The sequence below is a fragment of the Amycolatopsis iheyensis genome (assembly GCF_024703995.1).
GTDB classification, from domain to species: Bacteria; Actinomycetota; Actinomycetes; order Mycobacteriales; family Pseudonocardiaceae; genus Amycolatopsis; species Amycolatopsis iheyensis.
Genome location: NZ_JAMXQV010000004.1, coordinates 339,067 through 454,409, shown reverse-complemented (window position 1 = coordinate 454,409; position 115,343 = coordinate 339,067). Strand labels below are relative to the sequence as shown.

98 protein-coding genes and 3 tRNA genes (2 of these 101 only partly in view) are annotated in these 115,343 nt (G+C 71.4%); 47 read left to right on the top strand and 54 right to left on the bottom strand.

Translation table 11 applies throughout. The features are described from left to right. The 12 genes from M8542_RS11875 to M8542_RS11820 form a co-directional block, all read right to left on the bottom strand. On the bottom strand, positions 1–655 hold the start of the coding sequence (locus M8542_RS11875; protein WP_257920129.1) for an FAD-dependent oxidoreductase. Its footprint begins 725 nt before the window's first position; the window shows 655 of its 1,380 coding nt (coding positions 1–655); the start codon lies at positions 653–655; its stop codon lies beyond the left edge, outside the window. Further along, the gene (locus tag M8542_RS11870; protein ID WP_257920128.1) at positions 652–1,137 is read right to left on the bottom strand and encodes a DUF6423 family protein; all 486 of its coding nucleotides are present in this window, start codon (positions 1,135–1,137) and stop codon (positions 652–654) included. Before M8542_RS11870 ends, M8542_RS11875 begins: the two co-directional genes overlap by 4 nt. Positions 1,138–1,382: 245 nt before the next feature. Beyond that, positions 1,383–1,706: a DUF6235 family protein gene (locus tag M8542_RS11865; protein WP_257920127.1), complete on the bottom strand. Its 324-nt coding sequence runs from the start codon at positions 1,704–1,706 to the stop codon at positions 1,383–1,385. An 843-nt stretch (positions 1,707–2,549) separates the two neighbouring features. Beyond that, complete coding sequence (locus tag M8542_RS11860; protein WP_257920126.1) at positions 2,550–3,647, bottom strand: nucleotide disphospho-sugar-binding domain-containing protein; 1,098 nt, start codon at positions 3,645–3,647, stop codon at positions 2,550–2,552. 94 nt (positions 3,648–3,741) lie between these two features. Further along, a complete protein-coding gene (locus tag M8542_RS11855; RefSeq protein WP_257920125.1) occupies positions 3,742–4,200 on the bottom strand; it encodes a sugar 3,4-ketoisomerase in 459 nt (152 codons plus the stop codon). Positions 4,201–4,233: 33 nt separating this feature from the next. Beyond that, complete coding sequence (locus tag M8542_RS11850) at positions 4,234–5,790, bottom strand: amino acid adenylation domain-containing protein (RefSeq protein ID WP_257920124.1); 1,557 nt, start codon at positions 5,788–5,790, stop codon at positions 4,234–4,236. Between the two features lie 22 nt (positions 5,791–5,812). Next, a complete protein-coding gene (locus M8542_RS11845; protein WP_257920123.1) occupies positions 5,813–6,898 on the bottom strand; it encodes an acyl-CoA dehydrogenase family protein in 1,086 nt (361 codons plus the stop codon). Continuing rightward, entirely contained in the window at positions 6,891–8,078 is a 1,188-nt protein-coding gene (locus M8542_RS11840; RefSeq protein WP_257920122.1) for an acyl-CoA dehydrogenase family protein, read from the bottom strand. Before M8542_RS11840 ends, M8542_RS11845 begins: the two co-directional genes overlap by 8 nt. Next, positions 8,075–8,329 carry a phosphopantetheine-binding protein gene (locus M8542_RS11835; RefSeq protein WP_257920121.1) on the bottom strand — a complete coding sequence of 85 codons (255 nt, stop codon included), beginning with the start codon at positions 8,327–8,329 and terminating at the stop codon, positions 8,075–8,077. Before M8542_RS11835 ends, M8542_RS11840 begins: the two co-directional genes overlap by 4 nt. A 2-nt stretch (positions 8,330–8,331) precedes the next feature. Beyond that, positions 8,332–9,636 carry a type III PLP-dependent enzyme domain-containing protein gene (locus tag M8542_RS11830; protein WP_257920120.1) on the bottom strand — a complete coding sequence of 435 codons (1,305 nt, stop codon included), beginning with the start codon at positions 9,634–9,636 and terminating at the stop codon, positions 8,332–8,334. Continuing rightward, a complete protein-coding gene (locus tag M8542_RS11825) occupies positions 9,629–11,134 on the bottom strand; it encodes a class I adenylate-forming enzyme family protein (protein WP_257920119.1) in 1,506 nt (501 codons plus the stop codon). Before M8542_RS11825 ends, M8542_RS11830 begins: the two co-directional genes overlap by 8 nt. Beyond that, positions 11,131–12,261, bottom strand: coding sequence for a phosphopantetheine-binding protein (locus M8542_RS11820; RefSeq protein ID WP_257920118.1), 1,131 nt, complete (start codon positions 12,259–12,261; stop codon positions 11,131–11,133). Before M8542_RS11820 ends, M8542_RS11825 begins: the two co-directional genes overlap by 4 nt. A 241-nt stretch (positions 12,262–12,502) precedes the next feature. Here M8542_RS11820 and M8542_RS11815 point away from each other — a divergent pair, with 241 nt between their 5' ends. Beyond that, on the top strand, positions 12,503–14,398 hold the full coding sequence (locus tag M8542_RS11815) for a propionyl-CoA synthetase (protein ID WP_257920117.1): 1,896 nt from the start codon (positions 12,503–12,505) through the stop codon (positions 14,396–14,398). Positions 14,399–14,454: 56 nt separating this feature from the next. On the opposite strand, the gene M8542_RS11810 is transcribed toward M8542_RS11815, so the two are convergent. From M8542_RS11810 to M8542_RS11735, 16 genes are all read right to left on the bottom strand, one after another. Further along, positions 14,455–14,919, bottom strand: a complete 465-nt coding sequence (locus M8542_RS11810; protein WP_257920116.1) for a transposase — start codon at positions 14,917–14,919, stop codon at positions 14,455–14,457. A gap of 104 nt (positions 14,920–15,023) precedes the next feature. Beyond that, positions 15,024–15,629, bottom strand: coding sequence for a response regulator transcription factor (locus tag M8542_RS11805; protein ID WP_257920115.1), 606 nt, complete (start codon positions 15,627–15,629; stop codon positions 15,024–15,026). Positions 15,630–15,781: 152 nt separating this feature from the next. Further along, on the bottom strand, positions 15,782–17,032 hold the full coding sequence (locus tag M8542_RS11800) for a DUF2306 domain-containing protein (protein WP_257920114.1): 1,251 nt from the start codon (positions 17,030–17,032) through the stop codon (positions 15,782–15,784). 142 nt (positions 17,033–17,174) lie between these two features. Beyond that, on the bottom strand, positions 17,175–17,879 hold the full coding sequence (locus M8542_RS11795) for a DUF2306 domain-containing protein (RefSeq protein ID WP_257920113.1): 705 nt from the start codon (positions 17,877–17,879) through the stop codon (positions 17,175–17,177). 164 nt (positions 17,880–18,043) lie between these two features. Continuing rightward, positions 18,044–18,454, bottom strand: a complete 411-nt coding sequence (locus tag M8542_RS11790; protein ID WP_257920112.1) for a DoxX family protein — start codon at positions 18,452–18,454, stop codon at positions 18,044–18,046. Positions 18,455–18,538: 84 nt separating this feature from the next. Continuing rightward, positions 18,539–19,258: a DUF2306 domain-containing protein gene (locus tag M8542_RS11785; RefSeq protein ID WP_257920111.1), complete on the bottom strand. Its 720-nt coding sequence runs from the start codon at positions 19,256–19,258 to the stop codon at positions 18,539–18,541. 49 nt (positions 19,259–19,307) lie between these two features. Continuing rightward, a complete protein-coding gene (locus tag M8542_RS11780; protein ID WP_257920110.1) occupies positions 19,308–20,471 on the bottom strand; it encodes an epoxide hydrolase family protein in 1,164 nt (387 codons plus the stop codon). A gap of 143 nt (positions 20,472–20,614) precedes the next feature. After that, complete coding sequence (locus tag M8542_RS11775; RefSeq protein ID WP_257920109.1) at positions 20,615–21,964, bottom strand: nucleotide disphospho-sugar-binding domain-containing protein; 1,350 nt, start codon at positions 21,962–21,964, stop codon at positions 20,615–20,617. Between the two features lie 156 nt (positions 21,965–22,120). Further along, a complete protein-coding gene (locus tag M8542_RS11770; protein ID WP_257920108.1) occupies positions 22,121–23,632 on the bottom strand; it encodes an MFS transporter in 1,512 nt (503 codons plus the stop codon). 82 nt (positions 23,633–23,714) lie between these two features. Next, positions 23,715–24,956 (bottom strand): class I SAM-dependent methyltransferase, encoded by a 1,242-nt coding sequence (locus M8542_RS11765; RefSeq protein WP_257920107.1) that lies wholly within the window; start codon positions 24,954–24,956, stop codon positions 23,715–23,717. A gap of 32 nt (positions 24,957–24,988) precedes the next feature. Beyond that, entirely contained in the window at positions 24,989–25,702 is a 714-nt protein-coding gene (locus tag M8542_RS11760; protein ID WP_257920106.1) for a DUF899 domain-containing protein, read from the bottom strand. A 177-nt stretch (positions 25,703–25,879) separates the two neighbouring features. Continuing rightward, positions 25,880–26,686 (bottom strand): SAM-dependent methyltransferase, encoded by an 807-nt coding sequence (locus M8542_RS11755; protein ID WP_257920105.1) that lies wholly within the window; start codon positions 26,684–26,686, stop codon positions 25,880–25,882. Between the two features lie 13 nt (positions 26,687–26,699). Continuing rightward, entirely contained in the window at positions 26,700–27,884 is a 1,185-nt protein-coding gene (locus tag M8542_RS11750; RefSeq protein WP_257920104.1) for an acyl-CoA dehydrogenase family protein, read from the bottom strand. A 40-nt stretch (positions 27,885–27,924) separates the two neighbouring features. Beyond that, positions 27,925–29,508, bottom strand: a complete 1,584-nt coding sequence (locus M8542_RS11745; protein ID WP_257920103.1) for a GMC family oxidoreductase — start codon at positions 29,506–29,508, stop codon at positions 27,925–27,927. Between the two features lie 209 nt (positions 29,509–29,717). Next, on the bottom strand, positions 29,718–30,680 hold the full coding sequence (locus M8542_RS11740; RefSeq protein WP_257920102.1) for a cyclase family protein: 963 nt from the start codon (positions 30,678–30,680) through the stop codon (positions 29,718–29,720). Next, positions 30,677–31,270 carry a dihydrofolate reductase family protein gene (locus M8542_RS11735; protein WP_257920101.1) on the bottom strand — a complete coding sequence of 198 codons (594 nt, stop codon included), beginning with the start codon at positions 31,268–31,270 and terminating at the stop codon, positions 30,677–30,679. Before M8542_RS11735 ends, M8542_RS11740 begins: the two co-directional genes overlap by 4 nt. Positions 31,271–31,531: 261 nt before the next feature. Between M8542_RS11735 and M8542_RS11730 the strand changes: the two genes are divergently transcribed. Beyond that, positions 31,532–32,692 carry an acyltransferase family protein gene (locus M8542_RS11730; protein WP_257920100.1) on the top strand — a complete coding sequence of 387 codons (1,161 nt, stop codon included), beginning with the start codon at positions 31,532–31,534 and terminating at the stop codon, positions 32,690–32,692. Between the two features lie 117 nt (positions 32,693–32,809). Continuing rightward, a complete protein-coding gene (locus M8542_RS11725; protein WP_257920099.1) occupies positions 32,810–33,574 on the top strand; it encodes a thioesterase II family protein in 765 nt (254 codons plus the stop codon). Between the two features lie 969 nt (positions 33,575–34,543). On the opposite strand, the gene M8542_RS11720 is transcribed toward M8542_RS11725, so the two are convergent. From M8542_RS11720 to M8542_RS11710, 3 genes are all read right to left on the bottom strand, one after another. Continuing rightward, positions 34,544–34,620 (bottom strand) — tRNA-Arg (locus M8542_RS11720). 439 nt (positions 34,621–35,059) lie between these two features. After that, positions 35,060–35,434 (bottom strand): peptidase inhibitor family I36 protein, encoded by a 375-nt coding sequence (locus tag M8542_RS11715; protein ID WP_257920098.1) that lies wholly within the window; start codon positions 35,432–35,434, stop codon positions 35,060–35,062. Positions 35,435–35,605: 171 nt separating this feature from the next. Continuing rightward, a complete protein-coding gene (locus tag M8542_RS11710; RefSeq protein WP_257920097.1) occupies positions 35,606–36,667 on the bottom strand; it encodes a LacI family DNA-binding transcriptional regulator in 1,062 nt (353 codons plus the stop codon). Positions 36,668–36,726: 59 nt separating this feature from the next. Here M8542_RS11710 and M8542_RS11705 point away from each other — a divergent pair, with 59 nt between their 5' ends. Together M8542_RS11705 and M8542_RS11700 are read left to right on the top strand one after the other, a co-directional pair. After that, positions 36,727–37,917, top strand: a complete 1,191-nt coding sequence (locus M8542_RS11705) for an MFS transporter (RefSeq protein ID WP_257920096.1) — start codon at positions 36,727–36,729, stop codon at positions 37,915–37,917. Positions 37,918–38,113: 196 nt separating this feature from the next. Then, positions 38,114–39,265, top strand: a complete 1,152-nt coding sequence (locus M8542_RS11700) for a sensor histidine kinase (protein ID WP_257920194.1) — start codon at positions 38,114–38,116, stop codon at positions 39,263–39,265. On the opposite strand, the gene M8542_RS11695 is transcribed toward M8542_RS11700, so the two are convergent. After that, entirely contained in the window at positions 39,239–39,877 is a 639-nt protein-coding gene (locus tag M8542_RS11695) for a histidine phosphatase family protein (protein WP_257920095.1), read from the bottom strand. The genes M8542_RS11700 and M8542_RS11695 overlap by 27 nt on opposite strands. 55 nt (positions 39,878–39,932) lie before the next feature. On the opposite strand from M8542_RS11695, the gene M8542_RS11690 reads away from it, so the two are divergent. The 8 genes from M8542_RS11690 (at position 39,933) to M8542_RS11655 (ending at position 54,097) form a co-directional block, all read left to right on the top strand. Beyond that, on the top strand, positions 39,933–41,960 hold the full coding sequence (locus M8542_RS11690) for a bifunctional copper resistance protein CopD/cytochrome c oxidase assembly protein (protein ID WP_257920094.1): 2,028 nt from the start codon (positions 39,933–39,935) through the stop codon (positions 41,958–41,960). Between the two features lie 140 nt (positions 41,961–42,100). Then, positions 42,101–43,777, top strand: coding sequence for an energy-dependent translational throttle protein EttA (gene ettA, locus M8542_RS11685; protein ID WP_257920093.1), 1,677 nt, complete (start codon positions 42,101–42,103; stop codon positions 43,775–43,777). A gap of 16 nt (positions 43,778–43,793) precedes the next feature. Then, positions 43,794–46,478 carry a hypothetical protein gene (locus M8542_RS11680; protein WP_257920092.1) on the top strand — a complete coding sequence of 895 codons (2,685 nt, stop codon included), beginning with the start codon at positions 43,794–43,796 and terminating at the stop codon, positions 46,476–46,478. Positions 46,479–47,273: 795 nt separating this feature from the next. Further along, a complete protein-coding gene (locus M8542_RS11675) occupies positions 47,274–52,259 on the top strand; it encodes an NAD-glutamate dehydrogenase (protein ID WP_257920091.1) in 4,986 nt (1,661 codons plus the stop codon). Then, positions 52,256–52,675: an acyl-CoA thioesterase gene (locus M8542_RS11670; RefSeq protein ID WP_257920090.1), complete on the top strand. Its 420-nt coding sequence runs from the start codon at positions 52,256–52,258 to the stop codon at positions 52,673–52,675. The genes M8542_RS11675 and M8542_RS11670 overlap by 4 nt, the downstream gene beginning before the upstream one ends. Beyond that, positions 52,668–53,303, top strand: a complete 636-nt coding sequence (locus M8542_RS11665; RefSeq protein WP_257920089.1) for a DUF8010 domain-containing protein — start codon at positions 52,668–52,670, stop codon at positions 53,301–53,303. Before M8542_RS11670 ends, M8542_RS11665 begins: the two co-directional genes overlap by 8 nt. Positions 53,304–53,355: 52 nt before the next feature. Then, on the top strand, positions 53,356–53,604 hold the full coding sequence (locus tag M8542_RS11660; protein WP_257920088.1) for a hypothetical protein: 249 nt from the start codon (positions 53,356–53,358) through the stop codon (positions 53,602–53,604). A gap of 52 nt (positions 53,605–53,656) precedes the next feature. Continuing rightward, entirely contained in the window at positions 53,657–54,097 is a 441-nt protein-coding gene (locus tag M8542_RS11655) for a hypothetical protein (protein WP_257920087.1), read from the top strand. Here the strand turns inward: M8542_RS11655 and M8542_RS11650 are convergent. The 3 genes from M8542_RS11650 to M8542_RS11640 all read right to left on the bottom strand — a co-directional run bounded on the left by M8542_RS11650 (position 54,094) and on the right by M8542_RS11640 (position 57,149). Then, on the bottom strand, positions 54,094–55,644 hold the full coding sequence (locus tag M8542_RS11650; RefSeq protein WP_257920086.1) for a glycoside hydrolase family 13 protein: 1,551 nt from the start codon (positions 55,642–55,644) through the stop codon (positions 54,094–54,096). The genes M8542_RS11655 and M8542_RS11650 overlap by 4 nt on opposite strands. Beyond that, positions 55,641–56,024 carry a globin gene (locus M8542_RS11645; RefSeq protein ID WP_247025035.1) on the bottom strand — a complete coding sequence of 128 codons (384 nt, stop codon included), beginning with the start codon at positions 56,022–56,024 and terminating at the stop codon, positions 55,641–55,643. The genes M8542_RS11650 and M8542_RS11645 overlap by 4 nt, the downstream gene beginning before the upstream one ends. A 144-nt stretch (positions 56,025–56,168) precedes the next feature. Beyond that, positions 56,169–57,149, bottom strand: a complete 981-nt coding sequence (locus M8542_RS11640) for a mechanosensitive ion channel family protein (protein WP_257920084.1) — start codon at positions 57,147–57,149, stop codon at positions 56,169–56,171. A 357-nt stretch (positions 57,150–57,506) separates the two neighbouring features. Here M8542_RS11640 and M8542_RS11635 point away from each other — a divergent pair, with 357 nt between their 5' ends. Beyond that, positions 57,507–58,004, top strand: coding sequence for an HNH endonuclease (locus tag M8542_RS11635; protein ID WP_308210256.1), 498 nt, complete (start codon positions 57,507–57,509; stop codon positions 58,002–58,004). Between the two features lie 484 nt (positions 58,005–58,488). On the opposite strand, the gene M8542_RS11630 is transcribed toward M8542_RS11635, so the two are convergent. Beyond that, the gene (locus M8542_RS11630) at positions 58,489–58,686 is read right to left on the bottom strand and encodes a hypothetical protein (protein WP_257920082.1); all 198 of its coding nucleotides are present in this window, start codon (positions 58,684–58,686) and stop codon (positions 58,489–58,491) included. A 416-nt stretch (positions 58,687–59,102) separates the two neighbouring features. Between M8542_RS11630 and ctaJ the strand changes: the two genes are divergently transcribed. Both ctaJ and M8542_RS11620 read left to right on the top strand, forming a co-directional pair. Then, positions 59,103–59,357, top strand: coding sequence for an aa3-type cytochrome oxidase subunit CtaJ (gene ctaJ, locus M8542_RS11625; protein WP_257920081.1), 255 nt, complete (start codon positions 59,103–59,105; stop codon positions 59,355–59,357). After that, a complete protein-coding gene (locus M8542_RS11620; protein WP_257920080.1) occupies positions 59,344–59,832 on the top strand; it encodes a DUF5130 family protein in 489 nt (162 codons plus the stop codon). The genes ctaJ and M8542_RS11620 overlap by 14 nt, the downstream gene beginning before the upstream one ends. A gap of 129 nt (positions 59,833–59,961) precedes the next feature. Here the strand turns inward: M8542_RS11620 and pepN are convergent, their stop codons facing one another. Then, complete coding sequence (pepN, locus tag M8542_RS11615) at positions 59,962–62,529, bottom strand: aminopeptidase N (RefSeq protein ID WP_257920193.1); 2,568 nt, start codon at positions 62,527–62,529, stop codon at positions 59,962–59,964. Between the two features lie 162 nt (positions 62,530–62,691). On the opposite strand from pepN, the gene M8542_RS11610 reads away from it, so the two are divergent. Next, complete coding sequence (locus tag M8542_RS11610; protein ID WP_257920079.1) at positions 62,692–63,312, top strand: mycothiol-dependent nitroreductase Rv2466c family protein; 621 nt, start codon at positions 62,692–62,694, stop codon at positions 63,310–63,312. Between the two features lie 37 nt (positions 63,313–63,349). On the opposite strand, the gene M8542_RS11605 is transcribed toward M8542_RS11610, so the two are convergent. After that, positions 63,350–64,159: an MBL fold metallo-hydrolase gene (locus M8542_RS11605; RefSeq protein ID WP_257920078.1), complete on the bottom strand. Its 810-nt coding sequence runs from the start codon at positions 64,157–64,159 to the stop codon at positions 63,350–63,352. Further along, the gene (locus tag M8542_RS11600) at positions 64,156–64,878 is read right to left on the bottom strand and encodes a 2-phosphosulfolactate phosphatase (RefSeq protein ID WP_257920077.1); all 723 of its coding nucleotides are present in this window, start codon (positions 64,876–64,878) and stop codon (positions 64,156–64,158) included. The genes M8542_RS11605 and M8542_RS11600 overlap by 4 nt, the downstream gene beginning before the upstream one ends. Before the next feature lie 45 nt (positions 64,879–64,923). Here M8542_RS11600 and M8542_RS11595 point away from each other — a divergent pair, with 45 nt between their 5' ends. Both M8542_RS11595 and M8542_RS11590 read left to right on the top strand, forming a co-directional pair. Further along, a complete protein-coding gene (locus M8542_RS11595; protein WP_257920076.1) occupies positions 64,924–65,397 on the top strand; it encodes a ribose-5-phosphate isomerase in 474 nt (157 codons plus the stop codon). Beyond that, on the top strand, positions 65,397–66,206 hold the full coding sequence (locus M8542_RS11590) for an Fpg/Nei family DNA glycosylase (RefSeq protein ID WP_257920075.1): 810 nt from the start codon (positions 65,397–65,399) through the stop codon (positions 66,204–66,206). Before M8542_RS11595 ends, M8542_RS11590 begins: the two co-directional genes overlap by 1 nt. Here the strand turns inward: M8542_RS11590 and M8542_RS11585 are convergent. Next, positions 66,194–67,111, bottom strand: coding sequence for a helix-turn-helix transcriptional regulator (locus tag M8542_RS11585; RefSeq protein ID WP_257920074.1), 918 nt, complete (start codon positions 67,109–67,111; stop codon positions 66,194–66,196). The two genes, M8542_RS11590 and M8542_RS11585, sit on opposite strands and share 13 nt — an antisense overlap. Positions 67,112–67,191: 80 nt before the next feature. Between M8542_RS11585 and M8542_RS11580 the strand changes: the two genes are divergently transcribed. Then, a complete protein-coding gene (locus tag M8542_RS11580; protein WP_257920073.1) occupies positions 67,192–67,593 on the top strand; it encodes a RidA family protein in 402 nt (133 codons plus the stop codon). 111 nt (positions 67,594–67,704) lie between these two features. Here M8542_RS11580 and M8542_RS11575 read toward each other — a convergent pair whose 3' ends face one another. After that, on the bottom strand, positions 67,705–68,526 hold the full coding sequence (locus M8542_RS11575) for a hypothetical protein (protein ID WP_257920072.1): 822 nt from the start codon (positions 68,524–68,526) through the stop codon (positions 67,705–67,707). A 145-nt stretch (positions 68,527–68,671) separates the two neighbouring features. On the opposite strand from M8542_RS11575, the gene M8542_RS11570 reads away from it, so the two are divergent. From M8542_RS11570 to M8542_RS11560, 3 genes are all read left to right on the top strand, one after another. Further along, a complete protein-coding gene (locus M8542_RS11570) occupies positions 68,672–69,547 on the top strand; it encodes a TIGR03619 family F420-dependent LLM class oxidoreductase (protein ID WP_257920071.1) in 876 nt (291 codons plus the stop codon). 5 nt (positions 69,548–69,552) lie between these two features. Next, on the top strand, positions 69,553–69,999 hold the full coding sequence (locus tag M8542_RS11565) for a nuclear transport factor 2 family protein (protein WP_257920070.1): 447 nt from the start codon (positions 69,553–69,555) through the stop codon (positions 69,997–69,999). A gap of 116 nt (positions 70,000–70,115) precedes the next feature. Next, on the top strand, positions 70,116–71,678 hold the full coding sequence (locus M8542_RS11560) for a carbohydrate-binding protein (protein ID WP_257920069.1): 1,563 nt from the start codon (positions 70,116–70,118) through the stop codon (positions 71,676–71,678). Here M8542_RS11560 and M8542_RS11555 read toward each other — a convergent pair. Next, complete coding sequence (locus M8542_RS11555) at positions 71,675–72,049, bottom strand: winged helix-turn-helix transcriptional regulator (protein ID WP_257920068.1); 375 nt, start codon at positions 72,047–72,049, stop codon at positions 71,675–71,677. The two genes, M8542_RS11560 and M8542_RS11555, sit on opposite strands and share 4 nt — an antisense overlap. 66 nt (positions 72,050–72,115) lie before the next feature. Between M8542_RS11555 and M8542_RS11550 the strand changes: the two genes are divergently transcribed. From M8542_RS11550 to M8542_RS11540, 3 genes are all read left to right on the top strand, one after another. After that, positions 72,116–72,895, top strand: coding sequence for an NAD(P)H-binding protein (locus tag M8542_RS11550; protein WP_257920067.1), 780 nt, complete (start codon positions 72,116–72,118; stop codon positions 72,893–72,895). Then, positions 72,892–73,722, top strand: coding sequence for an alpha/beta fold hydrolase (locus M8542_RS11545; RefSeq protein WP_257920066.1), 831 nt, complete (start codon positions 72,892–72,894; stop codon positions 73,720–73,722). Before M8542_RS11550 ends, M8542_RS11545 begins: the two co-directional genes overlap by 4 nt. 99 nt (positions 73,723–73,821) lie before the next feature. Next, complete coding sequence (locus M8542_RS11540; RefSeq protein ID WP_257920065.1) at positions 73,822–75,009, top strand: outer membrane protein assembly factor BamB family protein; 1,188 nt, start codon at positions 73,822–73,824, stop codon at positions 75,007–75,009. A 654-nt stretch (positions 75,010–75,663) separates the two neighbouring features. Here M8542_RS11540 and M8542_RS11535 read toward each other — a convergent pair. The 5 genes from M8542_RS11535 to M8542_RS11515 all read right to left on the bottom strand — a co-directional run bounded on the left by M8542_RS11535 (position 75,664) and on the right by M8542_RS11515 (position 80,228). Then, positions 75,664–76,251, bottom strand: a complete 588-nt coding sequence (locus M8542_RS11535; protein ID WP_257920064.1) for a DUF3558 family protein — start codon at positions 76,249–76,251, stop codon at positions 75,664–75,666. After that, complete coding sequence (locus M8542_RS11530) at positions 76,248–76,613, bottom strand: YbaB/EbfC family nucleoid-associated protein (protein ID WP_257920063.1); 366 nt, start codon at positions 76,611–76,613, stop codon at positions 76,248–76,250. The genes M8542_RS11535 and M8542_RS11530 overlap by 4 nt, the downstream gene beginning before the upstream one ends. A gap of 439 nt (positions 76,614–77,052) precedes the next feature. Beyond that, positions 77,053–78,585 carry a DUF4328 domain-containing protein gene (locus tag M8542_RS11525; RefSeq protein WP_257920062.1) on the bottom strand — a complete coding sequence of 511 codons (1,533 nt, stop codon included), beginning with the start codon at positions 78,583–78,585 and terminating at the stop codon, positions 77,053–77,055. A gap of 134 nt (positions 78,586–78,719) precedes the next feature. Beyond that, the gene (locus M8542_RS11520; protein ID WP_257920061.1) at positions 78,720–79,892 is read right to left on the bottom strand and encodes a hypothetical protein; all 1,173 of its coding nucleotides are present in this window, start codon (positions 79,890–79,892) and stop codon (positions 78,720–78,722) included. A gap of 262 nt (positions 79,893–80,154) precedes the next feature. Next, positions 80,155–80,228, bottom strand: a tRNA-Pro gene (locus M8542_RS11515). A 79-nt stretch (positions 80,229–80,307) separates the two neighbouring features. On the opposite strand from M8542_RS11515, the gene M8542_RS11510 reads away from it, so the two are divergent. After that, positions 80,308–80,381 (top strand) — tRNA-Gly (locus M8542_RS11510). Here M8542_RS11510 and M8542_RS11505 read toward each other — a convergent pair. Beyond that, on the bottom strand, positions 80,333–85,015 hold the full coding sequence (locus tag M8542_RS11505; RefSeq protein ID WP_257920192.1) for a HAMP domain-containing protein: 4,683 nt from the start codon (positions 85,013–85,015) through the stop codon (positions 80,333–80,335). The genes M8542_RS11510 and M8542_RS11505 overlap by 49 nt on opposite strands. Positions 85,016–85,154: 139 nt before the next feature. Between M8542_RS11505 and M8542_RS11500 the strand changes: the two genes are divergently transcribed. The 3 genes from M8542_RS11500 (at position 85,155) to M8542_RS11490 (ending at position 87,606) form a co-directional block, all read left to right on the top strand. Further along, positions 85,155–86,708 (top strand): SpoIIE family protein phosphatase, encoded by a 1,554-nt coding sequence (locus M8542_RS11500; RefSeq protein ID WP_257920060.1) that lies wholly within the window; start codon positions 85,155–85,157, stop codon positions 86,706–86,708. A 65-nt stretch (positions 86,709–86,773) separates the two neighbouring features. After that, on the top strand, positions 86,774–87,316 hold the full coding sequence (locus M8542_RS11495) for a type 1 glutamine amidotransferase domain-containing protein (protein WP_257920059.1): 543 nt from the start codon (positions 86,774–86,776) through the stop codon (positions 87,314–87,316). 86 nt (positions 87,317–87,402) lie between these two features. After that, on the top strand, positions 87,403–87,606 hold the full coding sequence (locus tag M8542_RS11490) for a hypothetical protein (protein WP_257920058.1): 204 nt from the start codon (positions 87,403–87,405) through the stop codon (positions 87,604–87,606). A gap of 62 nt (positions 87,607–87,668) precedes the next feature. Here M8542_RS11490 and M8542_RS11485 read toward each other — a convergent pair whose 3' ends face one another. Further along, on the bottom strand, positions 87,669–88,013 hold the full coding sequence (locus M8542_RS11485) for a hypothetical protein (RefSeq protein WP_257920057.1): 345 nt from the start codon (positions 88,011–88,013) through the stop codon (positions 87,669–87,671). A 220-nt stretch (positions 88,014–88,233) separates the two neighbouring features. On the opposite strand from M8542_RS11485, the gene M8542_RS11480 reads away from it, so the two are divergent. From M8542_RS11480 to M8542_RS11460, 5 genes are all read left to right on the top strand, one after another. Further along, complete coding sequence (locus M8542_RS11480) at positions 88,234–88,653, top strand: helix-turn-helix domain-containing protein (RefSeq protein WP_257920056.1); 420 nt, start codon at positions 88,234–88,236, stop codon at positions 88,651–88,653. Further along, a complete protein-coding gene (locus tag M8542_RS11475) occupies positions 88,650–89,504 on the top strand; it encodes an alpha/beta fold hydrolase (protein WP_257920055.1) in 855 nt (284 codons plus the stop codon). The genes M8542_RS11480 and M8542_RS11475 overlap by 4 nt, the downstream gene beginning before the upstream one ends. After that, entirely contained in the window at positions 89,501–89,863 is a 363-nt protein-coding gene (locus M8542_RS11470; RefSeq protein ID WP_257920054.1) for a DUF4180 domain-containing protein, read from the top strand. The genes M8542_RS11475 and M8542_RS11470 overlap by 4 nt, the downstream gene beginning before the upstream one ends. Positions 89,864–90,016: 153 nt before the next feature. After that, positions 90,017–91,111 (top strand): sialidase family protein, encoded by a 1,095-nt coding sequence (locus M8542_RS11465; RefSeq protein WP_257920191.1) that lies wholly within the window; start codon positions 90,017–90,019, stop codon positions 91,109–91,111. A gap of 137 nt (positions 91,112–91,248) precedes the next feature. Then, positions 91,249–92,088 (top strand): SAM-dependent methyltransferase, encoded by an 840-nt coding sequence (locus M8542_RS11460; RefSeq protein WP_257920053.1) that lies wholly within the window; start codon positions 91,249–91,251, stop codon positions 92,086–92,088. A 42-nt stretch (positions 92,089–92,130) separates the two neighbouring features. Here the strand turns inward: M8542_RS11460 and M8542_RS11455 are convergent, their stop codons facing one another. Both M8542_RS11455 and M8542_RS11450 read right to left on the bottom strand, forming a co-directional pair. Continuing rightward, positions 92,131–92,964, bottom strand: a complete 834-nt coding sequence (locus M8542_RS11455) for an aldo/keto reductase (protein WP_308210255.1) — start codon at positions 92,962–92,964, stop codon at positions 92,131–92,133. A gap of 23 nt (positions 92,965–92,987) precedes the next feature. Continuing rightward, positions 92,988–94,172, bottom strand: a complete 1,185-nt coding sequence (locus M8542_RS11450) for an MFS transporter (protein ID WP_257920051.1) — start codon at positions 94,170–94,172, stop codon at positions 92,988–92,990. Between the two features lie 136 nt (positions 94,173–94,308). Here M8542_RS11450 and M8542_RS11445 point away from each other — a divergent pair, with 136 nt between their 5' ends. The 11 genes from M8542_RS11445 to M8542_RS11400 all read left to right on the top strand — a co-directional run bounded on the left by M8542_RS11445 (position 94,309) and on the right by M8542_RS11400 (position 108,173). Beyond that, entirely contained in the window at positions 94,309–94,770 is a 462-nt protein-coding gene (locus M8542_RS11445) for a MarR family winged helix-turn-helix transcriptional regulator (RefSeq protein WP_257920050.1), read from the top strand. A 331-nt stretch (positions 94,771–95,101) separates the two neighbouring features. Then, positions 95,102–96,373 (top strand): ROK family transcriptional regulator, encoded by a 1,272-nt coding sequence (locus M8542_RS11440; RefSeq protein ID WP_257920049.1) that lies wholly within the window; start codon positions 95,102–95,104, stop codon positions 96,371–96,373. A gap of 105 nt (positions 96,374–96,478) precedes the next feature. Further along, positions 96,479–97,588 carry an inositol-3-phosphate synthase gene (locus M8542_RS11435; protein ID WP_257920048.1) on the top strand — a complete coding sequence of 370 codons (1,110 nt, stop codon included), beginning with the start codon at positions 96,479–96,481 and terminating at the stop codon, positions 97,586–97,588. Further along, entirely contained in the window at positions 97,573–98,412 is an 840-nt protein-coding gene (locus M8542_RS11430) for an SCO3242 family prenyltransferase (RefSeq protein WP_372508517.1), read from the top strand. Before M8542_RS11435 ends, M8542_RS11430 begins: the two co-directional genes overlap by 16 nt. Continuing rightward, entirely contained in the window at positions 98,409–99,230 is an 822-nt protein-coding gene (locus tag M8542_RS50330) for a sugar phosphate isomerase/epimerase family protein (RefSeq protein WP_308210254.1), read from the top strand. Before M8542_RS11430 ends, M8542_RS50330 begins: the two co-directional genes overlap by 4 nt. Further along, a complete protein-coding gene (locus tag M8542_RS50325) occupies positions 99,227–99,772 on the top strand; it encodes an EboA domain-containing protein (protein ID WP_308210253.1) in 546 nt (181 codons plus the stop codon). The genes M8542_RS50330 and M8542_RS50325 overlap by 4 nt, the downstream gene beginning before the upstream one ends. Next, a complete protein-coding gene (locus M8542_RS11420; protein ID WP_257920047.1) occupies positions 99,772–100,623 on the top strand; it encodes a TatD family hydrolase in 852 nt (283 codons plus the stop codon). Before M8542_RS50325 ends, M8542_RS11420 begins: the two co-directional genes overlap by 1 nt. Next, positions 100,620–101,747: a metabolite traffic protein EboE gene (gene eboE, locus M8542_RS11415; RefSeq protein ID WP_257920046.1), complete on the top strand. Its 1,128-nt coding sequence runs from the start codon at positions 100,620–100,622 to the stop codon at positions 101,745–101,747. The genes M8542_RS11420 and eboE overlap by 4 nt, the downstream gene beginning before the upstream one ends. Beyond that, on the top strand, positions 101,744–103,111 hold the full coding sequence (locus tag M8542_RS11410; protein ID WP_257920045.1) for an alkaline phosphatase family protein: 1,368 nt from the start codon (positions 101,744–101,746) through the stop codon (positions 103,109–103,111). The genes eboE and M8542_RS11410 overlap by 4 nt, the downstream gene beginning before the upstream one ends. 10 nt (positions 103,112–103,121) lie before the next feature. Beyond that, the gene (locus M8542_RS11405) at positions 103,122–104,123 is read left to right on the top strand and encodes a sugar phosphate isomerase/epimerase family protein (protein WP_257920044.1); all 1,002 of its coding nucleotides are present in this window, start codon (positions 103,122–103,124) and stop codon (positions 104,121–104,123) included. Positions 104,124–104,303: 180 nt separating this feature from the next. Then, entirely contained in the window at positions 104,304–108,173 is a 3,870-nt protein-coding gene (locus M8542_RS11400) for a carbohydrate-binding protein (protein ID WP_308210252.1), read from the top strand. A 37-nt stretch (positions 108,174–108,210) separates the two neighbouring features. On the opposite strand, the gene xylA is transcribed toward M8542_RS11400, so the two are convergent. Continuing rightward, positions 108,211–109,359: a xylose isomerase gene (xylA, locus tag M8542_RS11385; protein WP_257920043.1), complete on the bottom strand. Its 1,149-nt coding sequence runs from the start codon at positions 109,357–109,359 to the stop codon at positions 108,211–108,213. 98 nt (positions 109,360–109,457) lie between these two features. Here xylA and M8542_RS11380 point away from each other — a divergent pair, with 98 nt between their 5' ends. Next, a complete protein-coding gene (locus M8542_RS11380; RefSeq protein WP_257920042.1) occupies positions 109,458–110,621 on the top strand; it encodes an ROK family transcriptional regulator in 1,164 nt (387 codons plus the stop codon). Here M8542_RS11380 and M8542_RS11375 read toward each other — a convergent pair. Continuing rightward, positions 110,609–111,991 carry a galactose-binding domain-containing protein gene (locus M8542_RS11375; protein ID WP_257920041.1) on the bottom strand — a complete coding sequence of 461 codons (1,383 nt, stop codon included), beginning with the start codon at positions 111,989–111,991 and terminating at the stop codon, positions 110,609–110,611. The genes M8542_RS11380 and M8542_RS11375 overlap by 13 nt on opposite strands. Before the next feature lie 132 nt (positions 111,992–112,123). After that, a protein-coding gene (locus M8542_RS11370; protein ID WP_257920040.1) for a S8 family serine peptidase crosses the window boundary here: on the bottom strand, positions 112,124–115,343 show its 3' portion. The gene runs 14 nt beyond the window's last position; 3,220 of the gene's 3,234 nt are visible here — the last part of the coding sequence; its start codon lies off the right edge, out of view — the gene reads right to left on this strand; the stop codon is at positions 112,124–112,126.

Genomic DNA, 115,343 nt, shown 5'->3' with positions numbered 1-115,343 from the left:
CGCCGTCCCACCACGAGGACGGCGCCAGGACGCGCTCTTCGCCGGGGCACAGCACGACGTGGCGGGCGGTCACCGTGCCGCGGTCGGTGTGCACGACGACCTGGTCGTCGGCCGGCAGCACCTCGCGGACCACGGCCCGGCAGATCCGCTCCGCGACGCCGTGCGTGGTGACGAGGTGCTCGCAGTAGGCCTCGAACACGTCGACCGGCACCACCGAGCGGTGGCCGGCTTGCGCCATGCGCACTTCACGGCGTTCGGTCGGCGTGAGCCGCCCCCAGTGCAGCCGGGCGAAATCGAGCAGCTCGCAGTCGCGGAAGCCTTCCACCCCAGGGTGGTGCTCGTACGGCGAGCGCAGCACGTGCTGGCCGAGCAGGTCGGTCCGGGCGAAGAACCGTCCGCACGCCCGGCCGCCGCGGTCCAGGAGCACGACATCGCGCACCCCGTGGTGCCACAGCGCCGAAGCGACCGCGAGACCGGCCGGGCCGGCGCCCACGACGACGACGTCGGCGTGCGACGGCGGGTCGTCTCGCGGGGGGAGGGGGGCGAGTGGCGGCCGCGGCCAGTCGCGGCCGCGGGGCGAGTCGAGCAGGTGGGGTTCGGGGACGAACGAGGCACCGGTGGTGAGCCGCGGGGCGCCGGCCGGCGCGCGGGTCATCCGATCACGGTGACCGGGACGACCAGTTCCACCATCGGCCGCCGCGCCATCCCGTTCGTCACCAGCTCCTCGAGCGTCTGCTCGGACTTCTCCAGGCTGTCGGTGGCGATCGGGCTGTACCGCGAGTAGGAATAAGCGGGCCTCCGGCCGGCGGTCTCGATCTCGTAGACCTTGAGAACCGCTTCACCAGGCCGCACTTCGCCGCCGTAGAACGTCAGACGGCGCTGGTCGGGTGTCATGAAGGACTTCGAGAACTGCCGCGACATCACGAGCGTTTCGGGGTCGTCGACGAAAGTGGACTCGCCGTCCATGACGACCTGCATCGCGACCCACGTCTGCTCGGTGAGGTTCGTTTCGGACTTGATCACCTGCCAGCGCCCGGGTTCCGGCAGGTTCACCGTGACCGAGACGTCGTGGTCGGTCGTGTCGATCGCGCCGGAAATCATCAGCACGCGCCGCCGGAGATCGGCGACTCCCGCCATCTGGATGTCCTTTGCGCGTACGCGGCCGGAGACATCGAGCCCGGCAAAATCCGGTGAAGACATTGTACGTGACCTCCTTGATTCCCGCGGAACCCCCATTGCCACCCAACACGGCCGAGGATTCCACGGCGGCTACGGCATCGCAAGATGACGAACACACGATCACAGCGGGTGTTCTGCCTCGTGCGGGCGAGCCGGGCCACGACGGCTACGCCGTTCGGCGCAACGGATCACGGGCGAACGGGTCAAGGATCTTCGATGTCGGCGTCGATCCCGGTCGGCCACCCCGAAGCGTCCGGAAGCGTTGTCTCGTCGAGCACGCCGATCTGGCGGATTTCGAACGACTCGCCGCGGTGAATGCAAACCTTCACCATCAGGTCCGCTTTCACCAGAATGGCGAAATTGTGGAGCTCATCGGGATCGCCGAACACGTCGTAAATGAGGAACGCCGAGCCGTCGCCGATGGCGAACAACGCTTCGTAGACGATGTTACGTTCGGCCTGGCTCGCCGTGGCCGACCATTCTTCGAGCACCTCGAGTCCCGCGGTGAGCTGGAGGCGCATAGCCATCCGCTGGCCTCCCAACGAGCGCACGCCGTGGCGGGGGGAGCGGGCTCGGGCGTGCGCGCGGCGGCCCGCCGGAGGACGGCCGGAAGCCCTGGGGCCCCGGAGCGATATGTCTTCAAGTCTGGGGGCGGGCGGCACCCGCGGGCATCTTCGATCTTGCCCACTTCGCGGCCTGGCGGCGGCCGGCGCCGGACGTGCTGGTGCGGACGAGTTCTCCCGCGGCGCCGGTGTTCGGGTGGCTGCGGCCGGGTGCGAGGGCCGGGCGGGCAGTGCGCTGCGGTGGGTTGGGTGTGGTGCCGCTGCTTCGCTATGCCGGTGTTCGGGTGGCGGCGGCCGGGTGCGAGGGGCCGGGCGGGCAGTGCGCCGCGCTGGGTTGGGTGTGGTGCCGCTGCTTCGCTATGCCGGTGTTCGGGTGGCTGCGGCCGGGTGCGAGGGCCGGGCGGGCAGTGCGCCGCGCTGGGTTGGGCGTGGTGCCGCTGCTTCGCTATGCCGGTGTTCGGGTGGCTGCGGCCGGGTGCGAGGGCCGGGCGGGCAGTGCGCCGCGCTGGGTTGGGCGTCGTGCCGCTGCTTCGCTATGCCGGTGTTCGGGTGGCTGCGGCCGGGTGCGAGGGCCGGGCGGGCAGTGCGCCGCGCTGGGTTGGGCGTCGTGCCGCAGCTTCGCTATGCCGGTGTTCGGGTGGCTGCGGCCGGGTGCGAGGGCCGGGCGGGCAGTGCGCCGCGCTGGGTTGGGCGTCGTGCCGCAGCTTCGCCCTGCCGGTGTTCGGGTGGCTGCGGCCGGGTGCGCAGTGCGCTGCGGCTCCACCCCCACCGCGTCGCACATCGGCCTGAAACCTCGAAAGCGTGCGCTCAAAGCAGGCCCTCGAGCTGCGCGGCGACGTCGGCCGCGCTGGGCTGGGCGGCGATCTCCGCCGCGAGCTGGCCCGCGGCGCTCCGGTGCTCGGCCGACCGCAGAATCGCGCGGCACGCGCGATAAACCGCCTCGGTGGTGGCTTCCGCGGGCAACAACATGATGCCGGCGCCGCCCTTGGCCACCGCTTCGGCGTTGTCGTACTGGTCGTCGAACTGCGGGATCATCACCTGCGGGCACGCGGCGGCGAGCGCGGTCAGCGCGGTGCCCTGGCCGGCGTGGTTGATCGTCGCCGCGCAGGTGGGCAGCACCTCGGCCAGCGGCAGGCGGCCCGCGTGCCGCACGTGGCCGGGCAACGCCGGCCACGTCGCGGCCACCCGGTCGTCGATCGCCACCACGAGCTCGAGCTCCAGCGAACCGAGCCGCCGCAGCAGCGAGACCACGAACCCGCCGATGTCCCGCGAGCCGAGGTGGGGAAGCAGCGTGCCGAACGTCAGGCACACCCGGGGCGGGTGCCGGGGATCGGTCAGCCAGCGGGGCACGGACGCGTCGCCGTTGTAGGCCACGTGCCGGATGCTCTGGTGGCCGCCGGCGTAGTCGGCACGCAAGCTGGGCGGCCAAGGGTTGAGCAACAGGTCGGCCGCGCCGACCGGGTCACCGCCCCCTTCGGCCTCCCAGGCGGCCCGGTACTCCGGCAGTTCCGGGGTGCCCCAGTGCAGTTCGACGCGAGGCAGCCCGTGCTCGGCGGCGACCAGCGGGCCGGCCCGTTCGGCACGCTCGCTGACCACCAGATCGGGCCGCCAGTTCCGGACGAGCTCGGCCGCGCCGGAAAGACTGCGGCGCGCGATCTTCGCGAAGGCACGGCCGTGCGCGAACCGCTGTTCCCCGGCGGGGACCCGATCCGCCGCGGCGACGTCCTCGACCCCGCCGGAGCTGCTCCACGAACAGACCGGCAGGCCGGCCCGCAGCACCGTGGCCCGGAAATCCTCCGTCGTGGCAACGAGAACCTCGTGCCCGCGCGCCCGGCAGGCCCACGCCAGCGGCACGAGGGGGAAGAGGTGGCCCGGCAAACCCACTGTGGTGAACAGAATGCGCACGGCCACTCCCGGCTCGCAGGGTTGGTATCGGCAAACGGTAGCGCCGATCTGGGGTCCGCTTTCTTTCGAACTGCGAGGAGCCGGGAAACCGGCTTCACGCCGCCAGAATCCGCGCGTCCTCGCAGAACTCGTCGTAGTCCCGGCAGTAGTCGGCCTCGTCGTACTCCTGGGACGCCAGCACGAGGCCCACCGAGCCGGGCGCGAAGCCGGTCATCTCACACCACACCATGGGACCCACGTAGAGACCGAGGCTCGGGTTGTCCAGGACGAAGCTCGCCCGCCGGAAGCCGTCGTACGCGACGACCTCGAAACCGCCGTGCACCGCGATGATCAGCTGGCGCTCCCGCCGATGGCCGTGGGCGCCGCGCTCGGCCCCGTCCGGGATGTCGTGGATGTAGAACGCCCGCCGCACCTCGAAGCCGACGTCCCGGCCCGGTTGGACGACGGTGAGCCTGCCGCGGTCGTCGGCGTGCTCGCTGAGGTCGACGAGCCGGCAGGGATCGATCCTGCCGACCACCGGCTGTGCACTGCGGAATCGCGTCTCCGGTTCCATGAGTCACCTTCCCGTTCCCCTTGGCTGATTTCCTCAGGCGGCTTTCCGGTGGCGCGCGGCCAGGCCGACGGCCAGCGCCGCGCGGTCCACTTTGCCGTTCGCGTTGAGCGGCACCTGGTCGAAGGCCGTCGCCCCACGCGGCACCATGTAGCCGGGCAGCTTCGCCCGCAGGCCGGCGAGCAGGACCTCGGCGTCCTCGGCGACGCCGGTGTAGGCGGCCTCGAGGTCGAACTCGCCGTCCGGACCGGCCACGGCGACGACGAACGCGTCGCGCACGCCCGGCTGCGCCCGCAGCGCCGCCTCGATCTCGCCGAGTTCCACCCGGTAGCCGCGGACCTTGACCTGGTGGTCGAGCCGGCCACAGTGGACGATCCGGCCATCCTCGACGAGCACCCGGTCCCCGGTGCGGTACCAGTGCTGTTCGGTCAGCGGCGCCGAGCCGTCGTACACGCCGGCGCGTTCGCCGTCGAGCGTGACGAACCGGCCGGCGTTGTCGGCGGGGTCCAGGTAACCCGGGAACCGCTGCGGCCCGCGCACGCACAGTTCGCCGTCCGTGGCGCGCGTCCCGTTTTCGGCCAGGACCACGGTCTCCAGCGCCGGGTACGCCGTCCCGATGGGGACGGTGCCGTTGGCGGGGCGCGGCCAGCGCTCGACCTGGTCCGGCAGGCGGTACCCGGTGCAGGTGATCGTCACCTCGGTCGGACCGTAGCTGTTCTCCAGCGCGCTGTTCGGCGCCGCGGCCCGCCACGCTTCCGCCTGGTCCAGCGTCAGGGCTTCCCCGCAGAACACGCTCCACCGCAGGCTCGGCATGCTGCCGGGAGCGAGGCCACGCAGCCGCAGCGCGAACGAAACCACCGACGGCACCGAGCACCAGTGCGTCAAGCGCGCCCGGTTCACGAACCGGACCGGCGTGAGGACGTCGTTGCCGCTGGGCACCACCAGCGTCGCGCCCGAGCCCCACGCGAGGAACATGTCGCGCACGGACGGGTCGAAGGTGAGGTCGAAGACCTGCGACAGCCGCGCGCCGGGCCCCAGGTCGTACGCGGGAATCACGTGGTCGAGGTACGCGGAGACGTTGCGGTGCCGGATGGGCACGCCCTTCGGCGCCCCGGTGGAGCCGGAGGTGAAGAGGATGTAGGCGAGATCGTCCGGACCGGCCGCCGAGCGGGGCAGGGCGGGAGCCGGGCCCGCACGCAACGCGGCCAGCCCGGGATCGGCCCGCACGACGGGGGCGGGCAGCTCGTCCTGCCCCGGCGCGTCCTGCTGCGCCAGCACCAGGTCGAGGCCGGCCGCCCGGGTGATCGCGGCGTTGCGGGCCGCGGGGAACGCCGGGTTCAACGGGACGACGGTGGCGCCGATCCGCTGGGCCGCCAGGTATCCCGCGTACGCCAGCGGGCAGCGTGCGGCGAGCAGACCGATCCTCGACGGCACGCCGCCGTGTTCGGTCAGCAGCACCCCGGCAAGGCCCCGGACCAGTGCGTCGAGTTCGGTGTAGGTGAACTGCTCGCCCGCCACTTCCAGGGCGGTCCGGTCACCGAACTCCGCCGCCGTGACGGTGAACCAGTCGTCGAGAGTACGGACGTCGTGCACGGGATCCTCCTCGGCTGTAACGTCATCCGCCGGTTTCGGCCAGCAGCGTGTCCGCGGAATCCGCGACCGCGGACAACACCACTTCGGTGACGCCGCCGCCGATCCCGAAGACCGCGGCCTGGGCGCGAAGCCACTGCGCGCCCCCGGCCGCGAACCCGTCGGCGCCCTGCAACCGGGCGCACTCCGCCAGCACTCGTTCGGCGGTCATGCCGGCGCCGGCCTTCAGCAGCGCGGCGGCCGCGGTGTCGTGGCGGCCGGCCACGCGGTCGCCGAGCTCCCGGCACAGCGCGTCCAGCTGCCGGACCGCCACCACGCATTCGGCGAACCGCTGCCGCACGCTCTCGTGCCGCCAAAGCGGCTCGTCGGACCGCGTGGGGTCCTCGAGCTTCGTCTTCGTGGCCACCAGGGCGCGCCGGCACAACGCGACCGCCCACAAGGCGCCGGCGAGCCGTTCCACCGCGATCTGGCGGGCGAAGCCGGCCAGCCCCCGGCCCGGCCTGCCGACCAGGTGCTCGCGAGGCAGCCGCACATCTTCGAAGGTCAGCCGGCCGACGCCGGCGCCCTCGAACAGTTCGGTGTCCGCCGGGCTCGCCGTCACCCCCGCTGCCGAGGCCGGCACCAGCACCCACGTGAAGCTGGTGAAGTGCCGTCCCGGGCGGTGGCGGGCCAGCACCAGGAGCTGATCGGCCTGGGTGGCATTGGTGATCCAGCGCTTGCCGCCGCGCAGCACCAGCTCGTCCTCGCCGATGACGACCTCGGTGCCGAGCGCGGTCAGGTCGGACCCGGCGGTGGTGTCCGTGGCGGCCAACGCGGTCACCGAGGTCCCGGCGAGCGCGTCCGCCAGCGCCACCTCGGCCGGGCCGGAGCCGGTGGCGAGCAGTGGCACGGCGGTGGCCAGCTGGACGCACAGCGACAGGGTGGCGCCCACGTCCGCCTGAGCGTCCACTTCGGACAGCAGCCGGCCGAGGCCGGCGGGATCCACGCCGAGGGCGGGATCGCCGCCCCGGTACGCCGAGCGCAGCGCGCCCGCCGCGCCCAGCGCGGCCCAGATCTCCCGCCCGCCGCCGGTCAGCGCGACATCCTGGACCTCGACCGCTTGCTCAGGCAAGACGCACCTCCGGGTCGAGCAGGGCCAGCCGGCCGTCCGCGAGCCGCAGCCGGTCGTTGCTGTAGTTCAGTGCCGCGGACCGCAGATCGCGCAGGGACCGCTCCAGGCCGGTGGGGGAGTCCTTCAGGTAGCCGTGCTGCAGGCCGACCGCGTCGATCAGGTCGTCCACCGCGGCGTGGCACTGCTCGGCGGCGGTGATCTTCACCGTGTTCAGCAGGAGCTGGAAGCGCGGCCGCGAAAGGTCGTCCGCCGCCGCCACCTGGTGCGCGGTCTGCCGCAACAGGGCGTGCACGACGTCCACCCGCTGCCGGGCCGAACCGAGCCGGCTGAGCAGCAGCTCGGAGTCGAGGTTGAACCGACGGCGGTTTTCCTTGGCGCGCAGCAGGGTCACCACCGCCGACAGCGCGCCGCAGGCGGTGCCGAGCCAGCTCGCCGACCAGCCGAGGTGGGCCAGCGGCCCGAAGACCTCGGCCGCGATCCGGTCGAACCCGCCGTGCTCGCCGACGACCTGGTGCCCGGGCAGCCGGCCGCGCAGCCGCAGCGGCGCGCTGTGGCTGGCGCGCATCCCCATCGGCTGCCAGTCGCCCGTCGCGGTCAGCTCGAGCTGGTCCCGGTGCGCGTACACCAGCGAGACCTGGTTGGGTGACGTGGCGGCGGGACTGCGCATGGTGACGAGGAAGCCGTCCGCGTGCGTCCCGCCGGTCACGATCGGCGCGAACCGGTCGACGACCAGGTCGCTGTCGGAGACTTCGAGCTCGGCCCGGGCGGTCCGCAGGTGGCCACCCTTCCCGGCCTCGGTGGTCACCGAAGCCAGGTACACCCGGCCCGCCGCGATCCCGGGCAGCAGCTCCTCGCGCAGCCGGGGGCCGGCGTGTCCCACCACCGCGGCGGCCTGCTGGCAGTGCATCGCGAAGATCATCGCCACGGACATGTCGGCGCGCCCGAGCCGGATGGCGACGTCCAGCAGATCGGTGACGCCGCCACCGAGGCCGCCGTACGCGCCGGGGACCAGCAGCCCCAGCAGCCCGGTCGCGCGCATCTCGGCCAGCGCCTCGACCGGGAACGTCGCGTCCCGGTCGTGGCGTGCGGCGTGCTCGGCGGCCACGGCGGCCACCCGCCCGGCGAGGGCGTCGGTGTCCGCCGACGGCGGCTCGGCCAGGGCCATCGCCGGGTTCTTCATGCCGCTCGCTCGTCGGGCTTGCCCAGCGCGGCCGCCACCGCTTTCCACAGGCTGCCGGCGGTCGCGAAGGTGGCGTCGGTGAGGTCCTCGTCGGGCAGTGCGACGTCGAAGACGTCCTCGATGGCGAACAGGAGCTCGATGGACTGCATGGAGTCCAGCCCGAGCTCCCGCAGGTTCGACTCGGGGGTGATCTCCCGCCCGTCCAGGAACCTCAGGAAGCGGGCGAGCAGCTCGGTGAATCGCGGGTCCATGGTCATTCCTTTCCTGGTGCGCCGTGGATCGGGGCGCGCGTGAGGTGCAGGCGGGAGGCGTGGACCACGGGCGATCCGGGCAGCTCGCCGTCGACGACGACCTCCGCCGGTGCGGGGTGGCCGAGGAAGGCCAGCAGGCTCGCGTGCAGGCCGTAGGCCCCGGTGTTGGGGACCGCCAGCAGGTCTCCCGGAACGAGCTTGGGCAGCGGGGCGCGATGCGCCCAGGTGTCCAAGGGGGTGCACAACGGGCCGACGACGGTCGTCTCGGTCGCCTCGGCGGGATCGGGTGCGCGGCCGACGGCGAGCAGCTCGGGCAGCAACGGGGGCACCCGGCGCAGGCCGGACATGCCGCCGAGGTGGTTGATGCCGGACTCGAGCACGACGATTTCCCTGCCGTGTGAGCGTTTCGCGTCCAGCACGGCCGTGACGAGCGTGCCCGCCGTGCCGACCAGGTAGCGGCCCGACTCGAACGCGATCGCCGGGCGGCCCGCTCGCCAGCCGGGCACCTCGTCGTCGAAGAGTTCCTCCAGCCGTTCGCGCAAGCCGTCGAACGCGACCGCGGCGCCGGCTCGCGCGAACGGGGCGCCGAAGCCGCCGCCGAGGTCGAGGACCTCGATCCGGGCCCCTTCCGCCGCCAGCGCGGCGATCGTGCGCGTGGCGGTGCGCAGTGCGTGGCCGAACTGGGCGAAGAGGTCGTCGACGCGGACGAGGTTCGTGCCCATGTAGAGGTGCAGTCCCACGACCGGCGCGTTCGGCCCGCCCGTGAACCGTTCGGGTTCGGCGAGCACCCACGCGGTGTCCGCGCCGAACTGGGACGGCACACCGGTCATCGTCAGCCGCTGGCCGGGCGTCGGCTGGTCGTCGTTGACGCGCAGGAGGCAGCGCGCGCGGACGCCGAGGTTCGCGGCCAGCTTGTCCAGCTGGTCCAACGCCGACGGCGAGTCCACCGAGAACGTCCGGACACCCAGCCGGAGGGCGCTGGTCAGGTCGACGTCCCGCTTCCCGGGCCCGGTGTACAAGACGTCCGCGGCGGGCCAGCCCGCCTCGAGCGCCGCGTCGAGCTCGCCCGGCGAGCACACCTCGGGCTTCGCGCCACCTTCCCGCAGCGTGCCCAGCAGCGCCGGGTGCGGGTTCGCCTTGAGCGAGTAGTAGAGACTGCTTTGCCGGGGCAGGGCGGACCGCAGCCGGCGCGCGTTGCGCCGCACTTCGGCCACGTCGTACACGTAGGCGGGAGTGCCCACCCGGTGAAGCGCTTCCCGGACCGGGGGCGACGTGGTGATCCGCCGGCCCGGCCACGCTTCAGACATGCCGCGCCTCCTTGAGCAAGCTGGCCAGCCCGGTGCGGTCGACCTTCCCGTTGCGGGTCAGCGGAAGCTCGTCGATGATCACGCACCGGCGGGGGATCTTGAACTCTTCGATCTGCTCCCGCATGTCGGCCAGGAGCTGCTCGGCCGTCAGCGTGCCGGTCGCCACCAGCGCCGCGGGCTCACCGTTGCCGGGCAGCACCGCGGCCGACGCGCAACCGGGCACCCGGCGCGCGGCGGCCTCCACCTCGGTCGCGCTGACCCGGAAGCCACGCTCCTTGTAGATGTCGTCCCGGCGGCCCGAAAAGTAGAGGTAGCCCTCTTCGTCCACCCAGCCGTAGTCCCCGGTGCGCAGCTGTGGGAACAACCCGTCGGCCTTGGGGAAGCGCTGCTCGGTCAGTTCGGGCCGCCGCCAGTAGCCCGCCATCACGTTCGGCCCCCGCACGACGATTTCGCCGACCTCGCCCGGCGGCAGGCGCCGGCCCGAGCCGGCCACGACGAACACCTCGGTCCCCGGCAGCGCGCGACCGCACGAGCCCGGGCGGAGCAGGTCTTCGTCCGGGGGCATGATGGTGGCGCGCTTGCATTCGGTGAGCCCGAACATCAGCTGCACCCGCAGGCCGGGGATCGCCGCCCGCAAGGCGACGAGTGCCTCGGCGGGCATCGCCGCGCCCGTGCTGGTGAGCAGCCGCAGCGCCGGGGCCGGCCCGCCCCTGGAAAGCAGCCGGGCCAGCGCCTCCGCCACCGCCGGCACCGCCGCCAGGACGGTGGCGCCGGCCCGCACGAGGTTGCGGGCCAACGCCGGTCCGGCTTCCACCGGCTGCCCCAGCCGGACGTGCGCCCCACTGACCGCGCCGAGGAAAAGCTGGTAGAGCCCGTAGTCGAAGGACAGCGGCAGCGGCGAGTACACGACGTCGTCGTCCTGATAGGACAGTTGCGAGTGGATGGCGCGCACCGCGAAGACGGCTTGCTGGTGCGTGGTGACGACGGCCTTGGGCAGCGAGGTCGTGCCCGAGGTGTAGATCAGGCACACCGGGTCCACCGGAAGCGGCTCCTGGCCGGCCGGCGCGGCCCACGGCGTCGGCGCGCCGGTGAACGCGGTCTCGGCCAGCGCCGCGGCGTCGACCGCGTCGATCCCGCCGGCCCGGACGGCGTCGAGCACCGCGGGGTCGGTCCCGACGACCAGCGCGGGCTCGAAGTCGTCGAGCACGTGCGTCAGCGGCCGTCCGCGCACCTGCTCGTGCAGGAGGGTGAACACCGCCCCCACCCGGGCCGTCGCGTAGAGCAGCGCGGGCGTCAGCGGGGTGGGGCCGGCCACCACGACGACCCGGTCGCCGCGCCGCAGGCCGCGATCAGCGAGCCACCGGGCGAGCCGGTGGCTCGCCGCCGACAGCTCGGCGTGGGTGAGAGTGGTCCCGCCGCTGGTGACCGCGGGCCGGTCGGGCCGGCGGGCGGCGGCGTCGTCCAGCAGGTGCGCCAGCAGCGTGGGCTCGAGGTTCATCGGGCTCCTCCCGCGGCGCCGGCCGCTCCGGTGACCAGCCGGCACAGGCCGTCGAGGTGGTGCAGGTTCTCGGGCAGCAGGTCGTCCGGGTCGAACTCCACGTCGAGCTGGTCTTCCAGGCGGGCCACGACTTCGACCAGCCGCACGGAGTCGAAGCCCGGCAGCCGCGGGAGCTCGGGCTCGGCCAGCACCCGCTCGACCTTCGTGCCCAGCACCGCGGCGACGATCCCGGCGACCGTGTCGCGCACCGCGTCCGGCGAAGCTTCGACGGCGAACACCGCCCGGTCCGCGGCCAGTGCCGACCCCAGCCGGTCCAGCAGGCCGGACGGTTCCCGGCGGCCCCGCTCCACCCGGCGGGCCGCCAGGTAGGTCTGCTCGGTCAGCAGGTCCCATTCACGCAGGTGTTCTTCGACCGCATCGGTCGTCGCAATGCCCGCCCGGGCCCGGAAAGCGGCGTGCAGCTTGCGGGACCGGGCCAGCAGCCAGGTTTCCAGCGTGAGCCGGTGCAGCGCTGCCACGCGGTCGGTGTGCCCGGCGTAGGCGGCCAGGTAGGGGGCGGGGTCGGCCAGGTCGACGGCCGCGGTGGCCGTGGGCACGGTCGCGGCGGGCGCCAGCGCCACCACGTGGCCGGCGACGGGGAGCGCGGCCCAGTCCACCACCCAGTGGCCGGGCTCGGCGGCGCCCCACGGTGTCTGGTTCCGGTAGGCGTCGGTGATCGCGGCGCCTTCCGGGCCGCTGCCGACCAGGAAGCTGTGTTCCAGGTGCCGCTGCCCGTGGTAGGGCGTCCAGGGCAGGTCGTGGGCGTCGGCCACCACGTAGAGCTCGCCGTGCCGGCGGCTCAGGTCCGCGAGCCGCGCCGGGCCGGCTTGCTGCCACGTCGCCGTCACCGTGAGACCCAAGAGCCGGCCCGCGTCGGCGAGGTGCCCGGCGAGGTCCGGCTCGACGGTCGGCAGCCCGCCGCTGCCGGTGGTGGGCCGGAAGCGCAGGGTGGCTCCCAACGCCAGGTGGGTGCCCGGGCCGTGGTGGCGGTCGGCCAGGACCGCCAGGTTGGCCTGCAGGCAGTCCAGCAGCTGCGCCTCGACCGCGAGGTCGGCGGACGACGATGGACCTTCCTGCACGAGCGTCATATCCACTCCCAAGTCTCAGCACTTCAGCTCGCGGGGCGCCTGCTCGGCTGCGACTGATTCTTCTGATCGCCACCGGAAACGGTCTACTCCAGGACTGCTTTCGAAACCGGCCGCGCGGCCGCGGTGCCATCGAGCACGAATGAAGGCGCTCCGGGATCGAAGCGGTGCTTACCCTCTTGATCAGGTTCGCCGAAGGGCTCACGGGCGAACTTGCAATAACCGTGACGACAAGGGGCCATCGATGTACAGCGAGTCGTACCAGCGCAGTCTCGAAGATCCGGAAGGCTTCTGGCTCGAGGCGGCCCAAGCTGTCGACTGGACCCGGCCGCCGACCCGGGGGATGGACTCGGCGCACGCGCCGTCGCACCGCTGGTTTCCCGACGGCGAGCTGAACACCGCGTTCAACGCGCTCGACCGGCACGTGCGGGACGGGAATGGCGACCGGCCGGCGCTGATCTGGGATTCACCGGTCACGAACACCGTGCGCCGCTACACTTTCGCGGAATTGCGGGACGAAGTCGCCCGGTTCGCGGGCGCGCTCGTTTCGCTCGGGGTCGGGAAAGGCGACCGGGTGCTCGTCTACCTCCCGGTGGTGCCCGAAGCCGCGATCGCGATGCTGGCCTGCGCCCGGATCGGCGCGGTGCATTCGGTGGTGTTCGGCGGGTTCGCGCCCAAGGAGCTCGCGGCGCGGATCGACCACGCCGAGCCGAAGGTCATCGTGGCCGCGTCGTGCGGGATCGAACCCACCCGGATCGTCGAGTACAAGCCGATCATCGACGAGGCGCTGCGGGGCACGACCCACCAGCCGGACACGGTCGTTGTCCTGCAACGAGACCGAGCCCGGGCGGAACTGGGCGAACGCGACGTCGACTGGGCCGCGCTGGTCGCGGCGGCGTCTCCGGTCGACCCGGTTCCCGTGGCGGCGACCGACCCCCTGTACATCCTCTACACCTCCGGCACGACCGGCCGGCCGAAGGGCGTCGTGCGCGACACCGGCGGGCACGCGGTGGCGCTGGCGTGGTCGATGCACGCGGTCTACGACGTCCACCCCGGGGACGTGTGGTGGGCGGCGTCCGACATCGGCTGGATCGTCGGCCACTCCTACATGGTGTACGCGCCCCTGCTGATCGGTGCGACCACCGTGATGTACGAAGGGAAACCGGTCGGCACGCCCGACGCGGGCGCGTTCTGGCGGGTCATCGCCGAGCACGGCGTGAAGGCGTTGTTCGTCGCGCCGACGGCGTTGCGCGCGATCAAGAGGGTCGACCCGGACGGCCTCGAGCTCGCCAAGCACGACCTCAGCCGGTTCGCCACCCTGTTCATGGCGGGCGAGCGGCTCGATCCGGAGACCTACCACTGGGCGCGAGAGAAACTCGGCACCCCGGTGATCGACCACTGGTGGCAGACCGAAACCGGCTGGCCGATGGCGGCGAATCCGCGTGGCCTCGAGCCGATGCCGGTCAAGCCCGGGTCGGTGACGAAGCCGGTGCCCGGCTGGGACGTGCGGATCCTCGACAAGGCGGGCGAGCGGCTCCCGCCGGGCCGGGAAGGCGCGATCGCCGTCAAGCTGCCGTTGCCGCCGGGATCGCTGCCGACGCTGTGGCAGGACGACGAGCGCTACCGGGAGGCCTACCTGTCGCGCTACGACGGCTACTACCTCACCGGTGACTCGGGCTACCTCGACGAAGACGGGTACCTGTTCGTCATGGGCCGCACCGACGACGTCATCAACGTCGCCGGGCACCGGCTCTCGACCGGTGCCATGGAGGCCGTCCTCGCCGCGCACCCCGCCGTCGCGGAGTGCGCGGTCATCGGGATCAGGGACCAGCTCAAAGGCCAGTTGCCACGCGGTTTCGTGGTCCTGAAGTCCGGTGTCGAAGTCGACGAGGAGGCCCTGCGGGCGGAACTGGTCGCCATGGTGCGCCGCGACATCGGCCCGGTCGCCGCGTTCCGCGACGTGACCGTGGTGGAGGCGCTGCCGAAGACCCGCTCCGGCAAGATCCTGCGGAAGACGATGCGCCGCATCGCCGACGGCCGCGACGAGCCGGTCCCCTCGACGATCGAAGACCCGGACGTCCTTGAGGCGCTGAAAGCGGTGCTGCGCGGGACTCCGGCCGAGCAGCGGCGCGCCGCGTAGCGCGCCTCACCGGCGCCCCGGCACGGGGGGTGTTCTTATGACGCTGCTATGTGGCGTCAAGGGGTTGCAGGCGCGGTGCTGTGATGTCGCTGGAGTGTGTGGAAGAGCTGGCGCGCGATGATCCGCTTGAGACAGCGTTTGATTTCTCGGAGGGTCTTGCCTTCGGCCGGCCGGCGGGTGATGTAGTCGCGGGTCGCGGGGTCGATTCGGCTGCGGGTGAGCACGATGATGTGGAGTGCTCGGTTGAGTTGACGATCACCGCCTCGGTTGAGGCGATGGCGGTTGGTCAGGCCCGAGGAGGCGGGGATTGGTGCGGCGCCGGCGAGGCTGGCGAACGCCGCTTCTGAGCGGAGCCTGCCGTGGTGGGACCAGCTGATCAGGATCTGAGCGGCGCTCAGGGCTCCGACGCCGGGCAGCTGCGCCGGCTCGGGGTGAACGTCGTCGACCAAGCGGGCGATGTCGCGTTCGAGCTCGTTCGCCTCGGTCTTGAGTGCTTGGATGCGGTGGGCGGTAGCGCGCATCGCCCGGATGGTGGTGCGGTGCTCGAGGTCCTGGGGGCGTCAGTCATGCCGGGCCTGGCGACCACAGCTCCTTGATCAGGAACTACGGAAAAGGTAACGGGGGTTCAAAGCCAGCCGGCCTCGACGGCGATCCGGATCGCGTCGACCCGGTTGCGCGCGTTGAGCTTGCTCACCACCGACGTCAGGTGGTTGCGGACCGTGCCGGGGGAGAGGAACAGCTCGGCCGCGATCTCCTCCGCCTTCCGGCCGCTCGCGGCCAGCCGCAGGACCTCGAGCTCCCGGTTCGTCAGCGGGCAGTCGGCGGTGTCCCACGCCGTCAGGGCCAGCTGGCTGTCCAGCACCCGGCCGCCGGCGGCGACGTCGCGGATCGCGTCCGCCAGCTTGTCCGACGGGGAGTCCTTGAGCATGAAGCCGTTCACGCGGCTCGTCAGCGCCCGGCGAACCGTGCCGGGCCGGCCGAGGCTGGTCAGGATCAGGGTGCGGCAGTCCGGCAGGTTTTCGTGGATCTCGGTCGCCGCCGTCAGGCCGTCCTTGCCGGGCAGGTCGATGTCGATGACCGCCACTTCGACCTGGTGCCGCCGCGCGGCCGGCAGGATCTCGTCACCCGAGGCCACCCCGGCGACCACTTCGATGTCGGGCTCGAGGCCCAGCAGCGCGATCAAGGCACCGCGGACCATGTGCACGTCCTCGGCGACCAGCACCTTGATCACTGCGCGTCCCCCCTTCGGGCCGGCCGGCCCCGGATCTCCCTTGAAGGGCTGGGGACATGCTATCGCCGGTGGGCGATCTCGAACGGGGGAACCGTCCACGCGCAGGTCGAGCGGGCCGGGATGCCGGCCGACCGGCATCCCGACCCGCTCGATCAGCGGCTGAGGGCGCGCCCGGCCCGGAGCGGGACTTCCACCGGATCCGGGAGCGCTGACCCGGTCCGCCGCTCGGACCGGGCGAGCCACCAGTGCGCGATGACCAGGTTGGCGATCCAGCCGCACCAGCCGACGATGTCCAGGTAAGAGGGGACGTCGAGGTTCGGCGCCACGATCGACAGCACGACGCCGAGCAGCCGCATCGACACGGCGTCCAGCGCGAGCGCCAGACTGTAGACCCGGTAGCGCCGGTACTCGGCCCAGCGTCCCTGCCGGGCCATCCGGTACGCGACCACCGTCGCGATGAGCCAGAAAGCCTCGAAGTAGATCCGCCCGTTCCAGCCCGCGCCGCCGCCCACGGCGGCCAGGAGCACACCGCCGAGCACCACGGCGGGCAGCACCGCGCCGAAGAGGTGAATGTGGATCGCCGCGGACCGGATCCGCCGCGGCGGACGGCACTGGACGATCCCGAGCACCAGCGCCAACGCCGTGAACGCGCTGTACCACGGCAGGACCGACGCGTAGCCCGCCGGCGTGCCGGCGTGCCGGACGGCCGACATCAGCCAGTCGAGGGGCAGGAACGGCACAACCGCCAGGACGGCTGCTCCCACCACGACCGGCGCCGTCAGCTTGCCGGCCGGCGCGGCCTGCTTGGGTGACCTCCGCCGTCGTTCGAGCCACCAGAACGCTCCCAGGAGGGTGGCCGTCCAGGCGCCCCAGCTGATCATGTCGAGGAACTCGTCCGACGTCACCTGCGCGGAGGTGAACGCGAGGAGCAAGAACGAGAGGAGCCGGGCCGTGAAGACGTCCAAGGTCAGCGCGAAGCTGTAGATCATGTACCGCCGGTGCTCGGCCCAGCGGCCCTGCCTGGCCTTCCAGTACCCGATGACGGTGGTGGCCACCCAGAGCGCGTCGAGGACGACCCGGCTCATCCACGACGCACCCTGGTCGTCGCCCATGACGAAGACGAGCCCGGTCGCCATCGCGGCCGAGGGCACGACTCCGGCGAAGATGTAGACCCGGCCGCTGATCCGGTGCACGGCCGGGTGCCGCCGCCGCAGCCACGGCCAGACCTGCAGGGCCGCGGTGATCAAGGCGATCGAGCCGAAGGTGACGTGCAGGACCAGCAGCGGGTACTTGACGTGGTTCCCGGCCGGGATCGGCACCGATGCCTTGGCCGGATCGAGGTCGATGTAGGCCGGCCACATGGTCAGCAACGTCGCGACGACGGCGACCGCGAGCGGAAGCATCCACGGTCGCCGCCACCACCGGCGGGGGGCGGGTGTCCCGGTCGGTCTCGGCGTCCCCGGCCCGGTCTGCTCCCGAGCGGTGGTGGTGTCGGACGTCACGTCAGCTCCTTAGTTCACCGGCTCGGTGGGGTTCCGGCCGAGGTCAGTACGAGGCGACCGGCTGCCGGGCACGCCGGGCGGTGCGCACGAGCCACCACTGCACGAGCAGGACGTTGACGATCCAGCCGAGCCAGGTGCCCGCCTCGCCCATCAGGATGGGGTCCGGCGAGAGGCCGAGGACGATCGATCCGATCGCGAGCAGGCGAGCCCACACCGCCTGGAGGGCGAACGCGAAGCTGTAGAGCATCCAGCGGCGGTGGGCGGACCAGCGACCCTGCCGCGCCCGGAGGAAGCCCACCGCGGTGGTGACACCCCAGAACACGCCCGCGGTGATGACGCCGAGGACGCCGTGGGAGCTCGTGGCCATGAACGAGAGGACCACGCTCAGCACGGCGGCGGGCAGCGCGCCGGCGAACACGTAGACGCGGCCGCTGATCCGGTGGGCCTTCGGGTGGCGCTCACGCAGCCACGGCCACATCTGCAGGCAGAGGGTGAGCAGCGCGATCGTGGCGGTGGCGATGTGCACGATCAGCAGGGGGTAGCGCGCGGGGATGACCGTGACGTTCGGGATCCGTCCCTGGCTGGGATCCAGCCCGAGGTATGGCGGTAGCAGGAACAACAGGAACGCCAGGACCAGCGCCACGAGCGGCACCATCGACCGGGCCTGCGCGGCCCGGGAACGGCGAGGACCGACCGGCAACGGGTCGGTGTCGGACCGGGCACCGGTCTTTTCCACCAGCTGTGTCATGGGACGTCCTTCGTGTGGCAGTCAGGTGAGCTTGAAACCCCAAGGTATGGCGGCCTCGACGGCCGCTCTTCTCATCGATTGTCCGGCTGGGAAAAGGTTTCGTGAGCGGCACGGCGCCGGAGGCAGCGTTGTGGACACCGCTCCGACGCCGGCCGTCCGCGTCGTCAGCGGCCGATCTTCACGATCTTCCGGACCAGGTCGTTGCGCAGGTACAGCGGCAACCACGCCAGCACTCCGGTGCCGACCACCATCACGTAGTTGGGGAACACCGGCATGCCGATGCGGAAGTGCGCGCACAGCGCCCCGCCCAGGAAGCCGGTCAACATCACCGCGCCCAGGATCTCCGTGCGCGGCACCAGGTACACCAGCAGGCAGACCGCCAGCGTGGCGCCGACGATCGGGGTGCTGCCGCGGGTGAAGCCCATCGCCATCACGGATTCCTCCATGTACGGCACCCGTAGCAGCTTGACGACCGCGATGTAGCCCAAGAACAGCGCCGTCACCACCGTGAGGCCCCACGAGACCGTGGTCGTGGTCCGGCTCGCAGTGCGGCTGGGCCCTTCAGCGATCAGCATGTGATCGCTCCTTTCGCTCGAATTCACACCAGGTGTTCGTCACCCGCACCGTCGATCGACTTCTGAAACACGCGCCGAGCCGGGCTACGACGCCGGGAGCAACGCAGCCCTGGCCGCCCGCCGGCGCCGAGCCGTCCAGAACAGCCAGGCCTGCACCAGCAGGAGATTGGTGACCCAGCCGCCCCAGCCCGCGATGATCATGAACGCGTCCCGGCCGATCACGTCCGGGTACAACGGCATGAAGACGATCTGGAGGAACCGGGTGGAGAAAGCGTCCATCGTCAGCGCGAAGCTGGAGAGCATGAACCACCGGTGCATCCGGACGTTCCGGCGTTTGATGGCCAGCACGCCGAGCGCCGTCGTCGTCACCCAGAGCACCGCGAGCACGACCCGCGACAACCAGCCGAACACGGGCGGTCCGTAGATCATGGGGAGCAGCAGCGCGGCGAGCGCCGCGCTGGGCGCCACCCCGCCGACGACGTAGACCCGGCCGGCCCAGCGGTGGACGCGGGGGTGCCGTCGGCGCAGCCATGGCCACACCTGGAGGACGACCGTGAGCACCGCGATCGTGCCGAACGTGATGTGCGCGATCAGGATCGGGTACTTCATCGGGTGTTCGGCCGGGAGTGGTGCGACGCTGGCGACCCGGGGGTCGAACGTGATGTAGGTCGACCAGCAGTAGATCACCGCTGCGACCGCGACCGCGGCCAGGGGCAGTATCCAGGGGCGGCGCCACCATGCGGTGGCGCCCCTGTCCGGCCCGGACGGTGTCGACCGGGTGGGCGGCTGCAGCGTCGTGCTCATCGGCCCCTCGTTCCTTCCCCGGCCGCAACGGTTTCGTCGGTGCCGGAACTCATGCCCCGGCCACCTGGCGGGCGAACGCACGCACGTCGTCGACGAAGTCGGCGGGCCGCTCCATCGCCCCGAAGTGGCCGCCGCGCTCGAACTCCGTCCACCGCACGATCGTCGGGTAGTCGCGCTCGGCGAACGCGCGGATGGGCGCGGCCGGGTCTTCCCCGAACGCCGCGACGGCGACCGGCACCCGCACCGGGGCGAGTTCGACACCCGGGGTGAAGAGGGCGCCGAGGTGGGCGGCCGACTCGTAGTACATCTGCGCGGCCGACCCGCCCGTGGCGGTCAGCCAGTAGATCGACGCGTTGGCGAGCAGACGTTCGCGGCTGACGACGTCCTCGGGAACCTTCGCCGAGGTGTTCCACTCCTGGAACTTCTCCACCACCCACGCCAGCTGGCCGACCGGGGAGTCGGCGAGCCCGAAGGAAACCGTGTCGGGCCGGGTCGACTGGATCTTCATGTACCCCGAGCCCACGGCGTCGAACTGGCCGAAGGCGGCCAGCCGGGCGAGATCGGTCTCGTCGAGACCGGCCAGCTCCTGCGGGTCCCCGCTCGGCGTCGCGAGGACCATCGACACGTGGGCGCCGAGCACGTGCTCGGGATCGATGCGACCGAGCTCGAGCGAAACCAGCGAGCCCCAGTCCCCGCCGGCGGTCAGGTAGGACTCGTAGCCGAGCCGGGACATCAGTTCGGCCCAGGCGGCCGCCACCTTCTCCACGCCCCAGCCCGGCTGCGCGCAGGGACCGGAGAAACCGTGGCCCGGCAACGAGGGGACGACGACGTGGAACGCGTCCGCGGGGTCGCCGCCGTGCCGGCGCGGGTCGGTGAGCGGCCCGATGGCGTCCAGGAACTCGACGACCGATCCCGGCCAGCTGTGCGTCAGGAGCAGGGGACGGGCGTTCGGTTCCGGCGACTTGGCGTGCAGGAAGTGGATGGTCGTGTCGTCGATCTCGGTCCGGAACTGCGGAACGGCGTTGAGCTCGCTTTCCGCGGCCCGCCAGTCGAACTGGGTGCGCCAGTGCTCGGCCAGCTCGCGCAGGTAGCGCACGGGCACCCCCCGCTCCCAGTCCTTGCCCGGCCCGTCGGCGGGCCACCGGGTGGCGTCGAGGCGACGGCGGAGGTCGTCGAGGTCGTGGTCCGAGATGGTGATGCGGAAGGTTTCCATGTCGATATGGTGCTGCGTGCCGGGACCGCTGACATCTCTTGGATTGCCCGGTGCGCAAGCACATCCGGGCCCGCGGCGGACACACGGCACCGGCCGGCCACCGACCACCCGGGAGCGGGTAGCCGGGGCCGGCCGGGGTGGTGCTACGCCGCCCGGTGCGCGGCGGTCATCCGCTCCAGGATCGGCACGGTCTCGGCGGGGCTGGGCGTGGCCAGCAGCTCGCGCCGCAGCCGCTCCGCGCCCTGCCCGAACGACGGTTCGGTGAGCACGCGCTGGATCGCCTCGCGCATCTCGAACACGTCGGGGTGGCTGACGTTGATCACCACGCCGGCCCCGGACTCGGTCACGTACCGGGCGGCCCCGGGCCCCAGCGAGTACCGGGACCGGGCCGTCTGCCCCTGGAGGAGCTCGGTCGTCGTGATCTTGTGATCGGCGAAGTCGACGACGATCTGCCGGACGCCGTTGGCGATGGCCGGCAGGGCGGTCCCCATCCCGCCGTGGTGGATGAGCAGCGCACAGGTCGGCATCAGCTGGTTGAGCGGGATGAAGTCGACCACGCGGACGTTGTCCGGGATCTTCCCGACCGCGGAGAGCTGGAGCCGGTTGAGCGTCGCCACCACTTCGACGTCCAGTTCGGACAGTGCCTCGAACAGGGCCGGGATGTGGTCCCAGCCGCCTTCCATGAAGGAGCGTTCCGATAGCCCGAGCGAGATCGCCACCCGAGGGCGGTCCGGGGCCCGGTACAGCCACTCCGGCATGGCTTCCTGCCGGGAGTGCGGGATCCAGCGCACGGACTGCGTGTGGGCGGAGACCTCGGGACCGAAGGTGGCCGGCTGCGGGTTGACCGTCCACTGCCCGAGCAGCAGTTCGCGGTCGACGGTCACCCCGTAGCGTTCGGCGAGCGGGCGGACGGATTCGGCCAGGGGGTTGTCCAGGGGTGGGCCGTCGGTGGCGTTGTCGTGCGCGTCGATCAGGTCGATGCCCTTGCAGAAGACGTCCGGGGCCGTCCACCAGCGAGCGTGCGCCGCGCCGCTGACGCGTGCGGCCACCGCGGCGCCGGGAACGGTCGGGTCCCACAGCACGAGGTCGGGCCGCCAGGTGCGGGTGAAGGAGACGAGCCCGTCCATGGCGGGCATCGGGTCGTCCGCACTTCCCCGGTACGGGAGGAAGTCCCACATCGACGGCACGTAATACTGCGTGAGCACGTCCCAGTGCTCGCGATCCGGGTGGTCCGGCGCCAGCCCGAGGCCTTCGGTGATGCGGGCGAGGTCCGCGCGTTCCTCCTCGTAGGCGCCGCCGGGGCCGACGAGCCCTGGCATGCTGTCCGCGTCGCACACCGACACGGGGGTGAGCCCCATCGAGGCGACCTCCGCGGCGATCGCCGGATGGGAGGCGACGCAGACCTCGTGCCCTGCTGCCTTCAGCGCCCACGCCAGCGGAACCAGCGGGTACAGGTGTGCCGGTGCCGGCCAGATGACAAACGCTACACGCATCGACTGCTCCTCAGAAACGCGGTGGACGCAAGGAAATCGGAACCTCAGCCCATCGTGCCGACGGCGCGCTCGTGGTGGCGTCCTCTTGATTGCGCACGGCTTCGGGCGGGAGCGCAGCTGTCTGCGCCCCCGCCCGGAGCCTGCGTCACGAGTGTCCTATTCGGACGGTTGGGGAGCGGGCGCCCGCTCGGCCCGCTGCCGGCGGGGCGCGAGTGACACGGCGGCTCCGACGAGCAGCACGGTGATTCCCGCACTGATCGCCGCGGCCAGGTGCATGCCGCTGGTGTAGGCCCCGCGTGCCTGGGTCACGAGCTCGCCGGCCGCCGAGGGATCCAGCCGGCCCGCGGCCTGGAGCGCGCCGGGGAGGTTGTCGCGAGCGGCCGGGACCGGCGAATCCTGCATGACCGACTCGTAGACCACCGCCGCGGCCGTGCCCAGGCCGGCGATCCCGAACGCGCTGCCCATCTCGATGCAGGTCTGGCTCAGCCCGGTCACCGCGCCGGCGCTCTCGGTCGGCGCGGCGCCCAGCACGAAGTCGGTGCCCAATGGCCCGCAGACACCGATGCCGCCCTGCACCAGGATCAGGCCGGCGACGAGGAGCGCCAGGTCGCCGCCGGAAACCTGGGTGAGCACGAGGAATCCGACCACCGCGACGGCCACTCCGGCGATCATCACGCGAGCCGCGGTGAACCGGCGGGCCAGGACCGGCGCCAGCAGGGAGGCCAGGACGAGCGTCCCGGCCGCGGGAACCGACCACAGGCCGGCCTCCCCGGGCGAGAGTCCGAGAACCTGCTGCAGGTACTGGCTCGTCAGCAGCAACGTGCCGGCCATCACGAGCGAGCCGAACATCATGAACAGCAACCCGACGGTGAACGGCCGGGTGCGGAACAGGCGGAGGTCCAGCATCGGCACGGCCAGGCCGAGCTGCCGCCGGACGAAGACCAGCCCGACGGCGAGGCCGATGACGAGGAACACGATGTTGTCCGTGGCGATCCCGTTCCTGGCGACGTCCTTGAGCCCGTGCACCAGGGACAGGACCGCGACCAGCACCAGCGCCATGCTCGGCAGGTCGACCCGCGCCGCCCGGGGGTTGCGCACCTCCGGAATGGTCAGCGGCCCGGCGGCGAGCAGGGCCACCATGACCGGAGTCCCGATCAGGAAGGCCGAGCCCCACCAGAACGTGCTCAGCAGCAGCCCCCCGACCGCCGGGCCGACCGCCGTGCCGCCCATGAAGCAGCTGACGTAGATGCCGATCGCCAGCTGGCGCTGCTTCGGCTCCGGGAACATCTCGGTGACCAGCGCGAGGGCGTTGGGCAGCATCATCGCCCCGGCGACACCCAGCACGCCACGGGTCGCGATCAACATCTCGGGGTTGACCGAGTAGGCCGCGACGATCGACGCCACGCCGAACACCGCGGCGCCGATCAGCATCAGCCGCTTGCGCCCGAAGCGGTCGCCCAGCGCGCCCATGGGGACGAGGCACGCGGCGAGCACGAACGCGTAGATGTCACCGATCCAGAGCAGCTCGAGGCTGCTCGTGTGGAGGTCGGCGCTCAGGCTCGGCAGGGCCAGGAAGAGCACGCTGAGGTCCAGTGAGAGCAGGAACGGCACGAAGGCGAGGACGGCGAGACCCACCCAGGCCCGGCGACCGGCCCGCGCACTGGACACATCTTTTGCTGGGGTAGACACGGAACACCTCTTGGAACGTCTTGGCGAAGCGCGGCCGCCTCGTCGAGGCCGCGCGGAGTGGTTATACGTCGTGCAGCACGCGCGGCTCCGGAAGCGGGACGACGAACTTCCCACGGAACCCTTCCGCGCGCAGCCGGGGAACGATCTCGTCGAAGATGTGCCAGGACAGCAGAAGCGCGTACTCCGGCTGATCGGGACCGCACAGAACTTCCTGGCCGACGATCGGGATGTGCGCCCCCGGCAGGAGCTTGCCGATCTTGCGGGGACCGATGTCCGAGATGTACTCGAGGTCGGCCGGCCCCAGCCCGCAGTAGGTGAGCATGGTGATCGCGCGCCCGGGCGCGGAAGCACCCGCGATGCGCGAGCCGTCACCGGCGATCCGCTTCAGCTCGAGCCGGAGCTCGTCCCGGTGGTTCTGCACCTGAGTGGCGAAGGCGGCGTAGATCGCCCTGTCGGTGAGGCCGAGGGAGTCCTCGCGCCGGCGCAGGTCGGTGACCGACGCTTCGATCCCGTGTGCGCCCTGGAAGCCCGCGTAGACGCGGAACGATCCGCCGTGCGTGGCCAGGTTTTCGACCCGGAACACCTCGAGCCCGTGCATCTCCAGCAATGCCTGGAGAGCGGTCAACGAATAGTTCCTCGGGTGCTCGTGGTAGGCGAAGTCGTACTGCAGGCCGTCGAGCAGGTCCGGCAGGTAGTGGGACTCGGAGACGAACACCCCGTCGGCACCCAGGATCGCGCACACCCCGTCGACGACGTCGTGCGCGTCGGTGACGTGGGCGAACGAGTTGAGCGCCACGACGAGGTCCGCCGCACCGTTGGTCACGCGCAGCCGCTTCGCCACCTCGGAGCTGAAGTAGTCCGGCACGACCTTCGAGCCGCGCGACGACTCCGTGCCACAGGGATCGACCCCGAGCACCTCGAACCCGCGCTCGGCCAGTGCGTCGAGCAGGGTGCCGTCGTTGCTCCCGATCTCGACCACGGATCCGGGCCGTGCGGCCGGTTCCCGCAGCGACGCCAGCGTGTCCGCGAGTCCCTCCAGATGCGTCCGGAAGCTCGCGACCAGGCCGGCCTGGTGGTGGTACTCACCGGCGAACAGGATGCGCTCGCTGACCTGCTCCATGACCTGGACCAGGCTGCACCGCGGGCAGAAGCCGAGCTCCAGCGGCCACAACTGCTCGGCCTCGGCCTCCTGCGTGTCCGCCGGGAAGTGGAAGGCCGGCTGCAAGCCCAGCGACAGGAACCCCTCGACCTCGACGTCCTGACACGTTTGACAGAGCGTCGACCGATCGTTATCGATGGACATGTCCGCGGTCCTTCCCGCTGTCGATTGCGACTTCAGTCGTCGTGGACTGAGTCGTACTGCGTGCGCAACTTCAGCCACCCGCCCGGGTTTCCGGCCTCGTTGCGGCCAAGCGGTGCGCGGTCGAGCCACTGCAGCGCCGCGTTGAGCACATCCAGCCCACGGGTGTAGGCGGAGTAGGTGTGGAACAGTTCGCCCCCGGCCCGGGCGAACGCGCTCATGCCCGGCGTGTCGACCGGCGCGTGCTCGGGCCCGAGCGGCAGCGCGCGGTAGTTGTGCTCGGCCCCGGCGGCCAGCGCGTCCTCGTCGTAGAAAACTTCGAAGTCGGCGTTGAAGTCGCTGCCTTGGGAGGAGACGAGCGGCAGCGTCCAGCCCTGACGCTTGCCGAACGCGGCGATGTCTTCGATGGGACTGCGGCAGATCACCGCGACGGCGACGTCGTGGCCCTGCAGGTGCGCCGCGAACCCGTCGAGCCCGTCGATCATGGACGCGCACGCGGGGCAGCTCGTGTTCATCATGTGGTAGACGAGGAGCTGGCTGCGGCCCGCGAACAGGTCGCCGAGGCTCGCCGGCCCGTCCGGGGTCTGGAAGGCGTAGTCCTTGCCCACCCGCACCCACGGCAGGTCCGCGCGCCGCGCGGCCAGTTCGTCCGCTCGCCGGGTGAGTTCCTTTTCGGCCTCGAGCAGCGCGATCCGTTCGGTCCGCCACTCCGCACGCGTGCCGATCCTGTGCTCAGTGCGCTCTACCACGTCGGAATTCCTTTGTCCGTCGGTCGGGGGGACGGCGGCGTCCGGCAAACAGACGCCACAGGAACGAGGATCCCGCACCGCCGACCCCGCCCGGAAGTGAAAACTTCACGTCTCGCGCAGGAGTCGTGCACACCGACGGTCATCGGCCGGGCCGGCGGGTGCCGGCCCGGCCGGCGATCACAAGGCTTCCTTCTTGGCCACCCCGCCGATCATGCGTCCGACGGTTTCGCCGTACTCGCCGTCGGCGTGCCACCGTCCCACCGGGACGATGCCGGGGGCCACGACGTCCAGGCCGGTGAACAGCTCCTTGACCACCGCGGGCTCGCGGAAGATCATCGGCGAGGTGGCTCGGTCGTAGCTCCGCTCCATGTCCGCCTGCTCGTTGCCGCGGTCCGGATCGACGACGAGGTGCGACAGCGCGAGGTAGGAGCCGGGCGGCAGGGCGGACAGGTACTTGTCGACCAGGGCCTGCGGGTCGTCCGGGCAGAAGTGCAGCACGGCCACCATCAGCAGCCCGACCGGCTCGCTGAAGTCGATGAGCTCCCGCGTGCGCGGGTGCGACAGCACCCGGTCCGGTTCACGCACGTCCTCGATCACGATGCGCGTGTCGGCGGAGTCGTCGGCGAGCAGGATGTCGCCGCCGTGCACCTCGACCGCCGGGTCATTGTCCACATAGAGCACTCGTGGCCGCTCGCAGAACCGCGCGGCGACCTGGTGGGTGTTCTCCATGCTGGGCAGGCCGGCCCCGAGGTCGACGAACTGGCGGACGCCGCGCTCGGCGAGGTACTGCACCGCCCGGCCGAGGAACGCGCGGTTCTCCCAGACCACGTCACGGGTCAGCTCCACCCCGACCTTGGCCATGACGGCGTCACCCGCCGCGCGGTCCTCGGGGTAGTTGCTCGAGCCGTGCAGGAAGTAGTCGTACATCCGCGCCGGCGACGGCCGGCCGAGCACGACGGAGTCTTGGGACTCGTTCGAGTTCATCTGGTCCTCCAGCTCACAGGTACATGGTGTTCGGTTCCAGACCGCACATGACCCGCCCGAACAGCTCGAAGTTGGTGTTGGGGTGCATGAGAGCGTGCTTGCTCAGTGCGTCGAGGTCGTGGTGGATGCGCTGGATGGCGACGTTCGTGTAGATCGAGGAACCACCGCTCGCGGCGGACAGGATGTCCACCGACTCCTTGGCGAGCTGCGCCATCCGCCCGAAGGAGCCGCGGTAGCGGACCCGGTCCTCGAGCTTCCACGGCTCACCCGCGGCGCCCTTGCCGTCGAGCATGTCGGCCATCTTGTAGGCGTGGTACTCGGCTTCTTCGAGCTTCAGCAGCGCCTCGGCGACCTGGAAGTGGGTGATCGGCGCCTCGGCCTGAGCGCTGTAGTCGGTGAAGGTGATCTTGCGCTTCGGGAGGCGGGCGAAGAAGTCCGCCTGCGCCGCTCGCGCGAGACCGAGGACCACCCCGATGAAGCCCGACGCGCCCGTCGGCAGCATCGGCTGGTTGAACAGCGGCGACTCCCGGTTGGCCTCCGACCGGTACTGGTTCCCCATGATCGCCGCCATCGGCAGGGTCCGCTCCCACGGAACGTGGACGCCGTGGGCGACCGAGGTGACGCTCCCGGTGCCGACCAGCCCGGAGGTGTGCCAGTCGTCGACGATCTCCAGCTCGGACATCGGCACCAGACCCGCGACGGGCCACAGGCTGCCGTCCGGCGCGGGGGCCATCGTGAGGATGACCTGCCAGCTGCTGTGCAGGGCACCGCTGAGGAAGGCCCACCGGCCGTCGACGACGAGTCCGTCCTCGGTCTCCGTGGCCGTCGCGGTCGGGCTGAGCACGACGCACACCCGCGACCGCTCGTCGGCGAACACCTCGTCCTGGACGTGGTCGGGGAACATGCCGGTCATCCAGGCGCCGATCGTCCACGCCGAGGCGTTCCAGGCGACCGACCCGTCGACCCCGGCCAGGATCGAGAGGACCTCGATCATGGTGCGGGTCGACGACTCGTAGCCGCCCAGCCGGGCCGGCCGCCGCATGTGCAGGATGCCCGCACGGGTGAGCGCCTCCACGGCGTCCTCGTGGAGTCGCCGGTTCTCCTTGCTCCAGTCGCGCAGGTCGGCCAGCTGGTCGCTGAGCGCCGCGGTGCGCTCGAGCAGGCCCTCCTCGGACGGAACGCTGATCACTTTCTCCATGTCTCCTCCTGCCGGGTGCGTTCGGCGCTTGCTGGGGCGCTCAGGACCGGGTCGGCGTGGCCGCCACGCGCTCGGCTTCGGATGCCTGCTTGGCGCGGATGATGTCCGCTGCCTTCTCCGCGATCATGATCGTGGGGGCGTTCGTGTTCCCCCGCGGGATCGTCGGCATCACCGAGGCGTCGACGACGCGCAGGCCGGCGACGCCGCGGACCGCGAGCTCGTCGTCGACGACCGCGCCCATCGCGCAGGTGCCGACCGGGTGGTAGATGGAGTGCCCGTAGCGGCGCGCGTAGTCGCGCAGGCCGGCCTCGTCGGTCGAGTCGGGCGTGCGGAACGCGGTCTCGGTGAAGCGGCGCAACGCGGGCGCACCGGCGATCTCGAGCGCGATCCGCAGGCCCTGCGCGGCCGCGGCCAGGTCGTCCTCGGTGGCGAGGTAGTTGTGCACGATCCGCGGCTTCGTGGTCGGGTCCGGCGAGGCGAGGCCGACCGACCCGCGGCTGCTGGGCGTGATCGGGGACGGCCCGAACGACAGCGCGTGCGCGGTCGGCACGCCGAGACCGTTGTCGACGAACATCACCGGCGCGGCCAGGAGCTCGATGTCCGGGGCCGGCAGGTCGGACCGGGTCCGGGCGAACCCGCCCGCCTCGGGGCCGTTCGAGGTCAGCGGACCGGTCCCGTCGGCCATCAGCCGCTCGACGTTCTCCGGCGCGCCGGCCGCGAGCAGGCTGATCGGCTCGGAGTGGGTGTAGATCAGCGGGATCAGCATGTGGTCCTGCAGGTTCTGGCCCACCTCCGGCCGGTCGACGACCACCGGGATCTCGAACGCCTGCAGCAAGCCGGCCGGACCGATCCCGGACAGCTGGAGCAGCTGGGGCGAGTTGTAGGTCCCGGCGCTCAGGATGACCTCGCGGCGCGCGTCGAAGCGCAGCTCGTCGTCCAGCCGGGCGCCGACGACGCCGGTCGCCCGCCCGTCCTCGATGACCACGCGGTGCACCTGGACGTTGGTCTCCACGGTCAGGTTCGGCCGGGACTGGGCGTGCAGGAACGCGGTCGCCGTGCTGACGCGCCAGCCCCCGCGCTGGGTCAGCTCGAAGAAGCCGACCCCGTCCTGGGCCCCGGCGTTGAAGTCGTCGTTGCGGTCGTGCCCGACCTCCACGGCGGCCTCGATGAACGCCTCGGACATCGGGTTGCGCGAACGTCCCGCGGCCACGTCCAGCGGGCCGCCGACGGCGTGGTGGGGCCCGGAGCCGCCTTCGTGGTTCTCCGAACGCAGGAAGTACGGGAGCACCTCGTCCCACGACCACCCGGGACGGTTCCAGCCGTCGTAGTCCAGGGCGTTGCCCCGGATGTAGATCTGGGTGTTGATCGAGCTGGTTCCGCCGAGCACGCGGCCGCGGGGCAGGTAGACGCGCCGGCCGTTCAGGTGCTCCTCGTCGTGGCTGTCGTAGTCCCAGTCGTACTGGGTCCGGAACAGCTTGGCGAACGCCGCGGGGACGTGGATGTTCTGCGAGCTGTCGGCCGGGCCGGCCTCGATCAGGCAGACGGTGACGTCGGGGTCCTCGGCGAGTCGCGACGCGAGCACGCAACCGGCCGAACCAGCGCCGACGATGACGTAGTCGTACATAACGCTCCTCCTGGTCCCTGCCCTCGGGCTCGGGACCGGTGTGCCGCATCCGGGATCGCTGACCACTGTGCGGCCCCGAGGGGCGGCCGGGCGTCTCACCGATTGCGCGAAGGAGCGGTGGACCTTGCGCGGCAATGGCCGGCCGAACGGTTTCGTTCGGCCGGCCATTGGTCAGCGCGTGGGAGGAGTCGTTCTTTCGTTAAACGCGTTCAGAAAGTGGCGATCGGGTTGACCGGGCTGCCGGACGTGCCGGCGAAGCGGACGGGGGCGACGGCGAGGTGGAAGTCCCACTGGCCGAGCTCGGCAGCCGTCTCCGCGCACGCTTCCAGGTCACAGTTGTCGAGCAGCCACAGGCCCATCGCGACCAGGCTCACGGCGTGCACCGGCATCATCACGTCTTCGTAGCCCGACGGCTGAACGTCTTGAGGGGTGTCGGCGCCGATCAGCGCGACCCCCCGCTCGTGCAGCCACGGCAGGCAGGACACGTGCCAGCCGGCCTGCGAGACGCCGCCGGCTTCGCCGCCTTCGTGCCGGACGCGGCCACCGCCGGTGCGCAGGAGCACCGCGTCGCCGGGGCGCACCTGCACGCCCTGGCGGCGTTCGGCTTCCTCGAGATCCTCGGGATACACGCCCTGGCCCGGCTCCAGCCAGGGCACATCGCGGACCTTCGCGACGTCCAGCAGGACACCCCGCGTGGTGATCCCGTTCGCCGCCGCCGTGACGGCCGCCCACGCCGACCCCGTCTCGGTGTCGACCAGCGAGTGCGGCCGCCCGTTGTAGGTCTTGCCGTCCCAGAAGATGTGGCACGGCGAGTCGACGTGGGTGATCGTGTTGCCGTGGAACATGAGGGCGAGCCGCTCGTTCGAAAAGCCCCAGCGCCGGTCGTTCTGGAACCCGGGCGTCGGGATGTCCTCGGCTCCCGGCATCTCGACGGCGTACGGGCAGCAGTTCGTCGACCGCTCCATGTCGTCCGGCACGGCGACATCCCACGCGCACGAAAGGCTCCTGCCGTGGCGCACGGCCCGCGCCGCCGCCAGCCGGACGTCGTCGGTGATGTGGTTCAGCGTGCCGAGCTCGTCGTCGTCACCCCACCGTCCCCAGTTCGACAGCGTGTCGAAGTACCCGAGCACCTCGTCCTGTGTGGGCGGCTTTCGCCCGGCCGTCGTCGTCACGCGGTCTCCTCGCCGGTCGCGTCGTAGCGCAGTTCGACCAGCTGCGAATCGGGCAGGACACGAGCGGACAGCAGTTTCAGGCCCGCTCGCGAACCGGAGTAGAGCTTGGACCCGGCACCGAGCACGGCGGCGCCGACGAGGACGATCAACTCGTCGACCAGGCCCTCGGCGAGCAGCGGGTTCCAGGTCGTCGCGCTGCCGAACATGAGCAGGTCGCCGCCGCTGCCTTGTTTGAGCCGCGCGATTTCTTTTGCGGCCTCGGAACGGGACACCACTCGTGTTTTCGCTGCCCAGGGGGCGTCGGGGTCGACCTCCATCGAATCGCTGATGACAACAGCATCCAGGGAGGTGACAAGTGCGGCGGTCTCGTGGTCGCGGTCGTTCTGCGACTCGTCGGCGGCGACGGCGGACCAGTGTTCCCAGTTGCCGGGGAACCACGTGCTGCCGTACACGAGCGTGCCCGCACGCTGCAGAAGGCCGAGGTTGTGCGTGTTGAAGGCATCCTCGAACGGCATCGGGGAGAGGTCCTTGCCGGGGCCTTCGTAATACCCGTCGAGGGACGTCAGGACAGAGACGATGAGCTTCGGCATGGCGCGATCCTAACGTGCGGAATGGCGGCACGCGAGCGGGATCGCCGTGGCAAACCGCGCCCGCTTCCCGGGCTCCGGCCGTTCAGCAACTGTGGAGTAGTCGGTACCCGAGCCGAATCGTATGGTTCCACCAGAAATGCCGACCGGCCAACGGAGGAGTGGGTCGTGAGTGACAGTAATGGCGACAGGGCGAAGCTTGTGCAAGCCGAACCCGGCTCTGGTATTGCGACATCACCACCAAGGCCGGCGGCGCTGAATTCGTTGACGGGGCTGCGTTTCGTCGCTGCCATCGGAACGTTCCTCTTTCACACGACGTTGTTGGTCAACCCGGTCAACCTCAGCTGGCCGGCGATCACCCCGTTCGCCGATCCCTCGCTGGCGAACTTTCTCACCCATGCCTTCAACTACACCGGCTTCGTCGGGCTGACCTTCTTCTTCGTGCTGAGTGGCTTCGTGCTCACGTGGTCGGCGAGCCCCGGCACCTCGGCACGGGCCTTCATCCGCCGCCGGCTGGTGAAGGTCTTCCCCAACCACCTGGTCATGTGGGCGGTGGTGATGATCCTGTTCGCCGGTGGCGCCGTCGCGTGGTGGGTGTGGCTGCCCAACATGTTGCTGCTGCAGTCGTGGTTCCCGAACTTCAAGATCAGCCAGAGCATGAACACCCCGGCTTGGTCGCTGTGCGCCGAACTGTTCTTCTACATGTGCTTCCCGCTGCTGTTCAAGCTCATCGCCAAGCTGAGCCCGCGCGGGCTGTGGATCGGTGCGATCGCGACAGTGGCCGCTCTCGCGGTGTACCAGACGACCGTGATGGCCGTCATCCCGGACAAGACCACCCCGGGACCGCCGCTCCTGGCCGACCTGCAGTACTGGCTCATCTACCTCTTCCCGCCCGCGCGCGTTTTCGAGTTCGTGCTCGGGATGTTCGTGGCGCGCATCGTCCTGGCCCGCAAGTGGATCCGGATCAGCCCGATGCTGGCGACGGTGATCATGGCCATCGGCCTGGGTGCCACTTACATCGTCCCGGTGCAGTACACGCTCAGCCTGGTCCAGCTCGTGCCGATCGGGATCGTGGTGGGTGCCTTCGCCAACGCGGACCTGCGTGGAACGCGAACCTTGATGCGCGGCCGGGTCATGGTGTTCCTCGGGAAGATCTCCTTCGGTTTCTACATGTGCCAGTGCGTGACGGTCTTCTGGTTCCGCGGGGTCACGGGCGGTCCGACGTTCTCCACGCCGGTCGGCGTGCTGATGCTGCTCGGTCTCCTCGCCATGACGCTGCTCGGTGGCTGGCTCTTGTTCCGGTTCGTGGAGTCGCCGATGATGCGCCGGTTCGGCCGCAAGCGGGACCGGCCCACGAAGCCGACCCGGCTGCCCGGCACCGACCCGGCACCTCGCGAAACCGGCGAGGCACCCAAGGCGGCATGAGCATCGGGATGTCGTAGCGGTGTTCACCGTCGATCCCCCACCCCCACCCGAAGGGCCGCAACCGAACCCGGTTGCGGCCCTTCATTTTGGCCGGCGAGCACCGAGAGGAGGACGAAGATGGTGAACGCGCACCCGACCGGCGGCTGGTTCATCCACGGCCCAGCCCGGCCCGGCCGCCTGAGGTTGATCTGCTTTCCGCACGGTGGCGGGGCGCCCGCGGAGTTCGCCCGGTGGTCGCGCCGGTTGCCGGGCGTGGAGATCAGCGCGGTTCAGTTGCCCGGCCGTGGTTCCCGCCTTTCCGAGCCGGTGCTGACCCGCATGGGCGAAGTGGTCGCCGAGGTGGCCGAGGTGCTGCCGACCGACGCGCCGTACGCGGTGTTCGGACACAGCCTCGGCGCGCTGATGGGTTACGAGGTCACCCGGCAACTGCGCCGCACCGGGCGCCGGCTGCCGGAGCAGCTGATCGTCTCCGGGTTCCCGGCGCCGTCGACACCCCGCACGGAACCACCCATCCACCACCTGCCCGACGACGACCTGCTCACCGAGGTGGCCCACAGACACGGCGGCCTCCCCACCGGAATCCTGGACGACCCCGAACGGAAGGCCACGGTGGCCCGCTACCTCCGTGCCGACTACCAGATCCTGGAAACGTACGAGTGGCGCGCGGACGCCCCCTTGCCCGTGCCGCTGACCGCGTTCGGCGGCCGCGAAGACACAATCGGCGCCGACGCACTGCGCGCGTGGCGTGCACATGTGACTGGCGAGATCGACCTGCGCTGTTTCCCCGGCGGGCATTTCTATTTTCGTCAGCACCAGGCGATGGTGTTGCGCGCACTGGCGACTGTCACGCGAACGGCTGTCCCGGGGGATCGGGCAGCGTAAGCCGTGCGGGAGCGTTGAGCACGTTGTTGCGGCGCCTGGTGCCGTCGGCCGAGCCAGTGCGCCTGGCCCGCACCTTTACGTGCTCAAGCCGCATCCGATGTGGACGGTGGGAGTTCGCCTCCTTCGCGTGCTGCGGTGGACCGGCGGTGGCGGCCTGGAGGCGGAGCGAGCCGCGGTGGGGCGGGGGTGCCGGGAAAGTCGAAGGGGTCGGTGGTGCCCGGGGTGTGCGAGGTGTCGGCCGTGTCGTGGGGGTAGCCGGCTGCCGCTTGGTGTTGGTGCGTGGCGCCGGGATGGGTGGCCGCCGCCTGGGTGCTCGGCTGGGCGCCTTCCGCCGCGACGTGAGGTCGCCTTGTTGTCGCCGCGGCTTCCGGACGTGGGACGGCTGCCGCTTCGTGTGAAGGCAAGGCAGCCGCGGAGCCGGCTGGGCGCGCCGCTTCCCTTGGCTCCGGCGGGCCCAGCGCGGAGCCCGCCCGGTCGTCCGCGGGTGGTGCCGCCGCGATCTCCGGTGTTGTGTACCGGCGCGGTGGAATGCCGAGGTGGTGCAGCTTCAGCAGGTGCCGCCTGACCAGGCCCGCCCGGCGGGCGTCTTCGAATGCCGCGCGGGCCGCGCTGTTGGTTCGCCTGCGATGGGTCCGGGCTTCGGATGGGTTGTCTTCCACGGTGGTTCGCCCTTCGCGTTCAGTCACTCGATCGGTCGCTCACTCGATCGTGGGATGTCGCCGCTTTCAAAGGTTCAGACCGGTGTCCGAGCTGTCGCTCTTCGTGAGGCCACCGGCTGATAACGAGTCCGTCTCGAGTGGAACTCGGGATGGTCCGCTCGACCGATCGGCCGCTGCTTCGATGGCCCGTCCGCCACAGGGGTGCGCGAAGCTCCGCCGTCCATTGTGGGCGTGGGATTGTCTGCCGGTGTGAGGCGGCTCTCGTCCGCCCGTGACGCCGTACGCGGCTTGCGTACGGCGTCTTCCCTGGTGGCGCCCCCGGCAGGACTCGAACCTGCGACCTAGAGATTAGAAGGCTCTTGCTCTATCCAGCTGAGCTACGAGGGCCCGCGCCGACGGCTGCTGCCGGTCGTGCCGGTCGCCCGGCACGGGCAGCTTAGTCGTCGCCATCCTCTCGATCGTTCGACACCGGCCAATCGTTTCAGGTCTCGTTCGACGTAATTCGGGAGTTCGGTCGCGGTGACGTCGCGATCGCCCGAATCGTGTCGGACTGACCTCGCTGGGTGACGATCACGCGCCTGGAGTGTGGCGCGCAGCCCTCCGTGGGCTCTAACCTGCGAACTAGAGATTAGAAGGCTCTCGCTCGCAGTACAGAGGCCACGGACGCCATCGGGGTCTCGATGGAGGCCCGTGGGCGCGCCACGCCGCAGAGGCGCGCCCACGGGATGGGGCCGCTGTCGGGGGAGCGGCCCCAAACGGGCCCGGCCGCCGCCGCGAGCCGGCTCTCCCCTGGAGCGGACGGCGGGTGCGGGCCCAGCTCAGGGCGTCATTCCCAGATCTGGATCCCGCGGACCAGGAACGGCGCGTCCGGTACGAACGTGCCGCCACCCGGATAGGTGATGAAATCTCCCTCCGTCGAGCATTCCTCGCTCTGGTACACCGTGACGTCCCGGCTCATCAGATTCGCGAACGACGACCCGGCGAATTCCGCCGGCAGGGGAATGCATTCGCCGGGATTCGCGGTGCGCAGGTCGAATCGCTGGGGCGTGCCGCCGTAGTCGTCGGCCGGCCAGAGGCAGAATTCGCCCTTCTGACAGCCGGGTTCGGAGGCGGCTTGGGCTGCTCCGGCGCTGGTCAGCAGCCCGGCCAGCGCCAGCACGAGCAGGACGGGCAGGTGGGATCGGAGCCGACGTGAAGACATGGTGGTTTCCCCTCGGGAGTCGCGGCCGGGCCGCGGTGAACGTGTGATTCCAGGTTGGCGGGCGGGGGAAGATTTGTCAGCCCGGGATTTCGTTTCTGTGGACAACCGGCCGTCGGAAGAATGGTTGTCCACAGGGGCGCGAGAAGGTCTTGCGAGCGCGTGGAGACGGTGCTAAGCGGGCCCCGTGCTCCCGCGCTCGACCAGCGAAACAGGCACTTCCACCGAGCCTGGAGCAGAGAGCGGAGCAGAAAGCGGGGCCGCGGCCAGCAGCTCCAGCACCAGCTCCCCGGCGATCCGCCCCTTGGCCGCGAGGTCCTGCCGCACGGTGGTCAGCCCCGGCGACGACCAGGTCGCCGGCGGGGTGTCGTCGAACCCGACCACGGACAGCTCACCCGGCACGTCGATGCCCAGCTGCGCCGCCGCCGCGAGCACCCCCAGCGCGAGCTGGTCGGACATGCACAGCAGCGCGGTCGGCCGCGGCGCCCGCCCGAGCAGCGCGAACGCCCCCGCCATCGCGCTTTCCGCGCTCAGCCCGGCCGCCTCCTCGACGACGACCGGCGCCGAACCCAGCTCGTCGAGGTACCCCGCGAGCCGTTCGCGCGTGTCGCGGAACGGGGCACCCTCGGCCTCGGCCCGGGAAAGTGGCCCGCCACCAGGCACGACGCGGCTGCACGCGGCGAAGATCCCGAACCGCCGGTGCCCGAGCCCGACCAGGTGCCGCGCGGCGAGCGCCGCCCCCGCCCGGTCCGCGCAGCCGATCCGCGCCACCCCGGGCAGCAGCGGCTGGTCGATCACCACGAGCGGCAACCCCCGCGCGCGCACCGAGTCCAGCGCCGGCGCCCCGTCGGCCAGCGAATACGCCACCGCGACGTCGGCCTGCACGCTCAGCACCCGCGCGGCCGGCGGCCCGCCGGGCAGGAGCAGCAGCGCGTGCTCGTGCGGGTCGACCACCCGCGCCAGCGCGTCCAGCGTCAGCGACAGCGCCGGGTCGGAAAACGCCGTCGACAGCGAGGTGTCCAGCAGGACGGCGATCGCCCCGGTGCGGCTCGTGGCGAGGCTCCGCGCGGTCGGGTCGGGACCCGCGTAGCCCAGCGAAGCAGCCGCCTGCAGGACCTGCGCACGCAGCTGCGAAGACAGCTGGTCAGGCCGGTTGTAGGCGTTCGACACCGTCGCCCGGGAGACGCCGACGGCCTCCGCGACGTCGTCGAGCGTGGGACGGCGCCGCCGGGTCATCCGCGCAGTCTAGCCGGATCTCCCTCGACTTTCTGAAGCGCTTCAGTCAAGCTGGGGCGATGCGAGACCGGACCGCGGTGTTCACCGTGTTCGCCATCAACGGGCTCGCGCTGGGCTCGTGGGCTTCGCGCACGCCGGCGCTGGCCGCCCAGGTGCACGCCGCGCCGGGGGTGTTCGGCCTCGCCCTGCTGGGCGCCAGCGTCGGGATGCTCGCGGCCGCTTCGGTGTCCGGCCGGCTCATCGAACGCGCCGGGGCCCGCGCGGTCGTCGCGGGGAGCACGCTGCTGGCCGCGGTCGCGCTCGTCCTGATCGGCTTCGCGCCCACCGTGCCGCTCCTGGCCGGCGCGCTGCTGGTGATCGGCGTGAGCGTCGGGCTGCTGGACGTCGCGATGAACGTCGCCGCGGTGGCCGTCGAGCGCCGGGTGCGGCGGCCGATCATGTCGGTCTTCCACGCGGGCTTCAGCGTCGGCGCGCTGGCCGGTTCGCTGGCCGCGGGCCTCGCCGCCGGCCACGGCTGGTCCCCGGCGCGCCACCTGGGCGTGGCCGCGGTCGTCGCCGTCGTGGTGCTGGTCTTCGTGGTCCGGGCGGTCCCGGGCATCCACCCCGAGCACGCCGGAGACTCCGCGGTGCCGGTCACGACCGCCGCCCGCGCGCCGATCCGGCGTCCGGTGCTGTGGCTGCTGGCCGCCGTCGCGCTCTGCTCGGCCATCGCCGAAGGCGCCTCCTCGGACTGGTCCGCGCTGCTGATGACGGCCGAACGCGGGGTCGGCCAGGGCGCCGCGGCGCTCGCGTTCGCCGGGTTCCAGCTGGTCATGGCCCTGACGCGGCTGGCGGGCTCGTGGGCGCAACGCCGGTTCGGCCCGACGCGCTGCCTCGCCGCGGGGTCGGCGCTGGCCGCGGCCGGGTTGTCCGCCACGGCGGCGATCCCGGTCGCCGCCGTCGGGTACGCCGGCTTCGCGCTGGCCGGCGCGGGTCTCGCCGCGTCGTTCCCGCTCGCGCTCAGCCTGGCCGGGGACGTCGGGAAGCGCGGCGACGGCGCCGGCGGCGAGCGCGAGATCGGCTTCGCCACGGCCATCGCCTACACCGGGTTCCTCGGCGGCCCGCCGATCGTCGGCGGCATCGCGCAGGTGACGAACTACGGCGTCGCGTTCGGGTTCGTGGCCGTGGTCGCCGCGCTGATCCTGCCCGCCGCTCTCGGCGCGCGCCGCGCCCGCCGGCGCGAGGAAGCCGCGCTGACGGTCGAATCGTGACAAACCCGGGGATCCGGGCGTCCGGGGGATGCGTCTGCTCCCGTACGGCCCCTACCGCCGAAGCCCCGTTTGACAGCCCGGAAGGGAGCGGGGCAAGCTGATCGCGTCGTAAGCTGAGATGAATGAACCGACGTTACAAGTTCAGGTGGGCTGGTCAGGGTAGGGGCCTTGACCCGGGGAGGACGTCGTGAGGGTTGTGCTGCTCGGCGGCGTGGGGGCGCTCGCCGGCGGAGCCGGGTTCCCGCTCGTGCAGGGGGCGGTGCCGAGGCTCGTGCTCGTGCCGGTCGCGTTCCGGCTCGCGTTGTTCCTGCAGGCCGTCTGGGCCGGGGGCCCGCTGGGTGCCCCGGTGCTCGGCCTCGCTGTCGTGCTCTACCTGCTGCCGAACCTGGCCGAAGTGGCCTGGGTCTTCCACCGCAGCACCGGCATCCGCCCGGTGCTCGCCGCCGACACCGCGTACACGCTCGCCACGAGCGTCGCCGCGGCGGCCTTCGCGCCCGGTCTGCTCGGCCTGACCTGGCCCAACATCATGGGCACGGTCATGATCTGGACGCTCTTGCGCGGCGCTCCGGCCGGGGCGATCGCCATCTCCGGCGCCGTGCTCCTGCGGTACGGCATGGCCGTGGTGTCCGGCACGTCGGCGCCGGCCACGTGGATCGTGCTCGCCCTCTTCGCGGCCGCCGCGACGGCGCTGGCGATCGTGCTCCTCGTCGCCGGGTCGATGCGGTTCGCGCACCGGCTGGGGGAGCAGCGCGGCCGGGCCGCCGAACGGGAGCGGCACCGGCGCGACGTCCACGACACCGTGCTGCAGGTGATGGAGTCGCTCGCGTTGCCCGCGCCCCGCGACGCCCTCGACCCGGTGGGCAGTCTCGACCAGGTGCGCAGCATCGCGAGGGCGCACGCCCTGCGGCTGCGCCTGAGCCTCGACGGCGACGCGTCCGCCGAGCCAGGCGGTCTCGAGCACCGGCTCGGCGCGCTCGCGGTCGAGATGACAGCGGAAGGCCTGCGCGTCGACCTCGTCGCCCTCGCGAAGCCGGCCGACGTCCCCGAGAGCGTCGTCGACTCGTTGCACGACGCGGCTCGCGAGGCGCTGCGAAACACTTTGAAGCACGCGAAGACGCACAAAGCCGTGATGTGCCTCGAAGAACACGACGGCGTGGTCACGCTCTCCGTGCGCGACCACGGAACGGGCTTCGACCCGAAGGCGCGCCGCGCCGGCTTCGGCATCGAAAACTCGATCCACGCGCGGCTGGCCGAGATCGGCGGCTCGGCCCGGATCGACTCGGCGCCCGGCCAGGGCACCCGCGTCGTGCTGACCGCGCCGCTAGAGCTGCGTTTCCCCGTCGGGTGAGTCCCGCCACTGGGCGAACGGGCGGTCGAGCGACCACTTGCCGTCGTGTTCGTCCAGGACGCGGTATTCGCAGGTCGCCGGGTTGGACAGCGACTCGAACAGCTCGATGCTCCAGCCGAACAGCCGGCGGCACAGCAGCCGCAGCGTGAGCCCGTGCGAGACGATCAGGACCGCGCCGGGGTGATGTTCGTCGCGCTGCCGCAGGTCCGACAGGAACGCCGCGACGCGGTCGTCGACGTCCGCGCCCGACTCGCCGAAGGGCAGCCGGTAGAAGAAGTGCCCGAACTCGTGCCGCCGCGCCTTCTGGATCTCCTGCTCGGCCGGGTCCTGCAGGTTGCCCCAGTCCTGCTCGCGCAGCCGCGGCTCCTGCAGCAGCCGCTCGCACGAAGCCTCGATGTCCAGCAGCCGCAACGTTTCCCGGGTGCGCAGGTACGGGCTGACGTAGACCGCGGGCCGCGCGCCGTCGAGCAGCCGGGTGATCTCCGGCGCCACGGCGAGCGCCTCCCGGCGGCCCTTCTCCGTCAGCGGCAGGGCGTGGTCGGGGATCCGCGTGTAGGCGAGCTCGTCGACGTTGCCGAGCGACTCGGCGTGCCGCAGCAGGATCATCTTCACGGCCCCATCCTGCCCGTCACACGGGCCTGACCGGGGCTGGGCATACCCTCAGGGTGTGTCCGAGCAGTCCGTGCCGAAGTCCGACGTCCCCACGCAGCGCCGGGCGAGCGTGCTGCCCCTGCTCTCGGTCGGCGTGCTGCTGGCCGCCGTCGTCGCGATCGGGCTGATCGCCCTCACCGGCGGGGCCGGGTACGTCATCGCCGGCCTGCCGGATCCGGGCCTGGTCACCAAGTACGGCATCACCGTGATGCGCGTGCTGTCCGAAGCCGCGTCGGTGATCTGCGTCGGCTCGCTGCTGCTCGCCGCGTTCCTGGTGCCCCCGCAGAAGTCCGGCACGCTCGGCCCCGAGGGCTACGGCGCCCTGCGCGCGGCCGGCGTCGCCGCCTGGGTGTGGTTCGGCGCGGCCCTGCTCTCGGTCGCCTTCACCGCCGCCGACACCGCCGGGAAGCCCTTCGGCGACGTCCTGGACCCGCAGACGCTGCTCGACCTCGTGGGCGCCATCGAGCAGCCGAAGGCGTGGCTGTGGACCGCCCTGATCGCGATCCTCGTCGCGCTCGGCTGCCGGCTCGCGCTGTCGTGGGGCTGGACGGCGGTGCTGTTCTTCCTGGCGATCGGCGGGCTCGTCCCGGTGGCGGTCACCGGCCACTCCGCCAGCGGCGGCGCCCACGACGTCGCCACGAACAGCCTGCTGTTCCACCTCGTCGCCGCGGCGCTGTGGGTCGGCGGGCTGATCGCGCTGCTGGCGCTCGGCTACCGGCGCGGCGGCCACCTGAGCCTGGCCGCGCAGCGGTTCTCGCGGCTGGCTCTGGTCTGCTGGATCGTGATGGCGATCTCCGGCGTGGTCAACGCGCTGGTGCGGATCGGCCTGAACGACCTGTTCACCACCGACTACGGCCTGCTGGTCGTCGCCAAGACGGTCGCGCTGCTCCTGCTCGGCGTGTTCGGCCACCAGCAGCGGCAGAAGGGCGTCGCCGACCTCGTCGACGGCAAGGGCGGCGCGCAGCTGCTGCGCCTGGCCTCCGTCGAGATCCTGATCATGTTCGTCACCATCGGCATCGCCTCCGGGCTGGCCCGGACGCCGCCACCGGCGGACGCGATCACCCAGCCGTCGACGACCGAGCTGCTGATCGGCTACGACCTCGACGGCCCGCCGACCTGGTGGCGCCTGCTCCTGGACACCCGCTTCGACCTCGTCTACGGGACGCTCGCGCTCGTGCTGGGCGGGCTGTACCTCGCCGGGGTCCGGCGGCTGCTGCGCCGCGGCGACACCTGGCCGGTCGGCCGCACGGTCGCCTGGATCGCCGGCTGCGTGGTGCTGCTGATCGCGACGTCGTCGGGCATCGGCCGCTACTCGCCGGCGATGTTCAGCGTGCACATGGGCAGCCACATGCTGCTGTCGATGGTGACGCCGGTGCTGTTCGTGCTCGGCGGGCCGGTGACGCTCGCCCTGCGTGCCCTGCCGGCCGCGGGCAAGGACAGCCCGCCGGGGCCGCGCGAGTGGCTCGTCGCCGCCGTGCACTCCCCGGTGTCGCGGTTCCTCACCCACCCGGTGGTCGCGCTGCTGCTGTTCGTCGGCTCGTTCTACGCGCTGTACTTCTCCGGCCTGTTCGACAACGCGCTGAACTACCACTGGGCGCACCTGGCGATGAACGCGCACTTCCTCCTCGCCGGGTACGTCTTCTACTGGCCCGTGATCGGCGTCGACCCGGCGCCGCGGCGCATCCCGTACCTCGGCCGGCTCGGCATGATGTTCGCCGCGATGCCGTTCCACGCGTTCTTCGGCGTCATCCTGATGAGCAAGCAGACCGTGATCGGGCAGGCGTTCTACAGCCAGCTGCACCTGCCGTGGGTCGCCGACCTGCTGTCGGACCAGCGGCTCGGCGGCGGCATCGCCTGGGCCTCCGGCGAGATCCCGGTGCTGCTCGTGCTGATCGCGCTGCTGGTGCAGTGGTCGCGCCAGGACGAGCGCGAGGCCAAGCGGCGCGACCGGCGCGAAGCGGTGACCGGGGACGAAGAGCTGAACGCCTACAACGCCATGTTGAAGAACCTCGCGGACGGGAAACGACCCTCGGGGTCGAGTTGAGGTTGAGGGCTGCGGATCGGGTGCCGCGAGCGCCGGAAACCGGACGATCCGATGCTCCCGCCGTGATCCGGGACTGACTTTCGGTAGTCCGACGGTGACCGGCGTCGAGTCGCGATCAGGAGCGCTCTACGATCGTCGGTATGGCCGAGTTCATCTACACCATGAAGAAGGTGCGCAAGACCGTCGGGGACAAGGTCATCCTCGACGACGTCAGCACCGCGTTCTACCCCGGCGCCAAGATCGGCGTGGTGGGGCCGAACGGCGCCGGTAAGTCCACCGTGCTCAAGATCATGGCGGGGATCGAGCAGGCCAGCAACGGCGAAGCGTTCCTCCAGCCGGGCGCGAGCGTGGGCATCCTCATGCAGGAGCCGGAGCTCACCGAGGACAAGACCGTCCGGCAGAACGTCGAAGAAGGCCTGGGCGAGGTCAAGGTCAAGCTCGACCGGTACAACGAGGTCCTCAAGCTCATGGAGACCGAGTACACCGAAGAGCTGATGGAGGAGATGGGGCAGCTCCAGGAGGACCTGGACCACGCCGACGCCTGGGAGCTCGACTCGACCGTCGAGCAGGCCATGGACGCACTGCGCTGCCCGCCGCCGGACGAAGGCGTCTCGCACCTCTCCGGTGGTGAGCGTCGCCGCGTCGCGCTGTGCAAGCTGCTGCTGTCGGCGCCCGACCTGCTGCTGCTCGACGAGCCCACCAACCACCTGGACGCCGAGAGTGTCCTGTGGCTGGAGCAGTTCCTGGCCCGCTACGCCGGCGCTGTCCTCGCCGTCACCCACGACCGGTACTTCCTCGACAACGTGGCCCAGTGGATCATGGAGCTGGACCGCGGCCGCGTCGTCGGCTACGAGGGCAATTACTCGACGTACCTGGAGAAGAAGCGCGAGCGCCTCGAGGTCCAGGGCAAGAAGGACGCGAAGCTCGCCAAGCGCCTGAAGGCCGAGCTCGAGTGGGTCCGGTCGAACGCCAAGGCCCGCCAGACGAAGTCCCGGTCGCGGCTGGACCGCTACGAGGAGATGGCGGCGGAGGCGGACAAGCACCGCAAGCTCGACTTCGAAGAGATCCAGATCCCGCCGGGCCCGCGGCTGGGCAACGTCGTGGTCGAGGTCGAGAAGCTGCAGAAGGGCTTCGACGGCCGCGTGCTCATCGACGGACTGTCGTTCGACCTGCCGCGCAACGGCATCGTCGGCGTCATCGGCCCGAACGGCGTCGGCAAGACCACGCTGTTCAAGACCATCGTCGGGCTCGAGGAGCCGGACGGCGGCGAGGTCAAGATCGGCGAGACGGTCAAACTGTCCTATGTGGACCAGAATCGCGGCGGCATCGACCCGAAGAAGACCGTCTGGCAGGTCGTTTCCGACGAGCTGGACTACATCCACGTCGGCCAGACCGAGATGCCGTCGCGGGCGTACGTCAGCGCGTTCGGCTTCAAGGGCCCGGACCAGCAGAAGCCGGCGGGCGTGCTCTCCGGTGGTGAGCGCAACCGGCTCAACCTGGCCCTGACGCTCAAGCTGGGCGGGAACCTGATCCTGCTCGACGAGCCGACGAACGACCTGGACGTCGAGACCCTGGGCTCGCTGGAGAACGCGCTCGAGCAGTTCCCCGGCTGCGCGGTGGTCATCTCGCACGACCGGTGGTTCCTCGACCGGGTCGCGACGCACATCCTGGCCTGGGAGGGCACGGACGAAGATCCGGCCAAGTGGTTCTGGTTCGAGGGCAACTTCGAGGGGTACGAGAAGAACAAGGTGGAGCGGATGGGCGCCGAGGCCGCCCGCCCGCACCGTGTCACCCACCGCAAGCTGACCCGCGACTGAGGGGGCGGGTTTCCCCGTGGAAGCCAGCAAAGCGCACCGGAGCGGCCCGCTCTCTCCGGAGAGCGGGCGCTCCGGCCATGCGGGGGGAACCCTCTCCGCAGTCGGCCGGCTCATCGAGCGCGCGGACGCACTGCACCTGCGGGCGCCCGAGCTCGCGCTGGTTCTCGGTGAGCGGGCGGCCGCGCTGTCCGAAGCCGCCGGGGTCGACGAGCAGTGGATCCGGGCCGAAAGCCTGGTCGTCTCCGCGCGCGTCCGGCTCGGCGAACGGCCGGCCACGGTCGCGCGGGCCGTCGCCGCGTTGCGTGCGGCCGAACACGCCGGCTACGGCGACATCGCCGCGCGGCTGCGGATCGATCTCGCCGTCTGCGCCCGCAGCCTCGGCGTGCCGCTGACCGGGCTCGCGGCGCTGCGGCCGGTGCTCACCGACCCGGTCGTGTCGCCGGTGCACCGCGCCGCCGCGTTGTGCCACCTGGTCGGCTGCCTCGGGTTGCTGGGCCGCAAGGCCGAGCTGGACCGGGTGCTGGTCGAGGCGGACAAGCTCGTCCTCGGCGACGAGTCCCTCGGCGCGGACACCCAGCTGCTGGTACGGGCGCTGCTGCGCGTCGGCACGGCGTCGCACCGCCGCCGGCACGGGGACCTGACCGCGGCGGCCGACGCCGCGCGCACGGGTCTGGGGTTCCTGGAGAAGCTGGACAACCCGGCCGACGACGGCGGGCTCGTCCGGATCAGGCTGGTGCTGCTGCTGGTGAGCACGCTCCTCGACCGCGGCGACGCGGAGATGGCGTACGAGATCGCGGAGCCGTTGCTGGCCGAGCCGGTGCGCGCGGCGGGCGTCGCGCCGATGGGCTGGCTACGGCTGGCCGTGGCAACGCGCATCCATTTGCCGGCGGGCTCCGGCGAAGCGGCGATCGAGCTGGTGCGCGAAGCGGTGGCGAGCACGGATCGCCACGGGATGTCGGCGGTCACCGCCCGGCTGTGGTTGGAGCTGGCGCAGCTGCAGGAACGGTTCGGGCAGGCGGAGGAGGCCATCGCGTGCCTGTACCGCTCGCGCGCGGCGGAGCAGCTGCACGCCCGCGCCCGGCGGCAGGCGTGCAACGTGCTGGCCGGCGAGTTCGGCACGGGCGAGCCGGCGTCCATAGATCTGGACGAGGTCCTGAAGGCGGTCCCGGCCCGCCCGGTCCCGGTGGCGGCGGCCGAGCCGGTCACGGCACCGGCGCCGGCGTGGTCGTTCGGCCGCGAGGAGCAGCCACGGCAGCTGGGCTGGTCGTTCGAGCGCGCCCGGGTGACGGCGGACGCGGCGGAGACGACGTTGCTGCCGGCGGTCCGTGACGAGCCCGCGGGTCGGCCGGAGCCGATCGAGGTGCGTGCGTCGCGTCCGGAGGCGGCGTTGTCGGCGGAGCCGGTGGACGTGCGGTCGGCACCGTTGGAGCGGCCTGCCGGGGGGCGGCCGTCGTTCGAGCGGCGTGGCGAGGCTGAGGTGCCGTCGGCGGGACGTCGGCGGCAGCCGGAGCCGATCGAGGTGCGGTCGGCGCCGGTTGAGCGTCGTGCTGATGTTGAGGTGCGGTCGGGGCCGGTTGAGCGGCGTGCGGATGCTGAGGTGCGGTCGGGGCCGGTCGAGCGGCGTGCGGATGCTGAGGTGCCGGTGGGACGGCGTGCGGATGCCGGCGAGAGGCGATCTCCGGAGCTGCTGGGCGAGCCGATCGAGGTGCGCTCGGCACCGGTTGACCGCCGCGCGGAGACCGCCGAGGTACCGCGGCGGTCGCCGGAGCCGGCGGAGTCGAGCCATGCGCGGTCGAGTTCGGTGGATCGGCGTGGCGATGAGGCTGAGGTGCGGTCGCGGGAGGCGACTGAGCCGAGCCACGGGCGGTCCGGTCCGTCGGCCGAGCCGATCTACGCTCGCTCGACCTCCGCGGACCGCCCTGCCGATGAGCAGCCGGCGGAGCCCGAGTTCCGGCCGGACTTCGTCGAGGTTCGATCCGCGCCGGAGCCCGCGGAAGCCGAGCCCGCGAAGACCAAGTTCTCGTGGGCCGCCCTGGCGGAATCCCGCCTGCGCGAGACGGCCGCCGAGCGCGAGTCGGCGCCCGCTCGGATCACGCCCGCCTTGCCGTTGGCTCCTGAGCCCGCCGCCGAGCGGGAGTCGTGGGAGCCCGAGCCCCGACGTGAGCCGCAGCCCTCCACCCGGCACGACGCCGAGCACGGTTCGGTCGCCGCGCGGTCGGTGCTGGACCGGCTGGGCATCTCGTCGTCGGGTGGTGGTGCCAGCGGTGGCCGTCGCCGGGCGGAGGACGCCGAGGTCCGTGCGGAGGAGCCGCGGCCCGAGCCCGAGCTCGCCCCGCCGCCGCGCCCCGAGGACGAACCGCCCTCGGTGCCGGACTACCGCGACGAAGCCGAGCCGTGGCTGCCGCGGCTGCGGATGCCGCCGTCCCTGGAGCCGATGGAGGACTTCGGCCACTGGACGCCGGCGACGGCCCCGTTCCCGGAGAGCTACGCCCGCGCGATCGCGGAGGACGAGCCCCCACCGGACGCCGGCCTCGCCGACCTCCTCGCCCGCGCCCTGGCCGAACACCAGGCAGGCACGGCCAGCGCGGCCGCCCTGGTGAAGCAGCTGGGCTCCGGCGAACCGAGCCGCCGCAACGGCCACGGCCGCAACGGCCACGGCGCCGAAGTCTCGGAGTCCCGCCGCCACAGCTCCGGCGACTGACCCCGCCCGCGAAGCCGGGCGCCGTAGCTCAGCCGACCTGCCGCGCTCGGCCGCCGGCGCCTGCGACGAGGTCGGGGTGCCGCAGCTCGGCTGACCCGCTCCCGCCTGGTGGTCCCGCACGGTCGCCGCCGCCCGCGACAAGCCGGGGACCCGCGGCTCAGCCGACCCGCGCCGCCCGCGCAAGCGCCGCGCCGCGAGGGCCTGCCAGCGTCTCGCGCGACCGCGCCGGCCCGCCCACCGCGAGGGCCGCCCGGAGCGCCGCGCCCCACAGCACCCCGGATGTCCTGAACGCCCCTTTCCGGACACCCCTGCCAAGACCGCGCCGGGAGCAACCCCCACGACCCGCGCCGAGAAGCGACCAAAAGCCCCGGACTTCACCCCGACCCAGCCCGAAACCACCGCCCACCGCCCCACCCGGCACCGACCCAGCGCCGAACCACCCCTATCCGTCGCCGACCGACCGCGACCCCCACCCCGGCGAATCCGGCCGCCGAGCGAGGTCGCCGACCGGCCGTGAAGCTTCGGCGAACGGGCGAAAGCCCGATCAACTGAACCGATCACGTTGCTGCCACGAGCGACAGCCCGCACCGAGCGAGGCTGGTCAGCGCCTCCCACACCACGAAAACCCAACCCGTCAGTAGCTTGACCGATCACGCGAATCCGCTGCCCCGGAAGGGATTCCGGGCCGCAGGGTCTTCATGTGTTCCCCGGCCCCGGCGCATTAGTGTGGGGATGGTCCGGCCCAACGAAGAGCCGGCACGGTGCCACCTCACGCATACTGGAGAGTTGTCTCGAATGAGCTCGACCGGAGTCTCGTCCCCACCCGGAACCGGAGCCGAAACCGAACCCGAGTTCGGTCAGCGTTCCCCGGCCAGCCCGGAACAGATCAGGGACGACCTGATCGACGCCGCCGCCGGGCTGGCGCCGGAGATCGGGGAGCTGATCCGGCTCTACTACCGGCACATCCCGGCCGAAGAGATCGTCGGTGACGAGCCCGTCAACCTCGTCGGCGCCGTCCGCTCGCACCTGCAGCTGGCCAAGCACCGGATGCCCGGCCGCCCGGCCGTGCGGCTGCTGAACCCCACCGTCGCCGAAGACGGGTGGGCGCGCGAGGCCACCGTCGTGCAGGTCGTCACCGACGACATGCCCTACCTCGTCGACTCGATCGCCGCCGAGTTCGCCCGCGACGGCGTGCAGGTGCAGCGGATCGTCCACCCGATCGTCGTGGTCAGCCGCGACCTGACCGGCGAGCTGCAGGAAGTCCACCCCGAGGCCGACCCGGCCGAGCCGCCCGCGAACTCGGCCGCCGAGTCGTGGATGTACATCGAGATCGACTTCGTCACCGACCCGAACCGCGCCCGCGAGCTCGACAACCGGCTCTCCAGCGTGCTGGGCGACGTCCGCGAGGTCGTCGAGGACGCCGAGAAGATGGCCCAGACGGCCTGCCAGCTCGCGAGCGAACTCGAGACCGCCCCGCCGAACCTGCCGCAGGCCGAGGTCGCCGAAGGCGCCCGGTTGCTGCGCTGGCTGGCCGACGACCACTTCACGTTCCTCGGCTACCGGCGCTACGAGCTGGTCGACAACCCGCACCCGGACACCGACGAGCCCGCCCTGCGCGCGGTCCTCGCCTCCGGCCTCGGCGTGCTCCGCCAGGACAGCCTGGCCGCCCGCGGTCTCACCGCCGGCCCGGACACCGCCGCCACCGCGCTCGCGCCGTCGCTGCTGGTGCTCACCCAGGCGAGCGCGCCCTCGACCGTGCACCGCCCGGTCTACCCGTACTACGTCGGCGTGAAGACCTTCGACGCCGAAGGCAACGTCACCGGCGAACACCGCTTCCTCGGCATGTTCACCACCACCGCGCTGCACGAGAACGTGCTCGACATCCCGGTGGTGTGCAAGCGCGTCCGCGAGGTCATCCACCGCGCCGGGTTCCCGATGGAGTCCTTCTCCGGCCAGCGGATGCTCGAGGTGCTGCAGAACTGGCCGCGCGCGGACCTGTTCTCGGCCGACACCGACTCCCTCTACGCGACGACGACCGGCGCGATCACGCTGTCGGACCGCCGCCGGCTGCGGCTGTTCCTGCGCCGCGACCCGTACGGCCGCTTCTACTCCTGCCTCGTCTACCTCCCGCAGGACCGCTACACGACGCGGTCGCGGCTGGCCATGCAGGAGGTCCTGCTCGAAGAGCTCGAAGGCACCCAGCTCGAGTACAGCGCCCGGATCGGGGAGACCGTGCTGGCACAGGTGCACTTCATGGTGCACACCGACCCGTCGCGGCGGCTGGAGCCCGACACGCAGCGGATCCAGGAGCGGCTCAACACCGCGGTCCGCAGCTGGGACGACCGGATGGTCGAGGCGGTGCTCGACGAGCGCCGTGAGCGCTCGGACGGCGGTGTCGCGGTCGGGATCGTCGGCGAGGAGTCGGCGACCGAACAGGGCCAGCGCTTCGCGATGGTGTTCCCCGAGGGCTACAAGGAGGACTTCTCGGCCGCGGAGGCCCTGGCCGACCTGCGTGCCCTCGACTCGCTGACCGACGAGGGCGACCTCGCGCTGTCGTTCTACCTGCCCGAGGACGCCGAACCCGGCGAGCGCCGGTTCAAGCTGTACCTGCGCGGCGAAGGCGTGACGCTGTCGAAGGTCCTGCCGGTGCTGCAGGCGATGGGCGTCGAGGTGGTCGACGAGCGGCCGTACGAGCTGCACCGCGAGGACGGCGGCGCGTGCTGGATCTATGACTTCGGCCTGCGCATCGACCAGAAGGTGATGGCCAAGCCGGACGCCGAGGGCATCGTCGAGCTGCGCGACCGCTTCCAGGACGCCTTCGAGGCCGCCTGGCGGGGCGACGCCGAGGTGGACGGCCTCAACGGGCTGGTCCTGCGGGCCGGGCTCACCTGGCGCCAGGCCGCCGTGCTGCGTGCGTACTCGCGGTACCTGCGCCAGGCCGGCAGCGCGTTCTCCCAGGAGTACGTCCAGAACACGCTGCTGAACCACACCCAGGTCGCGACGAAGCTGCTGCGCCTGTTCGAGGCCCGCTTCGACCCGCAGCTGGGCGACACCGACCGCGAAGCCGCCACCGAGGCGCTGGCGAGCGAGCTGAACGCGATGATCGACGAGGTCACCAGCCTCGACGAGGACCGCATCCTGCGTCGCCTGATGGCCGTCATCCGCGCCACGCTGCGGACGAACTACCACGTCACCGACGCCGACGGGAACCCGAAGACGTACCTGGCGATCAAGCTCGACCCCAGTGGCGTGCCCAACCTGCCCGAACCGCGGCCGCGGTTCGAGATCTTCGTGTACTCGCCGCGCGTCGAGGGCGTGCACCTGCGCTTCGGCGAGGTCGCGCGCGGTGGCCTGCGCTGGTCGGACCGGCGCGAGGACTTCCGCACCGAGATCCTCGGCCTGGTCAAGGCGCAGGCGGTGAAGAACGCCGTGATCGTGCCGGTCGGCGCGAAGGGCGGCTTCGTCGTCAAGCGCCCGCCGGTCCCGACCGGCGACGCGGGCATCGACCGCGACGCCCAGCTCAACGAGGGCATCGCCTGCTACCGGATGTTCATCTCCGGCCTGCTCGACCTGACCGACAACCGGATCGAGGGCAAGACCGTGCCCGCGCCGGGCGTCGTCCGGCACGACGCCGACGACTCGTACCTGGTCGTCGCGGCCGACAAGGGCACCGCGAAGTTCTCCGACATCGCCAACGAAATGTCGGCGAAGTACGGGTTCTGGCTCGGCGACGCCTTCGCCTCCGGCGGCTCGGTCGGCTACGACCACAAGGCCATGGGCATCACGGCGAAGGGTGCGTGGGAGAGCGTCAAGCGGCACTTCCGCGAGCTGGGCAAGGACACCCAGACCGAGGACTTCACCGTCGTCGGCATCGGCGACATGATGGGTGACGTCTTCGGCAACGGCATGCTGCTCTCCGAGCACATCCGGCTGGTCGCCGCGTTCAACCACATGCACGTGTTCCTCGACCCGAACCCGGATGCCGCAGCAACATTCGCCGAACGCCGCCGGCTGTTCGACCTCCCGCGCAGCTCGTGGGACGACTACGACCGGTCGCTGATCAGCGAAGGCGGCGGGATCTACCCACGCTCGGCGAAGTCGATCCCGATCAGCCCGCAGGTGCGCGAAGCACTCGGCCTCGACGCGAACGTCCAGGCGCTGGCGCCGATGGACCTGATCCAGGCGATCCTGCTGGCCCCGGTCGAGCTGCTGTGGAACGGCGGCATCGGCACCTACGTCAAGGCGGAGTCCGAGACGCACGCCGCGGCCGGCGACAAGGCCAACGACGCCATCCGCGTCGACGGCAAGCAGCTGCGCGTCAAGGTGTTCGGCGAAGGCGGCAACCTCGGCCTGACCCAGCTGGGCCGGATCGAGTTCGCGCGGGGCGGCGGCAAGATCAACACCGACGCCCTCGACAACTCGGCCGGCGTCGACTGCTCCGACCACGAGGTCAACATCAAGATCCTGCTCGATCACCTGGTGACCACCGGGAAGCTCGAGGAGGCCCAGCGCAACGACCTGCTCGCGGAGATGACCGACGAGGTCGGCGCGCTCGTGCTCGACGACAACTACCGGCAGAACGCCGTCCTCGGTGTCAGCCGGGCGCACGCCGCGCCGATGCTGTCGGTGCACGCGCGCCAGGTCCAGGCGCTGGTGGCCGCCGGCGCCTTCGACCGCAAGCTCGAAGCGCTGCCGAGCAACAGCGAGTTCCGCGAGCTGGAGAAGGCGGGCAAGGGCCTCACCTCACCGGAGCTCGCGACCCTGCTCGCGCACGTCAAGCTGGAGCTGAAGGACGAGCTGCTGGCCAGCGACCTGCCCGATTCGAAGGTCTTCGCCGGCCGGCTGTCCGAGTACTTCCCGAAGCCGCTGCGCGAGCGGTTCGCCGACGCGATCGGCGAGCACCCGCTGCGCCGCCAGATCATCACCACGATGATCGCCAACGAGGTGGTCGACGGCGGTGGCATCTCCTTCGTCTACCGGCTGATGGAGGAGATGAGCGCGACGGCGACCGACGCCGTCCGCGCGTACGCGGTGGTCACGCGGGTGTTCGACCTGCCCGCCCTGTGGGCCGAGATCGACGCGCTCGACAACGTCGTGCACACCGACGTCGCCGACGCGATGGTGCTGGAGACGCGGCGGCTGCTCGACCGGGCCGCACGCTGGTTCCTCACGAACCGGCCGCAGCCGCTGGCGCCGCTGTCGGAGATCCAGCGCTTCGGGCGGGTGCTCGGCGACCTGGTGCCGAAGATCGGCGACCTGCTGCGCGGCCGCGAGGCGGAGTCGGTGCAGAAGCACGTCGACGAGCTGATCGCCGCGAACGTGCCCGAAGGGCTGGCCCGCCGGGTGTCGCTGCTGCTGCACACCTACGGCCTGCTCGACGTCACCGAGGTGGCCGAGCTCGCCGAGCAGCAGATCGGCGTGGACGCGACGCACAGCCCGGCCGAGACCGCGGAGCTGTACTACGCGCTGTCGGACCACCTGGACGTCGACAAGATGCTGACCGAGATCAGCGCGCTCGAACGCGGCAACCGCTGGCACGCCCTCGCCCGGCTTTCGCTGCGCGACGACGTCTACGGGTCGCTGCGGGCGATCACGCTGGACGCGTTGCGGCACAGCGATCCCGGGTCGTCCGGCGACGCCAAGATCGCGCAGTGGGAGACGACGAACGCTTCGCGGCTGCAGCGGGCCCGCGTCGCGCTGGACGAGATCACCAAGTCCGGCCGGCTCGACCTCGCGACGCTGTCGGTGGCGGCCCGGCAGATCCGGAGCACGGTGCGGTGACCTACGTATCGCAGGTCCGTCCGCGCTGGACGGACATGGACGTCTACGGCCACATCAACCACGCGAAGATGGTGACGCTGCTCGAAGAGGCGCGGATCCCGTTGCTGTTCAAGGGCGCCGTCGAAGCCGGGCTCGACCAGCTGCCCAAGGGCATCGTCGTGGTCAAGCTCGAGGTGGCCTACAAGGCGCCGATCGTGGTGTCGGGGCAGCAGCTGCGGGTGGACATCGACCTGACGGAACTGCGGGCGGCGAGCTTCACGCTGGCCTACCGCGTCCACACCGGCCCGGCCGCGGACGACCCGGTGGCGGTCACGGCGGAGACGGTGCTGGCGCCGTACGACACGGTCGCGTTGCGGCCGCGTAGGCTCAGCCCGCCCGAGTCGGAGTTTCTGAAGCAGGGGTTCGCGGATGCCTGAGTTGTTCGTGCCGGACGCGGCGGACCGGGAGACCCTCGGTGCGTTCGTCGCCCGTGCGGTCCGCCTGGACGGCGCCACGGCGGTGCGGCTGCGGCAGCGCGGAGACGGCGTGGTCGAGGCCTGGACGGCGACGCCGTTCGAGTGCTTCGCGACGCGCGCGGTGGCCGGCGACGTCACCCCCGGCGACGTCACGGTGTCCGGCAACGAGCTGCTGGCGGCGCTGACCGTCGCGGGCGGCCCGAAGATGGACCCGGGCCCGGCCCGCGACCTGCTGTGGCACGGCGAGCTGCCGCCGTCGGGCCGCTGGCCGCTGGTCGACGAGCTGCCGGCGCGGGTCGTCGCGGAGCTCGCGGACCGGGGCGTGACGCTGGCCAGGGACAACGCCGGCCCGCACGGCAACCCGCCCGCGTCGCTGATGGACCAGGCGGTGCTGACCGTGTCCGGCGAAGCGACCGAGGTCAAGGTGCAGATGCGCTGCCTGTTCGCGATGTCCGGCATGGGGTTCGTGGATTCGGACCTGACCGGCGACGTCGTCCGCGTGTCGGCGACGGACTCGTGGCTGCGCCTCGACGCGCGTTACGGCGCGATCGTGCGGCGCCGGCACGCGCTGCTGCCGCTGCTGTTCTGACGGATTCCTTACGGGTGCCACCGTTCCCCCGGAGCGGTGGCACCCTGGAGTCATGCCCCCGGAAGACGATCCCACCGCGGAGTTCCTCGATGGCGTGCGCGCCGAGGAGACGCCGTGGCGGCGTGAGCGTCCGCCGGGGGAGCAGGCGCCGGAGCGCGCCGAGCGTCCTGAGAGGTGGGGCCGCGCGCGAGCGGCGGGCCGGGCGGCCGCCCAAGCCGCGCCCTACCTCCAGGCCGCGGCGCTCGTGGCCTGGCTGGCCAGTGGCGCGTTCGACGACGGCTCGGGTGACCAGAGCGGTTGACAGTCGCGTGATCGATTGGTTACAGTCCGCGCCTTCCCGGAAGGTGAGCCAGTTGATCAAGTTCCCGGCGTTCACCGTGACCGTGACCCGTGAAGCCGGCGTCTGGACCGCCGCGGTCGTCGACGACCTCGACGGCGTCACCGGTGCGTTCAAGGAGTTCGGCGACGTCGACGCCGGCATGCGCAAGATCGTCGCGAACCTGACCGGCCTCCCATCCGAGCGGTTCTACCTCCGGTGGCGCTACGAGTTCGACGACGCGGACGCGACCGACCTCGTCCGGCAGTACCAGGAGGCGGACCGGATCGCCGAAGAGGTGGCGCGGTGGCGGGAAGGGGTCCGCGCCCGCCTGATCGCCACGCTCAACGGCCAGCTCCCGCAACGCGCGATCGCCGACCTGGTCGGGCTTTCGCACCAGCGCGTCAACCAGATCGCGCGCGGGGCCGTACCCGAGGCGGCCGAAGTCGTCCGGCCCGGCCGCTGGGTGCCGAGCTAAACCAGCCAGGCGGCCGCGTCCGCCGGCAGCTTCCCGTCGACCAGCGGGCTGCTGGACAACAGCACCTCACCCGGCGGCAACGCGATCGGCGAGGCGGAGGTGTTCAACGCGCACACGAGCCCGCCGCCCTTGCGCCGGAACGCGAAGCAGCCCGCCGGCGCGCCGTACCACTCCAGCTCGTCGCCGCCGAACGCGTCGTGCGTCTTGCGCAGCTCGATCGCCTGGCGGTACAGGGAAAGCGTCGAGTCCTCGTCCTCGATCTGCTTCTCCACCGTCGACCCGGCCCACTCGGCCGGCATCGGCAGCCACGTGCGCGGGTTGCGCGAGAACCCGAACGGCGGCAGGTCGCCCTCCCACGGCAGCGGCACCCGCGAAACGTCCCGGCCGAACTCGGCGCCGCTCGTCTTCGCGCGCGGGTCGGCCATCTCCGCGACCGGGATGTCCACGTTGGCCAGGCCCAGCTCTTCGCCGTTGTACAGGTACACCGCGCCGGGCAGCGCCAGCTCGACCAGCGCCATCGCCCGCGCCCGCCGCACGCCGACGGCCCCGCCGCCGTAGCGGCTGACCTGCCGCCAGACGTCGTGGTTGCCCAGCGTCCACGTCGCCGGCGCCCCGGTGCGCGCCGGCACGGCCAGGGACCGCTCGATGGCCGTGCGCATCGCGTCGGCGTCGAAGTGGGTCAGCACCAGCCGGAAGTTGAACGCCAGGTGCAGCTCGTCGGGCCGCAGGTACCGCGAGAGGCGTTCCTCGTCGGTCACCCAGATCTCGCCGACGGCCATCGCGTCCGGGAACTCGTCGAGCACCTTGCGGATCATCTGGTGGATCTCGTGGACGCCGTCGTGGTCCCAGCGCGGGTCGTAGTAGTGGCTCGGCCCGAGCGCGTCGGCGCGCGGGTCCATGTCCGGCAGGCCGGGTGGCTTGGCCATGCCGTGCGCGACGTCGATGCGGAAGCCGTCGACCCCGCGTTCGAGCCAGAACCGCAGCGTGCGCTCCAGGTCCGCGGCGACCTCGGGGTTGGTCCAGTTCAGGTCCGGCTGCTGCGGGGCGAACAGGTGCAGGTACCACTGCCCGTCCGGCACGCGGGTCCAGGCCGGGCCGCCGAACGCGCTGACCCAGTTGTTCGGCGGGTCCTCGCCCTTCGGGCCGACGCCGTCGCGGAAGATGTAGCGGTCGCGCTCGGGGCTGCCCGGCGTGGCCGCCATCGCCGACTTGAACCAGGCGTGCTGGTTGCTGGTGTGGTTCGGGACGACGTCGACGGTGACCTTGATGTTGCGCTTGTGCGCCTCGGTCAGCAGGACGTCGAAGTCGCCGAGGGTGCCGAACATCGGGTCGACGTCGCGCGGGTCGGCGATGTCGTAGCCGTGGTCGGCCATCGGGGACTTGTAGAACGGCGTCAGCCACAGCGCGTCCACGCCCAGCAGCTCGAGGTAACCGAGCCTGGAGTGGATGCCCTCCAGGTCTCCGACGCCGTCACCGTCCGAATCGGCGAACGAGCGCACGTAGACCTGGTAGAAGACGGCGTCCTGCCACCAGGCGTCCTGTCTCATACGAAGCTGTTCATCATGCTGTGCGCCGCCATCTCCAGGTACGCCCAGAGCTGACCGCGGTACGGCTCTTCCAGGTTCTCCTCGTCGACGGCGATCCGGATGCAGCGCAGCCAGGCGTCGCGCTCGATCGGCCCGATCTTGAACGGCGCGTGCCGCATCCGCAGCCGCGGGTGCCCGCGCTGGTCGGAGTAGGTGTGCGGGCCGCCCCAGTACTGCATGAGGAACAGCCGGAAGCGCTCTTCGGCCGGGCCGAGGTCCTCCTCCGGGTAGAGCGGGCGGAGGATCTCGTCGCGCGCGACCTCTTCGTAGAACCGGCCGACGATGCGGCGGAACGTCGGTTCGCCGCCGACCGCTTCGTAGAGGTTCGCCGGTTCGCTCACTGCAGACACGCCTTCCATTTTGCCCTTCCGGTGCGGGTTCCCGACGCCCGGTCCCGTCTCTGCGCCGAAGGTCGCCGACCCGTTCCCCAGCGTAACGACGCGGCCCGGTCCGTGAGCGGTCTCACGTCCCGGGCCGCGCCCCGGTCACTTCTCGACCGTCACGGTCGAAGTGGGGAACAGCCGCCCCAGCGGCGGGTCGAAACCGGCCTCTTCCAGCGCCGCGAGCAGCTGCGCCCGCAGCGCGCGCTGGACCGCCCACTGCTTGCCCGGGCGCACCTTGACGGTCAGGCGCAGCTGGATGCCCTCGGGGGTGACGCTTTCCACACCGAGCATCTCGGGCGGCTCCAGGACGTTCGCCTTGAGCGTCTCGCTCTCGGTCGCGGTGGCGGCCGCTTCGCCGAGGACGGTGGTCGCGCGCTCGACGTCGGCGGTGTAGCCGAGGGGGACGTCGACGACCGCGACCGCGAAGCCCTGGCTCGAGTTGCCGACGCGCAGCACCTCGCCGTTGCGGACGTACCAGACGGTGCCCTTGAGGTCGCGCAGCGTGGTGATCCGCAGGCCGACGGCCTCGACGGTGCCGGTCGCCTCGCCGATGTCGACGATGTCGCCGACGCCGTACTGGTCCTCGACCATCATGAAGATGCCGGACAGGAAGTCCTTGACGAGGTTCTGCGCGCCGAACCCGATCGCGACGCCGATGATGCCGGCCGAAGCGATGATCGGGCCCAGGTTGATGCCCAGTTCGCCCAGCACGAGGATGAACGCCAGGCCGTAGATCAGGAACGTCGACATCGACTTGAGCACCGAGCCGATGGTCTGCGCGCGCTGGCGGCGGCGTTCGATCACGGCCGAGCCGAGCACCTCGGGGGCGCGTTCACGCAGGGGGCGCAGCAGCGCCGGGAGCTTGCCGCTGCCTCTGGGGAGCGTCGTGACGCGGTTGATCAGCCGCTTGACCAGCAGCCGGATCACGAACGCGATCACGATGATCATCAGGATCTTGAGCGGCTTGGTGAGCAGCCAGTTCGCCGAGCCGGCCAACCACTCGTTCTTCGTGACGTTGTAGACCTGCGCACACCAGGTGCTGGCGTCCCTGATGCACGGGGTGTCGGTGAGCGAGGGGAGCACGGGGTTCGATCATCCTTCCGATCCGGTCGGTTTCGCCAACTTCGAGTGGATGTTGGGTCGCGCGGATGTGACACGTCATGTAACACACGTGCGCTGGGGGCCTGTTCTGTGGTCGACTATGCCTACGCCCCTGGAGGTGGTCGAGTGCCAGACCGACAACCCAGCCCCCGCGGCGTCTCCGGCCAAGCCACGGCCGATGAGACGCCAGAGGTGGTCCTGCGCGCCTTTCCGGGGGGTTCCGCATCCGGCGGAGCCGTCCCGGCCGGGCCGGGGAACCGCCCAGGGGGAGTTACCCGCCCGCCCGGTCAGCGTAGTAGAGGCCGGGACCCGGCAGCCCCGGCCTGGGGCCGGCGCCGGGTGCTCCTGCTCAACGCCACGTTCGAGCCGCTGACCGCGCTGCCGTTGCGCCGCGCGGTCGTGCTGGTGATGTGTGGCAAGGCCGAAGTGGTGCACGGCGATCCCGGCGGCATCGAGCTGCACGCCGCGACGGTGTCGCTGCCCGTGCCCTCGGTGATCCGGCTCAGCACGTACGTGCGGGTGCCCTACCGGGCCAAGGTGCCGCTCACCCGAGCCGGGCTGATGCACCGCGACCGGTACCGCTGCGCCTACTGCGGAGGGCGGGCGGAAACGATCGACCACGTCGTCCCGCGCAGCCGGGGCGGGCCCCACAGCTGGACCAACTGCGTCGCCTGCTGCGCCAAGTGCAACCACCGCAAAGCGGACCGGATGCTCGCGGAGATCGGCTGGAAGCTGCGGGTGGTCCCCCGAGCCCCGCACGGCCCGCACTGGCGGCTGCTGGCGCACTCCAAGGAAGCCGACCCGCTCTGGCGGCCTTACCTGGGCTCGGCCGCTTAGCTGCGTCGGCGGGCTCTTGGGCCTGGTGCGGCGCTGGCCGGCTGGTGGCGCCGGGCTGCCTTGTGGTGGCCGGGTGGCGGAGCTTCGGCTCGCGCTGGGCGGCTGGTGGCGCCCGCCTGGCCTGCGGCCGGGCTGGCGGGAGCTTGATTCGGCTTTGCCTGAGGGCTGCGTCCAGGTCCGGACTTGTCGGCGCCGGGCGGCGGTGATGCTCCGCGGCGATGGTCCGGCTCGTGCTGGCCGGCTGGTGGTGCCCGGCTGCCCCGCGGCCGGCCTGGCTCCGCTTTGCCCGCGCTGCCCCCTGCGCTCAAGCACGCCCGCACACGTCAGCACCCAGGCAACTCACCCCGGCTCCACGCACCGGCCCCACACCGCTCCCCAGCACCCGACCGGCCCCGGACATGCCGGCGCCCCGGCTGCCTTGCGGCGGCCGGGGCGAGCCGGGTGCTTGCGCGTGTTCAGGTAGCGCGGCCCTGGAGTACGACGGTCAGGCAGCCAGCGCGTAGTCGCTCTGGAACGTGACGCGCGTGCCCCGGGTGACCCGGGTGCCCATGGTGACCCGCGTGCCGCGCGTGACCCGCGTGCCCATCGTGACTCGCGTGCCCCTGGTGACCCGGGTTCCGCGGGTGACCCGCGTGCCCATCGTCACCCGGGTGCCGCGGGTGACGCGGGTGCCCGCCGTCACGCGTGTACCGCGAGTGACGCGTGTACCCCGGGTAACCCTTGTGCCCATCGTCACACGTGTTCCGGGCACGAATTCGATGTCGCTGGGTGACGAGATGGTCTCGGTGATCGCCTGTGCGGGGGTGTCGACGCTGTTCATGGCGGGGCCTCCTGGGACCGGTGCGTTACCTGCTGGGGCTGGGGAGCGGGGCGCAAGGCCCGTACAGGTGAAAAAGCTACGAGGATTTCAAGGCAACGACAAGACGACAGCGGCGGGTGCGGCCGCCTGTACGTTGAGTTGCAACCTTTCGGCCCGACGGTCTTCGCCCCAACGTTCCAGTGGCCGCGAGCCAAGCGGCGGACGGCACTCGGCTTACGACGAACGGTCGAGTGCGCCGCGCGCGGTGGCCGCGGAGGTCATCCGATACCCTCAGCGGCGTGAACGTTGTCGAGACGATCGTGGTCTTCGCCGTGATCCCGCTGGCCATCTACGGTCTCGCCGGGCTGCTGACGCTCCGGCGCAGGACCGCCGGCGCCCCGCGGTACCGGTCCGGCCAGGCCTGGGACTACCCGGCCATGTGGTGGAGCGCCAACCCCGAAGGGGTCGGCGAGGGGCACCGGCACGCCGGCGCCGAGAACAGCGCGCCCGAGGGCGCCCCGACCGCGTCGGGAGGCGCTCGTGGCAACTGGTGAGCTGACGAAGCCGGTCGATGAGTCCGAGCTGGCCTACGGCGAGGTCATCACGAGCAGCGGCCGCCGGTCGGCGGCCAAGATGTACGAGCCCGAAGCGCCGACGAGCCCGTTCACGACCCGCCAGCTGGCGCGCCTGGACGAGGCGCTGACGTTCGCGAGCCGCGAGACCGGCCTGGACTTCAGCTTGTACCTGGGCGAGCTGGGCACGGACAGCCGGGCGGCGGCGGAGAAGCTGCACGCGACGACGTCGAACCCGGCGAACGCGGTCCTGGTGGCGGTGTCCCCTGGCGAGCGCCTGATCGAGATCGTCACGGGCAAGGCGGCGTACGTCCGCCTCCCGGACCGCGGCGCCAAGCTGGCGGTGGCGAGCATGGTGGCGTCCTTCAAGGAGGGCGACCTCGTCCGCGGGCTGGTCAACGGCCTGGTGAACGCGCTGCGCATGCTGTCCGACCAGGCGGGCCCCGCGCCCCGCTGACACAGACACGCGAAGGGCCCCGCACCTCGACGAGGTGCGGGGCCCTTTCACATCCGGCGCCGGTCTGAAGCGCCCCAATGTGGCGTTGGTTGCGTCCAACGCACCGAACGCCACATTGGGGCGCTTGGCTCAGGCCTGCGCGTCGAAGTCCCGCGCGGCGAGGGCCCGCACGATCCCGGCGCGCCCCTCCGAAACCAGCCGCCGCAACGCCTGGGAGTGCTCGCCGGCCAGCCACCCGTCCGACGCCGTCACCGTCTCCGGGCCCACCGCCCACGACGGGTACAGCCCGATCGCGATCGGCTGCGCGCGCTCACTGGACCGGCGCGCCCACACCTCGTCGATCACCTCGAAGTACTTCTCGACGTACGACCCGAGCAGCGCCTTCTGGCCCGGGTGCGAGAAGCCCGAGATGAGCGAGTCGGACACCGCGTTCGGCAGCTCGTCGTCGTACACCGCGCGCTGCCACGCGTCCGCCTTGGCCTCCGCCGTCGGGCGCAACGCGCGGGCGCGCTCCGCCTGGCGGCGGCCCGTCGCGGTGTTGTCGCGGGCCAGCTCGGCGTCGATCTCCGCCGTGTCCGCCTTGCCGTGCGCCACCAGCGCGTGGAGCAGGCGCCAGCGCAGGTCCGTGTCGACCGAGAGCCCCGGCAGCGGCGCCGATCCGTCGAGCCAGCCGGCCAGCACCGACAACGTCGCCGCGTCCAGCACCGACCCGGAGAGGGAGTTGACGAACGCCAGCTGGTGGTCGGAACCCGCCTCGGCGCCGCGGGCCAGCTCCAGCAGCCGGGCGGTGAACGCCGGCCAGCCGCGCGCGGCCGCCCACTCCTGCTCGGCGTAGGAGTTCAGCGCGGTCTGGGCCTGCAGCAGCAGCCGCTGGACGACGCCGACCTCGCTCTCGGTGTGGATGCCGCGCTGCACCAGCGTGACGAAGTCGCGAGCCTTCAGCTCGGCCTCGCGCGTCATCTCCCACGCCGCCGACCAGCACAGCGTGCGCGGCAGCGGCTCGGTGATGTCGGCCACGCGGTCGATCAGCGTCGTCAGCGACGCCGGGTCGAGGCGCATCGTGCAGTAGGTCAGGTCGTCGTCGTTGACCAGCACGAGCTTGCCCGCGGGCCGGCCGACCAGGTCGGGCACCTCGGTGCGCTCGCCGTCGACGTCCAGCTCGACGCGCTGGGTCCGGACGATCTTGCCGGAGCCGTCCTCGTCGTAGATCCCGACGGCGACGCGGTGCGTGCGCAGCTCACCGGCGCCCGGCTTGGCCCCGGACTGCACGACGGCGAACGAGGCGAACGTCCCGTCCGCGCCGACCTCGTAGCGCGGGCTCAGCGAGTTGAGCCCGGTCGTCTCCAGCCACTGCGCGCTCCACCACGACAGGTCGCGCCCGGACGCCTCTTCCAGCGCGCCCAGCAGGTCGGCCAGCGTGGCGTTGCCCCAGGCGTGCTTGCCGAAGTACACCTTCAGGCCGTCGAGGAAGTGCTCCAGCCCGACGTAGGCGACGAGCTGCTTGAGCACGCTCGCGCCCTTGGCGTAGGTGATGCCGTCGAAGTTCACCTCGACCGCGTGCAGGTCGACGATGTCGGCCGCGATCGGGTGCGTCGAGGGCAGCTGGTCCTGCCGGTAGGCCCACGACTTCTCGATGTTCGCGAAGCTGGTCCACGCGTTCTTGTACTCGGTGGCCTCGGCCTGGGCCAGGACGCTCGCGAAGGTCGCGAACGACTCGTTCAGCCACAGGTCGTCCCACCAGCGCATGGTGACCAGGTCGCCGAACCACATGTGCGCCATCTCGTGCAGCAGCGTCTCGGCGCGCCGCTCGTAGGCGTAGCGGGTGACGCGGCTGCGGAAGACGTAGTCCTCCAGGAACGTCACCGCGCCGGCGTTCTCCATCGCGCCCGCGTTGAACTCGGGCACGAACAGCTGGTCGTACTTGGAGAACGGGTAGGGCGTGCCGAAGTTCTCGTGGTAGAAGCCGAAGCCCTGCTTGGTTTCGGTGAAGAGGCGCTCGGCGTCCATGTGCTCGGCCAGCGACGCGCGGCAGTAGAGGCCGAGCGGAATGGTCTTGTGCTCGTCGGTGTACTCGTCACGCCACTCGGCGTACGGCCCGGCGATCAGCGCGACCAGGTAGGTCGAGAGCCGCTCGGACTCCTTGAACACCGTGCGGACGGCGCCTTCGGGCGTCTCCTCGGTGGACTCGGCCATCGTGTTGGAGACGACCTTCCAGTCCTTCGGCGTGATCACGGTGAGCCGGTAGACGGACTTGAGGTCGGGCTGGTCGAAGCAGGCGAACATCCGCTTGGCGTCCGCGGTCTCGAACTGGGTGTACAGGTAGACGCTGTCGTCGACCGGGTCGACGAACCGGTGCAGGCCCTCGCCGGTGTTCATGTACCGGCAGTCGGCGGTCACGGTGAGCTCGTTCGCCTCGGCGAGGCCGTCGAGCTCGATGCCCCTGTCTTCGACGTACGCGCTGACGTCGACGTCCTCGCCGTTCAGGGTGGCCGAGTGCACGCGGTCGGCGACGATGTCGACCCAGGTCCGCTCGCCGGCCTTGGCGCTGGAGAACCGGACGGTCGTCGTCGACGCGAAGGTCTTCTCCCCGGGGCCACCGTGGCCGTCGGTCAGATCGAGCTCGATGTCGTAGCCGGTGACGTCGAGCAGATCCGCGCGCAGCTTGGCTTGGTCGCGGGTCAGGTTGGGGGCGGGCACAGGCACCTCTGGTCGTTGGTATCGGTTTTCAACTCCCCGCATCCAATCATGGGGACGGGGTGCCCGGCGATAAGGGAACAAGCCCGCGCCCCCGGGCGTTGGCGCGCAGTGTGGGGCGCCGCCCGCCCCCGGACCGGACCTGACTTCGCACAGGAGTGCCTGATGACCGCTGCCGAGCAGCCCACGAAGGTGGATTTCTACTTCGACCCGATCTGCCCCTTCGCCTGGATCAGCTCGCGCTGGATCCTCGAGGTGGAGAAGCAGCGCAACCTGGACCTGCGGTTCCGGATCATGAGCCTTTCGGTGCTGAACGAAGGGCGTGACCACCTGCCCGAGCGGTACAAGGAGCTGCTGGCCACGGCCTGGGGCCCGGTGCGCGTGGCGGTGGCGCTCTCGCAGCTCAAGGGCGAGGAGGTGCTGCGCGACTACTACACCGAGTTCGGCACCCGGTACCACAACCAGGGCAACGAAGACCGCGACGCGGTCATCAAGGAAGCGCTGGCCGCGATCGGCGCGCCGGCCGAGCTCTACGAGGCCGCGCACTCCACCGAGTACGACGAGGCGCTGAAGAAGAGCCACCACGAGGGCATGGACCCGGTCGGCATGGACGTCGGCACCCCGACGATCCACATCGACGGCGTCGCGTTCTTCGGCCCGGTGCTCAGCTCGATCCCGCGCGGCGAAGACGCGGTGAAGGTGTTCGACGGCGCCGTCGCGCTGTCGAGCTACCCGGACTTCTTCGAGCTCAAGCGCACCCGCACGGGCGAGCTCAACTTCGACTGACCCGCCGAAGCGTCACTTTCGTAGGGAAAGTGCCGCTTCAGGGGGTGGCGAGGGCGGCCAAGGTGACGTCGCCGGGGTAGCGGGACGCGGCCACGGCGGCGGCCTCGGTCGTCTCGCCGCGTCCCATCGCCGCCTTCAGCGCGATCAGCTCGTGCAGGCCGTGGCGGTGGTAGCGCAGGAAGTCGGCGTCGACCGGGTCGCCGTGGCCCGGCACGACCACCCGCGGCCGCAGCTCGAGGAGCCGGTCGAAGGTGTCCGGCCAGGCGGTCAGGTCCGAATCACCGCTGAAGGAGAACGCGCTGAAGCCGTGTTCGGCGTTCTCGACGACGTCGCCGGCGAAGAGCACGTCGACGTCCGGCACGTGCACGACGGCGTCGTGGTCGGTGTGCGCGCGGCCGGGGTGCAGCAGGACCGCGGTCCGGCCGCCCAGGTCGAGCTCGGCGCGGTCGGTGAACAGGTGGTCGGGCACCACGAACGTGGTGCGCGCGATGGCGTCGGCGGTGTCCGCCTTGCCCTGTTCGCGGTAGTAGGCGATCCACTTGGCCCGGTCGTCCTCCGCGGACTCGGCCAGCTCGGCGCGGCAGCCTTCGTGCGCCCAGACGGCGCAGGGCTGGAACCGCTCGGTGCCCCAGGCGTGGTCGAAGTGGGCGTGCGTGTAGACCACCGACCAGGGCAACGACGTCAGCTCGCGGACCGCCGCGGCGAGCTCGGCGCCCTGGTCGAGGTCGCCTCGGGTGTCGACGACCAGGCAGCGTTCGGCGCCGATGACGAGCCCGACGGTCAGGTCCAGCTCCACGTAGCGCCGCGCGTGCACGCCGTCGGCGACCTCGATCCAGCGTCCGGTCATGCCAGCACTCCTTCACGCATCATCGGGGCAGCATCGCTCACGTCGAGCCGCGCGGCCAGCGTGACGTCGCCTTCGTGCCCCGAACCGGTCAGCTCGCGCCCGGACACGCAGCCCGCCAAGGCCGTGACGTCGACCGACCGGGCGGCGAGCGCGGCTTCGGGCGACAACGACCGGCCGTGCCCGGCCAGGGCGGCGGCGATCGCGCCGGCGCCCATCTGGTCTTCGACGCACGGCCGCAGCGGCCCGAACTCGCCGCCTTCGCCGAAGATGTTCACGCCCCAGCGTTCCCCGGCGGCGACGAGCCCGACCGGCCCGCCCAGCTCGAGAGCCTTCGCGGCGATCGCGGAGGCGTTGCGCAGGCAACCGGCCAGGACGTGGGCGCCGGTCGCCGCGGCGGCGTCGCACAGGGTCGCGCCGTTGGGCGAGGGGAGCGCGAGCAGCGTCCCCGGCGGGATCTCGGTCACCGACGACGGCCGCAGCGTGAACTCGCTCTCACCCGCGACGACGGCCCCGGCCGCCCGCGCGAGCGCGACGCCGCGTTCGTCACGCCATCGCACCGGCAGCACCCGGCCGCCGCGGCCGACCACGAGATCGGTGGTGGTGCTGAAGGAAAGCACGTCGACGACGACCAGGACGGCGCACTCCCGGCCGAGTGCCGCCACGCCTTCGCCGCCCCAGTCGAGGCGGACGTCGTACCCGCTTTGCGCCCAGATGCCCACCCCCGGAGCATGCCCGAAACCGGACCGGGTGGCAGACTCCCAGCCGTGCGTGTCTACTTGGGATCCGACCATGCCGGTTACGAGCTGAAGAACCACCTCGTCGCCCACCTCGAGAAGCAGGGCCACGAGGTCACCGACATCGGTCCGCACGTCTACGACGCGGCCGACGACTACCCGGCGTTCTGCGTCGAGACGGCGTTGCGCGTGGTGGCCGACGAGGGCAGCCGCGGCATCGTGGTCGGCGGCTCCGGCAACGGCGAGCAGATCGCCGCGAACAAGGTGCCCGGCGCGCGGGCCGGCCTGGCGTGGAGCGTCGAGACGGCCAAGCTGTGCCGCGAGCACAACCACGCCCAGCTGATCGGCGTCGGCGCCCGGATGCACACCGCCGAAGAGGCCACCGAGATCGTCGAGGCGTTCCTCGCGACCGAGGTGTCGCCGGAGGAGCGGCACGCGCGCCGCGTCCAGCAGCTGCTGGACTACGAGCGCACCGGGACCCCGCCGGCGCTGCCGGAGGCCTGATGCCCGAGGGGCACACGCTCCACCGGCTCGCGCGGCTGCACAAGCGCCGGTTCGCCGGCGCCCCGGTCGAGGTGAGCAGTCCGCAGGGCCGGTTCGCCGCCGAAGCGTCCCGTTTGGACGGTCAGGTGTTCGTCGGCGCCCAGGCGCACGGCAAGCACCCGTTCCACGACTACGGCGACCACGGCGTGGTGCACATCCACCTGGGCCTGTACGGCACGTTCGGCGAGGCGCCGCTGCCCGCGCCGGAGCCGGTGGGGCAGGTCCGGCTACGGCTGGCCGGCCGGACACATTGGACGGACCTGCGCGGCCCCACCCGGTGCGAGCTGCTTGCCCCGGACCAGGTCGACGCGATCAAGGCGCGGCTGGGGCCGGACCCGCTGCGCCGCGACGCGAAACCCGAGCGGGCGTGGGAGCGCATCTCGCGGTCGAAGACGTCGGTCGCGGCGCTGCTGATGGACCAGGCGGTGCTGGCGGGGGTCGGCAACGTCTACCGCGCCGAGGTGCTGTTCCGCCACGGCATCGCGCCGCTCACGCCGGGCCGCGCGCTGGACCGGGCGGTGTGGGACGACGTCTGGGCCGACCTGGTCGCGTTGATGCGCGACGGCGTCCGCGTCGGCCGGATCGACACGGTCCGCCCCGAGCACCTGCCGGAGGCGATGGGCCGCGCGGCCCGCGTCGACCGCCACGGCGGCGAGGTGTACGTCTACCGGCGTGCGGGGGAGCCGTGCCTGGTCTGCGGGACGCCGGTGGCGAACTCGGAGCTGGTGGGGCGCAACCTCTACTGGTGCCCGACCTGTCAGCCCGCGTAGTGGGCGGCGATCGCCGCGGCGCGGTCGCGTAAGGCGGCGCGCAAGGACGCCGGGGCCAGAGCTTCGGCGTCCTTGCCGAGCTGCCACAACGCCCACTCCGCGTGCCACAGGTCCTGGAACGTCACTTCCAGTTCATCGTTTTCTGCGGCGCGGACCGCCACGGCCGTGCGCACCAGCTGCTCGCGCCGCCGCGGGTGCACCCGGACCAGCGCGGTGAGGTGGCCGTCGGCGAGGAACCGCGCGCAGCGCTCCCGCCAGAGCTGCTCGAGGTCGACTTCTTTCGGCCGCCGGGCCGGTTCGGCTTGTGCTTCGGCGGCCAGCACGCGCGAGAGCCGGTAGGTGCGGTCGGCGCCGTCCCGCGTGGCCAGCAGGTAGTTCCGGTCCCGGACGGTGACCAGGCCGATCGGGTCCACGGTGCGCCACTCGGGTTCCTGGCCGGTGGCCGCGTAGTGGATGCGGAGACGGCGTCCGGCCAGTACCGCGCGCCGGATCTCAGCCATGGCCGGACCGGGGAGTTCTTCGGTGGCTTGTCGGCCGGCGAGCAGGTCGGTGCCGGGATCGACGAGGAAGCGTGCCGCGGCGTCGCTCGCCTCGGGCCGCGCGTCGAGCACCTTGCGCAGGGCCGAAGCGAGCGCCGGGCCCAGGCCGAACGCTCGGCCGGTGAGCAGGGCGAGGGCCTCGTCGTGGGTCAGCCCGGTGAGTTCGGTCCGGAACCCGGGGAGCAGCGCGAAGCCGCCGTGACGCCCGCGTTCGGCGTAGACGGGCACGCCGGCGGTGGACAGCGCGTCGATGTCCCGCAGGACGGTGCGGGTGGAGACCTCCAGCTCGCGGGCGAGCTGCTCGGCGCTCAGCCGGCCGCGTTGCCGGAGCAGCAGCACGAGCGAGACGAGCCGGTCGGCGCGCATGCTCCTGAGCTTAGGCGAATACACGACACAAGATGTCGTGATTTGTCGCGAGGCTCTGTTCAGACACGAAAGGAGCTGATGTGACAGTCGAACGCACGGCGGTCAACCCGTGGCCGTGGTCGGTGGAGCTGGGGTTCAACCAGGGGGAGATCGTCTCGGGGGCGACGCGGACCCTGTACTGCTCGGGCCAGACCGCGATGGACGCCGAGGGCAAGCCCCAGCACGACGGCGACCTGGCCGCGCAGCTGACGCTGAGCCTCGCCAACCTGGAGGCGGTGCTCGGCTCGGCCGGGATGTCACTGGCGAACGTGGTCCGCCTGAACGTCTACACGACGGACGTCGACCAGCTGTTCCCGCACTACGGCGTGCTGGCGTCCCGCCTGGCCGCGGCCCGGATCGCGCCCGCTACGACGATGCTGGGAGTGACCCGCCTGGCGATCCCGGGCCAGCTGGTGGAACTGGAGGCCACAGCAGTCGCCTGACCCCCGCCCCAAGCGCCCCAATGTGGCCTTGGTTGCGTCTCACGCACCCAATGTGGCCTTCGGTGCGTCTGACGCACCGAAGGCCACATTGGGGCGCTGGAAAGCCGGGGGTCAGAAGTCGAAGCCGCCGCCGTCGAAGCCGCCACCATCGAAGCCGCCGCCGTCGAAACCGCCGCCGCCCCAGTCGCCGCCACCCATGTCGCCGCCTCCGTCGCCGCCGCCGAAGTCGCCTCCGCCGTCGCCGCCGTCACCGCCCATGTCGCCGGACTCCAGGGCGTCCTGCTGGCCCGCGTCGTAGCCCGACTCCCAGGCCGAGGCGCTGGCGATGCCGCCCATGCCGGAGAACATCGCGCTGAACAGGAACATCGACCCGAGCCCCCAGGCGCCGGCCACGAGCGCGGGCTTCCACCACGGCTCGCTGTACCAGCCCTGCGGCACCGGCCGCCCGGCCACGCGGCCGCCGGGGTAGTAGTACGGCGTGTCCTGCCCGGCGTCCGGCGAAGCGGCGTAGTGCTGGCCCTCGACGTCGACGTCGCGGCGCTCGGTGACCTTGCCGGCGCGCTCGCGCTCGGCCTCCTCCGGCAGCTGCGGGCCGGGGTCCATGCCCATCGCGACCCGCGCGGCGCGGACGTAGTAGAGGCCCTCGACCGCGGTGTCCTTGACCAGCCGGGCCTGTTCGATCGTGCGCGCCTGCTCCATCTGCGAGCCGGCCGCGTTGTAGCGCTCGGCGGCGTCGGCCATCGCCTGCATCGACGCGGTGTCGTTGCCGCTGAGGTTGAGGACCTGCCCGCCGAGCCGCTCGACCAGGCGCCGCGCGTCGGCCTTGGCGTCGTCGAGCTCCCGCTGCCGGGCCGCGGCCCGCTGCCGCGAGAAATACAGGCCGCCACCGACGATCACGACGACGAGCACGATCAGGAAGATCGCGGTGCCCATGGACCACTCCCAGAAGTTCGGGGCTCGGTGACCGGAAGTCACCTTTGATTCGGACAACGCGGACGTTACGCGGAGGGTTCCCGGCGAGTGACCCGGCACACCGCGCGCGGTGGCCGAGAGAACTAGAACACGTTATAGTTCGGCCATGAAGTTCACCCTGTCGATCGCGATGAACCCCCTCGATCAGCTGGGCGAGCTCGCCCGGGCCGCCGAAGAGGCCGGCTTCGCCTCCATCGCCCTGCCGGACTCGCTCTTCTACGCCGAAACGGTGGACACGGACTACCCGTACACCCCCGACGGCAGCCGCTTCTGGACCGGGGAGACCCCGTGGGTGGACCCGCTCGTCGCGACCGCGTCGATGGGCGCGGTCACCAGCCGCATCAACTTCTACACCTCCGTGCTGAAGCTCGGTTCGCGCAACCCGGTGCTGCTGGCGCGTCAGGTCGGGTCGGCGTCGGTGCTCACCGGCGGCCGCTTCGGGCTCGGCCTGGGTGTCGGCTGGCTGCCGCAGGAGTTCGAGTACTGCGGGGTGCCGTTCGAGCGCCGCGGCAAGCGCGTCGACGAGGCCATCGACGTGCTCCGGCTGATCCTCGACGGCGGCATGGTCGAGTACCACGGCGAGTTCTACGACTTCGACAAGATCCAGATGAGCCCGGCGCCGCCGTCGCGCGTGCCGTTCTACATCGGCGGCCACACCGAGGTCGCGCTGAAGCGTGCCGCCCGGGTCGCCGACGGCTGGTCGTCGGCGATGATGAAGCTCGAAGAGCTGCGCGACACCATCGCCCGGCTCAAGGAGCTGCTGGCCGAGCGCGGCCGCGCCGACGACCCGTTCGAGTACCAGGCCGTCTGCATCGACAAGTTCGGTCTCGACGGCTACCGCGAGCAGGCCGCGGTGGGCGTCACCGACATCATCACCATGCCGTGGGTGTTCGACGGCGTCGGGTTCGACGCGCCGGTCGAGCCGAAGCTCGAAGCGATCCGCAGGTTCGGGGCCGAGATCATCGACAAGTTCGAGGAGTGACGGGCGTGGGCGTGCAGGTCAGCTGGGACACCGCGGCGGAGCAGCCGCCGGCGCGGCGCGCGGCGTTCGCGTCGATGACCGCGGTGACGGCGGGGGACAAGCAGGCGTGGCTGGCGTTGTTCGCGCCGGACGCGGTGGTCGAAGACCCGGTCGGGCCGTCGTTCTTCGACGAAGAGGGCAAGGGGCACCACGGCCCCGACGGGATCAGCGCGTTCTGGGACAAGACGATCGGGAACGTCGAGCGCTTCGAGTTCACCATCCGCGACTCGCACGCGGCGGGCGACGAGTGCGCCAACGTCGGCACGATCACGACGTACCTGCCGGGCGGCTACCGCGTCGACACCGACGGCGTGTTCGTCTACCGCGTCGGCGAAGACGGGCTGATCCGGTCGATGCGGGCGTTCTGGGAGACCGAACGCGCGATGGCGACGGCGCGGCAGGTGAGCGAATAGCGTCCCGGCCAGCGGAAACCCAATTTCATATCTGATACATGATCTCTTGACCTCCGGTTAGGCAGGACTCTTTACTAACTGGTGTAGACCTCCGATGTCTTCACCAGGGAGCAAGTATGTCCTTCTTCCGGCGCACGGTGGTCGCGGCCGCCGCGTTCGCGCTCGCGGCCGGCGGCACCGTCCTGAGCCAGACTCCGGCGTCCGCGCTCGAGAACGGCCTCCTGCGCACACCGCCGATGGGGTTCAACAACTGGAACTCCACCCAGTGCAAGGCCGACTTCAACGAGACGATGATCCGAGGTATCGCCGACATCTTCGTGGCGAAGGGCCTCAAGGACGTGGGCTACACCTACGTCAACATCGACGACTGCTGGGCGCTGCCGGATCGGAACGCGCAGGGCGAGCTCGTCCCGGACCCGGCGCGCTTCCCGCACGGCATCAAGGCGCTCGCCGACTACGTCCACGCGAAGGGCCTGAAGTTCGGCATCTACACCAGCGCCGGCACGAAGACGTGCAACAAGGCCGGCTTCCCCGGCGGCCTCGGCCACGAGCAGCAGGACGCGAACCTCTTCGCCTCCTGGGGTGTCGACTACCTGAAGTACGACAACTGCAACAACCAAGGCGTCGACGCGCAGCAGCGCTACAAGGCGATGCGCGACGCGCTCGCGAAGTCCGGCCGGCCCATCGCGTACTCGATCTGCGAATGGGGGCAGAACAAGCCGTGGACGTGGGCCGCCCCGGTCGGGAACCTGTGGCGCACCACCGGCGACATCTCCGACAAGTGGTCGAGCATGATCGGCAAGGCGCAGGCCAACCGCGGTCTCGCGCAGTACGCCGGACCCGGGCACTGGAACGACCCGGACATGCTGGAGGTCGGCAACGGCGGCATGACCACCACCGAGTACCGCACGCACTTCAGCCTCTGGGCGATGATGGCGGCGCCCCTGCTCATCGGCAGCGACCTGCGGAAGGTGTCGGCCGAGCACTTCGCGATCCTCGAGAACACCGACGTGATCGCGCTCGACCAGGACCCGCTGGGCAAGCAGGCGACCGTGCTGAGCTCGAACGGCGGTCTGGTGGTCTACAGCAAGGTCCTGGCGAACGGCGACCGCGCGGTGGCGCTGTCCAACGAGACCGCCTCGACGGCGACGATCAGCACCACCGCGTCGGCGACCGGCATCGGCAGCGCGTCTTCGTACACGCTGAAAGACCTGTGGAGCAAGGCTTCCCGTGTCACCTCGGGCGCGATCAGCGCTTCGGTGCCTTCGCACGCGACGGTGGTTTACCGCCTGTCTTCGGGTGCTTCCCGTTACGAAGCCGAGGCGGCGACGCTTTCCGCGGGCGGCACGATCGACTCGAACCACGCGGGCTTCTCGGGAACCGGCTTCGCGAACGGCGCGAATGCGGTCGGCAGCTCCGTCGAGTGGCAGGTGACCGGGCCGGCGTCGACGCTGACGTTCGGCTACGCGAACGGCACGGCGGCCGCGCGCCCGGTGGACATCACGGTCGACGGCGTGGTGGTCGCGACCGGGGTCCCGTTCCCGGCGACCGGCGCCTGGACGACGTGGCGCACCGTCGTGAGGTCCTTGGTGTTGTCAGCGGGGCCGCACACGGTCCGGCTCACGGCGACCACGGCCGACGGCCCGGCGAACCTGGACTACTTGGACGTTTCACCCTAAAGCTTGGCGGAGCCGCGCGAACGGTCGTCGTAAGCCTGACGCGCCGCTTCGACCTTGTCGAGGTTGGGTGACCAGTCCGCGAGGCTCGCGAACAACGGGCCGAGGCTGCGCCCGAGCTCGCTGATCTCGTACTCCACCCGCGGCGGGACCTCGGCGTGGTAGGTCCGCGTGATCAAGCCGTCGCGCTCCATCTGCCGCAGTCGCTGGGTCAGCACCTTCGGGGTGATCGTGGCGATGCTGCGCTGGAGTTCGACGAACCGCTGGCGCCCGTATTCGTTGAGCGCCCACAGGATCGGCGTGGTCCACCGGCTGAAGACGATGTCGACGACCGGCGCGATCGGGCAGGCGAGCTCGGGTGTGGTTCCGGTCACTTTCGGTCCTCCAGCCAATACTTTCCTCTAGGTACCTACTATACGCAGGAATGTAGCGTCGTTCCCATGATCGTTGTCACGGGAGCCACGGGAAATGTCGGCAGACCGCTCGTCGAGACTTTGACGGCGGCGGGGGAAGAAGTGCGGGCGGTGTCCCGCCGGGGGCCGCTCGCGGGTGACTTGTCGGACGCGTCGTCGTTGCGTCCGGCCTTCGAGGGCGCGTCGGCGGTGTTCTTGCTGCTGCCGGGGGATTTCCGGGGGCCGTTGGAACCGGTGCTGTCGCTGGCCGCCGGGGCGCGGGTCGTGCTGTTGTCGTCGCAGGGGGTCGGCACGGGTCGGCACCCCGCCGTCTTCGAGGACGCGGTGCGCGCCTCGGGCCCGGGGTGGACGATCCTGCGGCCGGCCGGGTTCGCGTCGAACGCCTTGCAGTGGGCGGAAAGCGTCCGCGCGTCGCGGACGCTCGCGGCGCCGTTCGAGGACGTGGCCTTGCCGGTGATCGACCCCGCGGACATCGCCGCGGTGGCGGCCGCCGTGCTGACGGACGACTCGCACGCGGGCCGGACGTACGAACTGACGGGTCCCGCTCCGGTCTCCCCGCGCGATCAGGCGGCGGCGATCGGCGAGGCGGTGGGAGAGCCGGTGCGGTTCGTCCCGCAGACGCGCGCGGAGGCGCTTTCCGGGCTGTTGTCGTTCATGCCGCGGGAAATCGCGGACTCGACGCTGGACATCCTGGGCGCGCCGGTGCCGTCGGAGCGGCGGGTGAGCCCGGACGTCGAGCGGGTGCTGGGCCGGCCGCCGCGCCCGTTCGCCGAGTGGGCGGCGCGAAATGCGGTGGCGTTCAAGTGAACCTCTTCCACCGCGAAGCGGGCGCGGGCGCGCCGGTGGTGTTCCTGCACGGCAACCCGACGTCGTCGTACTTGTGGCGCAACGTGATGCCGCTGCTGCCCGGCCGCCGCTTGGCCCCGGACCTGATCGGCATGGGCGACTCACCGAGGCTTTCCAGCGACTACTCGTTCGACGACCACGCCCGTCACCTCGACGAATGGTTCGACGCGTTGTCGTTGGAAGACGTGGTCCTGGTCGGCCACGACTGGGGTGGCGCGCTGGCCGCGGACTGGGCGTCCAGGCACCCTTCGCGGGTCCGCGGACTGGCGTTCACCGAAGCGGTCCTGAAGCCGATGACGTGGGAGGAGTTCCCGCCGGTGGGCGCGGCGGTGTTCCGCGCGTTCAAGGCGGGCGAGTCCCTGATCCCTGAGTTCCTCGCCTCGCTCCCGGCGGAGTACGCCCGCCTGTACCCGACCGAGGAGTCGCGGATTCCGTTGCTGCGGTGGGCCCGCTCGATGCCCCTGGGCGGTTCGCCGGCCGACGTGGTGTCGCGGATCGAAGCGTTCGACGGCTGGCTGGCGTCGTCACCGGAGGTGCCGAAGCTGCTGATCACGTTCGAGCCGGCGTTCGACACGATGCTCACGCCACCGATGATCGAGTGGATGGCGGAGACGTTCGCGTCGCTGGAGGTGGTGCACCACCCGGTGGCGGCCGGGCACCACACGCCGGAGGAGCAGCCGGAGCTGCTCGCCTCGACGCTGGCCGCGTGGCTGGCGCGGATCCCGGCGAACGGGACAGTTGTTCATGAAACGCCGCGACGGTCCGAAATTGTCGGACCCCCTCGCTAGGGTCGGAGTTCAGTGGGGATGGGTTGCGGGCCACCGGATCCGGGGGCCGGCCCGCCTCGCGCGCCCTGCCGCGGCGGGGTTGAGCTGAGGGGAACGCGAGTGAACTTCCGAAGAACTGTCGTGGCGCTGATCGGCGCCGTCCTGCCGGTGGCCGGGTTCGTGGCGCCGGCCGCCGAGGCGGCGCAGGTCGGCGTCTCGGTGACCTACCAGGTCGACGCCCGGCACGACGGCACGCTGGTCGGCTCCGGGGTGGCGGCGCCGCCGCTCGACCGCAAGTGGTCGCGTGACCTGGGCGGCCGCGTGTCGTACCCGGTCGTCGCGGGTGGCCGGGTGTTCGTCACGTCGGCGTCGCCGACGGGGTACGGCACGATCCTGCACGCTTTCCAGGCGTCGACGGGTGAAGACGCCTGGGCGCCGGTCAGCCTGGGCGGCACGTACTGGTGGTCGGCGCTGGCGTACGGCGGCGGCCGGCTCTACGCGCAGAACTTCGACGGCGTGCTGAGCGCGTTCAACCCGGCGACGGGCGCGCAGCTCTGGTCGGCCCGGATGCCCGGCCAGTACTCGTTCACTTCACCACCCACGTTCGCCGCCGGCGTGGTCTACACCGCCGGAGCGGGCTCCGGCGGCACGGTGTACGCGGTGGACGCGGCAACGGGAGCGGTGCGCTGGACCCAGGGCGTCGCGAACGGCGACGAAAGCTCCCCGGCCGTCACGGCGAACGGCGTCTACGTTTCCTATGCGTGCGAACAGACTTACGCGTTCGAGCCCAAAGCGGGCGCACCGATCTGGCACCGTTCGACAGGCTGTTCGGGCGGCGGCGGCCGAACCCCGGTGGTCGCGGACGGCGGCCTCTGGATCCGCAACTCGTCGCTGACCACACCCTCGGTCCTCAACCTCACGGACGGCTCGGTCCGCGGCACGTACGAAGCCTCGAACGGCGCAACCCCGGCCCCGGCTTTCGACGGCCACCAGGGCTACTTCGTCGACAACGGCGTGTTGAAGGAGCGCCACAGCCGAACACTGGAGTCCCGCTGGACGTTCACGGGCGACAACGAACTGTCGTCGGCGCCGATCGTGGTGAACGGCTACGTGTACGTGGGTTCCCGCACGGGCCAGCTGTGGGCGTTGAACGGCGCCACGGGTGAGCCGGTCTGGTCCACCAACGTAGGTGCCCCGATCGCGGACCCGGACGAGCAGAACGTGTCCCAGCCCCTGACGGGCCTGGCCGCCGGCGGCGGCCTGCTGGTGGTCCCGGCAACGAACACGCTGGTGGCGTACGGCCATTGAGTGAAAGGGGCGGCCGCCGAACCCCCGGCGGCCACTCCGCTGGTCCTCGAGTCACGTCGAGTTGCTCTTCGACGCGCTGCGTCCACGGTGCGCTGCTGGCCCCGGTAAAGCTCGAGTGCCTGCCGCCATGCGGTGCGGGCCAGGTCGTGCCGGCCGAGTGCTCGGTGGGGATGGCCCAGGTTGTCGAGCGTGTTGGCGGTTTCGTAGCTGTGGCCGAGCCCGCGGAAGAGGGTGAGAGCCGCAGGTCATCCGCCCGGTTCCGGCGGGCCGGGCGGCTCGCCTCCGTCGTCGACGCTGCGTCGGAGTCGGCCCGGCTCGCGGGATCCCTGCGTCGCGAAGCAGCCGTCTCGCCCAAGGCCTCGGCGACGGCACCCGGCCTGCTCTCGAGCGAGCGCCGGCCGAGCAAGCACACGGCTTCGGGGGACCTGAGCGCCCGCTGCACCGGTGGGGAGTCCTCGCGGGCCGTTCCGGGCCCGCTCGTCTCGGGCCGGTTTCGGTGACCTGGCACAGCGTCCGGCAACGCCGGGCCGAGCCCCTCGCCGTCTCGGGGTCCCTCGTGCCGAACCGAAAGGTAACCGAAGAAGGACGATCACCCGAGCTGCCGCCGAGGGACCGCATTTGGACGTTCCGTGCCCGATCGCGGCTTACACCACATCAGGTCCTCAGGTTTCGCGCGGCAACCTCGGCGATCTTTTGTGCTGCGCCACAAGGGTCGTGTTGCCAGGGGCCGGCTTCGGGTTTGTCGTAGGTGGCGGCGGTGATGTAGATGAGGGTGCTGTCGTCGGCGGCGAGGGCGAGGGTGCAGCCGAGGGGGCCGTCGGCTTGTTTGCTGGGGACGTTGTCGTCGACGGTGACGATGACGGCGGGGTGGACGGTGTCGATGGTGATGGGTTCCCAGTGGTTGCCGGTGTCGTGGCCGCGGGCGTGCTCGAGGTAGAGCGTGCGGAGGCTGTTGTCGCGGTTGACGGTGTCAACGCTGGCGACGGGACCGAACTTGGTGACGCAGCGGTTGCCGTCGACGCTGCGGTCGCCGCCGGTGAACCCGAGGCTGTTGAGCTGTTCGACGGTGACCGCGGAGCAGGGGTCGGCGCGGAAGCGGGCGGTGCCGGCGAGCCCGGTGCCGGGGATCGGTGGCACGTCCATCGACGGCTCCGTCGGCGCGGGCGGCGGGCTGGGCGAGCAGCTCGTGATGACGGCGAGCGCCAAGACGGCGACGCCTGCAGCTGCGGCACGGCGGTTCATGGGTGGCTGGCTCCCGGCTTGAGGTCGAGGACGGCGCACATCTTCGCGACCGAGACCCCGGCAGCGGCCCGGCGCGCCGCGGACACAGCCTCGACCACGTCGGGCCCGATGATCTGCGGATGGGAGCTCCGCAGCACGGCGGGGCTGACGGTGAGGTCGAACAGCCGGCCATGACCGGTCACGACCGCGGTCACGGCGCCGTCCCGGGATCGTCCGGAGAAGCGGACCTGCTCGAGCTCGGCATCCAGCTCTGCGGCCTGCTGCCGCATAACGTCCGCGTCGAACACCACGTCGGCGTCGCCTCCCCACGCTTCCGACTCACAGTCGCGGGACCCCATGAGGACATCACTGCTGGTCGTCACGTGGTCACCCCGTGAGGGCACGATGGCTGACGGGATGCCCCGCTGAGCGCGACTTTGCCGCGGAGGCCCTCCGCACGTGGCACGCGACACGGGGGAACCCTTTGCGGCGAGCGGGGCGAGCCGGGATCGGAGAACTCAGGCGGGCGGTGCCCCAATGGGAGTCGGCGGATGCGTTGCCCTTCTTCGGTCTCGGCGGCCGTTTCGGCCGGCGAGTCTCAGACCGGGGCGAACAGGCATAGCAGCAAGCGAGAGGTGCGGGCCACGATTGGCGTCTCTATCTGCCGCCGACCCATGTCGAGCAGTGGGTGCCGCTTTTTCGCCGCGGCTTACGGCGTCGGGTTCGCTGCGCTGATCAGCTGATCCGGTGCGGGCGCCCGCCGGTGACCGGCCCCGGCCGACCGTTGGTTCGGGGCTGTGGCTCCTCACCCGTGTGGCTGTGTCAGCGGTTGCCCGGGTAGTTGAGCGGTCCGGCGTCGCGTGCGGCTTGGCGCGCGGCGGCGTCGAGCCGGTCGTCCTGACCGGTTTCTCGGGCGAGGCTGATGTAAAGGGCGGTCGTGGCGATGATGTAGCGGTGCTCGCGCACGGTGTAGCCGCTTTTGCGGGCGTCGCTGGTCTCATGGTCACAGACCTGGGATCCGGGGCCTTGCTGGGGACACCACATGCTCCAGTCGTCGACGTCGCGACCGGACACGCGGTCGTAAGCGGTGGTGGCGGCCTGGTCGTCGGACAAGGGCAGGACGGTGACCGCGACGAGGATGTCCCCGGCGTCGTCGACGTAAGTGCCGACCACGGCGGAGGTGCAGCCGCCGTTGCCGAGGGCAAGTCTGATGGTGTGGTCGGAGGCGGTGTGCGAGCAGTCGCGAATGCCGTCGCTGCCGCGGTGGTAGGACACGCCGTTGTCGTCGGTGAAGGATTCCGGCAGCAACGCCGATGCGGTGGGGGGCGTCGGGTCGGTCCTGATCGAGTCCAGGTCGGCCGGGCTGAACTTGGCGGTGGCCGATGACGTGTGGGTGGGTGTGCTTGCTGGCTTGGTGGGGCTGATGGTGCTTTCCACCATGATGCTGGGCTCTTCTCCGGTGGAGGCGGCCACCAGCGCGACGACGGTAACAGCGGCGACGGCGGCGATGCCGATACCCACCACGATCGGCGCCCGCAAACCCCGGGCCCGGCCTGGAACGGCCGGCGCGGAGGCGGTGATCCGGGTTTCCGGCCGGCCGGGGCTCCCGTCCAGCTCGGGCTGGGCTGGGGTGGCCGCAAGGGCGCCGTCGGCGGCAGGCGCGGTCTGCCAGGTGGTGATCCTCCGGATGACGAGGATGGCCAGCACGCCGGCGGTAGCCCAGAGCGCCATGAGCGCGGTGGTCAGGTTTGCGACGTCGAGGAAGTCCTGCTCTGTGGTTCTGTTCGCGATCAGCCGCACTTCGATCGGTCTGAGGTAGCCGAACAGCACGAACGACGCCCACCAGGCGACAACGAACCCGGTACCGGGCCGCGAGGGAACGCCGGGCTCGTCGACGCAGGTGTGGCGGGCAGCGGTGGCTCGCCACACGTCGGCCACGACAACGTAGGGGAACCACAGGTTGACCACGGGGGCCATCCAGGCGCCGACCACCCATCCCCGCCGCCGGCGGTGCACCGCGCTCCCGGCGAGCACTTCGGAGTTCACCCGCGCCCGCCACAACCACACCAGAAACGCCACTCCGGCCGCAGTCCACGTCAGCAGTCCCGGCCACCAGGACTTCGTCAGCACCCCCAGGAAATCGGAATCGACGGTGACCAGGTCGGTATCGGTCGCCCGGCCCGCCAGGTAGTCACGGGCGACCCCATGGTCGCGCCAATTGCTGACGGTCACCGACAGCGATTGCGCGAGATCCACCACGATCAGCGCCGCGGCGGCGGCGGCCCGACCGCCAAGCGGCCGCACCACCAGGTCCGGGCCCTCCCCAGGTGCGCCGTCTTCTGGTGCACCGTCCACGGCGTGCCTCCCTCGTCGTCGCGGCGGCTGCCGTCCTCCCACGACCGCTATCAGAAAAGTGACGGCCACCAGTTCCCGGATATCGTCCGAACGGCTGATTTCCCGCCCCGGAGGGCGTCACGGTCCGCGGCGGGTTACCCGAGCCCGAACCACTGCAGCACCCGGATCGCCAGCCAGATGAGCAGGCCCGTGATCGTGAGCAGCTTGCCGCCCTGCCATAGCGATGTCGCCAGCGACAGACGCGCCCGTTGGCCCATCAGCGGCGCGCGGATCCCCACCGACGCCAGCGCTGCGGTCATGGCCCGGCCCACGAACTGGGCGTCGGTGCGCAGATCGTAGGGAGCCATGGCGTGCGCAGCGCGCCGGGCGATCACGCCGCGCCGGGTTCTGGGGCCCACCGGATACATCCGCGGCACCCACCCGGTACCGAACACCACGACTGCGCGAACCCAGGGATCGGCCCCGGCGACGTCGTCCAGCCGTGGCAGATCCGGCACGACCGCAGCCAGCCGCTCGGCCACCTGAGGTGACCGGCCCGGCAGCAGCAGCATCAGCTTCCGCGGCGGCTGGGTGGCCCGAGCCTGCCGCACCTCCCACCACAACCCCTCGCCCGCGCCCAGGCTCAGCACGATCAGCCGGGACAAACCCATCAACTCCCGCACCGTGTCCTGCCAGTCGTCCAGCGGCAACGAGAACCGCGCCGCCCCAAGCTGTGGCAGCGGCTGCCCCGGCCGCCCCACCGCGATCACCGGCCCGAGAGCGCCCAGCGCCGCCGCCAGTTGCTCCTCCCGCGAATGCAGCAGCGGAATCATCCCGTCATCGACCTGGGTCGTGGCCGCGTCGTCGGCGAAACTCCGCAGATACAGCACCGGCGCACGACCGTCAGCCAGCACTGCCTGCGCGGCAGCACGCGCTGCCCGCGGACGGCAGAAACGCGTCAAGACGAAACCCGCGCCCGCCACGGCCAGGCCACACGGCAACCCCACCAGCTGCGTCATCACCGGCAACTCCGCGCTCCGCCGCTGCACCGTCGCGACCGCGACGAAGCCCGCAGCCAGCAACGTGACACCCGCTCCTTCACCCACCACGAACACCGGCCGCCACCACCACGGCCGGGGCGAAACGAACCGGGCGACCAGCGCCGCGACCTCCGTCGCACCGGCCCGTCGCCGACATCGCAACCGCCACGCCACCATCCCCAGCGCCGCCGCCGGCGCCGCCCAACACACCACCACCCACCCGGCCACCCCCACCGTTACCAGCAAATGCACCGCGACATACCCCGATGCCATCGCCATTGCCGTCACCAGACGAGAAAAAACACGCGACCGAGAGACCATCCCCACCCCCGCACCACACTCCGAAACCGAGCACACCAGTGGTACCACTGCGGCTTGTAACAACCGGATTCAGAAACAGGCTTTGAGGATGAGTGACGACCTGCTGCGGGCGGCGGAGGCCGCCGCCGACTCCGGCACGAAAGAGTGGTGCCACGAAGCGCCGTGAGCTCACCGCCGCCGCCGAGGTACTGATGGTGACGGGCTGGACCCGAAGGTCCAGCCCCATGAGTCGGGATGACAGGATTTGAACCTGCGACCCTCCGCTCCCAAAGCGGATGCGCTACCAAGCTGCGCCACATCCCGTGACACCCCCAGGGGGGTGTGTGATCAGCCTAGCGGGTCACGCTAAGCTGACTTCGCACCCGGGTACCGACGGGGGCACGCGGGTGTAGCTCAATGGTAGAGCCCTAGTCTTCCAAACTAGCTACGCGGGTTCGATTCCCGTCACCCGCTCCATCTGTGTCGAAGGCCGCCGGGGTTGAGGCCGCGTCCGCCTCCAGGGATGTTGCGATCACGTCCAGGAGCTTGTCCGTGTCCACCGGCTTCGTGATGTAGTCGTCCGCGCCGCTCGCCAACGTCCTCGCCCGGTCCTCCGGGGTGGCCTTCGCCGTGACCGCGATCACCGGCAGGTCCGCGTTGGCCGCTTCCGCCCTGATCGCCGCGATCGTCGCGTTGCCGTCCAGCTCCGGCATCATCACGTCCATCAGCACCAGCGCCGTGTCCTCGTTGCGCTCCAGGGCCCGGATGCCGTCCACGCCCGTCTCCGCGTAGACCACCTCCAGGCCCGCCTGCTCCAGGACCGCGGCCAGCGCGAACACGTTGCGCAGGTCGTCGTCGACGATCAGGACCTTCTCGCCGTGGAAGCGCTTCGGGGTCACGTCCGGCGCCGCCACCAGGACCGTGCTCGGGACCGGCGGCAGCCGCGGGGACGACAGGGCCGTCACCGCCGGGTCCACCAGGTTGGCCGCCGCCACCGGGAGGTACAGCGTGAACGTCGATCCCACGCCCGGCTCGCTCACCACCCGGAGCTCGCCGCCCAGCAGCTCCGTCAGCTGCTGGCTGATGTTCAGGCCCAGGCCCGTGCCGCCGTACTTGCGGCTCGTCGTGCCGTCCGCCTGGCGGAACGCCTCGAAGATCACCGCCAGCTTCTCCTCCGGGATGCCGATGCCGGTGTCCTCGACGGCGAACGCGATGATGCCCGGCGCGTTGCGGAGTGCCTCCTGTTCGACCTCCGCCGGGTCCGCCGCCCTGATGTGCAGGCGGACGCCGCCTTCGTCGGTGAACTTCGCCGCGTTCGAAAGCAGGTTGCGCAGGACCTGCTGGAGACGGTGCTCGTCGGTGTGGACGCTGCCCGGCACCGGGGGATCGATGTGGACCGCGAACTCCAGTCCCTTGTCCGCCGTCAGCGGGCGGCACAGCGACTCGACGTAGTCCACCAGCTCCGGCAGCGTGATGTCGGTCATCTGCAGGTCGAGCCGGCCCGCTTCGACCTTCGCCAGGTCCAGGATGTCGTTGATCAGCTGCTGCAGGTCCGACCCCGCCGCGTAGATCGTCTTCGCGAACTGGATCTGCTTCTCCGTCAGGTTCCCTTCCGGGTTCTCCGACAGCAGCTTCGCCAGGATCAACGCGCTGTTCAACGGCGTCCGCAGCTCGTGCGACATGTTCGCCATGAACTCGGTCTTGTACTGCGACGCCACCGTCAGCTGCCCGGCGCGCTCCTCCAGCTCCTGGCGCGCCTGCTCGATCTCGCTGTTCTTGACCTCGATGTCGCGGTTCTGCTGGGCCAGCAGGGCCGCCTTCTCGGCCAGCTCCGTGTTGGACCGCCGCAGCTCGCCCTGCTGGGCCTGCAGCTGCTCGGACCGGGCGCGCAGCTCCTGGGCCAGCCGCTGCGACTCCGTCAGCAGCGCTTCCGTGCGCGAGTTCGACAGGATCGTGTTCACGTTGACGCCGATGGTGTGCCGCAGCTGCTCCAGCAGGTCCTGGTGCACCGTGCTGAACTCGTTGACCGACGCCAGCTCCAGCACCCCGAGCACCTCGCCCTGGAACAGCACCGGCAGCACGATCAGGTTCACCGGCGACGCCGACCCGAGGCCGGACGACACCAGCGCGTACTCCGGCGGTGCGTTGTGGACGAGGATCGTGCGGTGGTCGACCGCGGCCTGCCCGATCAGCGACTCGCCGAGCGCGAACCGCAGGCCGGCGCGGGACTGCGCGAGGCCGTACGCGGCGATGCACTCCAGCACCGTGCCGTCGCGGTCGTCGTCGCGGGCCAGGAAGAACGCGCCCTGCTGCGCGCGGACCAGCGGGGCCAGCTCGGACAGGATCAACGCCGCCACCGACGCGAGGTCGCGGTGGCCCTGCATCCGGCCCGACAGCTGCGCCAGGTTCGTCTTCAGCCAGTCCTGCTCGCGGTTGGTCCTCGTCGTCTCCTTGAGGTTCGCGATCATCTGGTTGATGTTGTCCTTGAGGTCCGCCAGCTCGCCGGAGGCGTCCACGGTGATGTGCCGGGTCAGGTCGCCCGCGGTCACCGCGGTGGCCACCTGGCCGATCGCGCGGACCTGCGTCGTCAGGTTCCCGGCCAGCTGGTTCACGCTCTCGGTGAGCCGTTGCCAGGTGCCGGACACGCCGTCGACCTCGGCCTGACCGCCGAGCTTGCCCTCGGTGCCGACCTCGCGCGCGACACGCGTGACCTCCGAGGCGAACGCCGAGAGCTGGTCGACCATCGTGTTCATCGTGGTCTTGAGCTCGAGGATCTCGCCGCGGGCGTCGACGTCGATCTTCTTCGTCAGGTCGCCGCGCGCGACGGCCGTGGTGACCTGCGAGATGTTGCGCACCTGGCTGGTCAGGTTGTGCGCCATGAAGTTGACGTTCTCGGTGAGGTCCTTCCAGGTCCCGGCCACGCCGGGCACCCGCGCCTGACCGCCGAGGATGCCTTCGGTGCCGACCTCGCGCGAAACGCGGGTGACCTCGTCGGCGAACGCGCGCAGCGTCTCGACCATGCCGTTGAGCGTCTCGGCCAGCGCCGCGACCTCGCCCTGCGCCTCGATGGAGATCTTCTTCGACAGGTCGCCGTTCGCCACGCCGGTCGCCACCGTGGCGATGCTGCGCACCTGGTCGGTCAGGTTCGTGGCCATGACGTTGACGTTGTCGGTCAGGTCCTTCCACGTGCCCGCGACACCGCGGACCGTGGCCTGGCCGCCGAGCTTGCCTTCGGTGCCGACTTCGCGGGAGACGCGGGTGACTTCGTCCGCGAACGCCGAGAGCTGGTCGACCATCGTGTTGAGCGTGGTCTTGAGTTCGAGGATCTCGCCGCGCGCGTCGACCGAGATCTTCTGCGTCAGGTCGCCCTTCGCGACCGCCGACGTCACCGTGGCGATGTTCCGGACCTGGTCGGTCAGGTTGTTCGCCATGAAGTTGACGTTGTCGGTGAGGTCCTTCCAGGTCCCGGCGACGCCGGGCACGGTGGCCTGGCCGCCGAGCTTGCCTTCGGTACCCACCTCGCGGGCGACGCGGGTGACTTCGTCGGCGAAGGCCGAGAGCTGGTCGACCATCGTGTTCAGCGTGGTCTTGAGTTCGAGGATCTCGCCTCGGGCGTCCACGGCGATCTTCTGCGTCAGGTCACCGCGCGCGACGGCCGTCGCGACCTGGGCGATGTTGCGGACCTGAGTCGTCAGGTTGTTCGCCATGAAGTTCACGGACCCGGTGAGGTCGCGCCAGGTGCCGGCGACGCCGGGGACCTGCGCCTGCCCGCCCAGCTGCCCCTCGGTGCCGACTTCGCGGGCGACGCGGGTGACTTCGTCGGCGAAGGCCGAGAGCTGGTCGACCATCGTGTTCATGGTCGTCTTGAGCTCGAGGATCTCGCCGCGCGCGTCGACGGTGATCTTCTGCGTCAGGTCGCCCTTCGCCACGGCTGTGGTCACGTGGGAGATGTTGCGGACCTGGTCGGTCAGGTTGTCGGCCATGCCGTTGACCGAGTCGGTCAGGCTGCGCCACGTGCCGGCCGCGCCGGCCACCTCGGCTTGCCCGCCGAGCTTGCCCTCGGAGCCGACTTCACGCGCCACGCGGGTGACCTCGCCGGCGAACGCCGAGAGCTGGTCGACCATCGTGTTGAGCGTGTTCTTGAGCTGCAGGATCTCGCCGCGGGCGTCGACGTCGATCTTCTTCGTCAGGTCGCCGGTGGCCACCGCGGTCGCCACCAGTGAGATCCCGCGGACCTGCTCGGTGAGGTTGTCGGCCATCTGGTTGACCGAGTCGGTGAGGTCGCGCCAGGTGCCGGCGACGCCCGCGACCTGGGCCTGGCCGCCGAGCTTGCCGTCTGAGCCGACCTCGCGGGAGACGCGGGTGACCTCGTCGGCGAACGACGAAAGCTGGTCGACCATCGTGTTGATGGTGTTCTTGAGCTCGAGGATCTCGCCGCGGGCGTCGACGTTGATCTTCTGGGTCAGGTCGCCGCGCGCGACGGCGGTGGTGACCTGGGCGATGTTGCGGACCTGCTCGGTGAGGTTGTCGGCCATGAAGTTGACCGAGTCGGTCAGATCTCGCCAGGTGCCGGACACGCCCGGGACGACCGCCTGGCCGCCGAGACGTCCCTCACCCGCGATCTCGCGGGAGAGCCTCGTCACTTCGGCGGCGAAGCGCGACAGCTGCGCGATGAGGCCGTTGACCGTCTTCGCCAGCGTGGCGTACGCGCCCTGCAGCGGACGGCCGTCCAGCGTCATGGTCATCGGCTGGGAGAGGTCACCGTCGGCGACGGCGCCGAGCACCCGGTCGAGCTCTATCGTCGGCCGCGTGAGGTCCTCGACCAGGCCGTTGACGCTGTCGACGGCCGTGGTCCAGCCGCCCGGGCCGACCTCGGCTTCGAGCCGCTCGCTGAGCCTGCCGTCCTGGCCGACCGCCGCGCGCACCCGCAGCAGCTCGCTGACGAGCCGCTGGTTGCGTTCGGCGATGTCGTTGAACGCGACCGCGAGCTGGGCCGAGATGCCGTCGCCGTGCGGGACGAGCCGCCGGCGGAAGTTGCCGTCCCCGAGATCCCGCACCGCCACGAGCAGCCGCTCCAGCGCCGCTGCCTCGCTCTGGGATTCCGTTGTCATGTGTGCCGACCCTCTCCACCACGCATGCGCCAGCCATGGTCTCCGACCCAGCGTGTCATGATTCGCCCTACACTTCGAGCCAGTCCGCCCGCTCACGCGGTAACCGTGCGACAGCAGTCCGGAGGCAGGAGGTCCGTGCATGGTGTCACGTCCGGCTCCGGCGTCGGCGGCCCTGCCACCGATGACCGGTGAGGACGCGCCGCCGGGCTTCGACGCGTTCGGGCGGGCGGTGCTCGAAGACGTTCGTGACGCGGTGTTCCTGGCCGACGCCGACGGCGTGCTGCGCTGGGCGAACCCGGCGGCCCGCGCGCTGACCGGGGGCGCCGAGCCGCGCCTGCACCCGCTCACCGAGACCTCCGGGCACGTCGAAGCCGCCGCGCACCGCCGGCCCGCCCGGATTCGCGCGCTCCCCGGCGGCTGGCACTCGTGGACGGTGCCCGCCGAGGACGTCCCCCAGCGGCACGTCGGCGACTTCCTGGCCGAGGCGGGGCCCCGGCTCGCCGGCGCCCGCGGGCGCCACGGCACCGCGCGCGTGATCGCCGAGCTGGCCGCGTCCGCGCTGGCCGACACGGTTTTCGTGCTGCTCCCGACCACCCGCGGCCGCTGGGAGTGGTGGAGCTGCGAGCGCCCGTCGGCGCACGGCCACGGCCGGATCCGGCGGGTCCCGGCGCAGGCCGCGCCGGTGCTGACGGCGACGTTCGCGGCCACCGGGACACCCCGGCCGGCCGCGGTCCCGGCGGCCGAGGTCTCGGCGCTGCCCTCGGCGGTCGCCGACCACTTGGCCGGGCACGCCGAGGTGACGGTGGTTTCGCTCGGCCCGAGCGTGAGCGCCGGGGTCACCGGCGCCCTGCTGCTGGGCCGCCGGGCCGACCCGGAGTTCGGCGCCGAGCAGGCCCGTGCGGTGGGTGAGTTTGCCAGGGCGGCCGGGACGGCGCTGGCCAACGCCCAGCGCTACGCCCGCCAGGAGGAGGCGACCCGCGGCCTGGAGACCACGCTGCGTCCGGTCGACCCGCCCGAGCTCGACGGCGCCCGCTTCGAGACCTGGTACGAGCCGGCCGGCGGGGTGCTCGCCGTCGGCGGCGACTTCTACGACGTCCTCCCGCACGACGACGGCAGCGCGTTCCTCGTGCTCGGCGACATCTGCGGCAAGGGCGCCGAGGCCGCGGCGCTGACCGGCCGGGTCCGGCACGCGCTGACCGCGCTCGCCATGGTCGAGCGCGACGGCCGGACGCTGCTGCGGCTGCTCAACGAGCTGCTCATCGCCGGCGGCAGCAGCCGGTTCGCCACCCTCGTGCTCGGCACGGCCACCCCGGTCGAGGGCGGCGTCGACCTGACGCTGGCCTCCGGCGGGCACCCGGCGCCGCTGATCGTCCGCCGGGCGGGCGAGGTCGAAGAGGTCACCGTCCCGGGCACGCTGGTCGGGATCTCACCGCAGGCGCGGTTCGCCGAAGCCCAGGTGCGGCTCGGGCGCGGCGACATGTGCCTGCTCTACACCGACGGCATCACCGAGGCCCGCAACCGCCACGACCCGACCGAGCTCTTCGGCGACGACCGGCTGCGCGCGGTGCTCACGGCCGCGGCGGGCAAGCCGGCCCGCGAGGTCGTGCGGCGGCTGCGCCAGGCGGTGCGCGACTGGCTGGGCAGCTCCGCCCACGACGACATCGCGGTGCTGGCCGTCGAGTGCTCCGGCTGAGTCCTGTTTGGCCGCCCCCGGAGGGGGTAATTCCTTCGAGCATTGATCTCGACGAAGGAAGTCCCATGGCGAATTCACTGCAAGGCCGCCGCGTCGCGATCCTGGCCGCGGACGGTGTCGAACAGGTCGAGCTGGAGCAGCCGCGCCAAGCCGTCCTCGACGAGGGCGCGACGGTGGAGCTCGTCTCGCTCGACACCGGCGAGATCCAGGCGATGAACGGCGACATCGACAAGGGCGACCGCTTCCCGGTCGACCGCAAGGTCGCCGACGTCGCGATCGGCGACTTCGACGCGCTGCTGCTGCCCGGCGGCACGATGAACCCCGACAACCTCCGCACGGACTCCGGCGCGGTGCGGTTCGTCGGCGACTTCGTGCGCGCCGGCAAGCCGGTCGGGGTGATCTGTCACGGTCCGTGGACGCTCGTCGAAGCCGATGTCGTGCGTGGCCGCACGCTCACTTCGTACCCGAGCATTCGCACCGACCTGCGTAACGCCGGCGCCACCGTGGTCGACGAAGAAGTCGTAGTCGACAACGGCTTGGTCTCGAGCCGCAATCCGGACGACCTCCCGGCGTTCTGCTCGGCGGTCGTGCGGGAGTTCGCGGGCTGAAGTCCTTTGTGGACATCACCCGGCCGTGTGTTAAGTCCCGCTTAAATTTGTTGGCTTTCGGCACCGCGGCGGAGGACGCTGAGGGTGTGACCCGGATCGCCCGCGGAGAGGAGGTGGACGCGATGACCGTGCACGCCAGGCGCTACGGCCGCTGGTGCCGTGAGCACTTCGACGCGCTCGCCGCCGAGGGTGTCCCGGAGCCCCGTGGCGCGGAGCCGGCCGCCGGCCAGACCCGGCCCGAGCCCGAACCGGAGCCCGTCAAACCCGGGGTCGAACCGCCGCCGCGCTGAGTTTTCCAAGCATGAAAAGAGCCCCTTTCCGGCGAGTCGCCGGAAAGGGGCTCTTTTCATGCTCAGCGGTAGCTGCGCCGGTACCAGACCCGCCGCGGGCCGGGCGCGGCGATGCGCGTGATGACGTCGGTCAGGATCGCGCCGATGACGAGCCAGATGACCGCCGCGAGGCCGTCGTTCAGGAACGTCCGCAGCTTCTCCGAGTCGGGCGTGAAGAGGTTGCGCAGGCCGAGGGACACACCCGCCGACCACTCGTCGACCAGCTGCGCGAACCCGTTCGACATGTTCGCCTCGCCCAGCACCAGCACGATGTGCACGGCGAGGACCAGTGCGAACACCGCGCACACGAGGTGGATGAGAGCGTTGACCGTCCGCATGATCCGCAGGCGAGCGGGTGTTCGTTCCACGACTTCTTCGGTCGCAGCGGGCTCGTACCGCGGTTCGTACGGTTCCGGGGGCGGGGGATACGGCATCGTCGCCGTCCTTTCGACTGTCCGGCCTGGACGTAGCTGGGCGTGCGCTCGCAGGTCCGTGGAGTACCCGACACCCGAGTGAGCGAATCATGGGTTCCGTAAACTTCCCTGAGTGTTGACATGATAGGGTTGTTTGCGGAACATGAGGAGGGGTATGGCGCAGGAAGTCTTCTCCGTCGAACAGGTCGCCGAGCAGCTCGGCCTGCACGTCCGCACGGTGCGGAACTACGTGCGGGACGGGCGGCTGAAGGCGGTCCGGATCGGCAAGCAGTACCGGATCACCGCCGAGGACCTGGCGGCGTTCACCGGGCTGCCCGAGCCGAAGGCGGAGCGGCCCGCCGCCGAGCTGTCGGGGGTCGTCGAGATCGGCGGGGTCGACCGGGCGGGGGCCGACCGGATCTCGACCATGGTCGTCGCCTCGGTGAACGGGCCGCGGGACGGGGGTGAGCGCCTGCGCGTCGAAACCATCTACGACAAGGAGCGCGCCACCATGAAGATCATCGTGTTCGGCGACCTCGCCGCCGGCGCCGACCTGCTGCGCTGGGTCGCCTCGATCACCGAAAACCTGACGTGAGCGCGATATACCGCTCGGCCGAGGGCGCTCGCGTGCTCCGGCAGCGGTACGACGCGCTGGTGGAGCGCTGGCCCGTGCCGCACGAGCCGCGCGTGCTGGGCACTCGTCTCGGCGACACCTTCGCCGTGGTCTCCGGGCCGGTGGACGCGCCACCGGTCGTCGCGCTGCAGGGCTCCGGCGGCACCACCGCGCACTGGCTGCCCGACATCCCGGTGCTCGCCGGGCGCCTGCGCGTGCACGCCGTCGACGCGCCGGGCGAGCCGGGACGGACCGTCGAAGCGCGGCCGCCGCTCGGTTCGCCCGCCTACGCCGACTGGCTCGAAGACGTCCTCGACGCGCTCGAGCTGCCGCGGGCGGCGGTGCTCGGCACGTCGCTCGGCGGCTGGTGGGCACTGGACTTCGCGCTGCGGCGGCCGGCCCGGGTTTCGGCGCTGGTGCTGGTCAACCCGGCCGGGATCGGCCGGCGGCGGGTCGCGCCGCTGCTCAAGTTCGCCGCGCTCAGCGTGTTCGGCGACTGGGGACGCCGGCGCTCGCTGGCGATGGTCGCGAAGGGGAGCCCGGCCGACCCCGGGCGGCGGGAGATCGGCGAGTTCACCCTGGCCACCTTCGAACACTTCAAACCGCGGCTGGAGCCGATCCCGGAGTTCCCCGTCGAGCGCCTGCGGGAGCTGGAAATGCCGCTGCAAGCGCACTTCGGCGCGCACGACGTCCTGCTCGACCAGCGCGTCGCGGCGGCGAAGCTGCGGGCAGCCCGCCCGGACGCCGACGTCCGGCTGGCCGAGGACGCCGGGCACTTCCTGCCCGGCTGGGCCGAAGCCGCCGCCGAATTCCTGAACGGAGACCGGAAATGATCGAACAACGCCACGGCGCCGGAGTGTGGTTCGTGCCCGCCGACGGTCCGGAGCTGGCCACCGAGCAGGACGCGGTCGACCTCGTCGGGGCCACCTACGGGCTCGCTGCCGAGGTCATCGTGGTGCCGGTCGAGCGGTTCGCCGACCGGTTCTTCGACATGCACGCGAAGCTCATCGGGCACTTCTTCTCGAAGATCGTCCAGTACGGCTTCCGGCTGGTGCTGCTCGGCGACGTCCGGGCGCACATCGAGGCCAGCGACGCGTTCCGCGACGTCGTGCGCGAGTCGAACCGGGGCCGGAGTGTCTGGTTCGTGGCCGACTTGGCGGAGCTGGATGCGCGGCTGGCTGCGGTGGGCTGAGTCGGGGCCCGTTCGGCGTGGGCGAACCGGGGCCGGAGTGTCTGGTTCGTGGCCGACCTCGCGGAGCTCGACGCCCGGCTGGCCGCCGCCGGCTGAGCCGCGTGGGCGAACCTCGTGCGGGGCGGGCAACCCCGCCTCGCGCGGGACGTCCAGCTGATCATGCGAATCCCGGCGCTGCTGGCGTCCGTCCTCACCCTCCTGGCCGTTTCCGCCGCACCCGCGACCGCGGAAACGGTGGTGCCCCAAGGGTTCCGGCCCGCTTCGACGAGCTGGACCGGCCCCGCCACCGGGTACGTCCTCGGGTACTCGCCCTGCGGGCCTTCGTGGTGTCCCGCGCTGCTGGGCACCACCGACGGCGGTGGGCACTGGCGGCGGCTGGGCGCGCCGCCGATGTCCTTGCCGGACAACCACAACCACGTCGCGCTGACCTTCGTCGGCGACCGGGTCGCCTACGTCAGCGACGGCGTCCACGTCCGGACGACGCGGGACGGCGGCGCGAGCTGGCACCCGGTGAGCCTGGTCGGCGCACGCGAGCCCTACTACCTCTCGAAGATCACCGAAACCGCCGGCCGGGTGTTCGCCGTGCTGACCACCTACGGCGACGGCCGCGGTTCGACCCGGCTGTACTCGGGCGCGGCGGGCTCGCCGGTGCTGGTTCCGGTGCCCGGGTTCGCGGTCACCGGCGGGATCACCTACGGCGACCTGGCCGTCGGCGGCGGGCTGCAGGTCGCGCTCGGCGCCGACTACGGCACCGAGGAGTACTGGACCTCGCGTGACGGCGTCCGCTTCACGCGGGCCGGCCCGCCGTGTCCGAAGGGGTCGGTCGCTTCGCTCGCCGGCGTCCGCGACCGGCAGGTGGTGGCGTTGTGCAGCAGCAGTCCCGGCTCACCGCAGCCGGGCTCGACCGAACGGCGCCTGCGGCACGCGCCGAAGCTGGGCGGGGCGTTCAGCGGGGACGGCGAGGCGCCGGTCGTCGGGATCACCCAGGGCTTCGGTGCGGCTTCACCGACGTCCGCGACGGTCGCGGCCGAAGGCGGTGGCGCCGGGTTCCTGCACAGCACGACTGACGGCGGTCGCACGTGGACGACGACACTTCTGTCCGAACGGGGGCTCAGCCTGACCGATCTCGACTTCCCGGGCCGCGGCACCGGCGTCGTCGTCGACGGTCAGCCGGACGCCGACGGCGGCTCCGCCCTGTATCGGACCACGGACGGCGGACATCACTGGCACGAACTGCGATTCGGGTAGTTGTCCCTGGCAGCCAAGGCCCTTCGGCCCGGTTCACTTGGTGAACGGCATGTCGTAGTCTGTGCACTGTCCGTTGCCGGACACAGGTGGCCGGGCCCGGGCAGGGGCCGGGCGCCACGAACGAGGGAGAACAGTCGATGACGCCTGGCGACCTGCGGTCCGGAACCGAGGGCGGCTCGGCGTTCCTCGATTTCTCCAAGGCGAGCCTGGCCAGGCTGTCCGACGCCCTGCTCGGCGGGCACGACCACTACGAGGTCGACCGCGAAGCGATGCGGCGGCTGCTGGCGATCGCGCCCGGCGCACGGGCGATGGCGAAGGAACACCGCGACTGGCTGGTCCGCGCGGTGCGGTTCCTCGCCGGGAAACGCGGCATCGACCAGTTCCTCGACCTGGGCTCCGGCATGCCGACCGCGGAGAACACCCACCAGGTGGCCCAGCGGTACAACCCGGACGCGCAGGTGGTGTACGTCGACAACGACCCGGTCGTGCAGGTGCACGGCCGCGCGCTGCTCGAAGAGAACTACCTGACGCACGTGACGGGCGCGGACCTGACCCGCCCGGCCGAGACCCTCGCCGACGACGTCGTCAAGGAGTACCTGGACTTCTCGCGGCCGGTGGCCCTGATGCTGACGTCGATCGTGCACCACATCGACGACTACGAGCGGGCGAAGCGGATCGTCGCGGAGTACGTGGCGGCGCTCGCGCCGGGGTCGTACCTGCTGCTCACGCACCACTTCGACCCGGAAGAGGACTCCCCGCGCCAGGAGCTGGCGCGGTTGCTGGAGACGAGCTTCCAGGGCACCGGCCTCGGCAGCGTGCACCGCACGCGGGAGCAGATCGCGGCGTTCTTCGAAGGCACCGAACTGCTCCGGCCCGGGCTGGTCTACCTGCACGAGTGGTGGCCGGACGGCCCGCGGCTGAACCCGTTGAGCGAGCTGAACTTCCTGACCTTGGGCGGAGTCGCCCGCAAACAATGACCGAACCCGGCACTTTCACGTGAAAGTGCCGGGCCGGTGTGGTCAGGCGGCGTTGAACGTGTCCGGGTCCGGGCCGGTGCGCTCGCCGCGGTCCAGCGGCGTCAGCGACTCCAGTTCCTCCTCCGAGAGGGTGAACCCGAACAGGTCGAAGTTTTCCGCGATCCGCGACGGCGTCACGGACTTCGGGATCACCACGTTGCCCAGCTGGAGGTGCCAGCGCAGGACGATCTGCGCGGGCGTCCGGCTGTGCTTCACCGCGAGGTCGGCCACGAGCGGGTCACCCAGCAGGCTGCCGCCCTTGGCCAGCGGGCTCCACGCCTCGGTCGCGATGCCGTGCTTGGCGTCGAACTCGCGGACCTCCCGCTGCTGCAGGTACGGGTGCAGTTCGATCTGGTTGAGCACCGGGGCGACGTCGGCGGCGTCGAGCAGGCGGAGGAGGTGCGCCGGCTGGAAGTTGGACACGCCGAGCGCGCGCACCCGGCCGTCCTTGTACAGCTTTTCGAACGCCTTCCAGGTGTCGAGGTACTTGTCGCGCTCGGGCGTCGGCCAGTGGATCAGGTAGAGGTCCAGCTGCTCCAGGCCGAGCTTCTGCATGCTCTCGTCGAACGCCTTGAGCGTCGAGTCGTAGCCCTGGGCCGAGTTCCACAGCTTGGTGGTGACGAACAGTTCGTCGCGGGCGACGCCGGACTCCGCGATCGCCTGGCCGACGCCCTTTTCGTTGCCGTAGACGGCCGCGGTGTCGATGCTGCGGTAGCCCGCTTCGAGGGCGGCCTTCACGGCGGCGGTGGTCTCGTCGTCGGGGACCTGGAACACGCCGTAGCCCAGCTGGGGCATGGCGACGCCGTTGGCGAGTTCGATCACGGGCACGCTGGTCACGAGGGTTCCTTTCGGTGGGTGGTTCATCGGGCGAGTACCCGTTCTGCGGTGTCGAAACTAGCCGCGTTCCGGCGGTCGAGCAGGCCGGAGACGAGGGCCACGGCCAAGCCGGCGGCGGCGAGCGCGGCGCCGATCCAGCTGGGGGCGGTGTAGCCGAGGCCGGCGCCGATGGCCTGGCCGCCGAGCCACGCGCCACCCGCGTTGCCGAGGTTGAACGCGGCGATGTTCGCCGCCGAGGCCAGCGCCGGGGCGCCCTCGGCCTTGGCCATGACGCGGGCCTGCAGCGGCGGGACCGTCGCGAACCCGGCCGCGCCGAACAACGCGATGGTGATCGCGGCCGGCACCTTCGCGTGCGCGGTGAAGACGAACGCGACCAGCACGATCGCCAGCGCCGCGAGGATGACGTACAGGCTGGGCATCAGCTTGCGGTCCGCGGCCCGGCCGCCGAGCAGGTTCCCGGCGAACAGCCCGGCGCCGAAGAGCACGAGCAGCCAGGTGACCGCGCCGCCGGAGAAGCCGGCGACCTCGGTCATCATCGGCGCGATGTAGGTGAAGGACGCGAACACCCCGGCGAAGCCGAGCGCGGTCATCACCAGCGCCAGCCACACCTGCGGGCGGCGGAACACGGCGAGCTCGCGGCGCAGGCCGGCGTCCGGGTCCGGCTCCTGGTGCGGCACGAGCGCGAGGATGCCGATCGCGCCGGCCACGCCCAGGGCGCTGACCACCCAGAACGTCGAGCGCCAGCCGAAGGCCTGACCGAGCGCGGTGCCGGCCGGCACGCCGAGGACGTTGGCCACGGTCAGCCCGGTGAACATCAGCGCGATGGCGCCGGCCTGCTTGGCCGGGGCGACCAGCGACGCGGCGACGACCGAGCCGACGCCGAAGAACGCGCCGTGGGACAGCGCCGCGACGACCCGGCCGGTCATCAGCAGGCCGTAGCTCGGGGCGAGCGCCGAGAGCACGTTGCCGGCGATGAAGAGACCCATCAGGGCGACCAGCACGGTCTTGCGCGGGACCCGCGACGCGAGGGCGGTGAGCACGGGCGCGCCGACGACGACGCCGAGCGCGTAACCCGAGATGAGCAGGCCTGCGGACGGGATCGAGACACCGAAGTCGGCCGCGACCTCGGGCAGCAGGCCCATGATCACGAACTCGGTGGTGCCGATCCCGAACGCGCTGATCGCCAGTGCGAGCAGAGCGGCGGGCATGGACTTCCTTCTTCCGGAGGTAGACTGAGTGCGTCGGCAACTACGGGCGTCCGAGATAGTTGCAGACGCCGTATATTGCACGAGCTTTACAGTGCAGCGTGCAACGGTGTGCGCGCAAGTCTGGGAGAGGTGAACCGTGTCACTGGACGACGACGCCGTGGAGGCGAGAGCGCAGGGCTGGCGCACGCTGGCCGCACTGCACGCGCGGATCGAGGACCGGCTGCAGCGCGCGCTCGAGCGCGACCACGAGCTTTCGGTGAGCGAGTACAGCGTGCTCGACGCGCTGGCCCGCCAGGACGGCTTCCACCTGCGGATGAACCAGCTGGCGAACGCGGTGGTGCTCAGCCAGTCCGCGACGACGCGCCTGGTCACCCGGCTGGAGGGCCGCGGTCTGCTGGCCCGCTACCTCTGCGCGGACGACCGCCGCGGCATCTACACCGAGGTGACGCCGGCCGGTCAGGCTCTGCTGACGGCGGCGCGCCCGACCCACGACGCGGCGCTCGCCGAGGCCCTGGCCGACGCCGAGGCGTTGCCGGAACTTTCGCCGCTGGTCGCCGCGCTGGGCACGCTCACCTTCACACCGGTGCCGCAGACCTGACGAAAGCTTGCGCAAGTCCGCCGACACTCCTCCCGGACCCGAGCGCCCCAATGTGGCCTTGGTTGCGTCTGACGCACCGAAGGGCCCCTTGGGTGCGTCAGACGCACCGAAGGCCACATTGGGGCGCTTCGGCGGCTCGTTCGGCGGGAGGATTAGGTCGGCGATTTCCCGAACCTGTGCTCCATCCGTGGGACACTTTCGCTTCCACCGAGCGATAGTTTCGCTGGTCAGCACCGTTTGTCCGGCTTTTGTCCGCACTCGGGCGCGTTGACCGGATCGTTTCGCCGCACTTAATTTGTTGACCCACCAGACGAACCGGGGTGGTGTCGGCGTGGACTCCTCCTTCTCGCGCAAACCGGTGCGCCCGGCCGACCAGGCCGCCGTCCGCCGGAGCAACCTTTCGCTGGTGCTGCGGCACCTGCGGGACGCGGGGTCCCGGTCGCGGGCGGGCATCGCCGCGGAGACCGGGCTGAACAAGGGAACCGTGTCCAGCCTCGTCGCGGAGCTCGCCGAGCGCGGGCTGGTCCGCGAAGGCGCCAGGGAACGCGCCGGCGCCGTCGGGCGGCCGGGGACGATCGTCGAGCTCGACGGGCGGGACGTCGGCGGGATCGGCGTCGAGATCCAGGTCGACTACCTGACCGCGCTCGCCCTCGACCTCACCGGCACCGTCCTGTTCGAGCAACGCGTCGCGCTCGACGTGCAAGCGCTTCCCGTGGCGAAGGTGCTCGACGCCGGCGCCGAGCTGACCGCGCGGGCGCTGCGGGAGTGCCGCCGGCTCGGGGTGGTGCCCGCCGGGGTGACCGTCGGGATCCCGGCGCTGGTCGACGTCGCGACCGGCACCGTCGCCTTCGCGCCGAACCTGCACTGGACCGATGTGCCGGTCGCGGCCGCCATCACCGAGCGGCTGACCCGGCGGCTCGGCCCGCCGGCGTTCCCGATCCGCACGGCCAACGACGCGAACCTCGGCGCGCTCGGCGAACACGCGATGGGCAGCGTCGCCGGGACGGCCGACCTGGTGTACCTCACCGGGGAGATCGGCGTCGGCGGCGGCGTGATCTCCGGCGGCCGGCTGCTCGGCGGCGCGGAGGGGTTTTCCGGTGAGATCGGGCACATCCAGCTGGACCCGGCGGGCCGCGTCTGCGGCTGTGGGCGCCGCGGCTGCTGGGAGACGCTCGTCGGGCTGGCCGGCATGCTGCGGCTCGCCGCGTCCCCGAGCGACCCGGTGCACGACCCGTCGCTCGACCTCGAACAGCGGCTCGACATGATCCGCCGCCGCGCCGAGCTCAAGGACCGGCGCACCCTCGACGCGCTGGCGCAGGTCGGCGCCGGGCTCGGGGTCGGCGCGGCCGTGCTGGTCAACGTCTTCAACCCGCGAGTGGTGCTGCTGGGCGGCTACTTCGCCCAGCTCGGGCCGTACCTGCTCGGCCCGATGATGCGCGAGCTGCGGGCCCGGGTGATCGCCCCGGACATCGGCGGCTGCCGCGTCGAGCTGTCCTGGCTCGGGTTCTCCGCGGCCGCGCGGGGCGGCGCGCACGTCGCGCTGCAGGCGGTGTTCGACGACCCGGCGGTGGTGCCGGCCCGGCCGGAACAGGACAGCGGATGACACGGGGGAAACGCTTGCTCCGGTTGGGCGATAGAGATCGGTGGGCCGCGGCACGCCTGGCGAACGACGACGGGTGGGGGCCGGCCACTGAACAGGGAGGACAACATGGGGAAGATCGGTGTCTGGCTGATCGGCGCCCGCGGATCGGTCGCCACGACCGCCGTCGCCGGGGCCGCCGCGATGCGCGCGGGGCTCGCCGCGCGCACGGGGTGCGTCACCGAGCTGCCGGACTTCGCCGGGGCTGAGCTGCCCGGGCTGGGGGACCTGGTCTTCGGGGGACACGACGTCGTCGACACGCCGCTGGTCAAGCGGGCCGAGCAGCTGGCGGCGGCGGGCGTGCTGCCGGCCACGCTGCCGGGGCCGGTCACCGCCGAGCTGGAAGCGGCCGAAGCACGCCTGCGCCCGGCGCCGGCCGGGGGCGGGCGCACGGCCGCCGACCAGATCGTCGCGGATCTACGCGAGTTCGGCGAGGGTCTGGACCACGTGGTCGTGGTCAACGTCTCCTCCACCGAACCGCCCTGCGCGCCGCACCCGGCGCAGGAGTCCTTGGCCGCGCTGGAAGCGCACCTCGACGTGCTCCCCGCCAGCTCGCTGTACGCCTACGCCGCGTTCCGCGCGGGTTGTGCCTTTGTCGACTTCACCCCGTCCACCGGCGCGCGGCTCCCGGCGCTCGACGAGCTGGCCCGCACGGCCGGCCTCCCGTACGCGGGCCGCGACGGCAAGACCGGCGAGACGCTGCTGCGGTCGGTGCTCGCGCCGATGTTCGCCCAGCGCGGCCTGAACGTGCTGTCGTGGTCGGGCACCAACCTGCTCGGCGGCGGCGACGGCGCCACGCTCGCCGACCCCGGCGCGGCGTCGAGCAAGAACGCCTCGAAGCAGCAGGTCCTCGAGCAGAACCTCGGCCACGCGGTCGACGGCGAGGTCCACATCGACTACGTCCCGGCGCTCGGCGACTGGAAGACCGCCTGGGACCACGTCCTGTTCGAAGGGTTCCTCGGCGCGCGCATGACACTGCAGCTCACCTGGCAGGGCTGCGACTCCGCGCTCGCCGCGCCGCTGGTGCTCGACCTCGCCCGGCTCACCGGCAAGGCCTGCCGCGACGGCGTCGCCGGGCCGGTGGCCGAGTTCGGGTTCTTCTTCAAGGATCCCGCCGGCGACGGCCCGCACGACCTCGCGTCGCAGTACGCGGCCCTGCGTGAGTGGGCGAACCGGTGAAGGCGCTCGTCGAACTCGTCCGCGCGCCCGCCGCGCTGACCGTGCCCGGCGACGCCGTCGCCGGGGCCGCCGCCTCGGGCTGGCCCTTCGGCCGGCGCACGCTGGCGCTGACCGGCGCGTCCGTCTGCATCTACTGGGCGGGCATGGCGCTCAACGACTACGCCGACCGCCACCTCGACGCGATCGAGCGGCCCGAGCGGCCGATCCCGTCGGGCCGGGTCTCGCCGGGCACCGCGCTCGGCGTGGCCGGCGGGCTGACCGCGGGCGGGCTGGGCATCGCCGCGGCCGCGGGCGGCACGCGGGCGCTGCGGGTCGCCCTGCCGCTGGCCGCGACCGTCTGGGCCTACGACTTCGTGCTCAAGGAGACCGTGTTCGGCCCGGCCGCGATGGCCGCCGCCCGGGTTTTCGACGTCCTGCTCGGGGCGGGCGGGGCGCGGGCCGCGGTGCCCGCCGCGCTCACCGTGGGGGCGCACACCTACGCGGTGACGACGTTGTCGCGGTCGGAAGTGCACGGCGCCAAGCCCGCGCTGCCGGCCGCCACCCTGGCCGCCACGGCCGGGGTGCGCGTCGCCGCCGGCCGCGTCGGGCCGCTGGCGTCGGCGCTGCTCGGCACGTACCTGGCGACGACCGGGCGGGCGCAGTACGACGCCGTCCGCGACCCGGCGGCGTCGAAGATCCGCCGTGCGGTCGGCGCCGGGATCCACGGGATGATCCCGTTGCAGGCCGGGCTGATCGCGCGGACCGGGGCGTGGCGCTCGGCGCTGGCCGTGGCCGCCGCGTTCCCGATCGCGCGGGCGCTGAGCCGGAAGGTGTCCCCGACATGAGGTTCGGCTACGGCACCAACGGCTTCGCCAACCACCGCCTCGGCGACGCGCTGCGCGTCCTGGCCGACCTCGGCTACGACGGGGTCGCGCTGACGCTCGACCACCAGCACCTCGACCCGTTCGGCCCGGACCTGGCCCGGCACGTCGCCGCGCTGCGGGTCGAGCTGGACCGGCTCGGGCTGGCCGTGGTGATCGAGACCGGCGCCCGGTTCCTGCTGGACCCGTGGCGCAAGCACTCGCCGACGTTCCTCGACCCGGACCGCGCCCGCCGCGTGGAGTTCCTGACCCGGGCCGTCGAGATCGCCGCGGACCTGAACGCAGAAGCGGTCTCGTTCTGGAGCGGGAACAAGCCGGCCGACCTGTCCATTGAGGACGCTTGGGTGCACCTGGTCGACGGGTGCGCCGAGGTGCTCAAGGCGGCCGACGAACACGACGTCAAGCTGGGTTTCGAGCCGGAGCCCGGGATGCTCGTCGAGGACCTCGACGGCTACTTCGAACTCTCTCGAAGGCTCGGCGATCCGGAACGCTTCGGGTTGACGCTGGACATCGGGCACTGCCGGTGCAACGAGTCCGCGTCCGTGCCCGACTGCGTGCGGCGCGCGTTGCCGCGGCTGGTGAACGTGCAGATCGACGACATGCGCCGCGGCACGCACGAGCACCTCGAGTTCGGCCAGGGTGAGATCGACTTCCCGCCGGTGCTGGAAGCGCTGTCGCCGTACCCCGGGCTGGTCGCGGTGGAACTGCCGCGCGACAGCCACGCGGCGCCGCGGATCGCCCGGGAGTCGCTGGAGTTCCTGCGGAAGGCGGTGAGCGCGTGAACGCGTGGCTGGACGAAGCGCTGACCAAGGTCGCCGCCGACGCGACCGCGCTGCGCACGGTGTTCCCGGGTGTCGGCCGCCGCGTCGGCCGGGGCCCGTCGGACACGCCGGGGTGGACGGTCGACGACGTCGCTCGCGTGGAGCTGCTCAAAGCGGCTCCGGGCGCCGCGGCGGAGATGCCTGATCTCTACCGCTACGGCGATGCCGCCGAGAAACGGGCCGTCCTGCGTGGACTGTCCGTTGTGGACATCGGCGACGCCGGGCTCGACCTGGTGGCCGACGCCCTGCGCACCAACGACACGCGGCTGGTCACGGCGGCGATGGGGGAGTACGCGGTCACGCACCTCGACGACTCCGCCTACCGCCACGGCGTGCTCAAGTGCGTCTTCATGGGCATCCCCCTGGCCGAGGTGGCCGGGCTGGACCGCCGGACCGACGAGGAGCTGCTGCGCATGATGCGGTCGTTCGCCGCCGAGCGCACCGCCGCGGGCCGGGACGTGCCCGCCGACCTCCTCCCGCTGCTGACCGAACAGGACGCCTGATGCGCATCTTCGATCCCCACATCCACATGAGCTCCCGCACCACCGACGACTACGCGGCCATGCACGCCGCCGGCGTCCGGGCGCTCGTCGAACCGGCGTTCTGGCTCGGCCAGCCGCGCACCAACGTCGGCAGCTTCACCGACTACTTCGACGCGCTGGTCGGCTGGGAGCCGTTCCGCGCGAGCCAGTTCGGCATCGCCCACCACTGCACGATCGCGCTCAACCCCAAGGAGGCCAACGACCCGCGCTGCGCGCCGGTGCTGGACCTGCTGCCGCGTTACCTGGAGAAGGACGGCGTGGTCGCGGTCGGCGAGATCGGCTACGACTCGATGACCGCCGAGGAGGACAAGGCGTTCGCCGCGCAGCTCGCGCTGGCCATCGCCCACGACCTGCCGGCGATGGTGCACACCCCGCACCGCGACAAGGCGGCCGGCACCGAGCGCAGCATCGCCGTCGTCCGCGAGTCCGGCATCGCGCCCGAGCGCGTGGTGCTCGACCACCTCAACGAGATGACCGTCGCGATGGTCAAGGAGTCCGGCTCCTGGATGGGGTTCTCGATCTACCCGGACACCAAGATGGACGAAGAGCGGATGGTCGCCATCCTGCGCGAGTACGGCACCGAGCGCGTCCTGGTGAACTCGGCCGCGGACTGGGGCAAGAGCGACCCGCTCAAGACCCGCAAGACCGGCGACGCCATGCTCGCCGCCGGGTTCACCGAGGACGACGTCGACCGGGTGCTGTGGCGCAACCCCGTCGAGTTCTACGGGCAGAGCGGACGGCTCGCTTTGGAAAGCGAAGCGACGGAAGCCGAGTTCGCGGGCAACTCGATCCTGCGGGGTGCGCGCAAGTGAGGTTCCGGCACCGCGACGGCACGCTCGTCCACCTCGCCTACTGCACCAACGTGCACCAGGCCGAGGACCTCGACGGCGTGCTCACCCAGCTGGCCCGCTTCGGCGAGCCGGTGCGGGAACGCCTCGGCGTCGACCGGCTCGGGCTGGGCCTGTGGCTGGCGCGCCCGGTGGCCGCGGAGCTGGTCGCGAACCCGGCGGCGGTGGCCCGGCTGCGCGCTGAGCTGGCGGCTCGCGGCCTGGAGGTCGTCACCTTCAACGGGTTCCCGTACCAGGGGTTCCACGACCCCGTCGTCAAGCACAAGGTGTACCGGCCGGACTGGTCGACGCCGGAACGGACGCGGTACACCCTGGACCTCGCGCGGCTGCTCACCGAGCTGCTCCCCAGCGACGCGGCCCGGGGCAGCGTCTCGACGTTGCCGCTCGGGTGGCGGACGGAGTGGCGTGACGACGGCGGTCAGCTGGAGCTGCTCGCCAAGGGGCTGGCGAAGCAGGACCGGCCGGTGCGGGTGGCGTTCGAGCCGGAGCCCGGCTGCGTCATCGAGACGACCACGCAGGCGGCGTCGCTGCTGTCCGATGTGGACACCGACTGGCTCGGGATCTGCCTCGACACCTGTCACCTCGCGGTCGGGTTCGAGGACCCGGCGGCCGCGCTCGACCGGCTCGAGGCGGCCGGGCTGGACGTCGTCAAGCTCCAGGCGTCGGCTGCCCTGGAGGCCGTGAACCCGGCTGATCCGGCGACGCGGAAGGCGCTGGAGTCCTTCGTGGAACCCCGGTTCCTGCACCAGAGCAACGAAAGCGCCCCACCCGGGGCGGACGACCTCGACGAGGCGCTGGCCGGTGGGCTGCCGGGGGAGGCGCCGTGGCGCGTGCACTTCCACGTGCCGCTGCACGCCGACCCGGCGCCGCCGCTGACGTCGACCCGGCCGGTGCTGGCCGGCACGCTGGCCGAACTGTTCGGCGGCACGGCGGCGCGCACCGACCACGTCGAGGTCGAGACCTACACCTGGCAGGTGCTCCCGGACGCACCCGCCGACGACGCCGGGCTGGTCGCGGGCATCGCGGCCGAGCTGGACTGGACCCGGCGAGAACTGATCGCACTAGGCTTGGAAGAGGTTTCGGAATGAGTTTGCTCGTCCTCGACGTCGTCGGGCTGACCCCGCGGCTGCTGCCGCACATGCCCAACCTGCGCAAGATGGCCGAGCCCGGCTTCACCGCGCAGCTCGACACCGTGTTCCCCGCGGTCACCTGCTCGGTCCAGTCGACGTTCCTCACCGGCCTGCAGCCGGCCGAGCACGGCATCGTCGGCAACGGCTGGTACTTCCGCGACCTCGGCGAGATCTTCCTGTGGCGCCAGCACAACCGCCTGGTGCAGGGCGACAAGTTCTGGGACGCGGCCCGCCGCGCCCAGGCCGGCCACCGCGTCGCCAACGTCTGCTGGTGGTACGCGATGGGCATGGACGTCGACCTGACGGTGACCCCGCGGCCGATCTACCACGCCGACGGCAAGAAGTCCCCGGACGCCTACACGCACCCGCCGCAGCTGCACGACCGGCTGGTCGGCGCGCTCGGCGAGTTCCCGCTGTTCACCTACTGGGGCCCGACGGCGGCGATCACGTCGTCGAAGTGGATCATCGCCGCCGCCCAGAAGATCATGGCCGAGGACAAGCCGGACACCACGCTCGTCTACATCCCGCACCTGGACTACGACCTCCAGCGGTTCGGGCCGGACGCGCCCCAGGCCGCGGCCGCCGCGCGCGAGATCGACGAAGCCTTGAAGCCGTTGCTGGACCAAGCGGCCGCGGGCGGGCACACCGTCGTCGCGCTCTCGGAGTACGGCATCACGAACGCGAGCCGGCCGGTCGACGTCAACCGGGCGCTGCGCCGCGAGGGCCTGCTCAACGTGTACGTCCAGGCGGGCATGGAGTACCTGGACCCGTGGACGTCCCGGGCGTTCGCGGTGGCCGACCACCAGGTCGCGCACGTCTACGTCGCCGACCCGGCCGACATCCCGCGGGTGCGGGACATCGTGGCCGGACTGTCCGGAGTGGACGTCGTGCTCGACCGCGAAGGTCAGGCGGGCATCGGGATCAACCACGAGCGGGCCGGTGAGCTGGTCGCGATCGCCGAGCCCGACGCGTGGTTCACCTACTACTACTGGCTGAGCGACGACCGCGCGCCGGACTTCGCGAAGACCGTCGAGATCCACCGCAAGCCCGGCTACGACCCGGCCGAGCTGTTCTTCGACCCGAACGACCCGGCGGTGAAGCTGAAGGCGGCGTCCGCGCTGGCGCGCAAGAAGCTCGGTCTGCGGTACTCGATGCAGGTCGTCCCGCTGAACCCCGCGCCGGTCAAGGGCAGCCACGGCCGGCTGCCCGACGCGCCCGAGGACGGGCCGGTGCTGCTGTGCTCGGATCCTTCGCTCGCGCGCGAAAAGATCCACGCCACCGAGGTCAAGGATCTGCTGCTGGCGGCTGTCCGAACCGACTAGGAGGTCAGACATGGCTCGACCGTTGACGTTGTTCACCGGGCAGTGGGCGGATCTGCCGTTCGAGGAGGTGTGCGAGCTGGCGAGCGGCTGGGGCTACGAAGGCCTCGAGATCGCCTGCTGGGGAGACCACTTCGAAGTGGACCGCGCGCTGGCCGAGGACGGTTACGTGCAGGGGAAACTCGAAACGCTGGCCAAGTACGACCTCAAGGTGTGGGCGATCTCGAACCACCTGGTGGGCCAGGCCGTCTGCGACCACCCGATCGACGAGCGGCACGAAGCCATCCTGCCCGCGCGGATCTGGGGCGACGGCGAGCCCGAAGGCGTCCGGCAGCGGGCGGCGGCCGAACTGCAGGCCACCGCCCGCGCCGCGGCGAAGCTCGGCGTGTCCACTGTGGTCGGGTTCACCGGCTCGTCGATCTGGCACACGGTGGCGATGTTCCCGCCGGTGCCGCCGTCGATGATCGAGCGTGGGTACGCCGACTTCGCCGCCCGCTGGAACCCGATCCTGGACGTCTTCGACGAGGTCGGCGTGCGCTTCGCCCACGAGGTGCACCCGAGCGAGATCGCCTACGACTACTGGAGCACGGTCCGGACGCTCGAAGCCATCGGGCACCGGCCGGCGTTCGGGCTGAACTTCGACCCGTCGCACTTCGTCTGGCAGGACCTCGACCCGGCCGGGTTCCTCTGGGACTTCAAGGACCGCATCTACCACGTCGACTGCAAGGAGGCCCGCAAACAGCTCAACGGCCGCAACGGGCGGCTGGGTTCGCACCTGCCGTGGGCGGACCCCCGCCGCGGCTGGGACTTCGTCTCCACCGGCCACGGCGACGTCCCCTGGGAGGACGTCTTCCGGATGCTCAACGCCATCGGCTACGACGGCCCGATCTCCATCGAGTGGGAGGACGCGGGCATGGACCGGCTCACCGGCGCCCCGGAAGCACTGGAGTTCGTCCGCAAGCTCAACTTCACCCCACCCACGGCGGCCTTCGACGCCGCCTTCTCCTCGAAGTAACGCTTCAGCGCCCTGCCGCAGCCGTCGTGAGTGTTTAGGGCGGTTAGAACCGCCCTAAACACTCACGACAAGCCGCGGCAGGCTGTTCAACGGGTGACCGCCAACCCCGTCGGAAGGTGATCGAAACCGGCTTCGCGCCACTCGGTGGCGAAGCACGCTCAAAATCAGGAAGGAACCCGCATGTCTCCGTCCCCACCGAAGTGGGCGAGGCTGTTCGGCACCGCACTCCTGGGTGCCGGCCTCCTGCTCACCCTCGGCACCCCGGCCCGCGCGGACATCCCGCCCGCGGACTACCAGCAGGTCGCGCTCGCCACCGGCGCGGCCGAGCTCGGCGAGGCGATGTCGCTCGCCGTGTTGCCCGACCGCTCGGTCGTGCACACCTCGCGCGACGGCACCGTCCGCGTCACCACCGCGGCCGGCGCGACGTCGGTCGCGGCCAAGCTGAACGTCTACACCCACGACGAGGAGGGCCTCCAGGGCGTCGCCGCCGATCCCGGCTTCGCCACCAACCGGTTCGTGTGGCTATACTTCTCCCCACGGCTGTCCACACCGGACGGTGACGCGCCGACCGACGGCACCGAAGCCGACTTCGCGCCGTTCAAGGGCGAGCTGCACCTCTCGCGGTTCGTCCTCAAGACCGACAACACCCTCGACCTGGCCAGTGAGAAGGTCGTGCTGAAGGTCGCCAACGACCGCGGCCAGTGCTGCCACGTCGGCGGCGACATCGACTTCGACGCCGCCGGCAACCTCTACCTGACCACCGGCGACGACACGAACCCGTTCTCCTCCGACAGCTACTCGCCGATCGACGAACGCACCACGCGCAACCCGCAGTTCGACGCGCAACGCTCGTCCGGCAACACGAACGACCTGCGCGGCAAGCTGCTGCGCATCCACCCGCAGGCCGACGGGACCTACACCGTCCCGTCGGGGAACCTCTTCGCGCCGGGCACCGGGAACACGCGGCCGGAGATCTACGCGATGGGCTTCCGCAACCCGTTCCGGATGAGTGTCGACAAACCGACCGGCGTCGTCTACCTCGGCGACTACGGCCCGGACGCCGGCACGACCGACCCGAACCGCGGGCCGCAGGGCCAGGTCGAGTTCGACCGGATCACCGGCCCGGGCAACTTCGGCTGGCCGTACTGCACCGGGTCGAACACGACGACCGAGACGTACAACCACTTCACGTTCCCGAGCGGTCCTTCGGGCGCGAAATACGACTGCGCGGGCGGCCCGACCAACTCCTCGTTCCGCAACACCGGGCTCGCCAAGCTGCCGGTGCCGAAGCCGGCGTGGATCAAGTACGCCGGGGACGAGGGCTCGCCGCCGGAGTTCGGCAGCGGCTCGGAGTCGCCGATGGGCGGCCCGGTCTACCGGTACGACGCCGCTTCGACGTCCACGATCAAGTTCCCGCAGTCGCTCGACGGCAAGTTCTTCGCGGGGGAGTACGGCCGCAAGTGGATCAAGGCGGTGACCGTCAACGCCGACGGCACCCGCGGCGGCATCGAGGACTTCCCTTGGACCGGCACGCAGGTCATGGACATGGCGTTCGGCCCGGACGGCGCCCTGTACGTCCTCGACTACGGCACCGGCAGCGACAACCAGGCGCTCTACCGGATCGAGTACCTCGCGGGCACCAACCGCAACCCGGTCGCGAAAGCCGCGTCCGACAAGACGTCCGGGCCGAACCCGCTGACCGTGAACTTCTCGTCGGCGGGCAGCAGCGACCCCGAAGGCGGAGCCTTGAGCTACCGCTGGGACTTCGGCGACGGCGCGACGTCGACCTCGGCGAACCCGGCGCACACCTACACCACCAACGGCACCTACTCACCGACGCTCACGGTGTCGGATCCCGAGGGGCTGACCGGCACGGCGAGCCTCGTCGTCACGGTCGGGAACACCGCGCCGACGGTGAACCTGACCACGCCGGCCGACGGGCAGCTGTTCTCCTTCGGCGACACCGTGCCGTTCCAGGTGACCGGCAGCGACCCGGAGGACGGGCCGCTGGACTGCTCGAAGGTGAAGGTCACCTACTTCCTGGGCCACGACAGCCACCAGCACCAGATCACCCAGGCCACCGGGTGCAGCGGCTCGATCGCGGTCCCGGTCGACGGTGAGCACGACGCCGCGGCGAACATCTTCGGCGTCTTCGACGCGCAGTACACCGACCAGGGCGGGCTGACTTCGCACAGCGTGCACAAGCTCCAGCCGCGGCACCGCCAGGGCGAGCACTTCTCGGCGCAGTCCGGGATCCAGCTCGCCGACCACGGTGCGGCCGAGGGCGGCCGGACGGTCGGGTACACCGACGACGGCGACTGGATCTCGTTCACCCCGTACGCGCTGGGCAACGCGACGTCGATCAGCGCGCGGGTGTCCTCGGCCGGCCCGGGCGGGACCCTGGAGGTGCGGGCGGGGTCGCCGACCGGCACCCTGCTCGGGTCCGTCGCCGCGCCGAACACCGGGGACTGGGAGACGTTCCAGAACGTGACGGCGAACCTGGCGAACCGGCCGGCCGGCCCGACGACGCTGTACCTGGTGTTCAAGGGCGTGACCGGGCAGGGGAACCTGTTCGACCTCGACTCGTTCACGTTCACGACCGCGTCGCCGGCGATCGAGGGCGAGTCGTTCACGTCCGGCTCGGGCGTGCAGATCGCGCCGCACGCTTCGGCGAGCGGCGGGAACACCCTGGGCTACATCGAAAACGGCGACTGGGCCGGGTACGCGTCGGTGAGCACCGCTGGCGCGCGGACGTTCACCGCGAGGATCTCGTCGGCCGGCGCGGGCGGCACGATCGAGGTCCGCGCCGGCTCGGCGACCGGCACGCTGCTGGGGTCGGTGGCCGTGCCCTCGACCGGGGACTGGGAGACCTTCCAGACCGTGACGACCTCGCTGTCGAGTGGCTCAGGGCCGTTGTTCCTGGTGTTCCGCGGTGGTTCCGGCTCCCTGTTCGACGTCGATTCCTTTACGCTGGGCGGTATGCCGACCCAGGTCGATCCGCCGTACGACGTGCTGGTGTTCTCGAAGACGGCGGGGTTCCGCCACGACGCGATCCCGGCGGGGATCCAGGCGCTTCGCGAACTCGGCGCGGCGAACGGCTTCAGCGTGACGGCGACCGAGGACGCGTCGGTGTTCACCGCCGCTTCGCTGGCTCAGTATGAGGCGGTGGTGTTCCTGTCGACCACGGGCGACGTCCTGGACGCGGCCCAGCAGACGGCGTTCCAGTCCTATGTGGAAGGTGGCGGCGGCTACCTGGGTGTCCACGCGGCGGCCGACACCGAGTACGACTGGCCGTGGTACGGACAGCTGGTCGGAGCCTGGTTCAAGAGCCACCCGGCGATCCAGCAGGCCCGGTTCGTGACGGAGGACGGCACCCACCCGGCGACGGCCCACCTGCCGGCGGTCTGGACCCGCACGGACGAGCTGTACAACTACCGGACGAACCCGCGGGGCAGCGTGCACGTGCTGCAGACCCTGGACGAGTCCAGCTACACCGGCGGTGAGATGGGCGCCGACCACCCGATCACGTGGTGCCACCCGCAGGGCAGTGGCCGGGCGTTCTACACGGGCCTCGGCCACACCATCGAGTCCTATTCGGACCCGGTGTTCCGCGCCGAGCTGCTCGGTGGGATCCGGTACGCCGCCGGGGTCGCCCCGGCTTCGTGCGGCTCGTCGTCGTCCACTGTGGAGGGTGAGTCGTTCACGTCGGGCTCGGGCGTGCAGATCGCGCCGCACGCCCCGGCCAGCGGTGGCAACACCTTGGGCTACATCGAGAACGGCGACTGGGCCGGGTTCTCCCAGGTCGGCACCTCGGGCATCACGCGGTTCAGCGCGGTCGTGTCCTCCGCGGGAGCGGGCGGCACGATCGAGATCCGCGACGGCTCGCCGACCGGCGCCCTGCTGGGCACGGTCACGGTGCCGAACACCGGGAGCTGGGAGACGTTCCAGACCGTCTCGACCGCCGTCACCGGCGGCTCGGGCCCGCTCCACCTCGTCTTCCGGGGTGGCGCGGGGTCCCTGTTCGACATCGACACGCTGACGGTGTCGTAAGACGGGCGAAGGGGCCGCCGCAGCGGCCCCTTCGTCGTCACCGGACGCCGAGGAGGTGCTCCAGGGCCAGCTGGTTCAGGTGCGTGAAGTGGTAGCCGCGCGCGGCCGCCGCGTCGAGGTCGAAGTCGTCCTTCAACAGGTCGTCGAACGACTCGCCAGGGGCCAGCGTCGGCGTCGACAGCTCCGGCACCCGGGACGCGGCCAGGGCCTCCTGGACCTCCGGGTCGGCGCGGAACGCCGCCGCCTTCTCCTTCAGGATCAGGTAAGTCCGCATGTTCGCCGCCGCCGAGACCCAGACGTCCGCCGGGTCCTCGGTGCGCAGCGGCTTGTAGTCGAAGTGGCGCGGGCCCTCGTAACCGCCGTTTTCGAGCAGGTCGACCAGGAAGAACGCGCTCTTCAGGTCGCCGTGGCCGAAGATCAGGTCCTGGTCGTACTTCGGGCCGTGCTGGCCGTTGAGGTCGATGTGGAACAGCTTGCCCTGCCACAGCGCCTGCGAAATGCCGTGCACGAAGTTCAGCCCGGCCATCTGCTCGTGCCCGACCTCCGGGTTGAGCCCGAACAGCTCCGGCCGCGCGAGCTGCGAGATGAAGCCCAGCGCGTGCCCGATCGTCGGCAGCAGGATGTCGCCGCGCGGCTCGTTCGGCTTGGGCTCGAGCGCGAACCGCAGCGAGTAGCCCTTCTCGACGACGTAGTCCGCCAGCAGGTCGAGGCCCTCCTTGTAGCGGGCCAGCGCCGCCCGGACGTCCTTCGCCGCGTCGGACTCGGCGCCCTCGCGGCCACCCCAGACGACGTAGGTCTCCGCGCCCAGCTCGGCCGCGAGGTCGAGGTTGCGGCGCACCTTGCGCAGCGCGTAGCGCCGGACGTCGCGGTCGTTGCTGGTCAGGCCGCCGTCCTTGAACACCGGGTGGGTGAACAGGTTCGTCGTCGCCATCGGGACCTTGAGCCCGGTCTCCGCGAGCGCCTTGCGGAAGGCCTCGATCGCCTTGTCGCGGTCCGGCTCGGTGGCGAGCAGGTCGTCGTCGTGGAAGGTCACGCCGTAGGCGCCCAGCTCCGCCAGCCGGTGGACGCTCTCCACCGGGTCCAGCGGCGGCCGCGTGCCGACCCCGAACGGGTCGTTCGCGGGCCAGCCCACGGTCCAGAGGCCGAAGGTGAACTTGTCGGCCGGCCGGGGGGCGTAGTCGCTCATGACTGTCCCTTCATTTAGTTCACGTTGTAGACTAAATATGCGCCGCGGCGGTCCCGGGCGTCAAGAGGCCGGTTAAAGTGCTTCGGCAGGAGGACGCGATGACCCAGGCCGTGCGGCACGACGCGATGCGTGCCCGCAACCTCGAGGTCGTGCTGGGCGCGGTCAGCCGGAGCGGGCCGCTGACCCGGGCCGCGCTCGCCGAGCGCACCGGCCTGACCAAGTCCACGGTGTCCAAGCTGGTCGGTGACCTCGTCGACGCCGGCCTGCTGGCCGAGACGGGCCCCGCGCGGGCGGGTGAGCGCGGCCGGCCGGGCGTCGACGTCGTGCTCAGCGGGGCGCGGGTGGCGTCGCTGGGCCTGGAGATCAACGTCGACTACCTCGCGGTGCGGGTGCTCGACCTCACCGGCGTGGTCCGGTTCGCCGCCCGCCGCGAGCGCGACAACCGCGGCTCGCGCCCCAAGAAGGTGCTCGGGGACCTGCAAGCGCTCGCGCTGGAGGCGCTCGCCGAGACCCACCGGCTCGGGCTGGAGGTGGCGGGCGCGGTGCTGGCGGTGTCCGGCCCGGTCGGCGACGGTGTGCTGTTCAGCGCCCCCAACCTCGGCTGGCAGGACGTCCGCCCGGCCGACCTGCTGCGCCTGCCGGTCCCGGTCGAGCTGGACAACGAAGCGAACCTCGCCGCGCTGGGCGAGCTTTGGTACGGCGACGGCGAGCGCGACTTCCTGTACGTGTCGGGTGAGGTCGGGATCGGCGCGGGCCTGGTGGTGAACGGGGCGTTGTTCGCGGGCGCGCGGGGGCTGGCCGGCGAGCTGGGCCACGTCGTCGTCGCGCCGGACGGGCCGCGCTGCCGGTGCGGCGGGAGCGGGTGCCTGGAGACGTTCGCGGGCCAGGAAGCGTTGCTGGCCGCCGGGAACGCACCGGCACTCCAGGCGTTCCTGACCGCCCTCGAAGCCGGCGACCCCGCGGCGCGGGAGGCGTGCGTGGCCGCCGGGCGAGCCCTCGGTGTCGCCCTCGCCTCGGCGGTGAACCTCCTCGACCTCGACCGCATCGTGCTCGGCGGCGTGTTCACGCAGCTGTACCCGTGGCTCGCCGGGCCTGTGTCCGAAGTGCTGTCCGCCCGCCTCGGCGGACTGCGGGGCGCGCCGCCGGTGCTGTCGGCGTCACGCCTCGGTGGCGACGCCGCCACGCTGGGCGCGGCCGGGCGGATCGTGCACCGGGTGCTCGCCGATCCGGCGCCCTTCGTGAGCCGGGCTCAGGAGGCGTAGGCCTCCACCTCGGACAGCTGGCCGGCGGGCCAGCCGGTGTTGCCGGTGAAGGTCAGCCGCACGGAGTGATCCGTGCCGGACACCGGGATGGTCACGGTGTTCCCGTTCGCCGGGTCGAACACGTACCCCGCCGGGCTGCCGCCGTTCACCGCGATCGTCTGCGTCCGGGCGCCCCACGACGGCGGCAGCTTCAGCACCAGCCTGCTCGCCGCGCTGCCGAGATCCACGGTGAACGTCTGCGGGAACGCGTTGTTCGTGCTTTCCCAGTAGCTCGACGCGTTCCCGTCGACCGCGTTCCCCGGTGGGAACCCGCCCTGTGAACCGGTCGCCGACGCCGCCTTGCCCAGTGCGACGTTGCCCGAAGGAGTGGCGAGCTGCGCCGCCCAGTACCGTGTCCGGTCGAGGTAAGCGGTTTCCGATGCCGCGCCGGAAGTTCCATACGCGCCGGCGAACGTCTCGTACGCTCCCGAAGGCGGCGACGACCGGGCCGGCTCGATGATCGACCCCTCGTGCCATTCGTTGAACGACGTCACCGAAACCCAGTCGGCGTTCGAGGCGAGCGCGTTCTGCCATTCACGGTCGTAGGTCGCGCCGTTGTCCCGCGAGAGCGTCGGAGTCGTGTTGCCCGGCACCGCGCGGTCGTCGTTGTAGCCGGGACCTACCGAAGGCGCCCACACCAGGCCGTTCGCCTTGCAGTACGCGCTCGCGCCGGACCAGCCGGGCGCGGTCGCCCCGGCGATCGCGTCGTAGGTGTACATCCCGCCGAAGTGCGCGACCTTGCTCGTGTCGGTCGTCTGCGCCAGCACGATCGCCGACGAGCGCACCTGATCGAGGGGCGTCCAGTCCGTGATGCGCAGGCTTTCGAAGACGTAGAACGCGCCGCGCCCGCCTTCGCGGTAATACGCCGGGCTCGAGCCGTAGCGGCTCTGGAGGTAGCCGATGTCCGAGACCGTCGAAGCGGCGGTGCGTCCGCTGTAGGGCTCGAGGTGCCACGCGACCTTGATCCCGTGCCGGGCCGCGGCTTCCAGCACGCCGGTGGCCAGACCGTCCTCATAGGACCCTTGGCCCCACCAGCTGTAGACGATCACCCCGGCGCCGGACTGCTCGATCCACCGCATGTGCTGCTCGACCGTGCCGGCGAAGTCGCCGGAGTCGTACGGGCCCAGCACCGGGTAGAAGTTCGCCCCGACGTCGTCCGGTGGCGTGTGCCCGCCCTGCACCCAGTGGCGGTAGCCGGTGGAACTGCCGCCGTACCAGGGGTAGTAGAACAGGTGGGTGCGGCCCGAAAGTGCCGCCGCCGCGTGCGCGACACCGGGCAAAGTGGCCGCCAGCAAGAGAAGCGCGGCGAAGAACGTCGAAATCCGGCGCATGTTCCAGACCATACGGACACGCACCAAAAGAGGACAAGAGTTCACCGCACATACGCAAACTTGCGTCGGAAACCCACCAGGAAAAGCGAAAACCGCCCCGGGCGCACCCGGGGCGGTTTCCGTTGAGCGGGACTAGCTGACGGAGTTGACCAGCACCAGCGAGGAGCCGACCGTGACACCCGAGTCGGTCTGCACGGTCAGCTGACCGCGCAGGGTCCGGCCCGCCGCCGGGGCGGCCGTGGCCGTCACCGTGCCCGGCACCGTCCACGAGCTGCCCGACGCCCGCGCCGCGTTCGCGTCGGTCACCGCGACCGAGCCGAACGCCGGGTTGGTGAACACGTCGAGGTAGTCGTACTCGGTCGTACCCGAGGGCACGGCGTACCCGTCGACCAGTGCGACCCAGACACCCGCCGCCGGGTTGGCGATGGTCACCGACTCTTCCGAGTCACCGTCGGCGCTCTGGCCGGCCACCACGCAGGAACCGGTCGTGCAGTTGTACAGCACCAGGTCCAGGTCGGCGCCGACGTCGGACGTCTTGCCGATCGTGGCGGTCAGCGACGTCGAGCCCGGCGTCACCGCGATCTGGTACTGCTGCTGCGCGCCCTCGGCGATCGACGGTCGCTGCGTCTTCGCGCTGCCCAGCGTCGCGCCGGTCAGCTTGCCGGTGAACGCGCCGAGCGTGTTCTGCACGGTGTAGGACCGCGCGACCGGCGTGCCCAGCGTGGCCGAGGCGATCGTGTCCGGGTTCGGCGAGATCGCCGTGCCCAGCACCGAAGCGCTCAGCTTGTACGCCGCGTTGTCCACATCGGACGTCCGGCGCGCTTCGACGACGATCTCCCAGACACCCGGCAGCGGGTTCGCGATGGTGCGGCTGGTCGGGCCGCCACCCGGGCAGCCCGCACCCGCGTCCGGCAGGTAGCAGTACGTCGTCGACGTGCTGGCCTCGGCCGGGACCCCGGTCGGGTCGTAGCGCAGGAACCGCACCTGGCCCTTGCCCGGCGCGCCGGCCCCGGCGTCCAGGTCCACCTTCAGCGCGCTGGCGCCCTGGGGCACCCGCACGAAGTAGCTGGTCGCCTGGTTGCGGGCGATCTTGCCGGACACGTCTACCTGGTAACCCTTGGCCGCGGCGAACTCCTGCGGCGCGAAGACCGTGTTGAGGGTCTGCACGTCGATGCCGATGGTCAGCGGGTTGTCCAGGTACAGCAGGGCCGAGTGGACACCCGCGTTCTTCGGGTTGACCTTGACGTCGAACTTGACCGGCGTGTTCAGCGGCAGGACCACGGTGGCCCCCGACGAGAACGTGCCGTCGTTGCCGACCCACCGCGCGAAGTACGGCACGGCCTTCGCCGAACCGGTCGTGCGGGTGATGGTGTAGGTGCGCGTGTACGCCTTGCCCGTGGTCACGCCCTCGCGGTCGTGGATGCCCACGCCGGTGTTCGGGGTGGCCAGCAGGTTCGACTGCACGGTGTGCACCTCGACCGACGTCGAAACGGCGTCCGGCTTCGGGTTGAGCGACAGCGCGACGAACGCGGCGGGCACGTTGAACAGGCCGGCGCCCTGGGCGTACGCGCCGATGCCCGGCACGAACCGCGCGGTCGACTTGATCGCCGAGCGCAGCTGCGCCACCGGCGGCCGCTGACCCTGGTGCGTCGCCTTGTACGCGCTCACCAGCAGTGCCGCCGCGCCGGTCGCCTGCGGCGCCGCCATCGACGTGCCCTGCAGCATCGCGTAGCCGGCCGGCAGGGTGTACGTGCCGGCGACCGGGCTGCCCGCCGTCCAGCGCGGAACGGTGGCGATGGCCGCGCCGGGGGCGATGATGTCCGGCTTGAAGCCGCCGTCCTCACGCGGGCCGCGCGAGGAGAACGGGTGCATCGACTCGGGGTTCTGCGTCTTCGAGCCGTAGTCCGCGAGCCAGGTCTCCTTGGTGATGTAGGAGCCGACCGAGATCGCGTCCGTGGCCACCGACGGGTCGCCGACGGTGTTCGCCCCGGCGCCGCTGTTGCCGGCCGAGATGAAGATCTGGACGTTGTACTCGGCGATCGTGCGGTTGTAGAGCTCCGCGCGGGCGTTGTTGCCGTCGTTGAGCGCCGGCAGGCCGCCGATGGAGATGTTGATGACGTCGGCGCCGTGGCTGGCCGCGTACACGACACCGTCGATCAGGCCCGACGACGTGCAGGCGGTGCCGGTGAGGCAGACCTTGACGGCCAGGACCTTCGCGCCCGGGGCCGCGCCGTCCATCTTGCCGCCGAACAGGTCGTTGCCGGTGGCGATGCCCGCGACGTGCGAACCGTGCTCGGCGCCGGAGATGCCGATGCCGACGTAGCCCGGCTTGTCGGTCTGGACCACGAAGGCCATCCGCTCGGCGATGTCGGTCGCCGGGTTGTCCGTGCCGAAGAAGCCGTAGTCGTACTTCTTGGCGTAGTCGGTCATCGGCTTCTCGTCGGTGAAGTCGCCGTTGCCGTTGAGGTCGACGCGGACCTCCTTGGTCACGCTGTCCTGCAGCACGCCCCAGGAGTCGGCGCGATCGCCGTCGCGGTTGACGTCACCGCCGGTTTCGCTGTCCGCGGCGCCCAGGTCGCCCGCGGTCTCGCTGAACACGCCGAAGGTGTACGGGCCGCCGGTCGCCGGAGCCGTCCAGCTCTTGCCGTTCGCGGTGAAGGCGCCGGTGTAGGTCTCGGTGGACTGCTTGACCCAGGTGCCGTCACCGGAGTTGGTGGCGTTGGCGTTGTACCAGTCGACGATCTTGCGCTCGCCGTGGCTGGTCGTGGCCAATGCGGGGGAGTCGAGGTCGACGCCGGAGTCCAGCACCGCGACCGTGGTGTCCTTGCCGTCCCAGTTGGGCAGGACCTGCCCGAACTGCGCGGCGTAGGTGTCCCCGGTGGGGAGGTACGGGTTGACGCGCGGGGTGTTCTTGCCCGGGGCCGGCTGCGGCAGCGGGGTGGTCGCGCCGTCGGGCTTCGGGTCGTCGCGGTAGACGAGGCCGTCGACGTCGACGGCGTTGACGGACTTGAGCTTCGCGGCCTTTTCGGCCTTGTCCGTGGGGACGCTGACCTTGACGTAGTCGAGCTTGGCGTCGGTGGACTGGACGACGCCGCCGAGCGCCTTGAGCTCGTTGACGGCGGAGCCGGTCTGGCCCTTCTCCGCCGCGATCAGCAGCGTGACGTCGGGCTTGCCGGCCTTCTCGGCTTCGGCGACGAGGGCGCGGTCGTGCTCGTCGAGGGTCTTGCCGTCGGCCGCGCCGGTCGAGGGCGGGGCCTGCTGGGCGGACGCCACGGGAACGGCGATGCCGAGGACGGAGGCGCCGAGAGCGGTGGCGAGGACGGTGATCCCGGCCCGCCGTCTCCAGCGCGAT

What these genes read in the sequence shown, in the direction of transcription:
- M8542_RS11570 (WP_257920071.1), top strand. Translation starts at nt 68,672, where the DNA reads ATGAAGTTCACCCTGTCGATCGCGATGAACCCCCTCGATCAGCTGGGC.
- M8542_RS11820 (WP_257920118.1), bottom strand. Translation starts at nt 12,261, where the DNA reads ATGACGCTCGTGCAGGAAGGTCCATCGTCGTCCGCCGACCTCGCGGTC.
- M8542_RS11410 (WP_257920045.1), top strand. Translation starts at nt 101,744, where the DNA reads ATGAGTTTGCTCGTCCTCGACGTCGTCGGGCTGACCCCGCGGCTGCTG.
- M8542_RS11380 (WP_257920042.1), top strand. Translation starts at nt 109,458, where the DNA reads ATGACCCAGGCCGTGCGGCACGACGCGATGCGTGCCCGCAACCTCGAG.
- M8542_RS11710 (WP_257920097.1), bottom strand. Translation starts at nt 36,667, where the DNA reads ATGACCCGGCGGCGCCGTCCCACGCTCGACGACGTCGCGGAGGCCGTC.
- M8542_RS11785 (WP_257920111.1), bottom strand. Translation starts at nt 19,258, where the DNA reads ATGAGCACGACGCTGCAGCCGCCCACCCGGTCGACACCGTCCGGGCCG.
- M8542_RS11825 (WP_257920119.1), bottom strand. Translation starts at nt 11,134, where the DNA reads ATGAACCTCGAGCCCACGCTGCTGGCGCACCTGCTGGACGACGCCGCC.
- M8542_RS11550 (WP_257920067.1), top strand. Translation starts at nt 72,116, where the DNA reads ATGATCGTTGTCACGGGAGCCACGGGAAATGTCGGCAGACCGCTCGTC.
- M8542_RS11705 (WP_257920096.1), top strand. Translation starts at nt 36,727, where the DNA reads ATGCGAGACCGGACCGCGGTGTTCACCGTGTTCGCCATCAACGGGCTC.
- M8542_RS11865 (WP_257920127.1), bottom strand. Translation starts at nt 1,706, where the DNA reads ATGGCTATGCGCCTCCAGCTCACCGCGGGACTCGAGGTGCTCGAAGAA.
- M8542_RS11725 (WP_257920099.1), top strand. Translation starts at nt 32,810, where the DNA reads ATGGTGAACGCGCACCCGACCGGCGGCTGGTTCATCCACGGCCCAGCC.
- M8542_RS50330 (WP_308210254.1), top strand. Translation starts at nt 98,409, where the DNA reads ATGAGGTTCGGCTACGGCACCAACGGCTTCGCCAACCACCGCCTCGGC.
- M8542_RS11610 (WP_257920079.1), top strand. Translation starts at nt 62,692, where the DNA reads ATGACCGCTGCCGAGCAGCCCACGAAGGTGGATTTCTACTTCGACCCG.
- M8542_RS11500 (WP_257920060.1), top strand. Translation starts at nt 85,155, where the DNA reads ATGGTGTCACGTCCGGCTCCGGCGTCGGCGGCCCTGCCACCGATGACC.
- M8542_RS11435 (WP_257920048.1), top strand. Translation starts at nt 96,479, where the DNA reads ATGGGGAAGATCGGTGTCTGGCTGATCGGCGCCCGCGGATCGGTCGCC.
- M8542_RS11590 (WP_257920075.1), top strand. Translation starts at nt 65,397, where the DNA reads ATGCCCGAGGGGCACACGCTCCACCGGCTCGCGCGGCTGCACAAGCGC.
- M8542_RS11745 (WP_257920103.1), bottom strand. Translation starts at nt 29,508, where the DNA reads ATGTACGACTACGTCATCGTCGGCGCTGGTTCGGCCGGTTGCGTGCTC.
- M8542_RS11780 (WP_257920110.1), bottom strand. Translation starts at nt 20,471, where the DNA reads ATGGAAACCTTCCGCATCACCATCTCGGACCACGACCTCGACGACCTC.
- M8542_RS11560 (WP_257920069.1), top strand. Translation starts at nt 70,116, where the DNA reads ATGTCCTTCTTCCGGCGCACGGTGGTCGCGGCCGCCGCGTTCGCGCTC.
- M8542_RS11775 (WP_257920109.1), bottom strand. Translation starts at nt 21,964, where the DNA reads ATGCGTGTAGCGTTTGTCATCTGGCCGGCACCGGCACACCTGTACCCG.
- xylA (WP_257920043.1), bottom strand. Translation starts at nt 109,359, where the DNA reads ATGAGCGACTACGCCCCCCGGCCGGCCGACAAGTTCACCTTCGGCCTC.
- M8542_RS11495 (WP_257920059.1), top strand. Translation starts at nt 86,774, where the DNA reads ATGGCGAATTCACTGCAAGGCCGCCGCGTCGCGATCCTGGCCGCGGAC.
- M8542_RS11505 (WP_257920192.1), bottom strand. Translation starts at nt 85,015, where the DNA reads ATGACAACGGAATCCCAGAGCGAGGCAGCGGCGCTGGAGCGGCTGCTC.
- M8542_RS11815 (WP_257920117.1), top strand. Translation starts at nt 12,503, where the DNA reads ATGTACAGCGAGTCGTACCAGCGCAGTCTCGAAGATCCGGAAGGCTTC.
- M8542_RS11840 (WP_257920122.1), bottom strand. Translation starts at nt 8,078, where the DNA reads ATGAAGAACCCGGCGATGGCCCTGGCCGAGCCGCCGTCGGCGGACACC.
- M8542_RS11605 (WP_257920078.1), bottom strand. Translation starts at nt 64,159, where the DNA reads ATGACCGGACGCTGGATCGAGGTCGCCGACGGCGTGCACGCGCGGCGC.
- M8542_RS11450 (WP_257920051.1), bottom strand. Translation starts at nt 94,172, where the DNA reads ATGCCCGCCGCTCTGCTCGCACTGGCGATCAGCGCGTTCGGGATCGGC.
- M8542_RS11460 (WP_257920053.1), top strand. Translation starts at nt 91,249, where the DNA reads ATGACGCCTGGCGACCTGCGGTCCGGAACCGAGGGCGGCTCGGCGTTC.
- M8542_RS11575 (WP_257920072.1), bottom strand. Translation starts at nt 68,526, where the DNA reads ATGGGCACCGCGATCTTCCTGATCGTGCTCGTCGTCGTGATCGTCGGT.
- M8542_RS11765 (WP_257920107.1), bottom strand. Translation starts at nt 24,956, where the DNA reads ATGTCCATCGATAACGATCGGTCGACGCTCTGTCAAACGTGTCAGGAC.
- ettA (WP_257920093.1), top strand. Translation starts at nt 42,101, where the DNA reads ATGGCCGAGTTCATCTACACCATGAAGAAGGTGCGCAAGACCGTCGGG.
- M8542_RS11660 (WP_257920088.1), top strand. Translation starts at nt 53,356, where the DNA reads ATGCCCCCGGAAGACGATCCCACCGCGGAGTTCCTCGATGGCGTGCGC.
- M8542_RS11755 (WP_257920105.1), bottom strand. Translation starts at nt 26,686, where the DNA reads ATGAACTCGAACGAGTCCCAAGACTCCGTCGTGCTCGGCCGGCCGTCG.
- M8542_RS11800 (WP_257920114.1), bottom strand. Translation starts at nt 17,032, where the DNA reads ATGCTTCCGCTCGCGGTCGCCGTCGTCGCGACGTTGCTGACCATGTGG.
- M8542_RS11400 (WP_308210252.1), top strand. Translation starts at nt 104,304, where the DNA reads ATGTCTCCGTCCCCACCGAAGTGGGCGAGGCTGTTCGGCACCGCACTC.
- M8542_RS11665 (WP_257920089.1), top strand. Translation starts at nt 52,668, where the DNA reads ATGCCTGAGTTGTTCGTGCCGGACGCGGCGGACCGGGAGACCCTCGGT.
- M8542_RS11750 (WP_257920104.1), bottom strand. Translation starts at nt 27,884, where the DNA reads ATGGAGAAAGTGATCAGCGTTCCGTCCGAGGAGGGCCTGCTCGAGCGC.
- M8542_RS11735 (WP_257920101.1), bottom strand. Translation starts at nt 31,270, where the DNA reads ATGCCGAAGCTCATCGTCTCTGTCCTGACGTCCCTCGACGGGTATTAC.
- M8542_RS11480 (WP_257920056.1), top strand. Translation starts at nt 88,234, where the DNA reads ATGGCGCAGGAAGTCTTCTCCGTCGAACAGGTCGCCGAGCAGCTCGGC.
- M8542_RS11795 (WP_257920113.1), bottom strand. Translation starts at nt 17,879, where the DNA reads ATGACACAGCTGGTGGAAAAGACCGGTGCCCGGTCCGACACCGACCCG.
- M8542_RS11675 (WP_257920091.1), top strand. Translation starts at nt 47,274, where the DNA reads ATGAGCTCGACCGGAGTCTCGTCCCCACCCGGAACCGGAGCCGAAACC.
- M8542_RS11870 (WP_257920128.1), bottom strand. Translation starts at nt 1,137, where the DNA reads ATGGCGGGAGTCGCCGATCTCCGGCGGCGCGTGCTGATGATTTCCGGC.
- M8542_RS11405 (WP_257920044.1), top strand. Translation starts at nt 103,122, where the DNA reads ATGGCTCGACCGTTGACGTTGTTCACCGGGCAGTGGGCGGATCTGCCG.
- M8542_RS11790 (WP_257920112.1), bottom strand. Translation starts at nt 18,454, where the DNA reads ATGCTGATCGCTGAAGGGCCCAGCCGCACTGCGAGCCGGACCACGACC.
- M8542_RS11835 (WP_257920121.1), bottom strand. Translation starts at nt 8,329, where the DNA reads ATGGACCCGCGATTCACCGAGCTGCTCGCCCGCTTCCTGAGGTTCCTG.
- M8542_RS11470 (WP_257920054.1), top strand. Translation starts at nt 89,501, where the DNA reads ATGATCGAACAACGCCACGGCGCCGGAGTGTGGTTCGTGCCCGCCGAC.
- M8542_RS11830 (WP_257920120.1), bottom strand. Translation starts at nt 9,636, where the DNA reads ATGTCTGAAGCGTGGCCGGGCCGGCGGATCACCACGTCGCCCCCGGTC.
- M8542_RS11650 (WP_257920086.1), bottom strand. Translation starts at nt 55,644, where the DNA reads ATGAGACAGGACGCCTGGTGGCAGGACGCCGTCTTCTACCAGGTCTAC.
- M8542_RS11375 (WP_257920041.1), bottom strand. Translation starts at nt 111,991, where the DNA reads ATGCGCCGGATTTCGACGTTCTTCGCCGCGCTTCTCTTGCTGGCGGCC.
- M8542_RS11855 (WP_257920125.1), bottom strand. Translation starts at nt 4,200, where the DNA reads ATGGAACCGGAGACGCGATTCCGCAGTGCACAGCCGGTGGTCGGCAGG.
- M8542_RS11715 (WP_257920098.1), bottom strand. Translation starts at nt 35,434, where the DNA reads ATGTCTTCACGTCGGCTCCGATCCCACCTGCCCGTCCTGCTCGTGCTG.
- M8542_RS11810 (WP_257920116.1), bottom strand. Translation starts at nt 14,919, where the DNA reads ATGCGCGCTACCGCCCACCGCATCCAAGCACTCAAGACCGAGGCGAAC.
- M8542_RS11535 (WP_257920064.1), bottom strand. Translation starts at nt 76,251, where the DNA reads ATGAACCGCCGTGCCGCAGCTGCAGGCGTCGCCGTCTTGGCGCTCGCC.
- M8542_RS11585 (WP_257920074.1), bottom strand. Translation starts at nt 67,111, where the DNA reads ATGCGCGCCGACCGGCTCGTCTCGCTCGTGCTGCTGCTCCGGCAACGC.
- M8542_RS11420 (WP_257920047.1), top strand. Translation starts at nt 99,772, where the DNA reads ATGCGCATCTTCGATCCCCACATCCACATGAGCTCCCGCACCACCGAC.